Source organism: Mycolicibacter heraklionensis (genome assembly GCF_019645815.1).
Classification (GTDB): Bacteria; Actinomycetota; Actinomycetes; order Mycobacteriales; family Mycobacteriaceae; genus Mycobacterium; species Mycobacterium heraklionense.
In genome coordinates this window covers 1-114,526 of record NZ_CP080997.1, presented here as the reverse complement: position 1 = coordinate 114,526, position 114,526 = coordinate 1, and the positions used below count along the sequence as shown (strand labels likewise).

Genomic DNA, 114,526 nt, shown 5'->3' with positions numbered 1-114,526 from the left:
ACCGGCGGGCTGTCCTACCGACGGATCGGGAACGCTGTAGCGCTGGAGCAGTCGCCCGATCGCGTCGTAATGGCGCTGCTCGCTGGTGGCGATGTTGTCGAAGATCGGTACACCCCAAGCCTGGTGGAACCTCTGGTACAAGTCGCGCGCCAGTCGTTCCTCCTCGCGCATCAGCACCAGATCGGCCCGCTCGCCGTCAGACAAGGGATCACCGGCCGCCGCATTCGAGCTTTCGTGGACATTCATCGGATCACCCCGTCCGTGTTCGGGCCACCCGGTAGCCGTCGGAATCGGCTGGGCCTGACGAGTACGAATCCCGCTGCGACCACGGCTATTCCGGAAACCGCCGGTCTCATGGCTGGCCTTCTTCCGAAGCCACGGGCGTCAACTGGCTGGGTTTCGGCCATGGCGAGGGCGCAGGCCGCTTGCGCACGCGCTGTGGCCACCAGAACCAGCGCCCGAGAAGCGCTGCGATGGACGGTGTCATGAATGCGCGCACGATCAGCGTGTCGAACAGCAGCCCGAGGCCGATGGTGGTCCCGATCTGGCCCAGAATCCGCAGGTCGCCGAAAACAAAGGACGACATGGTGGCGGCGAACACCAGCCCGGCAGCGGTCACCACCGAGCCGGAGCCGGCCATCGCACGGATAATGCCCGTGTTCAATCCGGCGCCGATCTCCTCTTTAACCCTGGAGATCAGCACCAGATTATAGTCGGATCCCACCGCTAAAAGCACGATGACGGCCAGCGCAAGCACGATCCAATACAATTCGATACCGAAGATATGCTGCCACACCAGCACGGACAGCCCGAATGAAGCGCCCAACGAAAGCACTACTGTGCCCACGATGACGAGCGCTCCGACCAGACTCCGCGTGACGAACATCATGACGAGCAAGATCAGGCTAAGCGCGGCTATTGCTACGATCAGCAGATCGATCTTGGCGCCGTCTTGGATATCCTTGTAGCTCGCGGCGGTACCGCCGAGATAAATTCTTGCACCCGCCAAGGGAGTGGCCTTCAGGGCTTCATGTGCCGCCTTCTTGATCGGGCCGATGTGTGAGATGCCTTCTGGGGTCGCGGGATCGCCTTCATGGGTGATGATCATGCGAGCAGCCCTGCCGTCCGGGGACAGGAACATTTTCAGGCCGCGCTGGAAATCGGGGTTCTGGAAAGCCGTCGGAGGCAGGTAGAAGAAATCGTCGTTCTTGGCGGCGTCAAAGGCTTGTCCCATGGCGGTCGCGTTCTCGGTCAGAGCCGCCGTCAGGTCGTAGATCCCGGACATGGTGGCGTAGTTGGTCAGCGCCAATTCCCGATTGGTCTGCTGGCTTTCGATCTGGTCGGGTATCAGCGCCACCAGTTTCGGCTGGATCGCATCCAGCTTGGCCAGAGTTTCGGCGAGGCTTTGCAGCTGGCCGCTGAGCCGGTCCAGACCGTCGAGCGCGTCAAAGACGGACCTGAACGCAGCGCAACTGGGGATATCGTAGCAATGCCGTTCCCAGTAGAAATAACTGCGGATGGGCCGAAGGAAATCGTCGAAATTCGCGAGCTTATCTCGCAAAGCGCTCAATGTGGCGGCCGTTTCATGAGTACTTTCGGTCTGCTCGTGGGTCACCGCGGCGAGCTCCTGCTGCAGCGCATACTGCTGTTTCAAGATGTCGATCGTTTTCCCCAGCTCGTCGGCCTGCCTGAGCAGGTCGCCCGCGCGGTCTTGCTGATATGTCAGGTTCAAGACCTGGCCGACGCTTTGCATGCTGACCTGAAACGGTATCGAGCTATGGTCGATGGGCGTTCCCAACGGCCTGGTTATGGTCTGCACCCCCGCGATACCGGGGAGGTGCAAGACGGCTCTGGCCACCCTGTCCAGGATGATCATGTCGGCCGTATTACGCATGTCATGATCCGCCTCGATCATCAGCATTTCGGGATTCAGCCGAGCCGGAGAAAAATGCCGCTCGGCGGCCGCGTAGCCGATATTGGCCGGGGCGGTGGCGGGAATATAGGGCCGAACGTCATAACTTGTCTTGTACGACGGTAGGGCGAGCAGCCCGATGAGGGCTAATGCACACGTCGCGGTAAGAATAGGTCCGGGCCAACGCACGATGGACGTGCCGATCCGCCGCCATAGCCGAGTTCTCATCGTGCGTTTGGGCTCAAGGAGACCGAAACGACTGCCCACGGTAAGCACGGCGGGGGCCAAGGTGAGCGCACCCAAAAGCCCAACAAAGATGCCTAGCGCGGAGGGAACTCCGAGGCTGTGAAAATAAGGCAGCCGGGTAAAAACCAGGCTTAACAGCGCGCCGCCGACGGTCAGGCCCGAGCCCAAAACGACGTGGGCGGTCCCGTAATACATGGTGTAGAAGGCCGTTTCCCGATCCTGCCCGGCCAGCCGCGCCTCGTGATAACGGCCGAGCACAAATATCGCATAATCCGTTCCAGCGGCGATGACCAACAACGTGAGCAGATTAGTCGCGTACACCGAAAGTCCGATGATCCCGGAGTTTCCAAGAAACGCGACAATTCCGCGAGCCGAGGCCAACTCGATAAGCACCGTGAGAAGCACCAGGATCATGGTGACCACAGAACGGTACACAAATAGCAACATCGTCGCGATCACCAGCAGAGTTATCAGGGTGACCTTTATGGTTCCTTTGCCGCCCACGTTCAACTGATCCGCCATGAGCGGGGCCGCGCCGGTTACATATACCTTGACGTCCTTCGGTCGCTGCGTGTGTTCAACAACATCGCGAACAGCCATGACGGACTCGTTCGCACGAGCGTCGCCTTGATTGCCGACAAGATACAGTTGAACATAGGCCGCTTTGCCGTCTGCGCTTTGCACGCCCGCCGCTGTCAGCGGATCTCCCCAGAAGTCTTGGACGTGCTCCACATGCTTGGTGTCCTGTGAGAGCCTGTGCACGAGCGTGTCGTAGAACCGGTGGGCGTCATCGCCGAGGGGCTTATCGCCTTCCAGGACGATCATGGCCGCACTGTCGTAGTGATACTCGTGGAACACTCGGCCAATATGTCTCATCGCCTGCATCGATGGCGCATCTGCGGGAGTCAGCGGCACATTCTGTTCCTTTCCGACCTCCTCCAATCGCGGGACCGCAACACTCGTCACGACAGCGATGCCCACCCAGAGCAGCAGAATCGGTACCGAAAGCCGACGGATGGTATGCGCCAAGAAGGGCCGCCGCACGCGATGGTCGCTCATGACGACTTGTCCAGGCAGAAGGTATAGGCGTTCACCTTGGTGACCGTCCTTTCGTCTTTGACCACACCGTTGACGGTGATGCGACAGCCGATGGAATCGCTGTCACCCTGCGCCACCACGTTGGCGAAGACCGCGGGCTGAGTCGTCCTTATCGAGTACGACCACGGCAGCGTCATGTTGAGGGCCTTCTGCGGCTGAGCATTGACATCCAGGTAGTTGATGGTCGCCACGGTCCCGGGCGCGCCAAAGACCTCAAGGACCACTTCCTTAGGATTGAAGGCGACGATCTCATTCGAGATGCCGCTGCCGGCCGAAGCCTGGTTGTGCGAGCCGAAGACACCGTGCAACCGGTAGATGCTGAACCCCGCAACCGCGACGACGACCACGGCGACCAGCAGCATCCACCCTCGTCTGACCAGGGCGCTAGCTGAAAATCCCTTCACCCGTTAGCCTTTCGATGACGAGTCGCACCATCGCTCTCGCGAGGCCATCGCCGCGACCAACGGTGCCCACCGCGGGAAGGGTGATCTCCAGGACGGCTCCCTCATGCAGCGTAGGGCCCCGAGTCTGGTCGGGTGAAGTGCTGCTGGGCACGAAGACGAAAACCTTTCGTGTGGTGCGAACACCAACACAATGACCGGGTCGGCATAGAATATCAACTGTAATGAATTCTTCGGGCCCTCGGGGACGCAGAGCCGGCAAACCCGATACTCGCAACCAGATCCTCAACGTGGCCCGCCGACGGTTCCTGGAGGGCGGATATCAGGCCGTCACCCTACGATCCGTCGCCGCCGAGGCGGGTGTTGACCTCGCCCTGATCAGTTACCACTTCGGCGCGAAGAGAGGGCTGATCAGCGAAGCCCTCGCCTTGTCGGCCAACCCCGCCGACGTCATCGACCGAGTTGCCGCCGAGGGCGATCCCGCCACATTTGCCCAGCGCACCTTGCAAGGACTACTTGCACTGTGGGAAGAGCCTGATAGCGGCGCGCCGCTGCGCGCGTTGATAGCCGGTGCCGCCCACGACGCGGCGCTGGCAAGTCTGGTGAAGGAGATGGTGGAACGGGAAATGATCGACAAGGTCGCAACCCGGATAGGCGGAGCAGACGCCCACAAACGGGCCGCCGCCTTCTGCGGGCAGATCGCGGGCCTAGTCGTGACGCGCTACATCCTGCATCTCGAACCGGTCTGCTCTATGACGCATGATGAATTAATCCGCCTCTACACTCCTTTGCTGCGCCTCGCGTTGAAGCCAGCCACTCCCGCGCACGGTGGCGTCCGCTGAGCACCGGTGGTGGCCTTTTTTCACCGGGAACCCGCCCGCCGCCCGCGTCCCGGCCGACTCATCCCGCAGACGCTCGGTGCCGGCCACTGCTGGACGCCGTCGCCAACGCCGCGGTCACCATCGCAAGGCTGGAGTTTGTCCATCCCGCAGCGGTTTTGACCGACCTGGCGGCGCATCACCTGACCCGGTAGCCGCAGCGTGCACTGGGCGCGGTCCAAGTCCTCACCATCGACAGACCGACGCGAGACCGCGCACCGATCTAAGTCTAAGGTGTGAATCAGTCCCAGCACTGCTGGTGACCGGGAGGTGGGATGAATGCGCACACCGATACTCGTCGCCTCTGTTCTGCCAGCGGACTTTTCAGAACTCGGCCAGCAAGTCAAGCAACTGGAGAAGGCGGGCGTCGACCGGATCCAATGGGACGTGATGGACGGCCGATTCGTGCCCAACTTGACATTCGGGCCCGACGTTATCGCCGCCAGTCGCAGGCATGTGGGCCTCGGCTTTGAAGCGCACCTGATGGTCGACGATCCAGACCCGATGCTGCCGAGATGGGTCGAAGCAGGTTGCGAGATCGTTATCGTGCACGCCGAGTCGACTCGGCACCTACCTCACACACTTTCTGCGATTCGCGATCTGGGCGCGCGGGCCGGTGTCGCACTGAATCCCGCCACACCGATGCAGGCGGTGACAAACGTGCTGCACTTGTCCGACCTACTACTGGTGATGACGGTCGCCCCGGGCTTCGGCGGCCAGCAGTATCTAGCGGCGATGGAACCAAAGATCGCCGCGGCCCGCGCCGAAATCGACCGCCGCGGTTTGGAAGTCGAGCTGGAGGTAGACGGCGGAATCAACGCCGCGACGATCGGGGCCGCCGCACGCGCCGGCGCAACAGTCTTCTGCGCAGGCTCGGCGTTGTTCAACGGGCCGGGCACGATGGCCGACCGCGTTGCGGCGCTGCGCGAGGCGGCGGCCGCCGGGATGAAACACAATTGAGCATCGCGCCTGCGACCACCAGCCGTCGGCGTCCCATGCGTTGAGGATCGGATTTATCTAGTCAGCCACGTTAAATGTGTTGACAAGTAGCGGCTGTCGCCCAAAGATCCCCCCCGCGCGCCAGTGAGGGGGACCCCTTTGGTGGCGAATGTCCGATGCCATGTCGTTGCCGATTCTTCCTTGCCCGAACACCGGGCAACAGAGCCGCATTACGACTGGACCACTACGACGGGCTCACCTCACAATGGCTAAGCTAGCCGCCTCCACCGCTTCGGGCATGACCGCCGATGCGTGCCGCGCGGTCTACAACACCGGTTTGGAGCAGCGCCTGAACTACGCGGTGATTGGCGTAGGCATTCGGACGTGCGTTGGGTAGCCACGATTTTGCGGTGTTGGAGGCGGCCAGGGGACCATCGGATAGCAGTGAGGTGTCACACGCCCGATCGTTACGCACCGTCTTTAACCCGGATAGCGGAGTCGATCTCGTCGGCGGGGATCTGTTTGGTGCAGAAGAACCAGTCTTCGCATTCGACGCCTTCGACGTGGTCCTCCATTCGTTGCTTCGCGGTGCCGCACGAGCCTGCTGGGGGCACGATCACTGGGTCGCCGGGGCGCCAGTCGGCGGGCGTTGCGACGTGGAAGTGATCGGCCGTCTGTAGCGCCTTGACAATGCGCAGCAGCTCGTTGAAGTTGCGGCCGAGGCTTTGCGGGTAGTAGATGACGGTCCGGATCACACCCTTGGGGTCGATGACGAACACCGCGCGCACCGCCTTGGTGGTGTCCTCGCCCGGCATGACCATCCCGTACTTCTGGGCGATCGCCATTGACACGTCCTCGATGAGCGGGAAGGTGACCTCGACGTCGTGCATGTCGCGGAAGGCGATCTTGTCCTTGATCGTGCGCAGCCAGGCGATGTGGCTGTAGAGCCCGTCGACGGACAAACCCACCAGCTCGGTGTTGTAGGAGGCGAACTCCTCTTGCATCGTGGCGAACGTCATGAATTCACTGGTGCACACCGGTGTGAAGTCCGCCGGATGGGAAAAGAAGATAACCCATTTGCCGGCGTAGTCGGCAGGAAAGTTGATCTCACCCTGGGTGGTGACGGCAGTGAAGGCCGGGGCCGGGTCGCCGATGCGGGGCATGCCGGTGACAGGAACGGGGGCGAGACTCTCGGTGACGGTCATCGTGGTAATCCTTCCGTGGCCGGGGTGATACCACCTACAACAAATACCCGTAGGGGTATATTCCCGGGGCTTTGGTCCCGCACGTCACCTTCGCAGTCGCGAAGGCGATTCCTGTTGCAGCCCAACCGATATCGGGTCCCTATGGGTGCAGACCCGCGTGGAGCGCGGATTCATCGGCCACGTCGCGACGGCGGCTGACGTGGGCTTCGGCGCGGAGCCGTTCGACCATGTGGGGGTAGTGCAGTTCGAACGCCGGGCGTTCGGAGCGGATGCGGGGCAGCTCGGTGAAGTTGTGCCGCGGCGGCGGGCAGCTGGTTGCCCATTCCAGCGAGTTGCCGTACCCCCACGGGTCATCGACGGTGACGGGCTCGCCGTAGCGCCAGCTGCGGAACACGTTCCACACGAACGGAAGCATCGATACACCTAGGATGAACGCCCCGATCGTCGAGATGACATTCAATGTGGTGAAGCCGTCGGTGGGCAGGTAATCGGCGTAGCGGCGCGGCATGCCGTTGTTGCCCAGCCAGTGCTGCACCAAGAATGTGGTGTGAAAACCGATCAGCGTCAACCAGAAGTGCAGCTTGCCCAGCCGCTCGTCGAGCAGCCGACCGGTCATCTTCGGAAACCAGAAGTAGACGCCGGCGAAGGTGGAGAACACGATGGTGCCGAACAGCGTGTAGTGGAAGTGCGCGACCACGAAATAGGTGTCGGTGACGTGGAAGTCCAGCGGCGGGCTGGCCAGCAGCACGCCGGTCAGGCCGCCCAGCAGGAAGGTGACCAGGAATCCGATCGAGAACAACATCGGCGTCTCAAAGGTCAGCTGGCCCTTCCACATGGTGCCGACCCAGTTGAAGAATTTGATCCCGGTCGGCACCGCGATCAGATACGAGGTGACGGCGAAAAACGGCAGCAGCACGGCACCGGTGGCGAACATGTGATGCGCCCACACCGCCGCCGACAACGCGCCGATGGCGAGAGTGGCATACACCAGGGTGGTGTAGCCGAAGACCGGTTTGCGGGAAAACACCGGCAGGATCTCGGTGACGATGCCAAAAAACGGCAGGGCGACGATGTAGACCTCGGGGTGTCCGAAGAACCAGAACAGATGCTGCCACAACAGGACTCCGCCGTTGGCCGGGTCGTAGATGTGTGCGCCCAGGTGCCGGTCGGCGGCCAGCCCGAACAGCGCGGCGGTCAGCAACGGGAAGGCGATCAGCACCAGCACCGACGTCACCAGGATGTTCCAGGTGAAGATCGGCATCCGAAACATCGTCATCCCGGGTGCGCGCATGCACACCACGGTGGTGATCATGTTGACCCCGCCCAGGATCGTGCCCAGCCCGGCGACGATCAGTCCCATGATCCACAGGTCGCTGCCGGCGCCGGGTGAGTGGATGGCATCTGAGAGCGGCGTGTAGGCGGTCCAGCCGAAGTCGGCGGCTCCGCCGGGGGTGATGAAGCCCGCGATGGTGATCAGGGCGCCGAACAAGAACAGCCAGTAGGAGAACGCGTTCAGCCGGGGGAACGCGACGTCGGGGGCGCCGATCTGCAGCGGCAACACCAGGTTGGCGAAGCCGAACACGATCGGGGTGGCATACAGCAGCAGCATGATGGTGCCGTGCATGGTGAACAGCTGGTTGTACTGCTCGTTCGACAAGAACTGCAGACCCGGCGCGGCCAGCTCGGCGCGCATGAACAGCGCCAGCAGCCCGCCGACGAAAAACAGCGCATAGCAGGTGACGACATACATGATCCCGATCATCTTGTGATCGGTCGTCGTCACCAGCTTGTAGAGCAGCGTCCCCTTCGGGCCCAACCGGGCCGGAAACGGGTGGCGCGCTTGCAGCGAAGCAACAGAGCGAGCCTCTACAGTCATCAGCACTCCTGCCGATCGGACCGGTCTTGAACGGGCAGCTCCTCATTCGGGACAATTACCCCACGACTCTACCCCGGATAAGGCCGGAGTTGAAGGGCGGCGCAGCCGCCGTGACTATGCCCCCTGGGGTATGCGAAGATATCAGACACAGTGCTGGGAAGCGGTGGAAAATGCCAACAGCGCGCTCCACTGGCAAGGAGGTGCAGCGCGATGCCGCCATGGCGATTGCGCGACTTTCACGACGACGACCTTGATCAGGCGATCTTGGTGTGAGACCGGAGCCGCCACCCCGGCGACCCGCCGCCGGCCTTTCCGATCTCCGAGGTGGTGTCGGCAGCCAGGTCAGGACGGCCCGCGGTGGTCGCCGTCGTGGGCGACGAGTTGGTCGGTATTGCGGTCGTCGAATTCCACGGCGAACGGGCGTGGATTTCGCTCCTTGGCCTCAACAACCGGTGGCGCAATCGGGGCGTCGGCAGCGCGCTTCTGGGCGAGCTCGAATTGCGCTTGCGCGCGCTCGGCGCACGACGTGTTGGCGCGTTGCTGCCGGCGGAGGCGACCGGCGCGGCGGCGCTGCGCAACTCCGGTTACCGCGAGCGGACCGATCTGTCGTTCTTCGAAAAGGTCGACACCGTCGGCTCCTCGGACGCGGGTCTGCTGGCCGAACTCGGCGCCCAGACGATGCCCTGCGGCCTGTGGAACGCGATGGGGGGGATGGAATCGGAGAAAGAGATCGTGGAGCGGCGGATCGTGCTGCCACTGACCGAGCCGGACATCGCCGAAAAATACGGTGTCTCACCGCCGAAGGCGGTCATCTTGTTCGGGCCCCCGGGAACCGGCAAGACCAGCTTCGCCAAAGCCGTCGCAGGTCGGCTCGGCTGGCCGTTCGTCGAACTCCTGCCGTCGCGTCTGGCCGCACCAGACGTCGCTCTGGCGAGCGCCCTGCGAGAGGCATTCGTGACGCTGATGGAACTGGAAGCCGTGGTGGTGTTCATCGATGAAGTCGAGGAAATCGCGGGATCACGCTCGGGTGAGCGCTGCGATCCGGCGCACGGCGTCACCAACGAGCTGCTCAAATTGATACCCGCGTTTCGCCAGCGCGACGACCGGCTGCTGATCTGCGCGACGAACTCGGTGCGCTCGCTGGATTCGGCGTTTTTGCGACCCGGACGATTCGACTACATCATCCCGATCGGACCTCCGGACGCGACGGCGCGAGCCGCGATCTGGGCCAGATATCTCGGGCCGGCCGCCGATTCGGTCGATATCGACGAACTCGTCGCGGCCAGCGAGATGTTCACTCCGGCCGATATCGAGTTCGCTGCGCGCAAGGGCGCGCAATGTGGGTTCGAGCGAGAGATCGAATTCAACCGTGGCGAGCCGTCCCGCACCGAGGACTACCTCGCGGCAATAGCCGAGACCCGGCCCTCGCTGACCGAGGCGGTGCTCGCCGAGTTCACTGAAGACATCCACCAGCGGACCCGGCTCTGACACCCCCGCCAGACGGGCGCGCGCCGGCACGGTCTCGTCACGAAGCCACATTCCGTGCATAAACACCGCTGAGGTCACTGTCGCGGTGGATGCGGGTCGCTCGTCGACTCATCCGGCATGTCGAGGCCGTCGGTGAATGGGTGCCTCGTTGCGTCAACCCTCGAGCCGATCCAGCGGCACCCCGCAACTCACCCCCACGCCTTCCATCGCCTCTTCGAGCGGTACGTCGAGGGCACTGGCCACCGTGGTCGTGTAGCGCATCAACGCGACCGAGGCCACAATCTCCACGATCTGGGCATCGGTCCATCCGAGTGCTCGTAGGTTGTCGGTCATCTCGTCCGTGACTCCGGCCGGACGACGGCCGACCATCCGGGCGAAGTCCACTGCGGCGTTCTCCTTGTCGGTCAGACGGGGAGACGGTGTGCCTTCGATAAGCTCCACGCACTCCTGGCGGCTCCACTTCTTGCCCATCAGGGCGATCATGTGGGCCGCGGTGCAGTATTCACATTCGACCTCATAGGCGGTCACCGCGAAGAACACGCGCTTGAGTTCTTCGCGGATGCTCCCTTCCATCGCCGTACTCAGGCTCAGGGTCCACAACGCGTCTGTGGTCTCGGGCAGGTAATTCAGTCCCCGCTGCAGGCCGGGCACCATCTTGTAATACGCCTTCACCCTCTCGAAGACCTCACGGGTCCGTCCCTGAGCCTGGTCGGGGTCGATCAGGTTGATCCGCGCCATCACTGCCTCCTTAGGTTTGTTGGTTGATGTCGGTCATGCGCGCAGCTCGCGGTCCGGTCTCCACCGGCCGGCCGGAGTCGGCGCCCCATTCCATCCATGAGGCGTCGTAAAGGGCGGCGTTCTCGTGTCCCATGACGTGGAGCGCGAAGAGGGCGAAGGCCCCGAACACGCCACCGCCGCAGTAGGTGATGACACGGCGAGACGGCGCCAGCCCCACCGGCTCCCACAGCCGGGCCAGTTCGGTGGCGGACAGCAAGCGATGGGTGACCGCGTCCACGTGGGACGGCGCCGGCACGTTGTGGGCGGTCGGGATATGACCGGCCCGGTGGGTCGGGTACAGGCGAGCGGCACCGGTGTAGAAAATTTCCGGTAACGCGTCGACGATGCAGACGTCGTCGCGGCCGATGGCGTGGGCCACTTGATCGCCGTCGACCCGAAGCCCGGGTCGCACCCGCACGGTGAACGTCGCCGACGGAGGTTCGGGGATCTCGCTGTCGAGCGGGAATCCCTTCGCCTGCCAGCAGGTGAAACCACCGTCGAGCAGCATGACGGCGTCGTGGCCGTAGTAGCGCAGAGCCCACCACAGCCGGGCAGCCCAGGTTCCCCCTTGGCTGTCGTAGACCACCACCGTGGTCTCGTCGCCGATCCCGAGGCGACCCATCAATTCCTCGAACCGCTCCGGCGGCACCACCACGGACGGGTCATCGTGATCCGAGAGGTCGCTCATCACGTCGACGAACACCGCGCCCGGAATGTGGGCCTCACGATAGGCGTCCCGCTCCCCGGAGCCGACCAGCGTTCCTTGGGCAGCAGCCCGGATGGCGAAGCGGGCGTCCACCACCCGGACCGACGGATCGTCGAGATGCTCGGCGAGCCACTCGGGCGTGGCCAGGGCCTCAGGATTCCGGTAGGCCACGGTATCGGCCATCAGTTTGCTCCCGCCTGCACGTGGAGACTGTCCTTGGGTGTTCCCCGGCCCGCTGCGCCGGCCTTCTCAGCCACCATCGGTCGGACTCGCAGGATGCCGATCTGCAACCGGGGAACGGTAACGGCCGCACCGGCGCGGTCCATGCGAAGTCCAGACCGGCTGGTACGGATGGTCCAGTACTGAACACCGGGATCACGGAGCTTGGACACGCTGGTCTCTAGTCGATAGACGCAAGGGATGCTCCTGGGAGCTTGCAACGCTATTCGATGATTGTCAATATCTTGATATGCCAATTTCTCGGGATACCCCGATTGCCGAAGCTGCGGCACCTGCAGCGGCGAGGACCGAGGACACGAGCCCCTGTCCGCCGCTGGACCAGGCGATGTCCCGCGACGAGGCCGAACGGATTGCCAAGCTGTTCAAGGCCCTGGCTGACCCGACCAGAGTCCAACTCCTCGGATTGCTCAGAGGCAGACCGGGCGGGGAATGCGGCTACGACATGACCGGCCCACTCGGTATCTCCCAACCGAGCGTGAGTTACCACGTGAAGGTCCTTCACGAGGCAGGCCTGGTCACGCGGGAGCGTCGCGGAAGCTGGGTCTTCTACCGCATCTGTGAAGAACGGCTGGCCGAGATCCGCCGGGTGGCGGGGCTAACCTCGCCGGGCACCACTACCTGAGGGGAGCCGATCAAGGAGTCACGACCGGACCGCGCCTGGACTCCTTGGCGGCGGCGTGTCGCAGTGCTAAATCCGCCGACATCGTTAAGCTGAACGCCGGTCAACACCGTTGTAGGAGCTGGAGCCGTGTTACGCCGATACTTGCTTCGGCAATGTGTTGTGCGACGCGAAGCCGTCGACGCGAACGGGCCGCGCGGCAGCGCTGAGGGCGCATTTCCAGTTCTGGAGCCTCGTCACCAAGTCGAGCTGCACAACCTCACCGGCCGCATTGTTGAATGCCCGTTCGGGAGATCAATCGAACCCCGGGCGGATCGGTTGATCCCCTGCGGCGCATCCCCCCGCCTAGCGACGCGCGCGCCACCACGTCCAAGGGGATACATTTCCGACGTGTTAGCAACGTGAGATGACTTTGCCGTTTGTGGCTGACCGCCACGCATCGGGTGCGGGCGTATTCCGCACGTCGACGACGGTCCAGTGTCATGTCGCCGCCGACCTATGGCACGACCCAATCAAGGTCGAACGCGTTACCGATCGCGTCTGCAAGAGCCGACTCCTGCGACGCGAGTAGATAGCCGATCTGCCGACCAAGGTCGACCACCGGGATCGTTTGGATGTTGTCGCAACTGACGACGGACGGTTGATTCAATCCGTTCGCAGCGCCTACCGGGACTTCGGTGGACAGGCCTCGGACGGTCGATGTAATTGGAGCAACGGTGACGTTGGTCAGATGCGGCCGCACGAGTTCGCGGGTGAGGATCAGGACAGGTCTGGACTTATCGAGCAGGGCGATATGGATGGGTCGCATCAGTCGATATCGAGGATGGTGCGAGCAGATCGGCCGGCCAGCGCGTCCATCTCAGTCGGCGCTGACGCGGTCGCAGCGAGGATCACCGCGTCGCGTTCAGCGAGGCGACGGCGACGTTCCCGCTCCAGCGCCCGTAGCACGACAGCCGCTCGACTGCGGGCATGTTGGCCGCGAACTTCGTCATCGATGAAAGCGATGAGGTCGTCGGGCACGCGGACGGCAATTTGTGTGCTCACTTCACCGATGGTACCGGATTGGTATGCATTCCGGGGGTTGATTGTGTTGCCGGGTAGCCCGCCGGCATTACGCCAAGTACCGACTCCCGGCTGAGCGCGCGATGGGGGTAGATTCCCGACTCGCGAGCAAGGTCAGCTACCTATGCCGTGACGGTGAATCCGCAGGTGGCAGTGATCAGCCCGGCAGAGCTAGCTAACAGCTCCGACCCGTCGTGAGCCTACCCCCGCCTCGGGTCCAACATCGTAGACAAATGTAGACAATTCGCTGGTACGCTGACTTCGTGAAGTCGATTTCCGTTGGTGAACTGCGCCAGAACCCTGCTTCGATGATCGCCGACCTCGAAGGGGGCGAGCCGTACGCGCTGACCCGTCACAACCGCCGGATCGGCACAATCGTTCCCGCTGTCTCGTCGGCGGCCCTTATTCCCCGGAAGGCTGGCGGGCCCGCACGTACCGGCACGATCGCCCGGCATGACCTCACCACGGCATCGACAATCGATGAACTTCTCGACGAAGAAAAGGGCTCGTGGTGATATACCACTATCTCGACAGCTCTGTCGCAGTACGCATCATGCTCGGCCATTCGGCGTCAGCGGCCCAATGGTTCGACAGCACGACCGGTAGAGACGATGAGCGCGTCGTCTCCTCACGCATCCTCCGCACCGAGATCACTCGCGTGTTGCGGCGGGAGAGCTTGCCGGTAGCCGATCGCGACCAGATTCTGGACTATGTCGACACGATCCCGCTCGACCACGCCGTATTGCAGGAAGCGGAAGCAATCATCCCTCACCTTCGCACGCTTGATGCCATTCATCTCGCGTCGGCGTTGCGCTCCGGCCTCGATGATCTTGTGATCACCACGCATGACGGGGCTATGAAGTCCGTGGCTGTGGCACTTGGGTTCCGGATCGCCGATCCGGTGGAATGACGCCCTCCACCCCGACGCCCCGTGGTGCTACACGCCCAGCGGTGACTCGACCCGGATCGTCTCGTCGCGGATCAACCCGCGCAGCAGTGCCGTGCTGAACTCCGCGGCGATCTCCTTGGCGCTGCGCCGACCGCTGGGCCGCAACCAGCGGTAGGCCCCCAATGTCATACCGATGTAGCCGAGCGCCAGCACGTGCGAATCGCACGGGTAAAACTCGCCGCTGGCGATACCGCGGTCGATCAGGCCATGCACGTGTTCGTAGACCTGGGCTTCCTTCTCCCGGACCTCGGCGACCTGCTCCTCGGTAAACCACTCGGTGATGTAGGGCTGCTCCTGGAAGTAGACCGCCGCGCCCTCGGGATTGACCGCGATCTGGTCGAGCAGACGCACGGTGTACTGGTACAACGCCTCGCGTGCGGTCCACGACGGGTCGTCGTGGACAGCCGCCAGCGTCCGTTCCGCGGCCTGCTGGTAAATGTCATAGAGGATCAATGACTTGCTGGCGTAGTAGTGGTAGACCGTCGCCTTGTTCAGCCCCACCACGTCGGCGACATCGTCCATGCGGGTGCCGTGGTAGCCGCGGGCGGCGAACAACTTGGTAGCGACCGCGAGCAACTCCTCGCGACGAGACGGGCTCTGGGACGATCCCCCCGGCGTAGCCTTGCCGTTTGCCATGTCCCTCACTCTTCGGCCAGGCCGGTGTCATCGGCGTGTCAATCAACTGGTTGGAAGGATTCTAGGCAGTCCGCTGTTACGGCGTTGACGGGCCGACTAAACTGGTGGAAATCCAAACTAAGGGGTTGACGACATGGGTCCTGGTTACGGTTACGATCCGAATCCGGATTACGAGCTGAGCGACGAGGCCGAGTTCTTCTTCAAGTACCTCACGTGGGGCCTTCGTGGCGTCGACGGTGGCGGCGGCTACCCCCCGCAGAACTACCCGCCGATCTAAACGGCCACAACGAACCTCGCTGGCGACCCCTGATTCACGCGGATCAGGGGTCGTTTCACGTCTGATCCGCAGCGCTGCCAGCGTGGTGTCCTATCGTGGCCGAGTGACCTCCCAGCCGAATCTGCCCGGGGCGTGGAATTTTCGCGATGTTTCGCAGACCACCGGCGCGCTGCTCCCGGGCCGCTTGTTCCGGTCCAGCGAACTGAGTCGCCTCGAGGAACAGGGCCGCGAAGAACTGCGGCGGCTCGGGGTCGCTGACGTGGCCGACCTGCGATCTCCGCGCGAAGTCACCCGCCGGGGCCCGGGGCTGGTGCCCGACGGTGTCGGCATCCACCTGCTGCCATTCCCGGATCTGGCCGGTGACCAATCACCGGACAGCTCGGCTCCGCACGAGGATGCGTTCCGCAACATGATGGCCGAGAAGCCCGACGAGGATTCCGCCGCCGATGTCGCCGCCCGCTACATGCTCGAGGAGTACGAACGCTTCCCCACGCTCGCCGGATCCCGCCGGGCGGTGCAGCGGGTGGTGTCGCTGCTGGCAGAAGGCCGGCCGGTGCTGACCCACTGCTTCGCCGGTAAGGACCGCACCGGCTTCGTCGTCGCGGTGGTGCTGCGGGCGGCCGGGGTGGACCGCGATGCCGTCATCGCGGACTATCTGCGCAGCAACGCCGCGGTGCCGGTGTTGCGTGACCGGATCATGGAGATGATCCGGTCACGGCCCGAGGCGGAGATCACCCCTGAGGTGCTGACCTTCACCGAAGCGCGCCTCTCCGACGAGGTGCTCGGTGTGCGCGCTGACTACCTGGATGCCGCCGAACGCTCGATCGAGGAGAACTTCGGCTCCCTCGACGGCTTCCTGCGGGCCTCCGGAGTCACCGACGCCGACCGAGACGGGCTGCGCGGCGCGCTGCTCGGCTAGGAGCAGCGCGCCACGTCCCGAATCCGGCCGGCCGCTACAGCGAGAAGCTGGCCGACTTGGCCGCCGAAAGGTCGGTGATCGTCGACCACTGCGCCGCGATCTCCTCGACCGACGGCGGGTTCTCAAAGGTGGCGCCGGCGTTCTCGAACAGCGCCGTCCGCTGCACCTTGCCGCCGCCGGCGATGAACACCGAGCCGGTCTCGGCGACCTCTTCGGTGCACAGGTAGGCGACCACCGGTGCGACGTATTCGGGCTTCAGCTTGGCCAGCACCTCCGGCGGCAGGATGTCCTCGGTCATCCGGGTCGCCGCGATGGGGGCGATCGCGTTGGCCTTGATGTTGTACTTGGCGCCCTCGATGGCCAGCGTGTTGATCATGCCGACCAGGCCGAGCTTGGCCGCGCCGTAGTTGGCCTGCCCGAAGTTGCCGAACAGCCCGCTGGTGGAGGTGGCGACGACCACGCGGCCGTAGCTCTGCTCACGGAAGTGCGGCCACGCCGCCCGCACCACGTTGTAGCCGCCGTAGAGGTGCACCTGCAGCACCGCGTCCCAGTTCTCCGACGTCATCTTGTGGAAGGTGCCGTCGCGCAGGATGCCGGCGTTGCTGACCACGCCGTCGACCTTCCCGAACTCGTCGATCGCAGTCTTTATGATGTTGGCCGCGCCATCGGCGTCGGCGACGCTGTCGTAGTTGGCGACGGCCCGGCCGCCGGCCTCCTTGATCTCAGCGACGACGTGGTCGGCCATGTTGTGCCCGGCGCCGGTGCCGTCGCGGGCACCCCCGAGATCGTTGACCACCACGCAGGCCCCTTCGCGGGCCAAGGTCAGGGCGTATTCGCGGCCCAACCCACCACCGGCTCCGGTGACGACGACAACACGATCCTGCACTCCGGACATCAGTTTCCTTCCTCGATTCGATCCAGGCCTTCTCTGTATACGGGGGATGAATCGAGTCCGCTATGTCGGGTCGGGTATGCGGGTCAGGTACGCACCGCGGTGACGAACTCGGAGAACGCGTCCGCGTCGTCCGTCACCGACACGTTCACCCAGCGGTTAAGCCGGCGCATCTCCGCGGTGGAGGGTTGAGAGGCGGCCCGCCAACCGTGCTCGTCGAGCCATCCCCTAACCGGCGCGCGGTCCTCGTCGGAATAGATCAGATCCTGGATGTCCACGCTCTGCGTCAGGCCCATCGTCTCCGCGATCTTCTTGAACCGCTCCGACATCTGCTGGCGCCGCTCGTCGCTGCGGTGGTTGCCCGCGGTCTCCGCAGCAATCCGGCTGCCCGGAGCACTGAGCGCGGTGATCTGGTCGAACAGCCGGTCCTGCCCGTCGGCCGGCAGGTACATCAGCAGTCCCTCGGCCAACCATGCGGTCGGGGCCGCGGGGTCGAAACCGGCGGCGGTCAACGCGGCCGGCCAGTCCTGTCGCAGGTCAATGGCCACCGCGCGGCGCTCTGCCGCCGGCGTCACATTGTTGGCCGCCAGGGTCTGCTCCTTGTAGGCCAAGACCTTTGGCTGGTCGATCTCATAGACGACGGTGCCGGCCGGCCAGTCCAGCCGGTAGGCCCGAGAGTCCAGTCCGGATGCCAGGATCACCACCTGGCGGATACCGGCTGCGACCGCGTCGGCGAAGAAGGCGTCGAAGAAGTGGGTGCGGACCGCCTGGTAGTTGCGCATGTGGTGGTACACCGCGGCCACCTCGGCGTCGATGGCCTCCACCTTGTCGACCAACGTGTCGTCGAGCAGCATCTCCCAGATCCCGGTGCCGGCACCGGCGACCAAAAGCTCGGCGTACGGGTCGTTGATCAGCGGATCGGCGCCGGCGGTCTCGGACGCGCGGGCAGCGGCTACCATTACCGCCGTCGAGCCGACACTGGTGGCGATATCCCAGGTGTCGTCGTGGGTACGGAGTGCGCTCATCGGGTTACCTCGTTTGGTCGCGGCCGGTATCGCACGCAATCCTACCGATGAAAGTTAGCCGGGCTATTAACTTTTTCCGTCGGCTGGCTGACGCAACTGCCAGAGTTCCTGGGTCAACAGCGCCTGCAGCGTGGCGACCACCCCCGCCGAGGTCGCCTGATTACCCACCAGCGAGACATAGAACGCGACTCCCCACCACACGGCCAGCAGCATCTCGGTCAGCTCACCGATCCCGGAGTTCGTGACCAGCTCTCCCCGGTCGACGGCGTCGGTGAGCGCTTCGGCCAGAAACGCCCGGGGCGGGCCTTGGATGTCGCCGACCAATGACTTCAACACCGGGTCGCGCTGGGCATCTACCACCGCGGTGACCGCAAACGCCGCCACCGTGCGGTCTTCTTCGCCGAGCTGAGCGAACGAGACAATGATGGAGGAAAGCTGTCCGATCAGGGTGGACTCGGTGCGCGCCTGTTCGACGGCGCGCTCAAACAGGGTCGCAGCCTGCGTAAGAACCGCCTGATAGAGCAGTTGCTTGCTAGGAAAATAGTGGTTGATCGCCGGGCGGGTCAGCTGTGCCCGCTCCGCCACCGCCTGGAACGTCGTTGCGTGGTAGCCGAATTCGCCGAACAACCCGCTGGCGGCCGTGACGATGCGCTCTCTGGTCACGCCAGACCGCGCCCCGCGGGGGCGCCCCACCCTGCGAAATGCCGCATCCCGCACTGGACAAGTGTGGCACGGCACAGCCTCGGACCCGAGAAAAACCGTAATTACCAAGATTCACTTAAGACTCAGCCGCGCTGTATGCCAACTGCGTCCAGCGAACTAAAGTCGACTTATGGGTGCGGTTCTCTCTCGTCAGGCGTACTTCGAGACAGGTCTCGAAGTGCTGTCCGAATTGGGCTACGGCGGCCTCAAGCTCGCCGAAGTGTGCAACCGGCTCGGGGTGACCACGGGGTCGTTTTATCACTACTTCACCAGCTGGCCGGTTTACACCCGTGACCTGGTTCAACACTGGCTGGACGTCCGCACGCTCCAGCACGTGGAGTTCCTACGTGCGATACCCGACCCGCGGCAGCGCCTCGACAGCCTGATCCAGATCGGCCTGACTCTCCCCCACGGGGCCGAAGCCTCCATCCGCTCCTGGAGCTCGGCGGACCCGCGTGTGCATGCCGTGCAGGCCGAGGTGGATCAGCAACGCTTCGACGTTCTCTTCGAGTCGGCGCTGGAAGTCCTCCATGACAAGCGTCAGGCGCAACTGTTCGCAAACTGGGCGATCTATCTGCTGATCGGTTACGAGCAAGCCCTGTTGCCGCGCGACACCTCCACATTCGAGTGGATCGCCGCACAGTTGCTCGATGCACTCGACTCCGGAAGGTTTGCCACGGCGACCGACGCCCCGCCCGGCAAGCCGTCTACAGCGAGCTGATCCGCTGCAGGGCCAGTCGCGGCCCGCGTCGTTTGCTGACGGCGAGCCCGCTTTCGATCAGCAACCGCACCACCCGGTGCCGGTGCGGCCGCATCGGCTCGAGCAGTTCGACCATGGCTGCGTCGGTGAACGGCTCGTCGAGCGGCAGACCGAGCAGCGTGCGGCCGATCATCGTCGCAAGGTGATAGTCGCCCACCGACAACGCATCGGCATCACCGAAGGCGCGCTGCGCTGTTTCGGCGGCGGTCCACTCGCCGACGCCGGGCAGCGACATCAGTGCCGCCCGGGACTCGGCGGCCGGGCGGGCCACCAGCCGCTCCAGGGCAGCCGCCCGCCCCGCGCAACCGACGATGGTGCGGGCCCGTCCGCCATCAACGTTGGCGCGATGGAACTTCCATGACGGGATGGTCCGCCAGGTCTGCGCCGACGGCGGCACCCGCATTCGCGACGGCGCCGGGCCGGGAGCCGGCGAGCCGAACTCGGTGACCAGCAGCCGCCAGGCCCGAAAGGCGTCGGCTCCCGGCACCCGCTGCTCGAGCACGGCCGGGACGAGCGCCTCGAGCACCCGGCCGGTTCGACCCAACCGCAGGTGCGGCACGCGCCGATACGCGGCGGCCACCGTCGGGTCGGTGGGCGCGAAGTCGGCCGCGTCGTCGTGGACGCCCAACAAGCCCGGTGCGCCGTCAAGGAACTCCGCGGCCCCGGCACCCCAGGCCGCGCAGTCCACCGCATCGGGCGCCACCTGGATGATGCACGCCGTCACCGGCCCGCTGGGCATCAAGCTGGTTCGCCAAATGGCACCGTCAACGAATTGCAGGCAGGGGTCGCCCGGCCCGCGGCGCAGCGGGGCCAGCGTCAGCGCGGGGCTGGCCGGGCCGGGAAAAGCGACGGTACGACGAAGCGAATTACTGATGACGCGATCATAAGGATCTCCCGTCCTCGTTGACCGCTCCGCGCCGCGCGGCCACGATGGACAAATGGCCACCCCGTTCGACGATCCGCAGGCGGAATTGGCGTGGATGTTTCTCCAAGGCATCTGCGGCGACGACGACCTGGACGATATTTTTGCGCTGGTCAGCGACGACTTCACCTGGTGGAGCATCCTGACCCGCCAGGCCATCGACAAGGACGAGCTGCGCTTGGAAGTCGAACAGCGGCGACTCGGCCTGCGGATCAACCTGGAGCTGGTCCGGTGCATCAACGAACACGAGACCGTGGTGATCGAAGCGCTGGGCGACTGTCACGCCGCCGACGGCTCGCACTACGACAGTCCGCTGGCGTACATCGTCGACACCCAGGACGGACGGATCGTCTCAGTGCGCGAGTACACCGACACCCGGTTCGCCGGGCAATTGCTGGGCCTGTAGAAGGGCTGGTAAGCCTCAGCCTCCGGCAATGCTGATGTCGGCCTTGTCGGGGTAGAAAGCAACGTGCCCGGCGATCGGCGCAACGGCGGGAAATGGCTGCTCGTAGGTCCAGATCGCGTCGGCGACGCATCGGCCGGCCGCGGTGGTGACATGAAAGTAGGCGGCGTCGCCCTTGAACGGACAGTAGCTGGTGGTCTGTGTGCGGGTCAGCAGATCGGTCTTCACATCAGCCAGCGGAATGTACTGCACCGCAGGATGATTCGATTCCTGCAGCGTCAGTGCGTTGGCAGTGTCGGCGATGATCTCGCCGCCGATCCGTACCGTGACCTGGCGCCCGGTCGGGGTCACGGTGATCGGGTAGTCGGCAGTCGGGGTGTGAATCGGGCGTCTGCCTGAATGGCCGTGTGTCATGCCGGGGTACCTCGCTTCTTGGCGTCACGCAGTTTCATCCAGAAACGCGCCGCCTCCCGGATCGATTCCTCAACCGGTCGTGGTTGCCAGCCGAGCTCGCGTACCGCCTTGCTGTGATCGACCGGGGCTTCGGCGCGCATCATCCGCACCGACTTCAAGCTCAGCTCGGCGTCCTTTCCGGTCAGGCTCGCCCGCATGCTGCCCAATGCCCCCAGCGCATACAGCGCCGGCACCGAGATCGAACGCGACGGCGCGGGCACACCTGCTTCGTCGGCCGCGATCTTGACCACGTCCTGCAGCTGGATCAGCCGCTCGGAAATCAAGTAGCGCTGGCCGTTGCGTCCACGCTCGGCGGCCAGGATCATCGCGCGGGCGGCGTCGTCCACCCCGACCACCTCCAGCTCGATCCCTCGCATCAGGAACGGCAGTTTGCCCAACACCGCCCCGGCGATGAAAGCTCCGTGCGGGGTCCGGCCCCAGTCGCCGTCGCCGTAGGTGGTGGACACACACATCGCGACGGCAGGCAGGCCGGATTCGGCGGCACTGCGCAGCACCAGCTCTTCGGCCTGTACCCGGGACTGGACGTAGGGCGTGAGTCCGCGCGGGTTGATGATGTCGTCCTCGGTGGCGACGTGACCGCGGCGCCGGCCCACCGTGGCGTAGCTGCTGGTGAACACGAAGCGGTGCAGGTCGGCGTCTTTGGCAACTGCCAGGACATTGCGCGTGCCCTCGACGTTGGTGTGGAACAACGGGCTCGGGTCGCGCAGCCAGGCGCGGGTGTCCACGACGCAGTAGTAGACGTCGTCGCAGCCCGCCATCGCCTCGGCCAGGGTGGCGGAGTCGAAGATGTCGCCGTGGAACCGAGTGACGTCGAGATGGTCGATGGCGATGGTGTTGGCGCTCGGGCGCACCATCACCCGCACGTCTTCGCCGGCGTCGACGAGCTGGCGGGTGACGTGCGACCCCAGGAACCCGTTGGCCCCGATGACAAGCTTGGGCTTGCCGCTCACGCGTTGCCTCCGAACTGCTGCATCCAGGCCGCCGCTTCGTCGTCGAGGGTGCCGAGTTCCTGGGCTTTGCGGCACCATTTCATGGTCGCGGCCACGAAGCGCAGCGGGTTGTAGATGTCCTCCTGGCGGCACCACAGACCGTCGCCGGCGTAGGTGACGATCGAGATGTTGGTGGCACTGATGATGGTGCCGTCGCCCGGGTCGCGCATGGGGTTGTCCAGTTCGCAGATGATGCGCCCGCCGTCCTCGTCGATGACCGACCACAGTGCCGGAAACTCGGTCATGTAGCTGCCCGGGAACGTCGACATGGTCTTGCGGATCCAGCTGCGCACTTCATCACGGCCGTGCATGGTGCCCATCGCGTGCTCGACGTATTCGACGTCGGGGGTGTAGTGCGCCACCCAGGCGTCCCAGTCCTTGGTCTCAGCGGCACGGGCGACGGTCTGCTCGAACACATCGAATGCGGCCGCGAGTTCCGCGCGGCTGAACTGCGGTTTCGTCATGCCAAGAACTAGAACACGTTCTAGCGAGGTTGTCGAGGGTCCGCGCCCAGAATCGAATCTGGGTTTATATTCGAGACAGTGCTACGGTGACGCCGTCGGCCCGCCGCGGGCCGTGAGGAGGTTCGGTAGCCCGTGACGTCCCCCAAGCCCGCCGTCGGCCTGCACCACGCGGCCTACGCCTGCGCCGACCTGGAAGCCACCAACCACTTCTACGAAGACCTGCTGGGCCTGCCGCTGGTGCACACCGAAGTCGAGCACCTGCAAGAAGGCTTCTTCCGGCATGTGTTCTACGACCTCGGCGACGGCTCGTGCATCGCGTTCTTCGACCTGCACGGCGTCGGGGAGAAGCCCGACTGGTCCAGCTCGTTGTCACGTCCGAACGGACTGCCGGTGTGGGTGAACCACTTCGCCTTCCGGGCCACCGAGGAGAAGCAGAACGAAGTCCGGGCGCGGATGGACGCCGCCGGCATCAAGCCGCTGATGGACGTCGACCACGGCTGGTGCCACTCGCTGTACTACCTGGACCCCAACGGCATCATGATCGAGCTCTGCCGCGACACCCCCGGGTTCGAACCCGACCCGGAGCAGGCACACAAGTTGCTGAACAGCACCGAGCGAGCCGCTGACCCCAAGGTGGTCACGTCGAAGACGACCACCACCCAGCTCGGCTGAGCCGGGCACTCATGGGTCTCGATTCCCTGACGTCGCTGACGGTCACCCAGGACGGACCGGTGGCCCGGGTAGGTATCAGCCACGGCGAGATCAACCTGATGGACGCCACCATGATGGGCGACCTGTGGCGACTGGTGAAGTGGCTGCGCTCGCCCGCCGGCCGAGACGTCCGGGTGGTGGTGCTGGAAAGCGCCAACCCCGACTTCTTCATCGCCCACGTGGACCTGGCGCTGCTGGCCGCCTCGGTCGAGAACACCGAGGCTGCCGTCGGCTCCTTTCAGGACCTGGTCGGCGCCTTCCGGGCACTGGACCAGGTCACCATCGGGGTGGTCGCCGGGCGGGTCGCCGGCGGTGGGATGGAGCTGCTGGTCAACCTCGATCTGCGGTTTGCGGTCACCGGCCGGGCGGTGTTCAACCAGGTCGAGACCGGAATCGGGGTCATCCCGGCCGGTTCAGGTCCGCAGCACCTGCTTCACCTGCTGGGGCGGGGCCGGGCACTGGAGGTCATCCTCGGTCACGACGACCTCGATGCCGGCCTCGCCGAACGCTACGGGCTGGTCAACCGGGCGTTGGCCCCCGACGACGTCGGCCCCTTCCTGGACCGGCTGGTGAAGCGCATCGCCACGGTGCCGCTGGCCGACATCGCCGATGTCAAGGCCACCCTGGCCGCCCCGGACGTCGCCGCGGGACTGGCCGTCGAGCGTTCGGCGTTCGCCCAGATGCTGGGCCGCGGCACAGCGCTGCCCAAGATGCAACGCTTCCTGGCCGCAGGCGGCCAGACGCCCCAGGGAGAACGCCGACTGGCCGACCTGATGGCCGACCTGGACCGGACGGAACCGGTATGACGTCCGCGGACGGCGGGGCCGCGGAGGGGTCGGCCACCCGCCCCACCGTCCGGGGCCGCGACACCCAGGCTCGCCTGGAGCAGGCCGGCCGTGAGGTGATCGCCCGCAAGGGCTTCTTCAAGACGACGATCACCGACATCACCTCGGCCGCCAGACGCTCGCCGGCGTCGTTCTACCACTACTTCGAATCCAAGGAGGACCTGCTGGCGTCGCTGGCCGAGGACTTCCGGGCCTCGGCTAAAAGCCGTGCGGTACAGGCCTTGCACCCGGGCCAGGATCTGCGGGAGATCATCGAGGAATCGGTGCGGGCGCACTGGGAGACCTACCGCGAACATCTCGGGGTCATGGTCGGGGTGTTCCAGCTGGCGATGATCAACGACGAGTTCGCCCAGCGCTGGCGGGACATGTGCGCCGACGCGATCGACTGGGTGGCGCAGACGGTGCGGATGGCGCAGCGCAAGGGCTACGCGCCCGACGCAGACCCGGAACTGGTCGGCTCCGCCATCGTCGCCATGCTCAACCACTTCACCTATGTCTGGCTGGTGGCAGGCGGCGACGTCGCGGGCCGCGAACTGGACGAAGAAGCAGCAATCAAGACGCTCACCGACACCTGGTATCGCTCGGTGAGCTGGCGCAATCAGGGTTCATGACCAAAGGAGTAATGCAGTGGCGGTAACCCGCGAATTCGTTTCGCTCACTTCGGCATCGGCGGGTGTGAACCCCGCCGGCTATCACCCGGCCCAGGGGCTGTACTGGACCCCGGCCGGCGTCAAGCCGAAGGTGGCGGTGATCGCCAGCCACTACAACGTGGACTTCGCCGAGCACTACCTGGCGCCGCTCATGGCCGAACGCGGCTACGGCTTCTTGGGTTGGAACACCCGGTATCGCAGCGGCGAGTCGCTGTTCCTGCTCGAGCACGCACTGCTCGATATCGCGGCCGGGGTGCAGTGGCTGCGCGAACAGGCCGGCGTCGAGACGATCGTCCTGCTCGGCAACTCCGGCGGTGGCTCGTTGATGGCCGCCTACCAGTCGCAGTCTGTGGACCCGCACATCACCGCCGTCGGCGGCGGCCCGGTGCCCGACGCGTGCAACGCACTGCCGCCCGGCGACCTGTACGTGTCCACCCAGGCACACGCCGGGCGCCCGGAGGTGCTGACCGCGTGGATCGACCCGTCGGTGACCGACGAGACCGACCCGCTGTCCTGCGACCCGTCGCTGGACATGTACGCCGAGCAGAACGCGCCGCCCTACACCCCGGAATTCATCGCCCGCTACCGCCAGGCCCAGCGCGACCGCAATGACCGGATCACCGCGTGGGCGCAGGCGGAACTGAAGCGACTGAAGGCCGGCGGCACCTACGACCGCTCCTTCTCGGTGCATCGAGTGTGGGCGGACCCGCGCTACCTGGACCCCTCGCTCGACCCGTCGGACCGCCCGCTCAACCAGTGCTACCTCGGTGACCCGCGACGGGCCAACCGCGCGCCGTACAACATCGCCGCGCACTGCACACTGCGGACCTGGCTGTCCATGTGGAGCCTGCAGACGTCGTTCTGCCAGGGCGCCCCGCACCTGGGCCGGATCACGTTGCCCTCGTTGGTGATCCAGGGCACCGCGGACACCGGTGTCTTCCCCAGCGATGCTCACCACATCCACGACTCGCTGGCCAGCACCGACAAGCAGCTCCATTTCATCGCCGGCGACCACTATCTGGAGCAGCCGACGGACAGCCGCACGGTCTGCGCGGATCTGGTGGCGTCCTGGATCGCTGAACGCACCTGATGGGCGCGCTCGACTTCGATTTCCGCGACCCGGAGCTGCACGTCGATCCCCTGGCGTATCAGCGCCGGTTCGCCGAAGCCGAACCGGTGCACCGCAGCAGCCAGGGGCTGTGGGTGCTGACCCGCTACGCCGACGTGCTGGCGATGCTGCGTGACGAGCGGGCCAGCACCGACCGGCGAAACCTGTACCGCAGCAAGCTCGATCCGGGCCGCCCGTACCTGACCCACGTGGAACACAACCTGTTCTACCGGTCCGGTGACGACCACCGCCGGCTGCGGGCCCCGCTGTCCCGGGCGTTCACGCCGCGGGCGCTGGCCTCGTTCGAAGCCGAAGTCGCCGCCCGTGCCCGGTCTTTGGCGGCCGGGCTGGACCCGGGAGGCTTCGACCTGGTGGCCGAGTTCGCCAAGCCGTTGCCGCTGGGGGCCATCGCCACCCTGCTGGGGGTGCCCGACAGCGAACTGGACAACCTGGCGACCTGGTCGATGGCGCTGATCGCGGCCCTGGAGCCGGCGGCGCCTCGCACCGTGTTCGCTGCCGCGGACGACGCCGCCGCCGGGATGAAGGCTCTGCTCGCCGATCTGCTGGAGCTGCGCCGCGCCGATCCCGGCCACGACCTGCTGTCCGTGGTGGCCACCAGCGGACTGCCACTGTCCGACGACGAGCTGCTGCACAACGCCATCTTCTTGCTGTCGGCCGGCCACGACACCACCACGGCCGTGCTGACCGGCGCGGCCGCGCTGCTGATCGAGCAGAGCGAGCAACGCGGCCTGTTGGCCGACTCCCCGCAAGCCGTCGACGAACTGGTCCGGATGATCAGCCCGGCCCTGATGATCTCCCGGGTGGCCAGCGCGCCGATCGAGATCGGCGACACCGTGATCGACACCGGCGCCCCCATCCTGCTCGGGCTGGCGGCCGCCAACCGCGACCCGGCGGTGTTTCCCGACCCCGACCGGCTCGACCTGGCCCGGTCGCAGACCGGCCATCTGGGATTCGGGTTCGGTCCGCATGTCTGCCTGGGCGCCCCGCTGGCCCGGATGCAGATCCGGTTGGGCCTGCTCGCCCTGTTCGACCGATTCCCCGAGTTGACGGCACAGGCGCCGCCGCACCGCGAGCCCAGCGCGGTGTTGACCAGCTACCGTTCCTATCCGCTGGCGGGTCACGGATAGCTGCGGATAATCGGGGCATGACCAATTACCAGAGAGCGATCCTGGCCGGCGGCTGCTTCTGGGGCATGCAGGACCTGATCCGCAAGCAGCCCGGCGTGGTGAGCACCCGGGTCGGCTACACCGGCGACCCCAATGTCCCGAACGCCACCTACCGCAACCACGGCACTCACGCCGAGGCCATCGAGATCACCTACGACCCCGCGGCGACCGACTACCGCAGCCTGCTGGAGTTCTTCTTCGCCATCCACGACCCGACCACGCGTAACCGGCAGGGCAACGACGTCGGGACCAGTTACCGCTCGGCGATCTTCTACCTCGACGACGAGCAGCGCCAGATCGCGCTGGACACCATCGCCGACGTGGAGGCCTCCGGCCGCTGGCCGGGCAAGGTGGTGACCGAGGTCAGCCCCGCCGGCGACTTCTGGGAAGCCGAACCCGAGCACCAGGACTACCTGGAGCGGTTCCCGGGCGGCTACACCTGTCACTACATCCGGCCGGATTGGCAGCTGCAGCGCCGCGCCGACTCCAACCGGTAGCGACGCCATCATGCGGGCGGTCAAACTGGTCTCCCCCGGGACGCTGCGCCTCGAGGAGGTCGACGTCGGTGATCCCGGGCCGGGCGAGGTCCGGGTCAAGATCGCCGGCGCGGGCCTGTGCCATTCGGATCTCCATGTCCTGGAGCTCGGTGACCGGTGGCCGGTATTCGGCGGCACCATCGGCCATGAGGGCGCAGGCTGGGTCGACGCGGTCGGCCCGGGGGTGCAGGGCTTCTCCGGCGGCGAGTCCGTCATCGTGGCACTGGTGTGGGGGTGCGGGCACTGCCGTGCCTGCATCGAAGGCCGCGAGAACGCCTGCCAGGTCAATGGCAGCCGGACCGCGTTCCCGACGACGCCGGGCCTTGGCCCGGACGGGGCGATGGCCGAGTACATGCTGGTGCAGGCGCAGTACCTTGAGCGAATCGGCGATTTGGATCCGGTCACCTCCGCCCCGCTGGCCGACGCGGGCGTCACACCGATGCACGCCATCAATTCGACACGCCATCGTCTCAACGCAGGCGCCACCGTTGTCGTCGTCGGGATCGGTGGCCTGGGACATCTCGGGCTGCAGATCCTCAAGTCCACCACCGGCGCCCGAATCATCGCCCTCGACAACGATCCGGTGAAGCTGCGTGCCGCCGAAGAACTCGGCGCCGACCTGGTGTTGCCGGGTGATCCCGCTGCCGCGCAACAGGTTCTCGACCAGACCAGCGGATACGGCGCCGACGTCATCATCGACTTCGTCGGTGCGCAATCGACCGTCGATTTCGCGACCCGCGCCGTCGCCCCGGAGGGCCTGATCCAGTTCGTCGGGCTCGGAGGTGGTCGAATGACGTTCGCGGCCGACGTGGACGGTGAGTCGCTGCCGTGGGGCGTCTGCGTGCAACGTTCCTACGCCGGCACCCGGACGGACCTGCTGCAGGTCATCGCGCTCGCCCAACAGGGCAAGCTGCACGTCGAGACGGTGACCTATCCCCTGACGGACTTCCAGCGAGCCTTCGACGACCTCTCGGCCGGAACATTCGTCGGCCGCGCCGTCCTGGTGCCGTAACTCACTGCTGCTCAGGGTCGTTCGCCCGGCTCCCGCAGAAGGGTGACGATGACTGGAGCCAGCTCCGCGGCGTTCTGCACGATATCGATGTGACCGCCCGAATGCAGGTATACCCGGTGCCACCGCGTCGTCGCGCAGCGAAAGTTGCGCCGCCCGAGTGGCCATCAGCGCAGCTTAAGCCCGGCGGCGCACCGTGATCCGGCCGCCGTTTTTCGGGGTGAAGGCCACGCCGCGGGAGTGGAACTTCTCCCCGGGCGCTGTGGTGGGCTCGATGGTCAAGCGCTCCAACACCGTCCGCAACACCACGTCCATCTCCAGGTTGGCGAACGTCGAGCCTGGGCAGCGCCGGGTGCCGCCGCCGTAGGGCATCCACTCGAAAGCCGAGGGGCTGCCGGCGACGTAGCGCTTGGGGTCGAACCCCTCCGGGTCACCGAAGGCGGCGGGGTTCTGGTGGACCTGGTTGATCGCGACGATCACCGAATAGCCGCGCGGAATCACCCACTCGCCGATCTGGATGCTGGGTGCGTAAACATGTCGTCCGGAAAAGTCGATCACGGTGCGCACCCGCTGCACTTCGCGAATCGTGGCGCGCCGCAACGTGTTCCCGCCCGCGTCCACCTCGGCGGTCAGTTCGTCGAGGAGTTCCGGGTAGCGGCTCAGCCGCTCGAAGACCCAGGCCATGGTCGATGCCGTGGTCTCATGTCCGGCGGCCAGCAGCGTCAGCAACTCGTCGCCGATCTCCTGGCGGGTCATCTTCGTGCCGTCCTCGTAGGTGCTGCTCAGCAGCAGGGTCAGGACGTCGGTGCGGTTCTCGAAGTCGGGATCGGAACGGACATCGGCGATCAGCTTGTCCAGGACGACCTCGTACTCGGCACGCCAGGCGGCCAACCGGCCCCACGGGGTGAACCGGCCGTAGGAGCGGATCGGAATCGGCAGCGCCGCCAGCCGGGAGCCGAGCGTCACCCACTTGGGCAGGCCGACCCGCAGCTTGTCCAGTTCGGCGCCTTCGGCTCCGAAGATCGCCCGCAGGATCACATTGATGGTGATCCTGTTCATCGGACGCAGGGTTTCGAAGGGTTTCCCGATCGGCCAGGTGGCGATCTCACGCAGGGTCTCCTCGACGATGATCTGCTCATAGGCCCGCACCCTCTTGCCGTGGAACGGCGGGCTCAGCAGATTGCGCCGACGCCGGTGCGCCGCACCGTCGAGGGCGAACACCGAACCCGCTCCGAGGATCCGCGACAGGTTGGGCTGGACGTTGCCGAGGTCTTCCGGGTTGGTCAGCAGCACCTGCCGGGCCAGTTCCGGGTCGGTGACGATAACCGTCGGCCCGAACATCGGAACGTCGACGGTGAACGCGGCGCCGTATTTACGGGTCAGGCGTTGCAGCACCCGGCGCCGGGACAGGATGAACAGCACGCCCGCGGTGAACTTGGACCCGCGCGCGCCGGGGGGCAGGTTGATGGCCGGTGAATCCGGGGTCTTGACGGTGTCCGCGACCGTGCTGGCAACCGTGTGGGTCATGCGACGCCTCCCGACGTGAGATCTGGTACCGATGCGTACCAATGCTTGCGGGACACGGTACTCTTTAGTACCAACAAGTGGCAAGGCTCACGTGCGGGGAGGTGCGGCGATGACGATGCCTGCGATCGATGTCCCGGAGACCGCTGCTGCCGACCCCTTCCGGCGCCGGTTGCTCGACGGGCTGGCCGACTCGATCGCCGAGCGCGGCTACCGGGCCAGCACCGTCGCCGAGATCGTGCGCGCGGCCCGCACCTCCAAACGCACCTTCTACGACCACTTCGCCAGCAAGGAAGAGTGCCTCCTGGAACTGCTGCGCGTGGACAACGAGGAGTTGGCGCTGCGGATCCAGGCGGAGGTGGATCCGCAGGCCGATTGGCAGGTCCAGATCCGCCAGGCGGTGCAGGCCTACGTGGACCAGATCCGGGCCCGGCCGGCGATCACGCTGAGCTGGATCCGTGACATGCCGTCGCTGGGCGAGGTGGCCCGCCCGGCGCAGCGCCGCGGTCTGGAGCTGATGTCGAACCTGCTGATCGAGCTCAGCGGCAGTCCGGGGTTCCGCCGGGCGAACCTGCCGGCGCTGAGCCCGGCGCTGGCGGTGATTCTGCTGGGCGGCCTGCGGGAGCTGACCGCGCTGGCCGTCGAGGACGGCGACGACATCGGCGTGATCACCGAGCCGGCCATCGACGCGTCGATCGCGCTGCTGGGCCCCCGGGCCTGACTCAATTCCAGGGCAGCGCCAGCTTGCAGATCTTGCGGACAACACTGCCGAACTGCTTGAGCAGCGGTCCGGTGTTGTAGGGCACCCCATAGCGCTCGCAGATCTCGCGCACCTGCGGCGCGATCTCGGCATACCGGTGTGCCGGCAGATCGGGGAACAGGTGGTGTTCGACCTGGAACGACAGGTTGCCGGTCAGGATGTGGAACCACTTGCCGCCGGTCAGGTTCGCCGAACCGAGAATCTGGCGGAAGTACCACATGCCGCGTGACTCGTTCTCGGTCTCCTCGATCGTGAATTCCTGTGTGCCGTCCGGGAAGTGCCCGCAGAAGATGATCGTGTAGGCCCACACGTTGCGCATCAGGTTGGCGGTCATGTTTCCGGCGAACACCAGTGGCGCGAACGGCCCAGCCAGCAGCGGGAACGCGACGTAGTCCTTGAGGGTCTGCCGACGCACTTTCTGCCAGGTCTCGCGGAGCATCTCCTTCTTGTCGGCGAACCCGATCTCGCCGGCCCGGATGCGTTCGGTCTCCAGTTCGTGTACCGCGACGCCGTACTGGAACAGCACCATCAGCAGGAACGCGTACAGCGGGTTGCCCAAAAAGTAGGGCTCCCAGGGCTGCTTCTCGCTCATCCGCAGGATGCCGTAGCCGACATCGCGGTCCATTCCGACGATGTTGGTGTAGGTGTGGTGCATGTAGTTGTGCGAGTGCCTCCACTGATCGGCGGGGCAGGCGGTGTCCCACTCGAAGTGCTTGCCGTACAACGCCGGTTCACCCATCCAGTCGTACTGGCCGTGCATGACGTTGTGGCCGATCTCCATGTTGTCGAGGATCTTCGACAAGCCCAGCATCACAGTCCCGGCCAGCCATGCCGGCGGGATGATGCTGAAGAAGAGCAGGGCACGTCCGCCGACCTCCAAGGTGCGCTGCGCCTTGATGATCCGATGGATGTAGTCGGCGTCGCGTTCCCCGAGGTCTTCGAGGACACGCTGCCGCAGGGCGTCGAGTTCGGCGCCAAACTCATCGAGCCGCGAGGGCAGGTCGACGCGCGGGGCTTCGAGGACTTCGGTCGCTTCGAGGACTGGTGCTGACATGGTTGGCTCCTTTGGGTTTACAGGTCGATTTCGACGTCGCCGACGGGCACCGACACGCAGATCTGGATGTCTTCGCTCTCGGCGGTGGAGATCGCTCCGGTGATCAGATTGCGCACCGTGCCAGCGGTTTTGCGGCAGGTGCAGCTGTGGCAGATGCCCATTCGGCATCCGCTCGCCGGTTGCAGACCGGCCGATTCGGCCTGCTCCAGCAGGGGCCGGCCGTCGTCGACGACCGAGATGGTGCTGCCGAGGAAGCTCACCCGCCCACCGGACGGGTCGGCCGGCACGGCGAACTCCGGCGGCACGAAGCTCTCCGAGATCGCGTCGGGACACTGTTCCCGCACCGCCGCCACCAGGGCCGGCGGCCCGCACACGTACACCGCGTCGGGGTTGGGCATGGCGGCCCGCAGATGCTCGGCACTGAAATGGCCCTGCAGGTCGCCGTGTTCGCTGGCACGGGTGTAGCCGTGCAGCACCTGAACTCGGCGCATTTCGGCGAGTTCGTCGTGGTAGCAGGCTTCGTCGCGACTGCGCGCGTAGTGGATGAACGTCACCCGGCCGTCGTAGCGCTCGGCGATCAACGTGCGCAGCATCGACATCACCGGGGTGATACCGCTGCCACCCGAGATCAGCAGAATCCTGCGCGGACGGATGGCCGGAAGCACGAAGTCGCCGCCGACCTTCTCCAGTCCGACGACCATGCCGGGCTGCGCGTTGCGGTACAGGTGCTCGGAGACCAGGCCCCCGTCATGGCGGCCGATGGTGAGCTCGAGGAGCCGTTGGCCCTCGGCGCTTGCCGGCGAGTAGCACCGGGTGCGCCGGCGCCCGTCGATGTCGACGGACAGGTTGACGTGTTGGCCTGCTTTGAAGCCGGGAAACGCGTCATTGGGCTCGAGGAGCAGAGTCACGCTGCGCGGGGTGGACCGCCAGACGGCGACCACCCGGGCGCGGGCGTCGTTGCGGGTCCACGTCGGCGACACCAGTTCGGTGTAGCGGTCGACCCCATGGGGACCGGTGAGCAGGTCGACCAGGCTGGAGCCCAGTACCCGCCGCGTCAAAGTTTGAGTGAACATATGTACACAGTGAACACTTGTTTACGACCAGTCAAGGGCTATTCGCCCGTTGTGTTACGCTTCACAACAGTGAACAGTCGTACGCCGAATTCACGGTCCGGGCGCACGCGGCCACCCCGGCCCGAACGTCCGCCGCGTCCCGAGCGGCCTCCGCGTCCAGTTCGGACCGACGGTCCGGAACGGGTTTCGCGCGAGGAGCGCAAGGAAGCCACCCGTCGCGCCATCATCAACGCGGCGCTGACCCTGCTGGCCGAACGCAGCTTCAGCGCACTGAGCCTGCGCGAGGTGACTCGGGCCGCCCACATCGTTCCGGCCGCTTTCTACCGCCATTTCGAGTCGATGGACGCCCTCGGCCTGGTGCTCATCGACGAATCGTTTCGCGCGCTGCGTGAGACACTGCGCGACGCCCGAACCGGCGGTGTGGACCCCAGCCGGGTCATCGAGTCCTCGGTGGAGGTCCTGGTCGACAGCGTGGCCTCCCGCCCCGAATACTGGCGATTCATCAACCGGGAACGCTTCAGCGGGGTGACCGTGCTGCGCTATGCGATCCGCACCGAGATCCGGCTGATCACTTCCGAGCTGGCCACCGATCTGGCACGGTTCCCGGGGTTCAATGCGTGGAGCGCCGAGGATCTCAACATCTTGGCGGGGCTGTTCGTCAACGCGATGATCGTCACCGCGGAGGCCATCGAGGACGCCCCGGACGCCGAGACGCTCGCCGAGATCAAACATGTTGCGGTCAAACAACTCCGGATGATCGCGGTCGCCGCCGGCGGCTGGCGCAGCAAGCCGTGAGCGGTGCACCCCGCCGCGCGGAACGCCCCCGGGAAGCTGGCCGATGTCACCGGCCCGGGGATCACCGACCGGTGGGGCGTGACGTGCGCGGACCTGGGCGCCTCAGTACTGGCCCCTAACGGCACGCTGGTATCGGTGTTCGGCGACACCTTCGCCGGAGAGCGGGTGGGCCAGGGCGATTGGCGGTCGCCGGTGATCCTGATCGGTACCGGCGATGCGGGGCATCGGGTGCGCTACCAACGAGCCGGCGGCACCGATGCGCACTACGCCCGCCAGCTGTGGCACTACCGACACCGCGAACCGGCCTCTCGGCTGGACCGCTACGCCATCAGCACCGTGATCCCGTCAGATCTGCTGCGGGTGGAGCAGATGCTCTACCTGCACGCGATCGTCAACCGCGGGTTCGGCACGGTGGCGTGGACCGAGATCTGGCAATCGGCCGACAACGGAGTCACCTGGCGCAACATCGGGACGCGGTTCCCCGCGCGGCTGCATCGCGGGTACGCCCAATGCTGGTCCTGGGACTACGACCCCGACGACGGCTGGGTGTATGTGGTCTCGACCGGCTTCCAGCGCGACAAGGGCGTGATCCTGCGGAGGGTGCGCCCCGCCGATATCGGCGATCCCGGCAAGTACTCCGGCTGGGGGTACCGCGGCGAGCGCCGAGCCTGGGGCCGCACCCCGGTGCCCATCACCCCGCCCGGCGAGACATGGGGTGAGCTGTCGCTGCGGCGCCTGGCCCCGCAGACCTGGGTTCTCGGCGGATTCGCATCGTCGCGCTACGCCCTGGGCTACCGGGTGCTGCGCTCCCCCACCTCCGAACTGGCCGAGGCGCCGCTGCAACGACCGCTGCTCGGGAGCACCTGGGACGACGAGGATCACGCGCGAGGCCGCGTCGCGCAGCTCTACGGCGGCTATGTGCTGCCCGGTTCCCGGGTGGATCGCACCGGCGGCGTGGGTCTGATGGTGTCGCAGTGGAACACCGCACACGGCTGGCCATACCGCGTGATGCAGTTCCGGGCAACGTTGCTCAGCGGCGAGAAAGTCCTCTAGCCCGGAGGTGTCGGGCGCCGACGCACCTGGACGGCTAACCCAGATTCCTCAGTAACTTTCTGGGTAAATGAGCGATGCGGGCCATAAAGCTGAATTTTTCCTGGGGGCCAGCTGCTAGCATCGCCGCCAAGTAGTCCGCGTAACTCCGGCGAGGGAAATCGATCGTGACAAAGGTGAAGCAGTTTCTGTGCGGTGCGGCCGTCGCCAGCCTGGTTGCGGGAACCGGAGCGGCGGCAGGGACGCAGGTCGGCCTGTCGACGCTGACCGCCGACTGGATGCTCACCGCCGAGCACGTGTTGCTGATCGGCCTCGACGGCGTCACCCTCTCGAAGGTCCTGGAGTACGCCTATGGCGACGACAGCGGGTTCAAGACGGCGATGGACCAGGGCATTACCGGAACCGCAAGTCTGACCAACCACACCACTCTCTCCGGGCCGTCGTGGTCGACGATCCTCACCGGCGTGTGGGACGACAAGCACGGGGTCTACAACAACCTGTTCCGGCCCGAGCCGTACAACGCGTGGCCGTCGGTGTTCAACCTGATCGAGTACAACAAGCCGGAGATCGACACCACGATCATCAGCAATTGGGAGTACCTCAACCAATTGGCCGACACCGGCGGATACGCGGTCGACAACAACATCTTCGTCCCGGCCGGGGACAGTCCCGCCGACAGCGACGAGCTGGTCACCGCGCTCACCATCGCCCAGATCCTCGGCACGGCCGACAACCCGGATGACATCTCGAGTTTCCTGTTCTCCTACCAGTCGCAGGCCGACCACGCCGGGCACTCGTTCGCCGGCGGGTCGGAAGAATATATGCAGGCCATCATCAATCTCGGGGCCAACATCCAGGAGATCCTGGCCGCGATCGCTCAGGTGCAGGCGATCACCGGCGACGACTGGTCGATCATCGTCACCACCGACCACGGCCACCAGCAGACGGTGACCCTTCCCGGGCTCAGCATCGGCCACGGCTTCCAGTCGCCCAATGAGACAACGTCGTTCGTCATCTTCGATCAAGCCGGTGATCACGCGACCGACGGCAGCCAGAACCTGAACTACTCGATCGCCGACATCACGCCGACGATCTTGTCGCTGTTCGGCATTCCGCTGCGCTCGGACTTCGACGGCGTCTCCATGGCATTCGACCCGACCGTCCTGAACGGCAACGTCACGCCCGCCGACCTCAAACAGGCCCTCACCGACGCGATCGCGATGTACGGCTACCCGAACATCGGCAACGACCTCACGCTGGGCATCCGGACGGTGTTCGCCTCCATCCCCTACTTCCTCGACAAATTTGTGACCCAGATCGACCAGTACCTGCAGGGGATCGTCGACCAGGACATCTTCGGAATCAGCGCACTGGCCGAGGGCACCCAGTGGCTGGTCAACACCGTCGGCGGGGCGGTGGTCGACTCGACAAACGCCGTGGCCGGGGTGGTCGCCCACCTGTTGGGGTCGGGCGTGATCGCGCCCGAAGACACGCCGCTACCGGCGCCGGGCAGCGCCGAGTTCTCCGACCTGTCTCAACTGCTCAACATCGAGGCCCTGCTGGGCTGATCCGCCGAAACCGACGGCGCCACACCAAACCACTTCAACGAGGAGACCCCGATCGTGACGAAGGTGAAGCAGTTTCTGTGCGGTACGGCCGTCGCCAGCCTGGTTGCGGGAACGGGTGCGGCGGTCGTGGGGACGCAGCCGGGCCTGTCCGCCGTGACCGCCGAGTGGATGCTCGCCGCCGAGCACGTGCTGCTGCTGGGCACCGACGGCACCAACCTGGACAAGATCCTGGAGTACGCCTACAACGACGACAGCGGCTTCAAGATGCTGATGGACCGGGGCATCACCGCGGCCACCACCATCGCAGGCCATATGACGATGTCCACGCCGTCGTGGTCGACGATTCTCACCGGGGTGTGGGACGACAAGCACGGGGTGGTCAGCAACGTCTACCGGCCCGAGCCGTACACCACCTGGCCGTCGGTGTTCAACCTGATCGAGTACAACAAGCCAGAGGTCGACACCACCGTGATCTCCGGCCGGGGCCTGTTCACCGACATGGCCTCCACGGGCGGCTATCCGGCCGACAACATCATCGGCATCTCCGGTGGCTCCACCTCGGCGGAGATGGACTACCTGGTCACCCAGGAGACGATCTCCCGGATTCTGGCGACCACGAACAACCCGAACCTCGACACGTTCATGTTCTCCTACCAGTCGCAGGTCGACCACGCCGGACACTCGTACGGCGGCGGTTCGGATGAGTACCGAGACGCCGTCATCAACGTCGGGGCCAACTTCAAAGAGATTCTGGAGGCGGTCGCCGCCGCCGAGGCGGCCACCGGCGATCGCTGGACGATCATCGCGGTCACCGACCACGGCCACCAGCAGAACCCAGACCTGTTCGGATTCAGCCTCGGCCACGGCTTCCAGTCGCCCAACGAGACGTCGAGTTTCGTGATGTTGTCGCTGGCTGGAAATGACGCGCAGGCCGGCGGCCAGAGCTTGAGCTACCAGACCGTCGACATCACGCCCACCATCCTGCAGGCTTTCGGGATCCCGATGCGGTCGGACTTCGACGGTGTCCCGATGCAGACCGACCCGGACATCCTCAACGGCATCGTGTTCCCGGCCGATCTCAAGCAGGCACTCACCGACGCGATCCACAGCTACGGCTACCCGAACATCGGCATCGACATCATGCTGAGCATCCGGGCGCTGGCGGGCGGGGCCGGCTACTTCCTCGAGAATTACGCGCTGCCGCCCATCCTCAACTTCCTGCAGTCGATCGTCGACAAGGACATCTTCCTGGTCAGCGGGCTCGCCGAGGGCGCACAGTGGGTGCTCAAGACCGTCGGCGAGGCCACGGCCGACGTGCTCACCGATATCGGCAGGGTGGTTGCGTACTTCACCGGGGCCGGCGTCATCCCACCGAACGACGCGCCGCTGCCCGTTCCGGGGGGCGCCGAGTTCACCGGTTCGCTGGACTCCTTGCTGGCGGACCACGCCTTCGCAGCCCCCGACCTGGGCGGCGCCGAGCTGCCCCTGCTGCTCGACGTGGATGCCCCGCTGAGCTGATACACCTCGGACTACGCGCGTATGGCCAGCTGAAATAACCCACAGGCCTCCTCAGCAACACCCTGCCCAAATGAGCAATTTCGGGCAGAAAGCTGAGTTTTCGCTGGGTAACTGCTAGTCTTGCGCCCAATTGGCTGGCATAACTCGTACGAGGGAATCCGATCGTGACAACAATCAAGAAGTTCCTCAGTGGTGTGGCCGTCGCCGGCCTGGTCGCCGGGATGGGGGCCGCCGTCGGGACGCCGGCGGGACTGTCCGCAACAACGGCCGACTGGCTGCTTGCCGCCGAGCACGTGCTGCTGATCGGCACCGACGGAACCAACCTCTCCAAGATCCTCGAGTACGCCTACAACGAAGACAGCGGCTTCAAGACCGCCATGGACCAGGGCATCACCGGGGCCACCAGCGAGGTCAACCACACCACGATCTCCGGCCCGTCGTGGTCGACGATCCTCACCGGGGTGTGGGACGACAAGCACGGCGTGATCAACAACGTGTTCGAGTCCAGCCCGTACAACTCGTGGCCGACGGTGTTCAACCTGCTCGAGTACCACAACCCGAACATCGAGACCTCGGTGATCGCCGACTGGGACTACATCAACGACATCGGCGCCGCGGGCGGCTACGGGGCCGACAACAACCTGTTCGTCCCGTTCCAGAACAGCTGGGCCGACACCGACGCGGAAGTCACCGCGCAGACGATCGCCCAGATCCTGGCGACCACGACCAACCCGAACATCGACACCTTCATGTTCTCCTACCAGGTGCAGGTCGACGAGGCCGGACACGGGTTCGGCGGCGGGTCGGCCGAGTACGAGCAGGCCGTGATCAATGTCGGCGCCAACATTCAAGCGATCTTGGCCGCCGTCGCGCAGGCCAAGGCGGCCACCGGTGACGACTGGTCGATCATCATCACCACCGACCACGGCCACCAGCAGTCGCTCGGCTTCGGGCATGGCTTCCAGTCGCCCAACGAGACGTCGCAGTTCGTCATCTTCGATCAGGCCGGCGATCACGCGACCGACGGCAGCCAGAACCTGAACTACTCGATCGCCGACATCACGCCCACGATCTTGTCGCTGTTCGGTGTGCCGATGCGGTCGGACTTCGACGGTGTCTCGATGGCGAACGACCCGACCGTCCTGAACGGCATCGTCGAGCCCACCGACCTCAAGCAGGCCCTCACCGACGCGATCGCGATGTTCGGCTACCCGAACATCGGCAATGACCTGGCGCTCGGTCTGCGTACCGTCATCGCCACCATCCCGTACCTGCTCAACGGCGTTGTCACCGACATCGACAAGTTCCTGCAGGGAATCGTCGACCAGGACATCTTCCTGATCAGCGGACTGGCCCAATTCGCCCAGCAGGTCAACGATTTCGTGGGCGGGCTGATCGTGGACTCGACCCAGCTGGTGGCCCACGGCGTCGCCTACCTGACGGGATCCGGAGTCATCGCGCCGACCGACCCGCCGCTGCCGCAGCCAGGAAGCTCCGAGTTCACCGGGATCGAGTCCTTGTTGGCCGACCACAGCGTCTCGGCTCCCGACCTGGGCGACTCCGACCTGTCGGGGCTGCTCGACGCACTGGTGGGCTGATAGCTCTTCGTACGCCGACATGCCGCCAGGTCTTTGACCTGGCGGCATCGGTGTTTGGGCCGGGAGCCGCACCAGCCGCGACGCGTCACCTGGGCTGCGATAGCGTCCTGGCAGTTACCTCGGCTCGCGGGGCCAGGAGCCGTCCTCGATCCCCGGTGAACAAAGGAGTGGCGACACCATGAAGACCCCCATCTGCGAGCAGTACGGCATCGACTTCCCGCTGTTCGCGTTCAGCCACTGCCGCGATGTCGTGGCCGCCGTGACGAACGCGGGCGGCTTCGGCGTGCTCGGTGGCGCCGCCTACACCCCCGAGCAGTTGGATCGGGAGCTGAGCTGGATCGACGAGCAGGTCAAGGGAAAGCCCTACGGCATCGACATCATCGTGCCCGCCAAATTCGAAGGCAAGGGCGAGAACCTTTCCGGCCGCCAACTGTCCGACCGGATCCCCGATGAGTACCGGGCCTTCATCGCAGACCTGCTGGCGCAGCATGACATTGAGCCCGACGAGACCCCCCGACTGGGTTCGGCCATGCTCGCCGGTAGCGCCGGCGAGCAACTGCTCGAGGTTGCCGTCGCCCATCCCATCCGCCTGATGGCCAACGCTCTCGGGGTGCCGCCGGACTACATGATCAAGTCCGGAAAAGACAACGGCATCCCGGTCGCGGCTTTGGTGGGCGCCAAGGAACATGCGATCAAACAGGTGGCCCACGGCGTCGACCTCATCGTCGCCCAGGGCACCGAGGCCGGCGGCCACTGCGGCGAAGTCTCCACGCTGGTCGTCGTTCCCGAAGTGATCGAAGCGATCGACAACGCCGTGCCCGTGCTTGCCGCCGGCGGGATCGTCACCGGTCGACAGATGGCGGCCTGCGTGGCCTTGGGCGCCGCCGGTGCGTGGACGGGTTCGGTGTGGCTCACCACCGAGGAAGCCGAAACCGCGCCGCACACCGTGCAGAAGATGCTCGCAGCTACGTCGCGGGACACCATTCGCTCCACCGGGCGCACCGGCAAGCCCGCTCGCCAACTGATCTCTGATTGGACGGATGCGTGGCGGCCCAACGACAAGGGCCACCCGACGCTGCCGTTACCGCTGCAGTCGATGATCGCCGAACCCACACTGCGTCGCATCGACAAGCTGGCCGCCACCGGACACCCTGGGGCGCAGGCCCTGTCCACCTATTTCGTGGGCCAGGGCGTCGGTCTGATGAACAAGGTGAAGCCTGCCCGCGACGTCGTGTTCGAGTTCGCCGAGGACTACCTCGCCGCCGCCGAACGACTCAGCGGCTCGATCGGGGACTGACCCTTTGGCCGCTACGGGGTCTGCGGCTCCCGCCACATCCGCCACAGCGTCGGTCCTCCGTTGGGCAACGTGATCTCGCCGATCACCCGGAAGCCGAAACGCTCGTAGTACGGCACGTTTTCGTGCTTGCTGGACTCCAGGTACGCCGGGCACAACTCGGCGTCGCAGCGATCCAGCCGCGGCTGCATGACGGCCTGCCCGAAACCTCGCCCTCGCACGGACGGGTCACTGCCGATCACCGCCAGATACCAGTGCGGCTCCTCGGGGTGGTTGGCATCCAACAGGTCCGCGAGCGCCCGCCCTTGGGAAAGGCGAAAGCCGAACGACCGGAACAGGGAAGGCACCATCCGCAGCTGAGACCAGGTCGACTGCTTCCAGCGGTTCGGCGGATCCCACAGCGCAGCCGATCCGACCACCGAACCGTCGTAGGCCACCTCGACCCCACCGCCCGCCAAGTGGTGAACCCGGGTCGAGGTCCCGAAGAACGTCGTCAACTGTTCGGCGCGGGCGGCATCGTCCGGCAGCAACCACATCGACACCGGGTCGTCGTAGAACGCGCGCCCCAACGCCTGCGCCAGCGGTGTGATGTCCGATTTCAGCGCGGGCCGCGCGTCGATTGCCATGCGGCTAGATTAATGCGTCGCATTCGGGCGCCGTGCAGAGCAAGATCAGCGGCTATGAGCACGCTGCTGTGGGATCAGCACACCTGCTTGCCGCTGCAGGACAGCGCCGAGGTGGCCCCGCTGGCGCGCTACCAGCACTCCAGTGGCGCACTGCTGTCGGTCAACGCGGGCTATGCCCCGCAGCGCTTCGCCGACTCGCTGGCCCTGCTGCGGCACTTCCGCCGCGCCATCGACGCTCACCCGGGCCTGACGGTGGCGGCCGGAGTGGATGACGTCGACGCGATCACCAGTGCCGGCGGGATCGCGGTGGTCTTCGACTTGGAGGACTCCAACCCGCTCGACGACGATCTGGGCAACCTGGCCGTCTTGGCCACGCACGGGGTCCGCACTCTGTTGCCCACCTACAACCACGCCAACCGTGCGGGCAGCGGCTGCCTGGACTCCGTCGACGGCGGGCTGACCGCGTGGGGCCGCGCGATCGTCGCCGAGATGAACGCGGTGGGCATGGTTCCCGACGGCTCGCACTGCAGCGCCCGCACCGGCCTGGACATGTGCGCGGTCTCGGTCGGCCCGGTCGTCTACAGCCATTCGTGTATGCGGGCGGTGTGGGACCACCCCCGCAATATCACCGACGATCAGGCCCGGGCGTGCGCGGCCACCGGCGGCGTCGTCGGCATCACCGCGGTGGGAATCTTCTTGGGCCCCAACACCCCCACGCTCGACGCAGTAGCGCGCCACCTGGAGTACGCGGTCGAGCTGGTGGGCATCGAGCACGTCGGGGTCAGCACCGACTATTCCTTCGACCACGCCGACTTCAACGCCGAGCTGGTCGCCAACCCGCAGTTGTTCGACGAGAGCTACACCCGTTGGGGTCCGATCCAGTGGATGCCGCCGGAGACCTGGCTGGGACTGCGCGAACACCTTTCGGCACGCGGTTGGGCCGCCGCCGACGTCAACGCCGTGCTCGGTGGCAACTTCCACCGGGTGGCACGGCAGACATGGCCGACCTAGCTTTTGTGTTCTCCATTGACGAAAGTCTTGATGGTGCTGATGAATTCGCTTGGCTTCTCGAGTAAGGGACTGTGTCCTGATCCGGCGATGACGACCGGCTGCAGGCCGGCTTGGCGATAGCGTTCGACGTTCTGGGCGGTCGGGGTCAGCACATCCCTGTCGCCCCACACCACCAACACCGGTTTGCCCAAACTCGCCGGCCGGTCGGCCACCGCCCGCTGCTCGTTGATCCGGCCCGCGGTCTTGGCGTCGCACAATGCGTTGTGGGTCATCCGTTTCAACGACCGGTAGGCCAACTCCGGAATCGGGAAGTCCGCGGCGAACCCGGTCTGCAGCGAACTCTTGTCGACGGCGTCGAGGCTGCGCAACCGGTCGACAGCGGCGCCGAGCACCGGCCAGCACACCGCGTTGCCCAGCGCGGGCATCGCCGTCATCCCCAGCGCCGCGGGGGTGTCGGAGACGATCACGCGGTCCACCAGGTCCGGTGCGCTCTCGGCCAGCGCGGTGGCTACCGTCCCACCCATCGAATGCCCGACCAGCACCGCGTGGCGTACGCCCAGGGCGTCGAGCGCGTGGTGCACGGCCGTTGCCTGCCCCTCCGCGCTGTACGGGCCCGCGTCGCTCGGGGCCTCGGAGCCGCCGTGGCCAACCAGGTCGATCGCGACCACGCGGGCTTCGCTTGTCAGCGCCGGTGCCACCGCATCCCACCATTGAATCGATGCCGAGTAGCCGTGCAACAGCACGATGGCGCGGTCCCCGCCCGAGCCGTACTCGCGCACGTTGAGATCCGGTCCGGGCAGCTCCAGCACCCGCCCCTGCGCAAACGGCTCCGCGGCCCGTGCGATGCGGTCGGTGACTACCGTATTGACCAGCAGGGCGACGAGAACGACCGTGATGACCAAAGCGGCAAGGCGTTTACCCACCCGCTGACGGTATCCCGGGCTTAGCCTGGACCGAGATCGAACCCACAGGAGGTAGCAGTGAGCGACCACGACATCCGGATGATCGTCTTGTCCACCGACGACCTGGACGAATCGATCAAGTTCTACAGCGAGACCCTCGGCATGCCGCTGAAGTTTCGCGACGGCGCGCACTTCGCCGCCCTCGACGGCGGATCGGTGACGCTGGCATTGGCGACCGCGGTGGATCACCCCATTCACGGGCAGGTCGTGGTCGGCATCAAGACCGACGACGTCGACGGCGCCGCGAAAGCCATCGAGGCCAGTGGCGGCGGAATCGTGAAGGGCCCCTACGACGACGCGCACGAGCGGCGTGCGGTGGTCTACGACAACAAGGGCAACGGGCTGGTGTTCTATAAGCCGTTGGGGCGGTAGGGGTCAGCGCAACCGGGTGCGATCCAGGGGCCTTGGGCCTGGTTGAGGTCTACCATCCGCAATGTGACGATGACACCACCTCCTTGGCCGACACCGCCTGCCGCCCAGTCGCCCCGGCGGTCAACTGCGATATTCGCGGCGCTTGCTGCATTCCTATCAGTCGCTGCGTTGATCGTGGCGATCATTTCGCTAACCCGATCAGCAGACGCCTCATCGCCTCATTACACGGCCGCGCAGCAAGCCGATGCCAAGAAGCGCCTCTGCGACAGTTACAAACTTGCAGCTCACGCGGAGCACATCGAAACGAACACGCCTAACAACGTCGCGCTCGGGCGGCTATCGGCAACCAACGGCGCCCTGATTCTGGAGACGGCCGCAGCGGACCCCGCCCTCGATCCTAAGTATCGCGATGCGGCCCGTGCGCTCGCACTGACCTACCAAACGCTCGTGGCGGTTGCTACTGGTAAAGACGGGGGGGACCCGGAACTCGAAGCGGTAGTTACGGATGCAAACGCCAAAGACCGCGTGATGATCGAGCTGTGCGGCGATTAGCTTCCCGTGGGACGTCGACGCCGTTTGAGGGTACGCCGATGCGCCGGTGTCGGCTCACTCACGAGATGAGCCCGTTCCGATTCGAGCACTGCGGCCGTATCCCGCTGAAGTATCAGTAGACCTTTCCCCGAGGCCAGATAACGTGCTGCCCCTGCCGTTACGTTCAGCGCTTCCGCCTGCCGGGCGGATGCAGCCTCAATCAGGATGTAAACGTGAAATCCCGTTGAGGGCTACCATCCGCAATGTGACCATGCCATCGCCCCCGTGGCCGGCAGCTCCCAACGCTCAGCCGCGTCGCCGGTCAGCATTAGTACTCGCGGCACTTGGTGCTTTGCTGGGTGCCGCCTCTATGATCCTGGCAATCGTGGCGTTCACTCAACCCCCAGCCAGCCCGACCTATTCGGCGGCCCAAAGGACGGCCGCCAAGACCGACTTATGTGGTCGGTTCAAACCTGCCATGGACGCTGTCCACATCGAGACCAACGGACCCGATGCTGGCCTGGGGCGCACCGCGTTGGTAAACGGCGCCCTAATCCTTGAAGACGCTGCATCAAACCCCGCATTGAATCCCAACCTTCGTGACGCCGCCAAAGCGGTGGTGCTGGCATACGAAAACTTGGTTGTTGAGTCTTCCCTTAGCAGTGTGGGCAAGTCGCCATTCGATACAGCCGTAGATACCGTGAACGCCAAAGAACGCGCACTAAAGGATTTGTGCGGTGACTGATTCGCCGACTGATCTACCTCCGGGTAAATGGTCATCTTACTTGGTGGGCACATGGTGGCCTGGCGCCCCGACCCGACCTGAGAGCGGCATCCAGCACTGGTCTAGCCAATCCGGCGCCAAAGAGAACGAAGCTAACGAACTCCGGGACTTCACAAACGGCGTAAGCGCAAGGAACAGTGGAAAAACCACGGAAGACGAGCTGATACGGCTGCGTATCGGCTACAACCGCCTGATGAACGCCGCCGAGCATTGTCGGAGCAAAAGCACCGCCAGCGACAGCGTTGTCAAGGCCGTTAAAGAACTCCGTCAGAACTTGACGAAAGTCGCCGACCAGTACAACCCACAAATCGACGTCCTGGTAGCGAAAAATACGCCCGAGGCAATGACCGAAGCCATCGGACTAATCGCCGAAGCCAACGCGAAGGCTGCCGAATATAGTTCAGAAGCCAACGGCAAGATCATCGCGGCAACCCAACAGATGTTCAATGAACTGGGCATCGAAGGTGACGCCCAGAAGTGGCTGCAGGATAACGGCGCAAAATTCAGCACGCCACCGCCGCAACCTCCCACCAGCGAAGAGCTGAGCAGGAAAGCAGCTGGTACCGACCAGCTTCCGTTCCCGTACGGCACTGGGGACGCGGAGAATCACTCAGTTCCCAAGAGTGTGGACGAACTTCTTCTTCCGGGGGGCCCTCCCAACAGTGGTGCAGGCGGCAACGATACTGGCGGGACGGGTGGTACCAACAGTGGCGGCCAACCGGCGCCAATCGGCGGGCCGCCCAGCGGCGACAACAGTACAGTTGGACCAGCGGCCGGGCACGGCGGCGCAACCGAGGCGGGGGGAGCAACCGGAGGCGTTGGCGTCGTCGGCCCGACAAATGCATCCGGCACGGGCCTGAACTCTGGCGCCAGTGGCACTACTGGCAGTACAAGCGGCACCGGCACAAACAGCAGCGGCGTCGTCACCACGAGCACTGCTAGCGGTACAAGCGGCACCGGCACAAACAGCACTGGCGTCGTCACCACGAGCACTGCTAGCGGTACAAGTGGCACCGGCACAAACAGCACTGGCGTCGTCGGACCTCCAGGTGGCCAAACGAGCACCACTAACCTTGGTGTGAGCGGGCCGTCAGGCGGGAGCGGCGGATTCTCGGGAGGAGGGGTCGGCTCACCCGGCGGCGTGCCGTCGCCCATGGCCTCCGCCATGCCAGGCCTCAGCGGCCCACCCGGCGGTGGCATGCCCCCCGGTCTTCCCGCAGGCGGGCCGGCTCAAGCATTCGCGTCAGGCATGCCTGGCGGTGGGCCTTCTGGACCAGGCGGGCCGCCACCGCCGTTACCGCCGGGCGGAGCAGGCACCGGAGGGTTCGGCCAGCCGTCGCAGATTCCCCCCTCGCCGTCGGTGACGCCGATGGCCGGCGGTGCGCTCGGCAATATGGCGCAGTTGGCCAGCCCAAGCACGGAGGTGGCCCCCGCTGCGCCTACCGCGGGCGCCACTCCGGCAGCACCAACGGCACCGCCGGTGACAGCGAGCCCGGCCTCGGTGTCGTCGGGGCCGATCAGCGCCGGCCCGGCAGTCCCGTCGGGTCCCTTGCCCGGCTATGGGGCGGACTTGCGCCCAGCAGCTGGCGCCGTCCCGGCCACGCCGACCGCACCTGCTGGGCCTGCGGGCCCGACTCCCCCGCCCCCGCCCGGCGGTCCCACGACGCCGACGTCCGGGGGTCCGACGGTGGCCTCCACCGGTGATCGTCCGCCACCGGGCAAGCCGACGCCCGGCGCAGCCAGTCAGTCCGGCGCATCGGTGGCCGGCAGCATGGGCGCCGGGACCACCGCGGGGGCCGGAGCCGGTACGGCCGCGCGACGTTTGGCCGAACACCAGGATCTGCAGCGCAAAGTCGACGCCGTGGCCCGCCAAGCACCGAACCTGGCCTGGGCGGCCGGGCTTCGCGACGACGAGACCACCACCGTGCTGGCCACCGACCTAGCCGGAGGCTGGATTCCGCCCACCGTCAAACTGCCGCCCGGACTCACGCTGCTGGATCCGGCCCACCGCCGTCGCGACACCAGCGCGGTCGATCTGCTCGGTGCGGTAATCGCGGCCGCCGCCCACCAACCGAACACCTACGTCACTGAGGCCGGCCCGAACGATCCGATTCCCGGCAGCGGCGAGCGCGCCCGCTATGGCCAGCACGTCGACGAACTCGGTCCCACGCTCATCGATGTCACCGGCACCAGCGACCGCCTGCCGCGGATCGTGCAGACCGTGGCACGCGCCGTGGCCCGCCGGTCCGGCGTCGCCGACAACGAAATCGCGCTGTTCCGGCAGGTAGTCACCGATACGCAGGCGCGAGTACTGTCGGCCTATCCCCAACATGCTCCGCGGGATGTTGCCGACTGGATGCTGTTGGCGGCCATCGACGCCCTGATCGACGGAAGCGAAGAGCTGGCCCGCTACCACCTGGCGTGGTATCTGGCAGTGGCAGTACGGCATGGAGGTGTTACGCCATGACAGACGACTTCGTAAGGCATTACGGTGCGGACTTCTTGCACATTGCGCTCTCACAGCCCCCGACGGCAATCCCCCCTGGACCGGTCCATCCCGGCGGATCGTCTCCGGTCGATGCCACGATGGCGGCCTTCGGTGCCGCAACCAACCTGAACCTGGTCGAGCAGAACACCGAACTAGCCAACGATCACCGAGACCGCACCGGCCACGCCGCCGATGCCGTGCGCAAGTTCGCCGAGCATGAGGCCGACGCGGTCTCGAAGTTCCAGAATGTCGCCGCCGAGGCCGCCCCCTCGATGGCGCCGCAGCAGCAGCTTCCACAAGAAGCCATGGGTGGGGCGATGCAGGGCGTCAACAGCGCGATGCAGGGCATCACCAGCGCACTCAGCGGAGCTCTCGGCGCAGTGACCAAACTGCCCCAGGGGTTGATGCAAGCCGGCCAAGGTGCCTTGTCGCCACTGATGAGCGCGGCGTCGTCCCTGGGCAAGGCCGGGCTCGGCGGCACCACGCTGGCCTCGGACATCAGTCCCGACCCCGGCTTGGGCGGCGGGGATTTCGGCACCGGCGGAGGCGGCGGTGGGCTGGGCGTGGGCACCACGCCGGCCAGCAACCTGGGGCCGCCCCCGGTTCCGGGGACATCGACGCCGACAACACCCGCCAGCGCGCTGGCCAATACCGGTGCGGCCGGTCCCGCAGGTGGTGCGCCCACCGCGGGTGGGGGCGGCGGGATGATGCCGATGATGCCCGGCGGAGCGGGAGCCGGCGGCAAGGGCGGCAAGGATGACAAGGCCGACGCCAAGCGGATCGCCGCCCCCGGCGTGCCCAACGGCCAGCCCGTCAAGGGCCGCACGACGGCCCCGCCCAACGTGCCGGTGACCAAGTCGATCGCAAAGGACGCCGGCCATCCCGGCATCACGCCGCTGAAACGCATTGTGGACAAGGGTGATACGTCGAAGTGACCGCGCCGGCGGGGCCGCTGCTCGGCTAATTGACCCCGGGCCGCCGAAGACCGATTGTGTATATTGGTGTGTATGGCTCGGTTGAACGTGTACGTTCCAGACGATCTGGCGGAGCGTGCCCGGGCGCGGGGACTGAATGTCTCGGCGCTGACTCAGGCAGCGATCAGCGCCGAGTTGGAGAATTCGGGAACCCGCACCTGGCTTGACGGGTTGGAGGATCGGAGCACAACCGCTCGACACGACGACGTACTAGACGCACTCGACACCGCCCGTGACGAGTTCGGAGCGTGAGCATCTCCTCCTCTTCTTCGCCAGCAGAGCAGGTGGTCATTGACGCCAGTGCCATGGTGGACCTACTCGCCCGCACCCGTGATCGGTTTACCGCGGTCCGGGCGCGACTGGCCAACACAGTGATGAACGCGCCGACTCACTTTGACGCCGAGGTGGTATCGGCACTCGGCCGCATGCATCGCGCCGGCGTACTCACGGTTGCTCAGGTCGAGACGGCGCTGGATGAGCTTCGGCGGGCGCCGGTGATAAAGCATGAACTCTCACCACTGCTGGCAGGAGCGTGGGCGCGACGCGACATTCTGCGCCTCACCGACGCCCTCTACGTCGAACTTGCTGACACGGCAAATTTGGTGCTGCTCACCACAGACCAGCGCTTAGCGCGCGCCTGGCCTGCCGCCGAGGCCATCGGCTGACAGCACTTTCGAATCGCCGCTAACTCGATTCCAAGCGTTACCTGACCCGTTCCGAAATCATTTGCGTCACAGTTTCTGCGATCTGATCGGACCGAGGAATCCCTTGGACTACGACATCAATCAACACCGACGATGCAATGCGGTATACGACGCTCTGCGAATTTCCAGGGAAGACCAGGGCAACGGTGGACGTATCCTGCTTGTTCAGGCTGAAATCGTAAAGCTTTGCCTGTAGCGCCGCACAGGCCTCGAAAGAAGACACGAGCCGGTCGAATTCAGCTCTCGCCGCGCCATCATCAGGATAAATTCCGATCCCCTGCGCGACGGTAGATATGGTGCTTATTTCTCCACCAGCGGCCGTGTATGTCACGGCACGAAACTGTGACCACTTGTGCCCAAAAGCGTCCTCTTGGCCAAACACTGGACGGCACTGCTCCGGCGTACGCGAATTCTCGGGAAACGAAGTGGGCGCGTCCGTCACCGGCAGCGCAGTGAGGTCACCGCGGTCCGTGATGCGCTGGACATCATCCAGGTCAACGATCAACGCGTCGGCATCGATGCCGGGTGCCGCGCCAACACCACCGGAATGGCAGGCGGTCAGCGCCACGGCGAGACAGCACACACCAGCAAGGATCCTGAAGCGGGTGAACAAGTCCTTGCGAACCACGCTAATCCCTCCCAAAAACAACTGGATCAGGCACCGTCATCGAGTGGTGAAAACCGGCGGAGGCGGCACGTCCATCGTTACCCCGTAGGTTAGGAATTTAGCGGACAAGACAAGAATCTCGTCATATAATTCCTGGGCCTCCGCATTATATTCCGCCACGGCGGCATAATTTTGGGGATTAGGAGGGCTAGCGTTGTGCGAGGAGATTTTTACGCTCAATTCCGCCAAATCCTGGTATAGGTCGTCAAGTGATTCGTTTGTCGATGATCCATCATCAGGACCGCCTTTTTGTTTCGCGCCGCCAGCCGGATATCGCCCGGTCAACGCTTGCACCTGCGCCGCCCGTTGCTGACTGTCCGCGGAGGCATCGGCGACGATCTTGTGGATCTCCCGGGTCTTGCCGACCAGGTACGCCTGGAACTGACGGGCGCCGGCCGGAGTGTCCATGCCCGGCCAGGTGGCAGCGGCCTGGCGGATCTCGGCTTCCAGCGCGTCCAGACGCGCCCGCGACTGCAGGTTGTACTGGTGAGCGCCACGCAGGATGCCCTCAAAAGACCGGTCGAGCTCCACCGACGTCGCCAACCGCTGCGCCAGCTGCGCTTCTCGTGCTCGGGCGGCCTCGGCGAACGTCCCCAACTGGTCCGGCATAGCGCAAAAGGTACGCGCGTTGCCGGCATCACTCCACTGAAACGCATTGCGGACAAAGGCGATCCGCCGAAGTCACAGGACTGTCGCTGCGCTGATAGGCAACCGCGCCTACTTTTCTACAACAAGCACCGCGTCGTGTAGCGCCAGGAAGGGACCGATCAAGTCGACCACGACCCAGTGGCGCGCATCATCGACCCCGGTGATGATTCCGAGGTTCACGGTGGAACCGTCCACGTCCGCAGTCACCGGAGCGCCGATGATCTTGGCGTCCATCGCCGCGTTGACGTCGTCCGCGGCGACCACGACTCGCTCGATGCCGGCGGGGATGGCCCGCACCTCCGCGGTCTTTACCGGATCGATTACGTGCCCTTCGACAACCCTGCCGTCGAGATCTGTCCACATTGCGCGAGGCCGGTTATGTTGCAGCACATCGACTGTCTGGATGGTCTCGGCCGTCGGTTGTTTTCCGTTGACTATGCCGTCGACGGGCAGTGGCCAACCGCCCGGTCCGGACCTGAACAGCGCCAGCGGCGATGTCGGTGTCGTCCAAGGCTCGTCGGCCACTTGCGGACGTGCGCCGCCCGCCGTCAGGTAAGCGATCTCGCCGATCTTGGTCCGCGTTGGGGCCAGCCCGGCGTCTTCGATTTTCATGACGGCGACCGGAGCATCGCCGTCACCGTGAGCGCACTGCGCGCCGGTGACAAACCCGGCAAGCCGTCGTCCTGCAGCATTCGGATCCGGAAAATCCAAATAGAAGCCGGCCGTACACACGGTCGTCGTGGCTCCTTCGCCCACCAGTATCTGAATTCCCGGACGTAATCTCGACACCGGCCTCGGCACCACCGTCGCTTCGTTGACGGCTGGGGGAAGGTTCGTCACATGGATTGCCCCAGCCGAAGGGGTCGAAGCGCTTCCGAGATTCCTCGACCCACAGCCGGACACGGCCAAACCGAAGGCTACTCCCACGACGCTCAGCGCCCGGGCGGCCTCGGCGAACGCGCCCAACTGGTCCGGCATAGCGCAAAACCTACGCGCGTGCGCTTCATCGCGTGTGCGCAAGTGACTGGTTCCCGCTGGCCAACGCCAGTAATGTCGTCGCGGTGCGCTTTGTCGCCGCAGGGGGCGGCGCAGCATCGCCGAGCGTGCGTCGTTAGGGGTAGCAGAGCATGCCGCTGAGTCTGTCGAACCGGGACCAGAACTCCGGTCACCTGTTCTACAACCGACGACTGCGCGCCGCCACCACCAAGTTCTCGGTGCGGATGAAGCACGACGACCGCAAGCAGACCGCCGCGATCGTGCTTTCCATCGTGCTGATCTTCATCGGCATGGGCTGGATGCTGCTGCTGAACGTGTTGCGTCCGGCCGGGATCGTGCGGACGTCGTCGATCGTTGGCGACCGCGACTCCGGAGCGATCTACGCACGCATCGACGGGCGGCTGTACCCGGCACTGAACATCACCTCGGCTCGGCTTGCGGTCGGCCACGCCGAGGTCCCCACCTGGGTCAAACCCGCGGAGATCGCCAAGTACCCGACCGGCCCCATGATCGGCATCCCCGGCGCTCCGACGTCGTTGGTCGCCAACACCGGCGCCCCGTCGGCATGGGCGGTCTGCGATACCGCGGGCTCCCCGCGCCGTGCCGAACCACCCGTGGTGACCTCGATCGCGGGGCCGCTGAGCCCGGCGGGCCGGGCCGCGCCGCTGGCCCCCGACGCCGCGGTGCTGACTCGCTTCCAGGGCGCCACCTATGTCATCTGGGGCGGTAAGCGGTCCCAGGTGGACCCGGCCGATCGGGCGATCACGCTGAGCCTGGGCATCGACCCGGGCACCACCGTCCCGGTGGAGATGTCACGGGCCCTGTTCGACGCGCTGCCGAGCACCGAGCCGCTGCGGGTGCCCGTGATCCCGCTGGCGGGCACGCCGTCGCAGTGGGTGCCCGGATCCCAGGTGGGCGCGGTGCTGGAGACCCGGACGGCCGGCGGCGGCTCACAGTTCTATGTGCTGCTGCCCGACGGGGTCCAGAAGATCACCAGCTTCGTGGCCGACTTGATCCGCAGCGCGAACTCGTTCGGGTCGGTCGCCCCGCTGGTGGTCAGCCCGGACAAGCTGATCAACATCCCGGAAGTGGGCACGCTTCCTGTCGAGTACTACCCGAACAGCAGGCTCAAGTTCGTCGACACCGCCGCCGACCCGACGACGTGCGTGGGCTGGGAGAAGGCTTCCGGGGACCGGCAGGCCCGGATCACCCTGTACAACGGGCGCGGCCTGCCGGTGTCGCCGGGGATGGACAACCGGATTGTGCGGCTGGTGCGCGACGACCGCAGCCCCACCTCGGTGGTGGCCAACCAGGTTTTGGTGTTGCCGGGCGCAACCAACTTCGTCACCTCGACCAGTGAGCTGCTCGACTCGGATTCCCGCGAGACGCTGTTCTGGGTGTCGCCCAACGGGGTCCGGTTCGGCATCGCCGCCGAGAGCGAGACGTTGCGGGGCCTCGGCCTGGATCCCGGCTCGGCGCAGCAGGCGCCGTGGCCGCTGCTGCGCACCTTCGCGACCGGTCCGGAACTGTCGCGGCATGCCGCGCTGTTGGCCCGCGACACCGTGGCGTCGGCCGGCGCGGTGCAGCCGGTGGTCCCCAACAACCAGCAGGGCGGGCAGTGAACCATGTCCAAGCGAGCGTTTGTCCCGGTCCGTCTTCAGGTTCCCGAGCCCAAGCCGGTGCGGGTCGCCCCCCGCGCACCGGACGCCCTTCCCGAACGCGAGCCGCGCAACCTCTGGGTGATGATCGGCATGCCGGCGCTGATCGTCGCGCTGATCGGCACCATCGTCATGCTCTACGTCTCCGGAGTGCGCAGCTTGGGCTCGGGCATGTTCCCGATGGTGGGCATGGCCGGCCTGGGCATGCTGATGTTTTCCGGGCGGTTCGGCCGGGCCCGCAAGATCAGCTGGGGCGAGCAGGAGAAGAACCGGCGCAGCTACCTGCGCTCCCTCGACAGCGAGCGCGACGAGATCCAGAAAGCGGTCTGCGCCCAGCGCAATGCCCAGGAGTTGGTGCACTCCAACCCGCAGGGGCTGGGCGCAGTCATCGGCGGTCCGCAGATGTGGGAGCGTCGCCGCTCCGACGCTGACTTCCTGGACGTGCGGGTGGGTGTCGGCGTGCAGCATGCCCCGGATTCGGTGTTGTCGGTGCAGTGGCCGGAGATCCCCATCGACGAGGAGCTGGAGCCGGTCACCGGCCAGGCGTTGCGCGACTTCATCCTCGAACAACGCAAGATCCGCGACATCGCCAAAGTGGTCAACCTGCGCTCCCGCCCGGGGTTCAGCTTCGTCGGCGAGGATCTCGACGGGGTCCGCTCGCTGCTGCGTTCGATGCTCAGTGGGCTGGCGGTTTTTCACAATCCGCTTGACGTCAAGTTGATGGTGGTGACCCGGCACCCCGAGCTGTGGTCCTGGATGGTCTGGCTTCCGCACAACCAGCACGACGAGCTGTTCGACGCCTGCGGGTGGCGGCGCCTGGTGTTCACCAGCCCCACCGAACTCGAGGCGACGCTCGGTGCCGACCTGCACATGAAAGGCAAGCGCGGTGCCTGGCGGCCACCGTCGGCGCCGAGTCCCACCACCATGGGATCGGCGTTGGAGACCGGCACTGACGGGCATGATCTGGGTCCGCACTGGGTGATCGTCGACGACAACACCGGCAGTCCGGAGGCCTGGGAGAGCGTCATCGGGCGGGTCGGCAAGGAAGGCATCACGGTGCTCCGGGTGGCATCCCGGCTCGGCACCGGTGTCGGCTTCGCGCGCGACGAGGTCTTCGAGGTGATCGACCACCCGGCCCGGCACAACCTTGCTGAGGACGCGACCCCGGCCCACCGCAGAGACGGGCGCGGCACCGGCACGTCACCACGGCCCATGTTGCGCGCCGGCGGCAAATTCTTCGCCCACGCCGACCAACTGTCGGTGCCGCGTGCCTACCGCTACGCGCGGGCGATGGCGCGCTGGTCCCCGACGGCCAGTGTCGACGTCGCCGACGCTGGCAGCGGCGCGCTGGAACTGTTGCGCGCGCTGGGAATCGACGACGCGCGCGAGCTGAACGTCGACCGGCTGTGGGCCGAGCGGCGCAGCCGCGGCGACGAGCGGTGGGCTGAGATCCCGGTCGGCGCCAAGCCCAACGGCGAGTTGCAGAACGTCGTGCTGCGCGCAAAGGACTTCGGCGGCTTCGGTTTCCACTCGGTGGTGATCGGCACCAGCGGCTCGGGCAAGTCGGAGTTCTTCCTGTCCCTGGTGTACGGCATCGCGCTGACCCACTCGCCGGAGACCTTCAACGTGATCTTCGTGGACATGAAGTTCGAGTCCGCGGCCCAGGACATCCTCGGCATCCCACATGTGTCGGCGGCCCTGTCCAACCTCGGTAAGGACGAGCGGCACCTCGCCGAACGGATGCGCCGGGCCATCGACGGCGAGATCGCCCGGCGCTATCGACTGTTCAACTCCGTCGGTGCGCGCGACGCCAACGACTACGAGGAAATCCGGCTGGCCGGCCGGGACCTGGAGCCGGTGCCCATCCTGCTGGTGGTGATCGACGAATACCTGGAGCTGTTCCAGAACCACCCCAAGTGGATCGACCTGATCATCCACATCGGCCAGGAGGGCCGCGGCGCCAACGTCTTCTTCATGCTCGGCGGGCAACGCCTGGACCTGTCGTCGTTGCAGAAGGTCAAGTCCAACATCGCTTTCCGAGTCGCCCTGCGTGCCGAGTCCGGTGACGACAGCCGCGAGGTGATCGGCTCGGACGCCGCCTATCACCTGCCGTCGAAAGAGAACGGCTTCGGGCTGCTGAAGGTCGGCCCGCGAGACTTGGAGCCCTTCCGCTGTTTCTACCTGTCGGCGCCGTTCGTCGTCCCCAAGCGCAAGACGTCGACGGGCAAGACCCTCGACATGACCCTGACCAAGCCGCGGCTCTACACCTGGCAGTACCAGCCGCTGGATGAGGCGGACGCCCAAGCGCTGCAGGACATGTCGGCCACCGACGCCGAACCCGACGAGTTCCTTCTGCACGCCGACGGCTTCAAGAAGAAGAAGATCGTCGACGTGCTGCGTGAGTCGCTCATGGCCGCCGACCGCACGGCGCCGCACCTGCCGTGGCTGCCCCCGTTGGAGATCTCCGAGCCGGTCGACGCCCTGGTTGCGCGGTACCGGGGCAAGCCGTGGGACGTCGACTACGGCCGCAACCCCGGGCTGGTGTGGCCGCTGGCCGTCAAGGACATCCCCGAGGACGCGCAGCAGCTGATTCACTGCGTCGACGTGTTGCGCAGCAACATCATGGTGGTCGGGGCCAAGAGCCGTGGCAAGACGACGACGCTGATGACGCTGATGTGTTCGGCGGCGCTGATGTACACCCCGGCGCGGCTGACGTTCTTCTGCGTCGGCGGCGCCACGCTGGGTTATGCCGAGACGCTGCCGCACGTGGCCGACATCGTCTCACCGGCCGACCGCGAGGGCGTGGAGCGCACCGTCGCCACCATGGCCGCGCTGATCAGCGCCCGTCAGGACACCTTCCGCCGCGACAAGATCGACATCAACGAGTTCCGGGAGCGGCGCTTCGGTTCCGGTGGTGAAAGCCTCGCGGGCACCGATCCCAATGACCCCTACGGCGACGTGTTCCTGGTCATCGACGATTTCTCCGACCTGTATGCCGCCGACACCATGCTCGGGGACCGGATCATCGCGCTCAGCGGTGTCGGCCCGGAGTACGGCGTGCACCTGATGACCAGCGCTTCGGGCTGGATCCACGGCCAGCGCCAGACGTTGCTGCAGAACTCCGACGTACGCATCCAGTTGCGACTGCAGAACCCGGGCGAAAACGAGATGGGCACGGCGTCGCTGGACGCCCGCGACGCCGCCAAGCGCACCGTGAACCGGCCCGGCTTCGGTCTGACCGAGTCGCTGCACGAGATGCTCATCGGGGTGCCGGAGCTGGCCGCCGACGACGGCACCCGGATCGGGACCCGGGAACTGGGGACCCGGGTCGCCGAGGTCGCGGGCGTGACCAAGCACGCCACGCTCAAGCGGCTGCCGCCCGCGGTCGCGCTCTCGGAGGTCCTGGCCTACGACGTGGCACAGCGCCCGCCCGCCCAGACCGCCCCGTCGATCGCGTTCATGATCGGCGAGCAGCACGATCTGCTGCCGGTGCCGCTGATGCTGTCCGAGCACCCCGGGATGATGATTCTGGGGCGGGCGCTGTGCGGCAAGAGCGCCACCCTGGCCGCGGTCGGCGAAGCGGTGATGGCGCGGTTCAGCCCGCAGGAAGCCCAGATCACCATCATCGACCCCAAGACCGGGCCGCTGCGTGACCTGCAGGGCGCCGGCTACGTCAATGCCTACGCCTACGACCAGGACGAGATCGACGAGGTGCTGACCACGCTGGCGCAGCAGGTTCTGCTGCCCCGGCTGCCGGCCAAGGGCCTGAGCCAGGAGGAGCTGCGAGCGCTCAAGCCCTGGGAGGGGCCGCGTCATTTCGTGTTGATCGACGACGTGCAGGATCTTCGTCCGGCGCAGATCCATCCGGCCAAGCCGCCGGTGGGCGCGGCGCTGTGGAAGCTGATGGAGCGGGGCCGCCAGATCGGCCTGCACGTGTTCACCACCCGCAACTCGTCCAACTTCGGCCAGCTGGAGATGGACCCCTGGGTCAAGACGCAACGCGCCGCCAAGGTGCCCACCTTGTTCATGGACAACGACCCGCAGAACAAAGTCAACCGGATGGTGCGGGCGCAGGCGCTGCCCCCCGGCCGCGGCCTGTTGGTCAACGACTCCGACGTGGAAGGTGTCCTGGTCGGAGTGCCGTCGTCGATGATCCACGATTTCGAGCAGCAATAACCGGTATTTACATCGTGAAGTGACGGCGGACCCGAAATCGGTTTACGATCGACTCCGACCTGCCAACGTCGGCATATCAGCGATGAGGCATCGGGAGGAAATATGTTCTCTGTCGAACCGGAAGCAGTCCTGGCGTCCTCGGGCGTCGAAGCGGGGATCACCGCCGAAACGGAGGCGGCCGCCGCCTCGGCCAGCCCGGCACTGCTAGGCGTTCTGCCGATGGGTAATGACCCCGACTCCATCGCGTTCCAGGCCGCCCTGCTGGCCTCCGGCAGCGAATACCTGGGCATCGTCGCGGAGCATTCGGCGCAGCGCGGCCTGTTCTCCGGCGCGCAGGCCACCGCCTCGGGTGTGTACGGCGCCACCGAGGCACTGCGAGCCGCCACCGTCGCACTCGGCGGCTAGTCGGTGGCCGACCCGGGGTGGGCCGCCCGCACACCGGAGACCAACGACATGTTGATCAAATCCGGTGCGGGTGTTACGACCATGCTGACCAACGGGGCGGCGTGGACGGCATTGGGTGTGGCCCACCACGCGTCGGGAATCGCCTCGGCGATCAACACCGCTTTGACGTCGATCGGATGGGTCGGCGCCGGTTCGGAGGGGTCGGTTCTCAACGCAACGCTGCTGAACGTGGCCCTGCATGGGCTGGCGGGCTGGGTCGATGTGAAGGCGCCCATCGTCGCGGCAGCGGTCGAGGCCTACCAGCTGGCCTACGGCAGCATGCGCACCACCCAGGAGTGCGAGGAGAACCGGATCGAGACCGCCACCGACTATGGGATCAACCCGTCGGTGCTGGGGGCGTTGACGCCACGCATCACGTCGCTCGAATACGAGTACTACGGCCTGTTCTGGCCCAACAACGCCGCGGTGGGCGCGTCCTACGGGGCGACGCTGACCGCGCTCACCTCCAGCCTGACGGTGCCCGCCCCGGTGGCCGGGATGGGTGCCTCGCCCGCGGCCCCGGCGGCTGCGGCCAGTGCCGTCGGCGAAGCGGCGTCCCAGGCCGCCGCCGGTGGTGCCATGCGCGCCGCCTACACCGGGACGTCGTCGGCGACGAATGCCGCCGGGCAGGGCGCCAACGCCGCCCAGGGCATGAGCGGGCAGATGAGTTCGATGCTGGGCCCGGTCCAGCAGATCGGCTCGACGCTGATGCAGGCGCCGCAGTCGCTGATGCAGATGCCGCAGTCGATGATGAGCCCGATGCAGTCGCTGATGGGCATGTTCATGAACCCGAGCATGCTGGGCGGCGCGCTCAACCCGGCGGGAGCCGGCGGGGTGCCGGCCACGGCGATGCTGGCCAATGCGACGTCCGCACCCGGCGCGGGCGGCTTCGGGGGCGGCGGAGCGGGCGCGCCGGTGTCGGCGTTCACCCGCCCGGTGAGCGCATTCGAGTCCGGCGGCGGCCGTCCGGTGGGGTTGCGGCCCAGTGGCGCGCTGGGCTCCGTCGAGTCTCAGCGGGTGACGACGACCAGCGCCGGCGGCATGGGCGGCATGCCGATCGCCCACGGCGCCGGGGCGGGCGGAAAAGGTCAAGGCGACCGGTCCTCCGACCGGACCAACACCGTGCGAGTTGTCGACGACCGGGTGTGACCTGGGCGTTTGCTGAAGACAGGGTGAATCGACACATCCGAGAGGAGCCAATACACTACCGCCAGCTACATCCCGCCGAACCCGGGGGGGTTGTTCTACAACCGAGGAGGAAACGATGGCAGCCATTGTCGTCACGCCCGAACTGATGCGGAACACCGCATCGAAGTTGTCGCAGCACATCGAACACGCCCAGGCGATCGCCAATCAGTACCTGCACGACCACGAAAACATCTTGAGCGCAGCGACCTGGGACGGCGCGGGGTCGAAGGCCTCCTACGCCACCGCCGCGCAGATCCACGAAGACATGCAGAAAGTCCTCATCGGCGGCACCCGCCTGACTGAGGGCCTGAACCAGGCCGCTGCCCTGATGGAATCGCACGAATCCCACTCCGAGCACGCCTTCCACTCGCTGTTCGGCGGACAGTCCGCCTAACCCTCGATCTCCGTACTCGAAAGGACACCGATTCCCATGGCCGCAAGCGACGGCATTACTTACCACCCCGGCGCCGTCAGCGATCACGCTCACGGTGTGATCAGCAGCGCCGGCACCCTGGACCAGATCCACGCGGACGCTCACCAGCTCACCCAGATGCTGACCGAGTACTTCGCCGGCCACGGTGCCACCGGTTTCTTCGAAGCCCAGGCCCAGATGCTCTCCGGCCTGCAGGGCCTGATCGAGACCATCGGTCAGCACGGTTCCACCATCGGCTCCGTGCTGGAAGGGGCCATCTCGACCGACCAGACGATCCAATCGCTTTTCTGATCGATCCCGATCGTCGCCCGAGGTGGGGTGTCTGCGCGACCGGCGCAGATGCCCCATTTCGCGTGTCAGACCGGCTACGACACATCACACCTGAGGCGAAGATGACGTGCTGACGACGACGCTCGACGGACTGTGGGTGCTGCAGGCCGTCACCGGGATCGAAACGCTCTGCCCGGAACTTGGGCTTCGCCCGCTGCTGCCCCGTCTGGACACCGCCGAGCGGGCGCTGCGCCATCCGATCGCCGAGGAGCTGACCGAGATCGGCGTGCTCGACGACCAGGGCGAAGCGGATCCGATGGTCCGGGAATGGCTGACGGTGATCATGCGGCGCGACATCGCGCTGATGCTGAACCTGAACTTCCCCGGCCGGCCGTACGGCGACCCCCAGCACATGACCCGGGTCTCGATCAGCCGGTTCGCCTCCTGGTGGGTGGTGCTCGAACGCTATGACCAGGAGGTGCGCCTGTATCCGGCCGGACGCGCCACCGATCAGGCGGCGGCGGGCGATCTGCTCGTCGGCCAGATCGAGCGGTTGTGCGGTGTCACCGAGGCGGCCCAGCTGCGTCCGGTCACCCTGGACACCAAGGAGCTGCTCGAACGGGTCCGTGACCAAGACAGCCTGCGCCGGTACCTGGCCGCGCAGCGCCTCGACATCGACCAGCAGCAGATCGTGGCGATGGCCGCCGACCCGGAGGTGTCCGGGCAGGCCAACATCGTCGCGATCCAGCCGGGTGCGGGTCCCGAGGAATTGGCTCGGATGGCGATCGGGGATACCGCGGTGCTGATCTCCGACACCCCGGCGGGCCGCGTCTGCGTGGAGAACGTCGACAACGGTGGCCGTCGCTACCAGATCGTCTCGCCCGGGAGCCGTGCCGATGTCGCCAACGCGATCCTGCGGCTCATCGCTCGTCTCCCGGCCGGCGCGGACTGGCATTCACACCGACGGGTTGTATGACAGTGAATTCACATCTTCACCATTACCGTGCATTACCGTCCACCGTCAGAAACGTTGCAAACGTGGAATCAGCAGCCGTGTTAACATCACGCACGTGACGAGCCCATGGAATAGCCAGAATATGCCTGACGAAGGCTCATCCGGGCGGTGGGATCCGGCATCCGGTCACCGCTACCGGGATTCCGTATCGGACTCGATGCGCATTTCCGACCTGGCGACACCACGCAAGATTCCGCCCGGCTCGGGCTGGCGCAAACTGGTCTATGTCTTGTCGGCGAAAGTTATTAATCCCGGCGAATCTCCGCGTGAACGCCATTACCGTGATTTGCGTAATAGAATTCGTCGGCACATCCGGCGGCAGTACGTGATCACGTTGGTGTCCGGAAAAGGCGGCACCGGTGTGACGACCCTGACCGCCGCTATCGGCAGCGTGTTCCGGGAATGCCGGCCGGAAAATGTGATCGCGATTGACGCTGTTCCGGGCTTCGGGACGCTGTCCGATCGCATCGACGAGCACCCGCCCGGTGACTACTCGGCCGTTCTGAGCGACACCGACGTGCAGGGATATTCCGATATCCGCGAACACCTCGGGCAAAATGCCGTCGGCCTGGATGTCCTGGCCGGCAACCGCACATCGGATCAGCTCCGGCCGCTCGTCCCGGCAATGTTCAGCGGGGTGTTGTCGCGGCTGCGGCGAACCCACAACGTGATCCTGGTCGACACCGCGGCAGACCTGGAGCACCCCGTGATGAAACCGGTCTTGGAGAACACCGACACGCTGGTCTTCGTCTCCGGGATCACCGCGGACCAGTCCCGGCCGGTGTTGCGCGCGGTGGACTACCTCGCCTCGCAGGGCTACCACGAGCTGGTGTCGCGGTCCACGGTGATCCTCAACCACTCCGCGCCGGGCGAGGACAGCGCCGCGGTGGCCTATCTGACCGAACGGTTCAGCAAAACCGGCGCCACGGTGGAAGTCATGCCCTATGACGCCCACCTGGCAAAGGGCGGAATCATCGACGTCCACAACGAGGTGAAGAAGAAGACCCGGCTGCGGCTATTTGAAATAACCGCCGGTCTGGCCGACAAGTTCGTGCCCGACACCGAAAGGTAAAGCGCGGTGACTTCCCCGACACCAGCCAAAGTCGCGTTTCCGGCACGCTGTGCGGTGAGTCTCGCGTACGACAAACACCTCGTGTCCCAGGTCTTCCCGGCCGGAATTCCGGTGGAAGAATTCTTCGAGGGAATGGTCGAGCTGCTCGACGAGGATCTGCGGCACCACGGTTTCGACGGGGTAGCGCTGCCGGCGGGCAGTTACGAACTGCATAAAGTCAATGGGGTACGGCTGGACATCACTCGCAGCCTCGACGACCTGGGCGTCCAGGACGGCGACACCCTGGTTCTGGTCCCGGCGGTGGGCGGCGACTCATTCGAACCGCAGTACGAATCGCTGTCCAGCGCTCTGGCCGCAACGGCCCGCCGACTCGGCACCCAGCCCGAGATCAAGTGCCAGGAGTGTGGGCACAAAGCCGACGAGCAGACCGTGACCCGCCTGCTCAATTCCCAAGTCGATCGGATGTTCGCCCCGGTCACCGCGTTGACCGCCGCGCACACCGCGATCGGTCTGATGGCCATGGCCGTGGTCGTGATGTCGGCGCTGGCGGTTCGCGCCCGGATGTTCAGCGACAGTTGGCCGCCCGCGGCCGTCCTGGCCGGCCTCGGCGGACTGCTGGCGCTCGGCGCCATGGTGATCCGGCGGAACTGGCCCGCACGCGACGACTTGTTCAGCGGATTCGGTTGGCTGGCGGTCCTCGCACTGTCCTGCGCCGCGTTGTGCGCGGCACCCGGGGCCCTGGGCGCACCCCACCTGCTGATCGGGGTGACGGTCCTGGCGTTGGGCGCGATCGGTCTGAGCGTGCTGCTGCGGTCGCAGACCGCGGTTACCACCGCGATCGTCACCGCCGCCGGAATCGGCGGGGTGGTGGCCGCAGCGCGGATGTGGCATCCGGTATCGCCGCAGGTCATCGGTATCTGCATGCTGTTGGGCCTGCTGATTCTGTTGCGTATGTCGCCGACGATCGCACTGTGGGTAGCGCGGGTGCGGCCGCCGTACTTCGGTTCGATCACCGGGCGGGACCTGTTCGCCCGCCGCGCCAATATGCCGATCGACACGGTCTCTCCAGTCAGTCCGGAAGACGGCGAGGACGACGAGGACGACCTGGTCGACATCTCCGCACGCGGTGCCGCGATCGCGGCCTCCGCCCGGTTGATCAACGCGGTGCAGGTCGGGATGTGCGTCGCGATCGCGACGGCGCTGCCGATCGCGGTCTGGATGGTGTTGGAGCCGGGCGGGGCCCGGCCACGGGGCGCGGTGGTGCTGTGCGGTCTGGTGGCGGGCCTGTTCATCACCCAGGGCCGCGGTTTCGCCGGCCGTGTCCAAGCGATCGCGCTGGTGGGCGGGGCGTGCGCGGCCGTGCTCACCGGGATCGTCAAGTATGCGCTGGCGAACCCGGGTGACACCGCCGGCGGGTTCTTGTGGCCGGCCGCCGCCATTGCGGTGTTCGCCGGACTCGGGGTGGCCGCCGGTCTGCTGGTCCCCGAAACCAAGTTCGTGCCCTGGATCCGGCTGGCCGTCGAATGGCTCGAAGTTCTGGCGTTCATTGTGGTGGGGGTGCTTGGCGCTTGGCTGGGAGGACTGTTCGTGTGGGTCCGCAACTGAGACGCCTGCGCGCCCGCGGGTCCGCGGTCGCCGCGGTGATGCTGTTGGTGAGTCTGTCGAGCGGGCCCCCGACGGCGCAGGCGATCGAGCCGCCGTCCGTCGATCCGGCCCTGGTGCCGGCCGACGGGGCACCCGGCCCGGACCAGCCGATGCGCCGCTCGAACTCCTGCAGTGTGCCGATCACGGTCAGCAACCCAGACGTGGCCCAGCTGGCACCCGGATTCGACATGCTGGGGATCGCCGCGGCATGGCAGTACTCCACCGGCAACGGTGTCCCGGTAGCCGTCATTGACACCGGCGTCACACCGAACCCGCGGCTACCGGCGATCGCCGGCGGCGACTACATCATGGGCGGCGCTGAGGGTCTGGGCGGTCTGCAGGACTGCGACGCGCACGGCACCATCGCCGCGTCGATCATCGCCGCGGCCCCGCTCGGCATACTGCCGATGCCCCGCCCGATGCCGGAGGTTCCCGCGTTCCCGCCGCCGGCCGGTCCGCCGCCGAGCATCGGCGCGCCGTTGCCGCCGGCTGATATCCCCGGCCCGCCGGCACCGCCGCCGATCCCGGCTCCGGTGACCATCACCCAGGTGGCGCCGCCCCCTCCTCCGCCGCCTCCCCCGCCGGAGGAGGGTGCCGTGGCGCCGGCCTCGGGTCCGGCTGATCCGCAGACCGAGGACGAGCCGGCGGTTCCTCCGCCCCCGCCCGGCGCGCCCGACGGTGTCGTCGGAGTGGCGCCGCACGCCACCGTCATCTCGATCCGCCAATCATCCCGGGCATTCGAGCCGGTCAACCCGCAACGGTTCGGCTACGACGACGAGCGCGTGAAGGCCGGCACGCTGGCCACCCTGGCCAAGGCCGTCGTCCACGCGGCCGACATGGGCGCCAAGGTCATCAACATCTCGGTGACCTCCTGTGTTCAGGTGGCAGCCGGACTCGACCAACAGGTGCTGGGAGCGGCCCTGTGGTACGCGGCAACGGTCAAGGACGCGGTGATCGTGGCGGCCGCCGGCAATGTCGGCGAGGCGGGCTGCGCCGACAACCCGATGTTCGACCCGCTGAACCCGAGCGACCCGCGGGACTGGCACCAGGTCAAGGTGATCTCAAGCCCGTCGTGGTTCTCCGACTACGTCTTGTCCGTCGGCGGCGTGGACGCCACCGGCGCGCCGATCGACAAAAGCATGGCCGGACCCTGGGTGGGAGTGGCCGCGCCGGCCACCCACGTGATGGGTCTGTCTCCCCAGGGCGGTGTCCCGGTCAATGCCTACCCGCCGGTCCGGGTCGGCGAGAAGAACATGCCGTTCTGGGGCACCAGCTTCTCCGCCGCCTACGTCAGCGGCGTAGCTGCCCTGGTCCGGGCGAAATACCCCCAGCTCACCGCGCATCAGGTCATCAACCGGATCATGCAGACCGCACACAATCCGCCTGCCGGAGTGGACAACCGGGTGGGCTACGGATTGGTCGACCCGGTGGCGGCGCTGACGTTCAACGTGCCGGCGGGCGACCCGCTGGCACCGGGGTCGCAGCAGCGGGTGATCACCCCGCCGCCGCCGCCACCGCCGCCGGACCATCGAGCCCGCACCGTCGCCCTGGGATTCCTCGGCGTGATCGCCGCGACCGTCCTGGCCGCCGCGATCACCGCGCGGATCCGGAGGGCCACCAAGTGAGCCAGAACCGGGTCCGGCTGACCGGGTTCACGCCGTCGAGCAACCGGCGGTTGCTCTCCGCGTCGATGATCGCGCTGTCCGGTCTGGCGGGATGGGCGCTGGGCGGGCTGATCGGCGTCACGGTGGCCGTCCTGCTGGCGGTGCTGGTGGTGCTGGTGCCGTGGTGGGGCCAGCCGGCCTGGTCGTGGGCACTGCTGTGGTTGCGGCGCCCCTCGAAGGCGGCGAGAGCCGCCTGGAGCGAGCCGATCACGGTGGCCAACAACCGCGCCGGCGGCGGTGTTCGCATCCAGGACGGTGTGGCGGTGGTGGCGGTCCACCTGTTGGGCCGGGCGCATGCCGCCACCGTGGCCACCGGGTCGGTGAACGTGGAGACCGACAACGTCGTGGACGTCGCCGACCTGGTGCCGATGCTGCGGCACGCGCTCGGGCTGGTACTGGAGTCGATGAGCGTGATCAGCATCGGAGCGCGCCGCGCCACCACCGGCGACTATCCGCGGGTCTACGACACCGAGATCGGCACCCCGCCCTACGCCGGCCAACGGGAAACCTGGCTGCTGCTGAGATTGCGGGTCATCGACAACACCGCGGCGCTGCGCTGGCGCACCACGCTGGGCGCCACCGCGGTCGGCGTCGCGCAACGGATCGCGGGCCTGCTGCGCTGTGAGGGCCTGCGGGCCCGGGTGGCCACCGCCAGCGACCTGGTGGAACTGGACCGGCGCCTCGGCGGTGGTTCCCTGCTCCCAGGCGCCGAGCGCTGGAAGACGCTGCGCACCGAGGGCGGCTGGGTGACGACCTACGCCTATCCGGCCCGCCAGATCAGTGCCCAACTGCTGGCTCAGGCGTGGACTCTGCCGGTCGATGAGGTGATCCAGAACGTCACGGTGTTTCCGGATGGGACGTGTACGGCCACCGTCACGCTGCAGACACCGCAGCCCGCCCCCACTCCCCCGGCGGTGGTGCTACGCCGGCTCAACGGGGAGCAGGCCGCGGCGGTCGAGGCCAATATGTGCGCACCCCGACCGCAGCTGCGCGGTCTGCGGCCGGGCCGGCTGCCGGCCAGCCTGCCCATCGAGATCGGACCGTCGGGCGTCCTGATCGGCAAGCTGACCAACGGCGACCGGCTGATGGTGCCGCTGACCGACTCGGGCGAGTTGAGCCGCGTGTTCATCGCCGCCGAGGACCTGATCGCCAAGCGCATCGTCATCCGGGCGGCCGGCGCCGGGGAACGGGTCTGTGTGCACACCCGCGACAAGGCCCGCTGGGCCAGCGTCCGAATGCCCGAGGTGACCGTGGTCGGCGAGTCGAGGCCGACCCCGCGCACCACCGTGAGCGTGGTGGACGGGCCGATCGCGCCGTCACCGCGGCCGGCCACCGTCATCACGGTGGCGCCGCCGGGGACACCGCCCCCGCCCCCGGACGCCGTCGAGGTGAGTATCGAGCAGATCGACCGGACCGCGGTACGGGTTGCGGCCGGCGGCAAATCGTGGCTGGCTACGGTGGAGTTGTTCCGGGCGGAAAACCGGTACTGCAGCCCGGAGGCGCTGGCCCCGATGTCATCGCGATGACACCGCACCGCATCGGTCGTCAGCGAAGAGAACCTGGACGCGCGACAGAGGACGACAGACATTGAGTGACTTGCTGGCGGCCCGTCGACACTTCGACCGGGCCATGGTGAGCATGGACGGGCGCTACGGCTCCCCCGAAGCGTTGGCCGACTTCGTCGCGGCAACCGAGGCCGATCCCTCGATGGCCGATGCCTGGCTGGGCCGCATCGCCTGCGGTGACACCGAGCTGGACACCCTCAAGCGTCTGTATGCCAACAGCGACTGGCTGCACAAAGAGACCACCCGACTGGGCCGGCACCTGGCCGCCCAGATTCCGCTCGGACCGTACCTGTCGATCACGGTGACCGACGCCTCGCACGTGGGTTTGGCGCTGGCGTCGGCGCTCACCGTGGCCGGTGAATACGAGCGTGCCGACGCCCTGCTGGCCGACAAATCCCTGCTGGACAGTTGGATCAACCATCAGTGGCACCAGCTCGGCCGCGCCTACCTGATGTTCGTCACGCAGCGGTGGCCGGACCTGCTGACCATAGCGGCCGAGGAACTGCCCGAGCGGGCGATCGTCATGCCGGCGGTCACCGCGTCGGTGTGCGCCCTGGCCGGCTATGCGGCCGCACATCTGGGCCAGGGCCGGGTGGCGCTGGACTGGCTGGACCGCGTCGACATCAGCGGGCAGACCCGCTCCTCGGAGCGATTCCCGGCCGGTGTGCTGACCGCGTCGATCAACCCGAGCGAGATCCCCTTGCTGGCTGCGGATCTCGCCTACCTGCGTGGCATGGTGCACCGCCAGCTCGGCGAGGAGGACAAGGCCCAGGTCTGGTTGTCCAAGGCGGCCATCAACGGTGTGCTGACCGAACCGGCCAAGGCCGCGCTGGCCGAACCGAACCTGCGCCTGGTGGTTACCGAGGAACAGATCATCGACAGCCGCAGCGACCGCTGGGACGCCGGCTCGGCGAAGAGCCGCGCGGAACTCGATGAGGACAACGCGCTGGACCGCCGTGCTGAGCTGCTGGAGCAGGGTCGCGCCGAGCTGGAGAAGCAGGTCGGCCTGGCGGAGGTCAAACGCGCGGTCAAGGCCTTGGAGGACCAGCTCGAAATCCGTGCCATGCGGCTCGAACACGGCCTGCCCGTGGAGGGCCAGACCAACCACATGCTGCTGGTGGGCCCGCCCGGCACCGGCAAAACCACCACGGCCGAGGCGCTGGGCAAGATTTACGCCGGCATGGGGATCGTGCGCAACCCGGAGATCATCGAGGTGCGCCGCTCCGACTTCTGCGGCGAGCACATCGGATCGTCTGGGCCCAAGACCAACGAGCTCATCGAAAAGGCTTTGGGTGGAATTCTTTTCATGGACGAGTTCTATTCGCTGGTGGAGCGCCACCAGGACGGGACGCCGGACATGATCGGCATGGAGGCCGTCAACCAGCTGCTGATCGCGCTGGAGAAGCATCGCTTCGACTTCTGTTTCATCGCGGCCGGCTACGAAGACCAGGTCGACGAGTTTCTGACCGTAAACCCCGGTCTGGCCAGCCGGTTCAACCGCAAGATCCGGTTCGAGTCGTACTCGCCCGAGGAGATCGTCGAGATCGGTGAGCGTTACGGATCCAGTCGCGCGACCGAACTGAATGCCGAAGCACGCCAACGGTTCCTGGAGATGGTGACCACGATCCGTGGCTACGTCAGCCCGCGCGGAGAGCACGGCATCAACGTCATGCACAACGGCCGGTTCGCCCGCAACGTGATCGAGGAGGCCGAACTGGCCCGCGATACGCGGGTGGCCGCCCAAAAGCGTGCCGGGCAGCCGGTGACGATCGACGACCTGAAGACCATCACCGCCGCCGACATCGACTCGGCTGTGCGCGCCGTGTGCGACACCAAACGCGAGATGGCCGCCCTGAACTGGTAGACCGGGCCGCTGTCAGACCGGGCTGGCGCCGTACCGCGCCTCGAAATCGGCCTGAGCTTCCTCACGCAGTGCGGTGAAGACGAGATTGAGCCGATCCGCCAGTTCGCTGTGGGTGTAATCGCTGACCACACACGGGTGCAGCGTCAGCTCGAGCAGCCGGCCGTCGGAGTTGGCCACGGCACGGATGTCGCCGAGATCGACGCTGTAGGTGGTGTTCTCGGCCTCGGCGACCAGCGCTTCCCATTTCTCGGCCGCCTCACGCAGATCCCGCAAAACGGACTCAACGAGGTCCTTGTCGCTGAGTTCCGCGCGGCTCTCCGCCCCCGACATTGGCTAAGTATGTCCAGCCGGTATGAACAGCGTCAATTCATCGACACCCGTAAAGTCTGCTAATCCCACTGGCTGGCGGGCGGTGCGCTGAGCGTCCGAAACCAGCTGTAGTGGTAGTTGGCCGAGACCATGTCGCCGGTCGCGATGCCTTCGGTGGCGGCCAACAGCATGCAGTTCAGCACCAAGGCGGTGTCGGAGTCGGGATACTGCGCCAACAGCTGGTAACGCATGGTGTCCAGATGCACACGCAGTAAGTCGATTTCGGCGTCGACCACCCCGGTACCGGCGGCGCCCGCCTTCACCAGGGTGTTGGCCATCCGCGGCAGTCCTTCCCGCCAGTGGGTGGTCTCGCTGAGCCGCCAGCCGAGATCGTCGATGGGCGCCAGCTCGCGGGGCTGGACCGAGGTCTCGGTCACCGCGAAATCACTCGCCCAGCCGAGCCGGTCGCCGGGGCTGTAGGTGGCCGACTCCGTCGGGTCGCCCAGCATCTCGGTGGCGGTTCCGTTCCGGCGGCCCGGCTCCAGCAGCTGCACCCCCTCCGGCAGCTCGATCCCGGACGGGATCCATCCGTTGGCGATATCGGTCACCAGTCGGGTGGTGCCATCGGCAAAGATGCCGATCGCCCAGCGCAGCCCGGGTTCCTGACGGGCCACGAAGGCCAGCAGACGCTGGAGTCGCCGTTCGTCGGATTCGGCGACCGTCGGCGCGACGGGAGGCGGCGGGACGGGTTCGGGCTGGGCCGCCGCGGGAGGTTCCGGGGCTGCGGGGGCCGGTTCGGCGGGCAGGAGGACGACCGGTTCGGCCGGCGGGAGGACGATTGGCTCGGCAGGCGGGAGGACGATTGGCTCGGCCGGCGGGACGACGACCGGTTCTGCGGGGCGCTCCGGTTCCAGCACCTCCGGGATCGCGGGGACATCGACGACCTCCGGTGCCGGCGCCGGCACGGGAGCAGGCGGCGGCACGGCGGCCGGCGGCGCAGCCACCGGTGGCGGATCGAGTGGCGCCACCTCGGGCGCAGCGGCGGTGACGGTTTCCGGTAGCCGATGACGAGCCCGCTGGGCAGGTACCTCGGAGGGCTGCTCGGGCGGATCGGCCGGGCGAGGCGCGGCGACGGGTTCGGCCGGGACCTCGGCGGTCGGGAACACCGGAGCCGGGGCCGAAGCCGGAGCCGCGCTGAGGCTGATGTACTCCCTGCCGAACTCCAGGGCCTCCTTGTGGAGTTGGCGCACCGTCGACTCCACCCGGAGGACGGCGAAAGCCCTGGCAACGTTGATGACCCGGGTCTCCGCAGCCTGACGCGCCGGACCGGCCAGGTCTGATCGACTGATGGCGTGCAGCTTCTCGTTTGCCGAATGCGCGATTCGTTGCAGATCAGCGTTGAGATAGTCGGCAAGCGGGGCCGTCTCGGGGGTGATCGTCGCCAGCTCGGCGGGCCACAGGCCGCCGAGCACCCAGGAACTACAGTCGACCGGAGCGCTGAAGGCCGGGATCGTCAGCGATTCCCGGGCCGCGTTCCGGAGACGCTGGCGCGCCGACCGCCGACCGAAGAGTGCCACCGCGCAAGCGTACCGTTGCCGTCCCGGCGCTCTCGTCCGAATTCGCCCTCACCGGGCTGCGCCGCCCACGGTATTCGGGCGACCGTCCACAGCCACTGTGCGCGGTGAATTGTCAGCCCTTGGGCCGGTCGGTAGCGTGCAGATCGTGGCTGATGTCGGGTCCCCGGGGACGGGGTGTGCAGCGCAGTTGAGCGAGGTACTCGCCTTGCTGGAGCGGGCCCGAAAGCTGTTTGGCGACATGGTGGTTGATCCTCCGCCAGACATCGCGCCCGATGCTGACGCCGCTGGAAGATGGGTGCTTTAGCGGCCGGGGTTCGCCCGGGGGTGCAGTTGGTGGGCCAGAAGCCGCTCAGTAGCGACCCGTAGATCGTCAGCGGTGGGCACCGCAGCCGACGGTGCGTGCCCGGTCGTGACGATCTCACCTCGGATCTCTAACGCCGCCTTGAGAAATGAGACATCCGCGGTCAGGACAATGGCCTCTGCCAGCCGGTGCGCGTCCGTGTCCATCACCGCCTCGGTCAGCACCACACTGTGCAGATAGCCGCCGCGACAAGACCGGAACAGCACATCGCCACTCGGGTGGAGCGTGTCGAATGCCGGGTTCGGCTCAGTCATCGGCGCCCGTCGGTGAGGTGCCCGAAGGCGCTGGCGGCATCGTCTTCATTCTTGTTCCACATTGCCACCGCGCGGTGCAGATTTTCTGACACTGTCGAATGTTCGCTGGACTGGTCGTCGTAGCAGTCCTTGCGTGCGTCCAGCAACGAACCCGCCGCCTGGCGAAAGTCGCCGTAGATCGGGCCGAGCGAGTTCAGGGTCGCCTGGATTCCCTCGTGTGAGGCCGCAACGGTGGACAGGTAGTCCGACGTCTCTTGATGGTTCCCGGCCGCGTTGGTCAGAACGTCCTGATTGACGTGGATCTTCTCGGGCATGTCCCACCTTCCTGGCTAATCGACGATGCCGGTTGGAGCCGGCTTTTTCAAGCTCATGAGGCTGCCGAGCGCCGCCGCCGGGCGGGTGGCGACCGGCGCGGGCTCCTGTGCCGAGGCCGGTGCGGGCTCCTGTGCCAAGGCCGGCGGATGCTGCCAGCCCAGGAACCCGGGACCGCGCAGGTTCTCGACGAGATGCAGCTGCCCGTCGAGTAGCGCCTTGCCGCCGCCGACAGCAAGGGCATGTCGGTCGGTGAACACACCGATGTCGCCCGCCCGCAGGCTGGCCACGTCGACCGCCGCCACCACAGGGGTTCCGGGCGGCGGGACGTGGATGCCCTGGCTCCGGAACGCCTCCACCACGGGCTGTCCGTCGGCGACGGCCTGCATCGCCGCGCCCAGTTGCGGATTGGCCACAGTCGTGGTTTCGCCGTCGGGCAGCCGCACAGTGACCAGACCCTGCTCCCCCGGGTCCTGCGCCGGCGTATCGCCGTCAGCTCCATCGGCATCCGCACCATCGGGCGCGTCGGCCGTAGCCGCTTCCTCGGGCCGGTAATCGTCTTCCGCGGGCAAGTCGTCACCGCCCGCACCCGGCGTCAGCCCGGTCCATGGAAGTCCGGCGGGCATGGCGGCCGGCATCGCTCCGAAGCCCGGCCCGTCGGCACCCAGGCCCGGGAACATCGGCGTCGCCAACTGCGGCAGCCCCTGCGGCACCTCCGTGTCATCCGCGGCATCCGCGGCAGGCTCGTCATCAACCAGTACGTCCGGGTAGGAGTCGGGATCCGGGCCCAGCGAGGGCTGGCCCTCCTCGGCGGGCGGCGGGTCGCGGCGATCCGATTGCGCAGCGGCATACAGCCCCGTCAAAGCATTGGCGAGCGCCTGCTTGGAGGTGTCATCGTCGTTGGTCTCTTCAACCACCTTGATGATCTGCCCCAGTTTGCCGATCAAGAACCGCTGGAATTCGCGCGCACCCGCGGCGGTGTCCAGGTCCCAGGCCCCTGCGGCGCCGGCAATCTCTGCCTCGAGTTCGTCGAGGCGTCGTCGGCCTTCCAGCGTGGTCTTGTGCGCGTGGCGCAGCGCTTCGATGATCTGCCGGTCGAAGCCCGCGGCACTCGACAGTTGCTGCGCCAGAGCAGTTTCGGCCAGCTTCATCGCTTGCGCCGCCCGGCCCTGCTGTTGATCACCGGGCACCGGATAAACCGAGCGCAGGCGGGTCAGCACGCTGTCGTAGCCCGACGGCGGCAACGGCAGGGTCAGTGCCGCCTGGGCTAGACGAGTCGCCTCACCCGCACCGCCGGCCCTTTCGATGCGGCCGATCGCATCCAGCACGTCGTCGCGGGTTGTCATCTCCTCAGCCCAACATCGCTGCGCCGGGCCGACGCTCGGGAGCTGACCGCTTCATGGCCGGTGACTGTACCGGCGCCCACCGAGGCCGACAATTCACCCGAGCACCCGCTGGGGACAGCCCGGTCACGGCACCGGACGCCGGATCGCCACCTGCGCGCCCAGGGGGCTGATCTGCACGGTTGCACCCGCGTGCGGGGCTTCGATCACCCGGTTCCCGCCGATTGCCAGCTGAACATGACCGGTGCTGGGGAACACCAGGTCGCCGGGTCGAATCTGGGAGCGTGCCACCGGGATTCCTTCGTAGATCTGGGTGTAGGTGGTACGCGACAGGGGCACGCCGGCTTGGTGGTACGCCCACTGGGTCAGCCCCGAGCAGTCGAACCGGTCGGGGCCGGTCGCGCCCCACACATAGGGTCGGCCGAGCCGTGACAGGGCGGCACGCACGGCCATCCCGGCGCGAGTGTTGGGCAACCGCAACCGATCCAGCCCGGTCATCCGGCGCCCCGCCGTCCGGTAACGCAGCCGCCGCAACCCCGCACGGTGGGCCCGCGCCCGGTGGCGCGCCGATGCCACGTGCGCATGTTGGGCGCGCAGTCGGGCTGCCCGCCGGCGCATTGCCTCCCGGTGCGCCAAAGGCGTATCTGGGGAAACTGCCGAGTCAGCGCGGGCAGCGGAGACGACGCCGTCGGTCTGCTGGCGGGCTCGGGCGTGGTCGGCGACCACGGCGGCCAGCGCTGTTGTGGCGAGCGCATCGGTACGTGCGTTGGCCAGCAACAGATCCCGCTGCGCGAGCACCGCCGCCCGGTACCGGTCATGCCCCGCGCCGGTGTCGGTGTTGGCGTTGCGCTCCAACAGCTCGACATAGCGGTCCAGCCCGGGCTCCAGTGACACGGGCCGTGGATGACCCGCGAACAGCTCATTGGCGCGCGTCAGTAGCTCCAACTCACCGTTGCTCACTGTTATCCCCCTTCGTCGCCACCATCTGTTGCGTCCATGGATCCGTCGGCGAATGCCCGAACTCGGGCCAGCGCTCCGGGCGGAATCACACCTCGGTTGCGGATGTCCCACATCTCCTCGGGCCCGACGCCGATCAACGCCGCGATCACCGGTTCGGGCAGCGGCGACTGCGCGCAGGCCCGATCGAAGCGGGCGGTCAGACTGCCGGGCATCCGCTGCAGCAGGTCGATACGGGTGGCCTCGAGGGCCTGCAGGTGCGCCATCAGCCGGGCAGCGTGATCGGCGCCCGCGTTGACCGCCACCCGCCAGGAGCTGGCAGCAAGCATCTCCGCCTTCACGCACTGCGTGATCACGGAAAGAATATACGTCTCGTATTCGTCTGAGGCTTCCGACGGCAGTCTCGCGATCACCGAACGCAGCGCATCGAGCTGCGCCTCGGCATATCCTTCCAGCACTTCGGTGTCACTGTGGCGGTCGACGACGATGGCTCCCGCGGGACGCGCAGCCGAAGTCTGCGGCCCGGCCGCCGAGATCAACGAAGCCAGTTCGGCGTCGGGATCGTCGGCCACCAGGAGGCGAGAATAGGTGCCCGGCGGCAGACCGAGTCCGTTCTCAACCTTCTGAACTGTGCCTTTATGGGGCTTCCGGGCGCCGCGCTCGAGGTAGCTCAATCCCATGATGCTGACCCCGGTGGCTGCGGCGAGGTCGGCCAGCGACCAGTCGCGCGCCTCGCGCAGTGCCCGAATGGCCGCGCCCGCCGCTTCGCGGCTCATTGTTGCGCCCCGGCCATGGACGGATAGTACACAGCCTGGCCCTTCACTACTTACATATATGTTTTTATCAACTTCTGTTGCGTTCGTCGTATCTGATCGTATACGTTTCTATCTACGTTATCCGATCTGTTCTCGAGGAGGTCCTTCCGATGGCACCCCCCTGCTCCGCAAATCCCGAACTGTGGTTCGGCTACCCCGACGCCGACGGAGCCGACGGGGCCGCCAAGGCCCGGGCCTACGAACAGTCCTCGACCGAGGCGCGGTTGCAGTGCCTACGACGCTGCCCGCTCGCGCAGCAGCGCCGGTGCGCAGCGCTCGCCGTGGAACGGGGTGAGGAGTACGGCGTGTGGGCCGGCGTGAAGCTCCCCGGCGGCCAGTACCGCAAGCGGGCCGAACTCGCCCGGGCCCACGCGCTGCTGCGCGCGATCGCCGCCGGCGAGATCAACACCCGCGAGCTGCCCGACAATCAGGCGTTGCTGACCAACCACGAGCGCGAACAGCTGCCGGTGACAGCGACGGTTTTTCACCTGCCCGCCGGGCGGATCGGTCCTCGGTCAGCGGCCTGACCCCGGCATGAGTCGGTAGGATCGCCCGTAGCGGCACGGCGCACGGCGCGGAGGTGACAGTTGAGCAACCTGGAAGCCACCTCGAATGAATTCGCTTGCGCAGCAACGCCAACTGATCACATCGAAGTACTGCACGCCCGCGACGTTCCGCTGGGCGGAGCACGCGCCATCAGGGTCCGCCGCACCTTGCCGCAGCGGGACCGCTCGCTGATCGGCGCCTGGTGCTTCGTCGACCATTACGGACCGCAGGATGTCGCCGACGGCGCCATGGATGTGCCCCCGCACCCGCACACCGGGCTACAGACGGCGAGCTGGCTGTTCAGCGGGCGGGTCGAGCACCGCGACAGCGGCGGCGTGCACGCGGTGGTGAACCCCGGCGAGCTGAACCTGATGACCGCCGGGGCGGGCATCTGCCACTCCGAGGTCTCGATTGATCCGGAGACGGCTCCGGTGCTGCGCGGCGTACAGCTGTGGGTGGCCTTGCCCGATAGCTCCCGCCACACCGCGCGTGACTTCAACCATTTTGCGCCCGAGCCTGTTTCGCTGTCCGGCGCATCGGCGCTGGTCTTCCTCGGCGAGCTGGCCGGATACCGCTCCCCCGTCGCGTCGTTCACTCCCCTGCTGGGCGCCCAGCTCGACCTGGAGCCGCGCACCGAACTGGCACTCGACGTCGACCCCGCATTCGAGCACGGTGTGCTGTGCGACCAGGGTGCGGTCAGCCTGGGCGGCACGGGCCTGGGCGTCGGCGAGCTCGGCTATCAAGGCCCCGGTCGCACGGTGCTGCCGCTGCGCAACACCGGCGACTCCCCCGCCCGGGCCCTGGTGCTGGGCGGGGTGCCGTTCGGTGAGGAGTTGGTGCTGTGGTGGAACTTCATCGGCCGTAGCCACGACGAGATCGTCGAGTTCCGGCGCCGTTGGCAGGACGGTGACGAGCAATTCGGCCGGGTCATCGGCTATCGGGGCCGCCTGGAACGGCTACCGGCCCCGCCGATGCCGCCGCTGCGGCTGCGGCCGCGGCGGCCCCGCACCGAGTAGGGATCCCGCTCGCTCAGCGGATGGTGCCCGCTCCCGGGATCAGCGGCAGATCCAGCGCCGTGACCCAGCCCGGCGGGAGATCATTGACCGCTGGGACGGCGTTGAGCGCGCGCATCCCGGTGGCCAGGCAACCGGCAGTGGCCGCGTCACGGCCCGAACCATCGGTGAAGTGGAATGCCGTCTCTTGCGAAATGCTGGGCGTCCCTTCGATATCGACGCGGTAGACGTCATCCTGGGTGCCCGAAGGCCAGTCCGGTGCGGCGTCGCGGCCGATCCGGTTCACGTGCTCGAGCTGGATGCGGGTTTCGCCCCGGTAGATACCGTTGATGGTGAACCGCACCGCCGCGACCTGGCCCGGGGCGATCACTCCCTTGGCGGTGGTGCGTTCGTGGGGAGTCACCCAGGTGTCCCAGGTGGTGGTGATCTCATCGAGCTCGATCCCGGCGGCGTGCGCGATCATCGGAACTGTTCCGCCCCAGGCGAAGATCAACACCTCGGGGATCTTGAGCACGGGCTGGAAGTCGGGGTCGCGGCCGATCCCCATCTCGTTCTCGTAGTCGCCGGTGTAGTTGGTGTAGTCCAGCAGCTCGGAGGCGCGCACCTTGCGCACCTCGGCGCAGACCCCCATCAGCGTCATGGGAAACAGGTCGTTGGCGAAACCGGGGTCGATACCGGTGGTGAAGCACGACGCTCCGCCGTCCTCGCAGGCTTGGGTGATGGGCTTGAGCAGATCCGGCGGATTGAGCTTGAGCCCGGGCCACACCCACGGCGTCATCGCGGTGGAGCAGACGTCGATGCCGGCACGTAGGAAGCGCGCGATCAGCGCGATGTTGTCGGCTGCGTGCGCGGCGGTCGGGCCGTAGTGCACCAGCGCGTCGGGCGCCAAGGCGATCAGGGCGTCTACGTCGTCGGTGGCGGTGACGCCGACGGGCGGGATCCCGCAGATCTCACCGGCGTCGCGTCCCACCTTGGCCGGGTCGCTGACGCCCACGCCGACCAGTTCGAACAGCGGGTGTTTGACGATCTCGGGGATGACCAGCTTGCCGACGAACCCGGTGCCCCACACCACAATCCGTTTTGCCACCTGAGATCCTCTCGTCGTGCGGAACCCTTTTGGAGATTACGGCGTGAGCAATACCTTCACCACGTCTCCGGACCGGGCCGCCACCGCACGATAGGCGTCGGCCGCGTCGTCCAAGGCCATCTCGGTGGTGAAGATGCCGTCCACCGACAGCCGCCCGGATTGAAGCAGCGGCACCAGCTGGGGCCACGTCTGTTGCACGGGCGCGGTGGTCATCCGTAGGGTGACGCTGCGCAGCAGCGCCGGCAACGCCGGGAACGGGAACGGTTGCAGGTCATGCACGCCGACCACCGACACCGTTCCACCGGCCCGTATCGCGGTCAGCGCGTCGGACATCGTGGTGTCCGAGCCGACCGCGTCGATCACCGCATCCACACCGCGCCCATCGCTGAGCTCCATGGCCGCGGCCGTGGTCGGCGGCTCCGCCGGGGTCACACCCATCAGCGCCGCCCGTTCCCGACGTGCACGCACCGGATCGACGCCGAGAACCGTTGCTGCACCGAGGAACAGCGCACTGCGTGCCGCACACAGGCCAACCGCGCCCAACCCGATCACCGCTACCGTGCCGCCGACCGGGATGTCGGCGCGCAGCGCCGCAGCCCATCCGGTGGCGAGGTTGTCGGTGAGCAACAGAGCTTCGGCGTCAACGATCCCCTCGGGAATGCGGGCCAGCTGAAAGTCGGCGCCCGGCACGGCAAGCAGCTCCGACTGTGCGCCGCCCAGCAGGCCCGATCCGAAGATCTGCGGGCCCGAATGGCACCGGATCGGGTCGAGGGTGCCGCACCCGGCGCAGTGTCCACAGCCCGCGACCGAGGACACCATCACCCGGTCGCCCACCCGCACCGAGTGCACCTGCGAGCCGACCTCGACCACGGTGCCGATGGCCTCGTGACCCAGCGGAACGGGGTCGGCGATCGGGTAGTCGCCTTCGTAGAAGTGCAGATCGGAGCCGCAGATCGCGGTCGCGGTCACCTCGACGACGGCGCCGTCGGCCCCGGGCAACTCGGGGTCCGGACGGGTGTCGACACGGATCGATCCGGGCCCATCGATTACGACACTGCGCATGTCACGATCCTTCAGCTAGTGCTTGAACCTTGCCGAGCACGTCGGGGTAGCGCTTGAGGTGCGCGCCGCCGTTGACGTCGAAGGTGGATCCGGTGATCCAGCCGGCGCGTTCCGAGGTCAGGAACTCCACGGTCTGCGCGATGTCGTCGGGGATGCCGGAGCGCCCGAGCGGGGTGTTTTCGATGTACTCGTCGGTGAGCCCGGGCACCATCGCCAGGCCGGCGACCAGGGGAGTGTCGACCAGGCCGGGAGAGACCGCGTTGACCCGGATACCGCGGGCGCCCAGCTCCAACGCAGCCACCTGGACCAGCATCAGCACCCCGGCCTTGGCGCTGCAGTATGCGGCCATCGTGGTGCCGGGCTGACGCCCGTTGAGGGAGGAGATTGCGACCACGCTGCCGCCGTCTTCGAGGGTGCGGGCCGCATGTTTGATCACCAGCATGGTGCCGGTGAGGCAGACGTCGATCGTGGTCTGCCAGCCGGACAGCTCGATGTCGGCGATGGGCCCGATGATCGACAAGCCGGCGCAACTGACCACCGTGCGGAGCGGCCCGGCTTCGCGGGCGACGGCGAATGCCGCTGCGACACTGGCCTCGTCGGTCACATCCGCGGCGACGGCGGTGGCCGCATCGCCCCGTCCATGCGCCGGTCCCAGCTTCGCCTCTCCTCCGTCGAGCCTCGCTGAACCGGCGAGTTCGGCGGCCCGGGCCCGTGCGGCTTCCTCGTTGATGTCGGCGATCACCACGTGATCACCGCGCGCGACCAGGGCGTGCGCGGAGGCCAACCCGATCCCGGAAGCGCCGCCCACGATCAGGGCCACGGGTTTCTGAGCCGTCATCGTCGCGCTCCCATCGTCGTGGTGTTTCGGTAGGTGCGCTCGCGTTCGGGACGCACCCACAGCGTGTCGCCACCGACGTCGGTGCCGTCGGCCGCCAGCACGCGTTTGAGGATCTTGTTGGTGGCCGTCGAGGGCAGCTCCGCGGTGACCCGGACATACCGCGGCCAGGCCTTGGGGGAGAGGTCCTCTTGCGCCGCAAGGAAATCGGCGAACTCGGCCTCGGTCAGCTGCGCGTCGTCGCGCAGCACCAGCGCGGTCATCACCTGGTCGCCGACATTGCTGTCCGGCACGGCGTACACCGCGGCCTGGTTGATGTCGGGGTGGCGCATCAGGATCCGCTCGATCGGCGCCGCCGCCAGGTTCTCGCCGTCGACCCGCATCCAGTCGGCGGTGCGCCCGGCCAGATAGATCCAGCCGTCGGCGTCGGCGTAGGCGAGATCGCCTGACCAGTACATGCCGTCGCGCATCCGCTCAGCGGTGGCGTGAGCGTTGTTGTAGTAGCCCGAGAAGAATCCCGACCCGGCGGTGTTGACCAGTTCGCCGATCGCCTCGTCGGCGTTGGTCAGCACACCGTGCTCGTCGAAGACCGCCGGCGGGCACTCGGCGTTCGTGTCGCTGTTGTAGATGGCGACGCCCGGGAATCCGCGTCCCACCGAACCGGGCGGGGTGCCCTCATCGCGGGTGATGGTGACGGCGTTCTCGGTGGAGCCGAAGGCGTCGACCACGTGGACACCGAACCGGCGGGCGAACTCGCCGATGTCGCGTTCGGAGGCCTCGTTGCCGAAGGCGACCCGGAGCGGATTGTCGGCGTCATCGGGCTGCTCGGGATGTGCCAGCAGGTAGGCGAACGGCTTACCGACGTAGTTCATATAGGTGCCACCGTAGGCGCGGATGTCGGCCAAGAACCGCGAAGCCGAGAACTTCGCCGGCGCCATGGCCGCACCGGCGGCCACCGCGGGGCCGAAGCCGGCTGCGATCGCATTCGAATGGAACAGCGGCATGGACAGGTAGACGACGTCGTCGGCACCCAACTCGAATCGCTCGGTGAGGCTCTGCCCGGCGACCAGCACCATGAAGTGGCTCACCAGAACCGCTTTTGGGTCACCACTGGTGCCGGAGGTGAAAATCAGCATGAACGGATCCAGCGGCGCGACCTGCCTGTGCGGTTGCAGTTCCCCGGCTCCAGCGCACTGCGCGGCCCAAGCCGGGTCATCGACGTCGATGATCGTGACGGCGGGCAGGTCCAGTCCCTGCAATAGTGCGCGGTGCTCGGCGTCGACGAGCAGGATCTGCACGTCGGCGGTGCGCAGGTCCCCGGCGAGCGCCGAGCCGCGGCGGGTGTCGTTGACCCCGCACAGGACGTACCCGCCCAGCCCGGCGGCGGCGAGCGCGGTCAGCATCGCGGGGGTGTTGCCCAGCAGGGCGCCGACGTGCATCGGCCGGCTGGTATCGGCGCGGGCGATCACCGCGGCGCCGTGACGGGCTGCGCGGTCGAGGTATTCCTGCCAGGTCCAGCGTGTCTGCCGACCGTCGGCGTCGTTGTAGAGCACCGCCAAACCGGTGTGCCCGGCGCGTTCGGCGAGCAGTTGTTGCATGGTCTCCGCCATCAGACCTCCTAACCCGTGACCGTAGCGGTCGCGTCGGCCAGGTGCCGGGTCAAAAAGGCGATCTGGTGCTCGGCGACGTGATCGAACCAGTCGCCACAGGCGAAGACGTCGAAGTGGTCGCAGGGGTAGTGCCGTACTTCGGCGCGGGCGGCGAACGCCGCTTTGGCGGCAGCCTGCGGGGGAGCGCCACGGTCGAAATCGGCTATCTGCACCAGGATCGGGCAGGCGATGGACTCGGCGTGCTTGGCCGCCGGCCGATAGGAGCCGAGCTGGACACCGACCTGGGCGTCGATCTCGTTGCGCCAGGTCGGACCGGCCATCGCGGTGTAGGCCGCGTGGTAGCCGTCGGCGGTCAGGGTGGCCAGCTCCCCGGGGCGGCCCACCAGGGGAATGGTCGCGGGCGGGCCTCCGAAGCGTTGGGCCAGCGCGCTGCGCCAACCCGTGGCCGTCGACCGCAGCATCGCTGCCGGGCGATGGTGCGGGAGCGCCGCGACCGCGGCGACGGGACCGCTGACCAGTGGGGTCAGCGCGATGGCGGCGGCGACGCCGGGCGTGGTGGCGGCCACCTCGAAGACATGCCCGCCGCCCAGCGAGACTCCCCACACCACTGTGCGGCGAGGATCCACACCGGGCTGCTCGGCCGCTGTGGCACAGGCCGCGCGGAAGTCGTCGATCTGTTCTTGCATCGAAATCCGTTGGCGCGGTTGTGCTTCTGATGCACCGAAATACCGGTAGTCGAAGGCGAAGGCGGCGAAGCCGGCTGCGCTGAGTCGTTCGGCGAACGGGATGAGGCCGGAGTCGACGGTGCCGCCGAGGCCGTGTCCGAGCACCACGACCGGCGCGCCGTTGTCGTCATCACCATGCGCGGCGGGGAAGAACTGTCCGACACAGGTGGCGCCGCCACTGCCGAAGCGAATGGTCGCGCTCATGCGGATGCCTCCATCTCGCGCACACCGGCCCATCCGGGCGCACCGAGGTCGGCGGCGCGTCGGCTGCCGCGCGGGATCTCGGCGGTGCGCATGTCGTGTTCGTAGAGGAAGTAGTCGAGTTGCTGGGTGTGGCGCGGGGTGTCGAGCATGTGGCCGGTGTACTTGCGCTTGTCGGCGTCGATCACCCGGCGCATCTCGGCGACCGACGGCAGCCGGTAGCGACCGGCCGCGTAGGCGCCGATCAGGCGGGCCTGTGACTCGACGAACGGGAACAGCGTCGGGGTGGCTTGCGCGAAGCCGGCGAACACCAAGTCGTCGATGCCCGGATAGAACATCCGCTTGTACAGGTCGATCCGATTGTCCGGCGCGCTGATGAACTCCGGGTCGAAGAACGGGAAGGTGATGTTGTAGCCGGTGGCATAAATGATGACGTCGAACTGGCCGCTGGTGCCGTCGGTGAAATGCACGGTCTCCCCGTCGAACCGGCTGATGTTGGGCTTGGGGATGACGTCGCCGGACCCGAGTCGCAACGGCAGTTCCACCGATTGGGTCGGGTGCGCCTCGAAGAACTTGTGGTTGGGGGTGGGCAGCCCGAGATCCTCCGGACGTCCGGCGATGATCGGCTGCGCCCACTGAGCGACCTTGCGCTGCCAGGAGAACGGCAGATACGGGCTGGTGCGGAAGTACTTGTCGGCGGGCTTGCCGGCCAGATACTTCGGCACGATCCAGGCGCCCGAGCGAGTCGACAGGGTCAGCTCGTTGTCCAGGGCCTTCGACGACAGCTCGACGGCGATGTCGGCGGCACTGTTGCCCAGGCCGACGACCAGAATCCGCTTGCCGCTGAAGTCCAGCGGCGTCTTGGGGTCGATGTAGTGGTGGGCATGCAACGTCTGGCCGCTGAATTCGCCCGGGAAGTCCGGCAGGCGCGGGTCCCAGTGGTGCCCGTTGGCGACCACCAGCAGGTCGAACCGGCGGCGCCCGCCGCCAGTCAGTTCCAGCTCCCAGCCGCCGCCGGGAAGCCGCTGCGCGTGGGCGACCTCGGTGCCGAACTCGATGTGGCGTTTGAGGTCGAACGCCGCCGCATAGGACTCCAGGTACTCCTTGACCAGCGTGTGGTGCAGGAAGTCGGGGTAGTGGTCCGGCATGGGGAAGTCGCGGAACGACAGCTGGTGCTTGGAGGTGTCGATGTGCAACGAGCGGTAGGCGCTGGAATGTCCGTTCGGGTTGCCGAAGGCCCAGTTGCCGCCGATCCGGTCGGAGGACTCGAAGCAGGTGTAGTCGATCGCGTAGTCGTTCAACATCTTTCCGGCGGTCAGGCCGCTGATGCCGGCACCGATGATCGCGGTGCGAGGTGAGGGCATGGGGAACCTCCGGGATCTGGGGTAGACAGGTTTGCAGAAGTGTCTACGTGACGCGTGGCAATAGTACACACATCGGCGAATGTGTCTACTCCTTGTTAGGCTTGCCGACCAGGAGGTGGCCGTGAACGCAGCGTCAGCGTCGTCCACGTCCCCGTCGACAACCGACCGGCTTCTCGATGCGACTGAGAAACTGTTGGCCGACAAGGGGATTCGCGCGACGACGATGATCGACGTCGCCCAGGCAGCCGGGGTGTCCCGGGCCTGGCTGTACCGGAACTTCCCGGACAAGCCCACGCTGGTCGGCGCTGCGATCATCCGGCTCATCGAGACCAGCTGGGCGCAGACCCGCGCCGAGCTGTCGACGCTCACCGGCTTCGAGGACCAACTGGTGGCCGGCGTCCAGATCGGACGCCGCGCCTACGACGACCCCGGAACACTGCTGATGCGGCTGCGCACGGCGGAGCCCGAGGAGTTCACCGCCTGCGCCGGCGCGGGGGTCCGCGGCCTGGTGCCCGACCTCGCGGCGTTCTGGTTTCCGTTCGTGGAAGCCGCCGCCGAAAGTGGAGATATCCATCCCGACACCGACCTGCCCGAGGCCAGCGAATGGGTCGCGCGGGTGATGATCAGTCTCGGAAGTGTGCCGGGAAATCACATGGATCCCGACGACCCGGAGGCCGTGCGGCGGCATCTGTGTCGGTACGTGCTGCCGGGGCTGCGACAGGCGCCGACGACTGCGACACCGAAGGGCAAGCGATGACGGAATGGTTCTTGTACCTCCCGCAAACCAGAATCGGCCTCGCCGACCTGGTGTCGCGGGTCCGCGCGGCAGAGGCCTCCGGTTTCGACGGCGTGGCATTCCTCGATCACCTGGACACCCCGATGGACCCCACTTCGCCGCTGTGGGAGGCGATGACCGTGGCCACCTGGGTCGCCGCCCACACCGAACGGATCAAGGTCGGCCACGTGGTGCTGTGCGACGGGTTCCGGCATCCGGCGGTGCTGGCCAAACAGGCGACCACCCTGGCCGAAGCATCTGGCGGACGCTTCGAATTGGGGCTCGGCTCCGGCTCGATGCCCGACGAACTGGTCAAGTACGGCATTACCACGGCTGGCCCGCGGGAACGCATCGATGCGCTGGGGGAGACGTTGGCAGCGTTGCGTGAGTACTGGAGCACCGAGGGGGAGCGGGCGCAGACGCCCGCACCGACCGAGCCGATCCCCCTGGTGCTCGGCGGCGTCGGCCCCCGCATGCTGGAGCTGGTACGCCGGTACGCCGATTGGTGGAACCTTCCCGCTACACATGTGCACAAGTTGCCCGAGCTGCTGCCCGCGATCGGGTCTGCCCGCGCCTCGGTGCAGCAGATGGTCGGTTTCGCCCGATGCGACCAAGACGTGGTGGCGGTAACGGAGACGGCGCAGCGGCGGTTCGGCCGGCTGGGATCGGGCCTGGTGTGCGGTGACGCCGCAGCGCTGGTCGAACATTTCGGTCGGCTGGAAAGCCAGGGGGCACAACGGTTCTACGTCTGGTTTGCTGATTTCGCGCCACCGGAGTCGATCGCCGAGTTCGCCGAGACCGTGATCCGGGCGAGTCGCTGAGCTCGTCAGCGTGATCGGCGCGGTGCGTTCCAGCGGATCTCGATGTCGTCGGAGTCAGTCATCGGGCTGTCCAGATCGTCGGTGACGCGCACGCCCACCCGGCGCTGGGTGGTGGCGTCGACGAAGCTGAGCGGCGGAGCCCCGTCCTGGAGGTACTTGTCGCCCCACTGCATCAGCGACAGAAAGACCGGCAACAGGTCTTCGCCGGCGGGGGTCAGCCGATACTCGTCGCGGACCCGCTGCCCGGATTCCTGGTAGGGCACCCGGCGGATGATCCCGGCGGACTCGAGTTGCTTGAGCGCCCGGGAGACCGCCGGCGCCGAGGCGCCCAGGCGCGCGGTGAAGTCCTCGAAGCGCCTGGTGCCGTAGAAGCATTCGCGCACCACCAGGAATGCCGTCTTAGTGCTGAGCACATCGAGCAGCCTGGCCGCGGAACACGCATCGCCGGCCGACCACTGTGTGCGGTCCCGTAACCGGGGCTCGAACTCCATGCGGGCCAGCTTACGTGACTAACACTTGCGTTATCCAGATATCCGTGCTTCGCTCTTACTAACGCCATCGTTAGTCAGTGTGGAGAGGATCGGGAAATGGTTGCAGTAGAGGGCAAGGTCGTGGTGGTCACCGGTGGGCGCCGCGGACTGGGGGCGGCATTGGTCGACGAGGTGCTGGCCCGCGGTGCCCACAAGGTGTACTCGACCGCCCGTACCGCATTCACCGATGCGCGCCCGCAGGTGGTGGCACGCCCGCTGGAGGTGCGCTCCGCCGAGTCGGTGGCGGCATTGGCAGAGGTGGCCCGCGACGCCGAGCTGGTGTTCAACAACGCCGGCATCCTGCTGCCGGACGCGTTGCTGACCGGCTCATTCGAGCGCATCACCGACACGTTCGACGTCAACGTTTTCGGCCCGCTTCGCGTCGCGCGAGCCTTCGCGCCGATCTTGGCGGCCAACGGCGGCGGGGCGCTGGTCAACATGCATTCGGTGTTGTCCTGGCTGGCCGGCTCCGGCGCCTACGGCGCTTCCAAAGCCGCCGCCTGGTCGGTGACCAACTCACTGCGCACCGAGCTGGCGGCGCAGCACACCCAGGTGGTCGGCGTGCATGCCGGATTCATCGACACCGACATGGTCTCGGCCATCACCATGCCCAAGGTGACGCCGGCCGAGGTGGCGCGGCGCATCGTCGACGGCGTGGAATCCGGTGCCGCCGAAGTGCTGGCCGACGACGTGTCCGTCGGCGTCAAGGCTGCGCTGTCCGGGCCGGTCGAGAACCTGTCCTTCGCTCTGTCCCACTGGACACCCGTCAACCAAGGAGCACTGAACCGCCATGCCATTGTGGACAATTCACCACACCCCGGGGATCTTCGATGCCGAGGAGAAGCGCGCGCTGGCGTCCCGAATCACCGACCACTACGAGAGCGCCGGGCTGCCGCGCTTCTACGTGGTCACCGTCTTCCACGAGACCGTGCCGGAGGACTTCTATGTCGGTGGTGAGCCCACCCAAGTCGGTGTTCGCGTCGTCATCGACCACATCGCCCGTCACTCCGTCGACAAGGAAGGCCGCCGGCGGATCGCCGAATGGATCAACCAGATCCTTACCCCGACGCTTGATCAGCGCCCCGGTCTGCACTGGGAATTCCATGTCGACGAAACCAGCGAAGAACTGTGGATGATCAACGGGCTGGTACCGCCGCCCGGGGGATCGGACGCCGAGAAGCGGTGGGCTAGAGATAATTCCGTGTCGGCATACTAGTGTGCGGCGGGTCAGCTAGCGTTTTCAATACTCTCGCCAGCCGTCGAATACCGCCCTATGGTAGTTACAGGGCCTATAAGCCCACCGTACGGCAAACGGCTCTTGACTCCTGGCGCTCCCGGGACGTGCGGAAACGTGGTGGAGCGTTCGCCTACGATTCTGTGGGTAGAGCCGGACGCGGGCCAATTATGGGAGCCGTCGCCTTCCATGCGTTCAGGGCTCCCGGCTAATTCGCGCCGTCCGTAAAGCAGTAGCGTTGTCCGCAGCCATAATGCACTTTACTCGGTCGGGCTATCCTACCGAACTATCCGACGGGATGAACTATGACCGCAATTTTTGCCAGATCGCGCGCTAACTTCCTCTGCTTACTCGGAGCAAGTTGCCGAATACCATTAATGATGGCATGCGCAGCGTTTCTTGGATGATCTGGCTCCGGCGCGTCGGGCGGCCAAGGATCAGCAATGGTCTGCAGTCCGTGACACAAGGGTTCAGTACCAGAAATCGATGCGACCGCATTATGAGGCTTTCGGCACACATCCTCGTATGTCAGAGACCGCCGCGTTACTATCGTTTGTGAGTAGATGGAAAGTCCCGTCTCATCTGAACGCAGCTTGAAGCATGCGCTGCTGAGCCGCGCTTCGCCTGTTTCGGTATTTACGACACAGAAGGCTTCATCTTCAAGGCTTGGTATGCGTCGGAGTAGCTTATCGCGTTCAAAATCGCTCGGGGCAAGGTCAGCTGTAGAAGGTGATCTGCTCTCCACCGTAACCCGCCGTCGCATTATCAAGTTCCTTGCCCACGCCCCGAAGTAGCTCGACAATCCGTGGACCTCGCGCCTCCTCGTCGATGAAGCCGCTTTCATTCAATGCCAAATAGATATACAGAGAGTCATCTGCCAGGCACTCGATTTCGATATCTAAACCGCCGTGGTGCCATTCGATTTGAATACCTCCGCCCGCCAAGGGGAAAATTTGAGCGGGTATCCGCGGCCTAATAACCCAAATTGCCCAGATAGCGTTTATGCTAGCCGCATCCGCGGGAGCTAAGTCGTGCTGACCGCAGTCCGGCGATAGTAGCCCGGCACGCAAGCCATTTAGTCGATTAACGGCATCTTCGATGACAGTCCGTAACATTGGACCCGGGTCTGGAAGTTTGATAGTCACTTCGTTGAGGGGCGATGGTTCCTCGTACAGAAATTTCCTCGGCAGCGTTGCAGAGCCGTGCGCGTATAGATTCCGTGCTGCTTGGCCCATCTGCAGAGTAGTACCCGAAGTTAGAGAAGGCATAGTTACCATTGCTATTCACGTCCCCATCGCGACTGCATTTCGTCCGTGGTAATTGCAGCGAACGTTCCAACTACAAATTCACGCGCTAAGTCCAATGCGCTGTCCGGCGGCCGTGTTTCATCGACTCGAGTGCAAGCGACGATTTGCAAGACTACTGGATGGCCTGCCGTGCTTGCATCCACGTTTGCGATGATGGTCAAAGTTGTTTGTGCAGCTGGGACCTCCCGTACCTGGGTAATCGAAGTTAGCTCGATATCGTCTCTCGAGAGTTCGTCGTAGTTCATCTTGAGAACGTCAGCAATCGGTACCCGCGCGTCATCCGAATCGCTATGAATCACGTTGATGTAGGTAACTTCTGCGTTGTGTGGTTGAATAGCCGGAGCCACGCCTTGCTCGGCAACAAATTCGTTAAAGTCGAGCCACCGTTCCAGAAAATTTGCACGCAGCGCGTCGTAGCGTGGATAGGGTTTTTCAATTGTGGGGACGGCTCGCCAATTTGCTATCAGTCGATCGCGTTGGACTTGTACAACTTGATCGCCCTCGGAATTGAGGAACCACAAGCGACGCGGCGGGGGACCGATATCTATCCGGAACCCTTGCGACTGTGTCGCTGTTTCCAAGTAAGGCTGCTCGATCGCTTCCGGAAGTTCCGTCGCCCATCGCGTACGGAGGTCGGACATGGCTGCGAACTGCAGTCCCATCAGTGGGCTGAAGCCAAAAGACAACGCGACCTCGGTGACCGGTGGCTTCCGAAAGCTGGGCAAAGTCAACCCAGACACGCCCTTTGCCTCCATGTCACGAGAGTACACAGCGCGCCTTGAAACCTGCGGGACGCATCCTCGCATGTCCCATTGCGCGCCGCCGTTCCCTTGACTCCGTGAATTTGAGCCGGCCCCGAGCACGGAACCACCCGCACGAGAACGTTGCGTACCAACCACAACTACTGGCCCAACAAACAGAAAAACCCCGACAAAAGCCGGGGCCAATCCGTAACCGATGACGCGACTCATGTGTAACCCATGACCCGACTCATCACACTGTGGGCGAAGGGGGACTTGAACCCCCACGTCCCGAAGGACACTGGCACCTGAAGCCAGCGCGTCTGCCATTCCGCCACTCGCCCGAGCAACCGGGGGAGCCTATCACGGGTCCCCTTACCCCTAAAAAATCGGCTCCGCCCCCGCCGCCCAGCCCCTCGGAGCCCCGCCCAAGCCGCCGTGACCCCTTCGTGACCTGGTCTTATCCGATTCTCCGCCGAAGAAGGGTGCCGCCGTGGCACCCCGGGTCGATACCATGTCCAGGGCGGATGCAGCTGAGCGACACGCCGCGGCAGCGTCCCCGATACAACTGATGACGGCGGAGAGTAAGGCGGGTAGCAGCTTGGACAGCCAGCGCGGGCTGGTTCATCGCATCGAGCGCAAACTCGAATCCGCTGTGGAGGATGCGATGGCCCGGGTCTTCGGAGGGGAAGTCCTCCCCGAGGAAGTCGAGGCTGCGTTGCGCCGCGAAGCCGCCGCCGGCGTGCGCGCCCTTGCCGGAAATCAACTTTTGGCGCCCAACGAATACGTCATTACCCTCGGTATGGACGACTACGACAAGGTGGGCGCCGACCAGGATCTGACGTCGAAGGCCTTCGCCCGGCATTTGGCCGGGTACATCGGCGAACAGGGGTGGCAAACGTATGGTGATGTGGTTGTCCGGTTCCAGCAGTCGCCGAGCCTGCGTACCGGCCAGGTCCGCGCACGGGGTGGGGTCAACCCTGACGCCAGCCCCCACAAGACGCTCAACGAATCCCGCCCGCCACAATCAGTTCATGCGTTTACCGCAGAATCAGGAGTGCCTCCGATGACCGATAACCCGAGCTACCACGGCGCCCACGGGCAGGATCGTCCCGGCGACGACTACTACGACCCGCGCTACGGCCGGCCGGCCGACGATGCTCGCGGCGGTCAGGACCCCCGTGGCCCCTACGCACCCGAGGCCGAGCACTACCAGCAGGAGCAGCGCGGCGGCTACCCCGACCAGGGCCAGGGCGGCCCCGGTGCGTACGCCCCGCCCCGCCGTCCCGAGCAGGGCGGCTACCCCGGCCAGGGCGGCGGTTACGCCCCGCCGGCCCAGCCCTACGAGCAGCGTCCGCCCAGCGGCTACGGCGCCCCCGCCGGCTATGAGCAGGGCTACCCGCAGCACCAGCCCCCCGCGGCGCCCGCCTACCCGGCCGGCGGCCAGCCCGGCTACGGCGACTACGAGCGCCCACCGGCCCGCCAGGACGACTACTCCTACCCCGAGGCCCAGTACGAACATCAGCGTCCCGCCTACCCGGACCAGGGTGGGTACGACCAGGGTGCCCCGTCCTACGGCCGCCAGGACTACGGGCAGCCCGGCTACGGCTACGGCGAGGCGCCGCCTGCTCCCGCTGGTTACGACTACGGCCAGCCCGCACCCGGCGGCTATGGCGAGGGCCAGGGAACCCAAGGGGGCTACGACTACGGCCAGCCCGCACCCGGCGGTTACGGGGAGGCGCCGGGCGGCGGCTACGGCCAGCGTGCCTACAGCGCTCCCGCCTCGGTCACCCTGCAGCTCGACGACGGCAGCGGCCGGACCTACCAGCTGCACGAGGGCGCCAACGTGGTGGGCCGCGGCCAGGACGCCCAGTTCCGGTTGCCGGACACCGGGGTGTCGCGCCGTCACCTCGAGATCCGCTGGGACGGCCGGGTGGCCCTGCTGTCGGACCTGAACTCCACCAACGGCACCACGGTGAACAACGCCCCGGTCCAGGAGTGGCAGCTGGCCGACGGCGACGTCATCCGGCTGGGCCACTCCGAGATCATCGTCCGGGTCCACTAGGCACGGCGGCAGCGTCCCTCGACTGACAATCTCAACCAGCAAAGCGCTGCCGCTTTGCCCTACGGCCCCCCGCGCCCAAGTATCGTGACTTTGCCGAAGTGCTCCGCAGTAAGGAGCACGCCGTGGGCTGCGCGACAACGGAGAGGACGCCGGATGCAGGGACTGGTACTGCAGCTGACGCGAGCCGGTTTTTTGACGTTGTTGTGGCTGTTCATCTGGTCCGTGCTGCGGATATTGCGGACCGACATCTACGCACCCACCGGCGCGGTGATGGTCCGCCGGGGCCTCTCGATCCGGGGCGTGCTGCTGCCGCCGCGCCAGCAGCGGACCACCGCGCGGCATCTGGTGGTGACCGAGGGGCCGCTGACCGGGGCACGCATCGCGCTCAGCGATCAGCCGGTCCTGGTGGGCCGCGCCGACGATTCGACGCTGGTGCTCACCGACGATTACGCCTCCACCCGGCACGCTCGGCTATCTCAGCGGGGCACGGAATGGTATGTCGAAGATCTGGGTTCGACCAACGGCACCTACCTTGACAGGGTGAAGGTGACCACTGCGATACGGGTTCCGATCGGCACGCCGATACGCATCGGCAAGACCGCGATCGAGCTCCGCCGGTGAGCCTGGTTCTGCGGTACGCCGCCCGCAGCGACCGCGGTCTGGTGCGCTCCAACAACGAGGACTCCGTCTACGCCGGAGCCCGGTTGTTGGCATTGGCCGACGGCATGGGTGGGCACGCGGCCGGTGAGGTCGCGTCGCAACTGGTGATCGCCGCGCTGGCACATCTCGACGACGACGAGCCCGGTGGCGACTTGCTGGCGAAGCTGGAAAGCGCCGTGCGGGAGGGCAACTCGGCGATCGCCGCCTATGTCGAAGAGCACCCCGAGCTCGAAGGCATGGGCACCACGCTCACCACCATCCTGTTCGCCGGCCCGCGGCTGGGGCTGGCCCACATCGGCGACTCTCGCGGCTACCTGCTGCGCGACGGCGAACTGACCCAGATCACCAAGGACGACACCTTCGTACAGACCCTGGTCGACGAAGGCCGCATCACCTTGGAGGAGGCGCACAGCCATCCGCAGCGCTCCCTGATCATGCGCGCGCTGACCGGCCATGAGGTGGAGCCGACGCTGATCATGCGCGAAGCGCAGGCCGGGGATCGCTACCTGCTGTGCTCCGACGGTCTGTCGGACCCGGTGAGCACCGAGACCATCCACGAGGCGCTGGAGATCCCCGACGTCAACGACTGCGCGCTGCGGCTCATCGAGTTGGCGCTGCGCGGTGGCGGCCCTGACAACGTCACGGTGGTGGTGGCCGACGTGGTCGACGTCGACTACGGCCAAACCCAGCCGATCCTGGCCGGGGCGGTCTCCGACAGCGACGACGACCACGTGATCGCCCTCAACACCGCCGCCGGCCGGGCATCGGCGATCTCCCCGCGCAAGACCGTCGCCAAGCGCGTGCTGCCGCGCATCGAAACCCCGGACCGGCCGCCCCGGTCCCGGCGGCGCAAGTTCATCATCGCGGCGCTGCTGCTGACGCTGCTGGGCGCCGCGTTGCTGGTCGGGCGGGCGGTCGTGCGGACCAACTACTACGTCACCGCCTACGGCGGCACGGTGGCGATCATGCGGGGCGTGCAGGGCTCGATCCTGGGGGTGCCGCTGCAGGAGCCCTATCTGCTCGGCTGCCTGGACAGCCGGGGTGAGCTGGTGCAGATCAGCTTCAGCCAGTCCGGCGACAAACTGGCCTGCCGGCTGATGACATTGCAGGACCTCCGCCCGCCGGCTCGCCAGCAAGTCAGCAACGGCCTGCCCGCCGGCACCCTCGACGACGCGATCACCCAACTGCGCAATCTGGCCCGCGATTCCCTGCTGCCGCCGTGCCCGCACGGGGCCACCGCCGGCACCAGCTCCACCCCGTCGCGCAACCCGTCCCCGGGTCTGGTCCCCACCGGCCCCCGGCCCGGCCCGCCGCCGCCCCCGCAAACCTCCGGAAAGCCGCGCCTGCCCACCCTGACCAACCTGCCGCCGGCACCTCCAGAACCGGGGACCGACTGCCGGGCGGCATCATGAGCACACAGCCGCAGCCGCCGGTGGCGCTGACCCCGGCGCTGCCGGACCGACGCAACGCCGAACTGCTGCTGCTGTGCTTCGCGACCATGATCATCGCCGTGGCGATGCTGATCGTCGAGGCCGGTCACGAGCAGGGCCTGCGCCCCGACCTGGTCGGCTACGGGGTGGCGTTTCTGGTGCTGTTCAGCTTCGCGCACCTGGTCATCCGGCGGTCGGCGCGCTACGCCGACCCGCTGCTGCTGCCGGTGGTGGCCCTGCTCAACGGCCTGGGGTTGGTGATGATCCACCGCATCGACCTGGGGGTCGGGATCGACGGCGCTGACGCCCGCCCCGGGGCCAGCGCGCAGATGCTGTGGACGCTGGTCGGTGTCGGGGTCTTCGCCCTGGTACTGGTGGCGCTCAAGGACCACCGCCAGCTCGCCGGCAGTGGCTACGTCTGCGGTCTGGTGGGCTTGGTGCTGTTGGTGATCCCTGCCCTGCTGCCCGCGTCGCTGTCCGAGCGCCAGGGTGCCAAGATTTGGATTCGGTTGCCGGGCTTCTCAATTCAGCCCGCCGAGTTCTCCAAGATCTTGTTGCTGATCTTCTTCGCCGCGGTGCTGGTGTCCAAGCGCCGGTTGTTCACCAGCGCCGGCAAGCACGTGCTGGGCATGAACCTGCCCCGGCCGCGCGACCTGGCGCCGTTGCTGGCCGCGTGGGTGATCTCGGTCGGCGTGATGGCGTTCGAGAAGGACCTCGGCACGTCCCTGCTGCTGTATGCGTCGTTCCTGGTGGTGGTGTACCTGGCCACCCGGCGGTTCAGCTGGATGGTGATCGGGATGCTGCTGTTCGCCGCCGGCAGCGTGGCCGCCTACTTCCTGTTCAGCCACGTCCGGGTGCGGGTGCAGACCTGGCTGGACCCGTTCGCCGACCCGGAGGGCGCCGGCTATCAGATGGTGCAGTCGCTGTTCAGCTTCGCCACCGGCGGCATCTTCGGCACCGGGCTGGGCAACGGCCAACCGGGTTATGTGCCCGCGGCCTCGACGGACTTCATCATCGCCGCGTTCGGCGAAGAGCTGGGCCTGGTCGGGTTGGCCGGGGTGCTGATTCTCTACACCATCGTGATCGTGCGCGGCATGCGCACGGCGATCGCGGTGCGCGACAGCTTCGGCAAGCTGCTGTCCGCCGGTTTGGCCGCCACGCTGGGCATTCAGCTGTTCATCGTGGTCGGGGGCGTGACGAAGCTGATTCCGCTGACCGGGCTCACCACCCCGTGGCTGTCCTACGGCGGATCCTCGTTACTGGCCAACTATGTACTGCTCGCGATCCTGCTGCGGGTCTCGCACGCCGCCCGCCGGCCGCTGAGCACGCAGCCCGTGCGCTCGGCCCCGATCGGCGACACCGGCACGGCGGTGATCGAGCGCGTATGAATACCTCCCTGCGCCGCGTCGCGATGACCCTGATGGCGCTGATCGTGCTGCTGTTGGGCAACGCCACCCTGACCCAGGTCTTCGCCGCCGACGGGCTGCGGGCCGACCCCCGCAATCAGCGGGTGCTGCTCGACGAATACTCCCGGCAACGCGGCCAGATCACCGCCGCCGGCCAACTGCTGGCCTACTCGGTCGCCACCGACGATCGAATCAAATACCAGCGCATCTACCCCGACCCCGCGGTGTATGCGCCGGTCACCGGTTTCTACTCGCTGCGCTACTCCAGCAGCGGCCTCGAGCGGGCCGAGGACACCGTGCTCAACGGATCGGACCCGCGCCTGTTCGGGCTGCGGTTGGCCGACTTCTTCACCGGCCGCAGCCCGCGTGGCGGCACGGTGGAGACCACCATCCGGCCCCGGGTGCAGCAAGCCGGCTGGGAGGCGATGCAGAAGGGATGCACCGGCGGCTGCCGCGGGGCGGTGGTGGCCCTGGAGCCGTCCACCGGCAAGGTCCTGGCGATGGTGTCGGCACCGTCGTATGACCCCAACCTGCTGTCCTCGCACGATTCGGCCAAGCAGGGCCAGGCCTGGCAACAGCTGCGCGACGACCCGGACTCGCCGCTGACCAACCGCGCCATCAGTGAGACCTACCCACCGGGCTCGACGTTCAAGGTCATCACGACAGCTGCCGCGCTGCAGGCCGGCGTCAGCGAGAACGAGCAGCTGACCAACGCGGCGCGCATCGCCCTGCCCGACAGCACCGTCACGCTGGAGAACTACGGCGGCAACACCTGCGAGGGCAGCGAGCAGACTGTTCCGCTGCGAGTCGCGTTCGCCCGATCCTGCAACACCGCCTTCGTCCAGTTGGGTATTCGTACCGGCGTGGACGCCCTGCGCAGCACCGCCCAGGGGTTCGGGCTGGATATCACCCCCGAACCGATGCCCCTGCAGGTCGCGGAGTCCACCGTCGGCCGGATCGGCGACGCCGCCGCGCTCGGAATGACCAGCATCGGCCAGAAGGACGTCGCGGTCACCCCGCTGAAGAACGCGGTCATCGCGGCGACCATCGCCAACGGCGGGCTGACCATGCAGCCCTACCTGGTCGACGGGCTGGAAGGTCCCGACCTGGCGGGCATCGCCACCACCCAGCCGCACGAGCAGCGCCGTGCAGTGTCCTCGCAGGTCGCGGCTAAGCTAACTGAACTAATGATCGACGCCGAAAGAATGACCCAGCAGGAGGGGGCCATCCCGGGCGTACAGATCGCGTCGAAGACCGGCACCGCCGAACACGGTCCCGATCCGCGGAACACCCCGCCGCACGCGTGGTACATCGCCTTTGCCCCGGCCAGCGCCCCGAAAGTGGCCGTTGCCGTTGTGGTGGAAGACGGTGGCGACCGGTTGGCGGCCACCGGCGGCGCATTGGCCGCACCGATCGGGCGGGCCGTCATCCAAGCCGCCCTGCAGGGGCGATCATGAGCCCCCAAGTCGGCGCGGCGCTGGCCGGGCGTTATCGGTTGCAGCGGCTCATCGCCACCGGCGGTATGGGCCAGGTGTGGGAGGCCGTCGACAACCGGTTGGGCCGCCGCGTCGCGGTCAAGGTGCTCAAGCCGGAGTTCTCCTCCGACCCGGAGTTCATCGAGCGGTTCCGGGCCGAGGCCCGCAACACCGCGATGCTCAACCACCCGGGTATCGCCAGCGTGCACGACTACGGCGAGACCGAGCTGGACGGCGAGGGCCGCACCGCGTTCCTGGTGATGGAACTGGTCAACGGTGAGCCGCTGAACTCGGTGCTCAAGCGGACCGGGCGGTTGTCGCTGCGGCACGCCCTGGACATGCTGGAGCAGACCGGGCGCGCCTTGCAGGTGGCGCACAGCACCGGGCTGGTGCACCGCGACGTCAAGCCCGGCAACATCATGATCACGCCCACCGGCCAGGTGAAGATCACCGACTTCGGCATCGCCAAGGCCGTCGACGCCGCGCCGGTCACCCAGACCGGCATGGTGATGGGCACCGCCCAATACATCGCTCCGGAGCAGGCGCTGGGGCAGGACGCCACCGCAGCCAGTGACGTGTACTCCCTGGGCGTGGTCGGCTACGAGGTGCTCTCAGGCCGTCGGCCGTTCACCGGAGACGGTGCGCTGACGGTAGCGATGAAGCACATCAAGGAACCGCCGCCGCCGCTGCCGGCCGAGTTGCCGCCCAACGTGCGCGAACTGATCGAGATCACGCTGGCCAAGAACCCGGGGATGCGCTACCGCAGCGGCGGCCCGTTCGCCGACGCGGTCGCCGCGGTGCGGTCCGGTCGCCGTCCCACCCGGCCCAGTCAGGCACTTCCGGTCGGGCGCGCCGCCCCGTCGGCCATCCCGTCGACGGCAGCCACCCGCGCCGCACCGCCGGTGTCGGCTCGAGCCACCGCGGCGCGCCGGGCCCGGCCCAGCGCCGGCAACCATCGCACGCCGCCCCCCCGACGCACGTTCACCGCCGGGCAGCGCGCGCTGCTGTGGGCGGCCGGGGTGCTGGGCACGCTGGCGATCATCATCGCGGTGCTGATCGTGGTCAACGCCAAGAGCCCGGGCGGCTCCCTGGCGCCGGCCACCGTCACCGACACCGGGGCACCACTGACCAGCTCGTCGAGCTCCGAATCGTCGTCGACGACACCACCCGCGCACTCGTCGGGATGGACCTGGCACAGGATTTCAGAATGACGACGCCGCAGCGGCTCTCCGACCGCTACGAACTCGGCGAGATCCTCGGCTTCGGCGGGATGTCGGAGGTGCACCGCGCCGTCGACACCCGGCTGCACCGCGAGGTGGCCGTCAAGGTGCTGCGCGCCGACCTGGCCCGCGATCCCAGCTTCTATCTGCGCTTCCGGCGGGAGGCGCAGAACGCCGCGGCCTTGAACCACCCGGCGATCGTCGCCGTCTACGACACCGGCGAAGCCGAGACCCCAGCCGGGCCGCTGCCCTACATCGTGATGGAGCTGGTCGAGGGCGTCACGCTGCGCGACATCGTGCACAACGACGGCCCGATGCCGCCGATCCGGGCCATCGAGGTGATCGCGGATGCCTGCCAAGCACTGAACTTCAGCCACCAGCACGGCATCATCCACCGGGACGTCAAGCCGGCCAACATCATGATCGACCGGCACAACGCGGTGAAGGTCATGGACTTCGGCATCGCCCGCGCGGTCGCCGACGCCGGCAACAGCGTCACGCAGACCGCCGCGGTGATCGGCACCGCCCAGTACCTGTCGCCCGAACAGGCTCGCGGCGAGGGCGTCGACGCCCGCTCGGACGTGTACTCGCTGGGCTGCGTGCTGTATGAAATCCTCACCGGCGACCCACCTTTCGTCGGCGACTCACCGGTGGCGGTGGCCTACCAGCACGTCCGCGAAGACCCGGTGCCCCCGTCGCAGCGGCTCCCGGGCCTGCCCGCCGACCTGGACGCGGTGGTGCTCAAGGCGTTGGCGAAGAACCCGGACAATCGCTACCAGACGGCCGCCGAGATGCGTGCCGATCTGGTGCGGGTCCACAACGGGGAGACTCCCGAGGCCCCCCGGGTGCTCACCGCGGCCGACCGTGCCTCGATCATGACGCCCCGGTCCGGCGATGGCGCCGCGGCGCAGACCGACCCGCTGCCGCGTCAGGAACTCGACTTCGCCCACGAGCGGCCGGGCTCGGTGGGCCGGTGGCTGATCGCCGCGATCGTGCTCGCCGTGTTGACCGTGATCGTCACGGTGTCGATCAACACGTTCGGCGGCCGTACCCACCAGATCCAGGTTCCCGACGTCAGCGGCCGTGCGTCGGTCGACGCGATCGCCGAACTACAGAACAAGGGCTTCAAGACCCGCACCGAGCAGCGCGCCGATTCCACCGTCCCGCCCGACCACGTGATCGGCACCGACCCGCCCGCCGGCGCCCCGGCGAACAAGGGCGACAAGATCACCGTCGACGTGTCCTACGGTCCCGAACAGCGCCAGCTTCCCGACGTGGCGACCCTGAGCTACGCCGACGCGGTCAAGAAGCTGACCGCCGCCGGTTTCGGCAAGTTCAAGCAGGTCAACTCGCCGTCGACCCCGGAACTCAAAGACAAGGTGATCGGCACCAACCCGCCGGCGAATCAGACCACGGCAGTCACCAACGAGATCATCATCGTGATCGGCAGCGGCCCGGCCACCAAGCCCGTTCCCGACGTCACCGGCCAGACGCTGGACCTGGCGCAGAAGAACCTGACGGTCTACGGATTCACCAAGATCACCGAAGTGACGGTGGACAGTCCGCGGCCGGCCGGTGAGGTGATCGCCACCAGCCCGCCCAGCGGCGAGACCGTGCCCGTCGACGCGGTGATCGAGCTACGGGTCTCCCGCGGCAACCAGTTCGTGATGCCGGATCTGACCGGCATGTTCTGGACCGACGCCGAACCGCAGCTGCGGGCCCTGGGCTGGACCGGGATGCTGGTCAAGGGCGCCGACGTCGACGCCGGCGGGTCCGGGCACAACCGGGTGCTCTACCAGAGCCCGGCAGCGGGCCAGGGCGTGAACACCGACGGCAACATCACGCTGCGCTTCGGCCAGTAGTCAGCTCGCCGTACTGCTGGCGATACGCGCGGTCTGCACGGTCGCGGCGATCTCCTCCTCCAACCGGCGCACCAAGGCGTCGTCGCAGGTGTAGCCGCAGTAGCTCAGCCAGTTGGCCAGCATCCGGTGACCGCCCTCGGTGAGGATGGACTCCGGGTGGAACTGCACCCCGTGGATGGGCAACTCGGTGTGCCGCACCGCCATGATCACCCCGCCGCGGGTGCGCGCCGTGGCCTCCAGAACGGGAGGCAACGTCTCGGGCAGGATCGTCAACGAGTGATAGCGGGTGGCCGTGAACGGGTCCGGCAAACCCTTGAGCACCCCGGCGTCGGTGTGGAAGACGGTGCTGGTCTTGCCGTGCAACAACTCCGGCGCCCGGCCCACGGTGCCGCCGAAGGCGACGCCGATCGCCTGGTGCCCCAGGCACACTCCCAGCACCGGGACCCGCGCCGCCGCGCATGCACCGACCAGAGCGATCGACGCACCGGCACGTTCGGGCGTGCCCGGTCCGGGGCTGAGCAGCACCCCGTCGAAGTCGGCAACGGCAGCGGCCGGGTCGGCCAGCCGGGCGTCGTCGTTACGCCAGACGGCAGCCTGTACGCCCAGCTGGCCCAGATACTGGACCAGGTTGAACACAAAGCTGTCGTAATTGTCGACGACGAGGATCCGCACGCCCAACAGGCTACCGCCGCACGGCGCGGGGACCGGTGTCAGTAGTCGACCGGCCCGGCCGGCACGGCATAGCGCATCCGGGCGAGCGCCGGTGTCTCGACGACCTCCAGGTCCGTACTGACCTGCTCGCTGTAGCCCAGACCGAACCGGATCACGTACTGCTTGTAGAGCGTGACCAGGGGATCTGCGGCCAACGCGGCCTGCATCGCGGCCGGGTCACCGATCGCGGTCACCACATACGGGGGGCTGTAGGTTCGACCGTCCAGCAGCAGGGTGTTGCCCACACAGCGCGGTGCCGACGTAGCGGTGATCCGCTGGTCCTGCATCTGCACCGCTTCAGCCCCGGAGCTCCACAGTGCGTTGAGTACGGCGGAGATGTCCTGTTGGTGCACCACGAGATCGTCGGGGGAGGCATCGCGGGGGAACCGGCCGTTGGCGTCGCGCTGGGCGTCGGTGAGCGTCACCACCAGGCCCGGCCCGTGCATCGCCTCCAAACCGGCGGCCTCGGCGAGTTGCTCGGTGCGTTTGCGCATCGCCGACAGGGCAACGCCGGAGCCTCGGCCGTGTACCGAACCCACGGCGGTTGCCAACGTGTCGCGCTGCGTGGTGAGTTCTTCCACCGTGGCCTGGGTCGAGCGGACCAGGTCGACCAGCCGGGGGGCGTCCCCACGGCGGATCTCTTTGCCGCCGGAGACACCGTGGGTGGCCGCCAGCAGCAAGCCGGCCAGTAAGCAGACCAGCGGGACTCCGAGCTGCCATGGGGAGCGGCGGCCGGGAGACGGCGGCCCGTTGCGCTCCATCGGCTCTCCCGTTCTCGGTTAGATTGTGCTGCTGGGCTAATCTCGTACCGACCCATACTCGCAGCTTCACGCCGCACCGTCCCGAGGTACCGATGCCCAAGTCCAAGGTTCGCAAGAAGACCACCAGCTTCACCCCCTCGGCGGTGAGCCGTACCCCGGTCAAGGTGAAGGGCGGCCCATCCAGCGCATGGTTCGTCGCCCTGTTCCTGGGGCTGATGCTCCTCGGACTGGTGTGGCTGATGGTGTATCAGCTGGGGGCCACCGGACTGGACGCTCCCGCGGCGCTCAACTGGATGGCTGAGCTGGGCCCGTGGAACTACGCCATCGCGTTTGCCTTCATGATCACCGGGCTGTTGCTGACCATGCGCTGGCACTGAGCTGCGCAGACGCGGTATTTCGGTTATGTCGCGCCGCCGCCGATGCCAGCTGGGCAACCAAGCAATTGCTCAATCACAACGATGTGATTTATCCCCACTGTGGACAACTCCTGTAGATAACTTTGAAACCCGCAGGTCGAAATGACTCAGGGCGGGCAGGAGCAAACCGAATGGTCGCCGCCTTCCGGCGGAATCGCTGGTTGCGCGCTTGTCGGGGCAGCGTTAGCTATCAGCGCTGTGACGGTCGCCACAGATGCGCCCGGACGTGTTCTCGCCGGCATTGCCGGAGTCGGCCTGCTGGTGTTTGCCGGATTCTCCTGGCGGGCCCGGCCCAAGCTTGCGCTGACGTTCGACGGCCTGGCGGTGCGCGGTTGGTGGCGCACCCGGGTGCTGACCCCGGACAGCCTGACCCGGCTTCGCGTCACGGAGTATCAGCGCATCGGGCGCAAACACCGGCTACTCGAGATCGAGACGCGCGATGACCAGATGCTGATCCTGTCGCGGTGGGATCTGGGAACCGACCCGCGCGACGTGTTCGAGGCGCTGTCAGCGGCCGGTTACACCGGCCGCTGAGACCGTTGTTTAGGCGACGGTGATCGACTCGATCACGACCGGCTCGGTGGGCCGGTCGGCGCGGTCGGTCGCGGTGGTGGCGATGGCGTCCACAACGGCCTGCGAGTCCGGGTCCACGACCTCACCGAAGATGGTGTGCTTGCGGTTCAGGTGCGGGGTCTGGCCCACGGTGATGAAGAACTGCGAGCCGTTGGTGCCGGGACCGGCGTTGGCCATCGCCAGCAGGTAGGGCTTGTCGAACACCAGCTCGGGGTGGAACTCGTCCTCGAACTTGTAGCCGGGCCCGCCGCGACCGGTGCCGGTCGGGTCGCCGCCCTGGATCATGAAGCCGCCGATCACCCGGTGGAACACCGCGCCGTCGTAGAACGGCCCCGCCGAGCCGCCGGAGGCGTTGGTGGTCGAGTACTCCTTGGTGCCCTGGGCCAGGCCGACGAAGTTGGCGACGGTCTTGGGGGCGTGGTTGCCGAACAGCGCGATCTTGATGTCACCGCGGTTGGTGTGCAGCGTGGCAGTTGCGGTGGCAATAGAGCTGGAGGTCATGGGATCACAGTCTGCCATTCCCGGCGTGGTGGGCTGCGTCACGGGTAGCGTTGTGCCCATGCGCCTGGCGACCGAGACCCCGTTGACCCACCGAGAGCGCCTGACGCGGGGGCTGGCCCATACCGCTGCCGGGCCGGTGGACGTGGCGCGGGGCGCCGTGGGGCTCAGTGGCGACGCAGTGCGCCGCGGGGCGGTGGAATTGCGCCGGCGTTATCGCGAGAGCCAGCTGTCCGACCGGGTTGCCGAAGCCGCCGAAGCCGCGGCCCGGGAGCTTGCCGCCGCCCAAGAGGCCGTTGCCGCCTTCCCGGAGCTGCTGGAAGGTAGCGCTCCTCGCCGTCATGTTCGCCGGTCTTGGGTGATCGCGGCGGCCACCGGTGCGGCGCTGCTGGCGGGCGGGGTCGCGGTGGTGGTGATCCGCCGCTCGAAGCGGCCGGAGGAGCCGTCGCCGCGCCCACCGAGCGTGGACGCACAGCACAAGATTTAGTACGCCGGGGGGCGACGCGTTCGCGGTCGCATTGTGGAGCCTAGGAGATTCGAACTCCTGACATCTGCCTTGCAAAGGCAGCGCTCTACCAACTGAGCTAAGGCCCCTGGTGGGACTCGTGGGCCTAGGAGGACTCGAACCTCCGACCTCTTCGTTATCAGCGAAGCGCTCTAACCGCCTGAGCTATAGGCCCGTAGTCGTCTGCGACCGAGCGAGATTACCGCACCGGGCGCCCGCTCACCAAAATGCCGCCGCCACCCGGCCGGTCAGTCCCGGTCAGCCAGGGTTACCTCCACGCCGCCGACAACGTCGGTGCTGAGGTTGTAGATCACCACGCCGAGGGTGGCCATCGCGGTCAGCACCACCACGTTCACCAGCCCGATCAACGCGGCGCCGCCGAAAATCGAACCGGCGGAAACCAGTTCGGCGGCACTGTTGTTGGTCAGCAGGTCACCCACGTTGCTGTTCAGCTTGCTCCAGACACCCATCGCGCCCAACGCGACGTACAGCACCGCCACCGCGATCATCCAGACGAAGAACAGCGCCGTCGACAGCAGCAACGACACCTTGAGCGCGCTCCAGGGGTCGATCCGCCGGATCTGCATGCTGGCCCGCAACGGGCCGCGCGGCCCCGCCGACACCGGGGGGCGGCGGACCGCAGAGCGGCGCTGCGCCGGTTCGGACAGATCCGGCAGCTCGCTGCCGTAGGCGTCGTCGGGCTGGGCGGGCTTCACCGGCGGCACGGCCTTGGCTGCCGCCTTGGCCGGTTGCGCCGGCGGCTTGGCCTGCGCCGGCGGCTTAGCGGGAGCCGGCGGCTTGGCCTGCGCCGGGGCTTTGGCCGGAGCCTGCTGCGGCGCACCGGGCGCGGGAGGCGCTGTCGGGGCGGCCGTACCGGACACGAACCGGCGTATCCGCTCGTCAACGCCGGGGGAGTGCGAGCCGGCGTCTGCGGGCCGGGCCGGGCCGGGCGGCCGGCCCTGGCCGCCGCGTTGCCACGGCGGGGCTTCCCCGGTCTCGGTAATCCGGCCGGGACGGCCCGGGGGCCGCTGGCCTGCGTCGGCCGGACCGTTTCCGGCCGACTCCGCCTTGCCCCCGTTGCCCGGGTGCCCCGGCTCGTTCGGTGCGCTCACCCACGGCTCCTTACCTGCGTATCCCCACCGCGCCGCGGCCGGGTCTCGGTCGGGTTCAGCTACCCGAGTCCTCGTCGGCCGCCTCTTCGTCGGCGTTCCGCGCAATCGCTATCAGTGTGTCGCCCTCACCCAAGTTCATCAACCGAACGCCCTTGGTCTGCCGTCCGGCCTTGCGAACCTGCCGCGCCGCGGTGCGAATCACTCCGCCGCCGGAGGTGATCGCATACAGCTCGCTCTCGTCGTCGACGATCAGGGCCCCGACCAGCCGGCCACGGCGTTTGTCGTACTGGACGGTCAGAATGCCCTTACCGCCACGGCCCTGCGTGGTGTACTCCTCGATCGCGGTCCGCTTGGCATACCCGCCAGCGGTGGCCACCAGCAGATAGGTGCCCTCCCGGACCACATTGAGCGACAGCAGGTAGTCCTCGGCGTTGAACCGCATACCCTGCACACCGGAGGTGGCCCGGCCCATCGGCCGCAGCGCCTCGTCGGTCGCCGAGAAGCGGATGGACTGTCCGAGGGCCGACACCAGCAGCAGGTCGTCCTCGGCAGAGCACAACATCGCGCCGACCAACTCGTCCCCATCGCGCAGGTTGATCGCCACGATGCCGCCGGAGCGGTTCGAGTCGAAGTCCGTCAGCTTGGACTTCTTGACCAGTCCGTTGCGGGTGGCCAGCACCAGATACGGCGCATCTTCGTAGCTCTTGATCTGGATGACCTGAGCGATGCGCTCCTCGGGCTGGAAGGCCAGCAGGTTGGCGACGTGCTGGCCGCGCGCGGTGCGCAACGCCTCCGGCAGGTCGTAGGCCTTCGCTCGGTACACCCGGCCCTGCGTGGTGAAGAACAGGATCCAGTCGTGCGTCGAACAGACGAAGAAGTGCGCCACGATGTCGTCCTGCTTGAGGCCGGCGCCCTGCACGCCCTTACCGCCCCGCTTCTGGCTGCGGTACAGATCGGTCTTGGTGCGTTTGGCGTAACCGGTCTCGGTGATCGTGACGACGACATCCTCGCGGGCGATCAGGTCCTCGTCGGCGACGTCACCGTCGGCGGGGATGATCCGGGTCCGGCGGTCGTCGCCGTGCTTCTCGACGATCTCGGCGAGCTCGTCGTGCACGATCGCGCGCTGCCGCTCCGGCTTGGCCAGGATGTCTTCCAGGTCAGCGATCTCGGCTTCGATCTTGGCCAGGTCGTCGATGATCTTCTGGCGTTCCAGCGCGGCCAGCCGGCGCAGCTGCATGTCCAGGATCGCTTGCGCCTGAATGTCATCGATGTCGAGCAGTTCGATCAACCCTTGGCGGGCCACGTCGACGGTCTCCGACCGGCGGATCAACGCGATGACTTCGTCCAGGGCGTCGAGCGCCTTGACCAGGCCGCGCAGAATGTGGGCCCGTTCGTTGGCCTTGCGCAGCCGGTAGGTGGTGCGCCGCACGATCACGTCGAGCTGGTGGGCCACGTAGTACCGGATCATCTGGTCCAGCCGCAGGGTGCGCGGCACGCCGTCGACGATCGAGAGCATGTTGGCACCGAAGCTGGTCTGCAGCTGGGTGTGCTTGTAGAGGTTGTTCAGCACCACCTTCGCCACGGCGTCGCGCTTGATCTCCACGACGATGCGCAGACCCACCCGGTCGCTACTCTGGTCTTCAATGTTGGCGATTCCCACCAACTTTCCGTCGCGCACCTGCTCGGCGATCGACGTGATGAAGTTGTCGTGGTTCACCTGGTACGGCAGCTCGGTGATGACCAGCAGGGACCGCCCGCGCGAGTCCTCCTCGATTTCGACCACACCGCGCATCCGGATGGAACCCCGGCCCGTGCGGTAGGCGTCGCTGATGCCCTGGGAACCGACGATCAGGCCGGAGGTGGGGAAGTCCGGGCCCTTGACCCGCTCCATCACCGCTTCCAGGGTGCTCTCTTCATCGGCTTCGTGGTTGTCCAGGCACCAGAACACCGCCTCGGCGAGTTCCCGCAGGTTGTGCGGTGGGATGTTGGTCGCCATACCGACCGCGATACCGCCGGAACCGTTGGCCAGCAGGTTCGGGAACCTGCTGGGCAGCACGGTCGGCTCCTGCACCCGGCCGTCGTAGTTCGGAACGAAATCGACTGTTTCCTCGTCGATTTCGCGCAGCATCTCCATGGCCAGCGGGGTCAGCCGGGCCTCGGTGTTGTGGCTGACGAACCCGTTGGTGACGAACGCATGGTCCTCGGTGTCCACTCGCAGGCTGTAGACTGGCTGGACACCCGCCCCGGCGATCGACTCGACCGCGGCATAGTAGAAACGCCCATCGGTCAGTTCGGAAGCGATAGCACGAACATCCGGGTCGGCTATATGACTCAAAATCTCAGCGCCCTGTTGCCGCCAACGAGAGAGGCTGTCGATGTTGTGCTTGTGCAACCATTCCTTGTCGACCCATCGGCTGCCGCAATGCGTGCGGATGAACTCCGCCAGGCCCGGAACATGATCTCCGTCCCTGCCGGCACACGGCGGCAGGGATGACAGGATGCCGACCAGCTTCTCCTGCTTGACGCCGCCGAAGCCGATTTGGCTTGCGAACAGTTCGGCCTGGCTCCGGTTGGTGATGACGACCTTGTGCTCTCCGGTGGCGTGCCGGTACCGCTTGGACACCACGCCGAACTCCAGCAGCATCTGCTGCACATCCCTGGCAAGCCGCTCGCTGCGCGTGGAGTACGACACCTGAATCGTATTGCGGGGCAGCGCCGAGCAAGACCCATCGCCTTCGAACAACGCCTGCAGGAACGCTCGCTTGGCGGCCACAGGGGTCTGCCAAATCCAGTCCGGGACCGATTTATCCGCTGATCGCTGGCCAATGAGCTCTGCCAGCCGTGACCGCTTCAGGTCGGCGAGGTTCTGGACGTCGAGCTCATGCAGCAACGAACCCGACCTGATGATGCGCTGCGACACATATCGATTGCCGCCAACGACAGCGTCGTAGGCGGCAACAACCATGCCGAAGTAGTCGGCGTCGAGGTTGTTGAAGCCGGCGCGGTTCTCGGACACGAAGCCTTCGCTGACGAATGCGCCCGCCAACAGGGCTTCCATGGTCGTGACCCAGTCTGCCGGACCGAACTCGGTCGGCGGCGTCCGTTGCAGCGCAACGTGATCGCCGGGACGGATCTCCTCAACCAACTTCCACAGCAGAGTGGGTACGCCGCCGACGTCAACGAGGCAGAGCAACGGGTGGTTTGCCGTACCGGTGACTTCATAGCCCTCGGCGGTTCGCACACGGTACGTCTCATGCTCACCGGAGTGGAACAGTCGATCGGCGACCACCGGGTTGCCGTGTCGGTCCAGAACCTTCAACTCGACGTCATTGTCGGAGTTGGGCCGGGCGCCCTGCACCACATCGCCGATGCGCACCGACTGGCCGAAAGGCAACCGCACCAGTGCCTCACCGGTGACGCAGTAACGCATGGCGGCCGCGGGGTCGTTACCCGGCGACCCGAAGTTGCCCTGACCGTCGACCAGGGGGTAGCGCAGCGACCAGGGCTGGGCCATCCGGACCAGGGTGTCGTAGATCGAGGCGTCACCGTGCGGGTGGTAGTTACCCATCGTTTCGGCAACCGACCGTGCGGATTTCGCGTGGCTGCGGTCCGGCCGGAATCCGGAGTCGTACATCGCGTAGAGCACCCGGCGGTGCACCGGCTTGAGACCGTCACGAACTTCGGGAAGGGCACGGCCCACGATCACGCTCATGGCGTAGTCGATGTAGCTGCGCTGCATCTCCTGTTGGATGTCGACCGGCTCGATCCGGTCTACCGAGTCGTCTCCGGGTGGCAGCGTGGTGTCTGTCATCTATTCCTCGTTCTGTCAGAGGTCAGTCGGGTCGGATATCGCGTTATCTCGTCGACGTCGTCCAACGTCGCGGTACATCGCTAAACATCCAGGAAACGCACGTCTTTCGCGTTCCGCGTGATAAAACTGCGCCGGGCCTCAACGTCCTCGCCCATCAGGATCGAGAACAGCTCGTCCGCTGCGGCGGCGTCGTCGAGGGTGATCTGACGCAGCACCCGCACACTGGGGTCCATCGTGGTTTCCCACAGCTCCTTGGCGTCCATCTCGCCGAGACCCTTGTAGCGCTGGATGCCGTCGTCCATGTTGATCTTCTTGCCGGCGGCCTTGCCGGCCTCGAGCAGACCGTCGCGTTCGCGGTCGGAGTAGGCGAATTCGGCCTCGTTACCGCGCTGCCACTTGAGCTTGTACAGCGGCGGCTGCGCCAAGAACACGTGTCCGTGCTCCACCAGCGGCCGCATGAAACGGAACAGCAGGGTGAGCAGCAGTGTCGAGATGTGCTGGCCGTCGACGTCGGCGTCGGCCATCAGCACGATCTTGTGATAGCGCAGCTTGGAGATGTCGAACTCGTCGTGAATACCGGTGCCCAGGGCGGTGATGATCGCCTGGACCTCGTTGTTCTTCAGGACGCGGTCGATGCGTGCCTTCTCGACGTTGATGATCTTGCCGCGCAGCGGCAGGATCGCCTGGAACATCGAGTCCCGGCCGCTCTTGGCCGAGCCGCCGGCCGAATCACCCTCCACCACATACAGTTCGGACTTGCTTGGGTCGTTGGAGCGGCAGTCGGCCAGCTTGCCGGGAAGGCCGCCCAGATCCGTAGCGCTCTTGCGCCGCACCAGTTCTCGGGCCTTGCGGGCGGCCATCCGAGCCTGCGCCGAGGAGACCGCCTTGTTGATGATGGTCTTGGCTTCGGCAGGGTTGGCCTCGAACCAGTGGCCGAGTTGCTCATTGCAGACCTTCTGCACGAACGACTTGACCTCGGTGTTGCCCAGCTTGGTCTTGGTCTGGCCCTCGAACTGCGGCTGAGACACCTTCACCGAGATGACCGCGGCCAGACCCTCCCGGATGTCGTCGCCGGTGAGGTTGGGGTCTTTGTCCTTGAGCAGCTTCTTGTCTTTGGCGTATTTGTTGACGACGCTGGTCAACGCCGACCGGAAGCCCTCTTCATGCGTTCCGCCCTCGGCGGTGTTGATCGTGTTGGCGAAGGTGTGCACCGACTCCGAGTAACCACCGTTCCACTGCAGAGCGATCTCGACTTCGTGTCCGGTTCCCTTGCCGTCGAAGTCGACGATGGTCGGGTGAATCGCGGTCTTGCTGCGGTTGATGTGTTGAACGAAATCGCGCAGGCCGCCCGGGTAGTGGAAGACACGGTGCTTGACCTTGTGCGGGGCGACGGCCTCGGCGGCCTGTTCCTCGGCGGTCTTCGGGGCTTCGGCGGTGTCGCTGACCACCTCGTCGACGACCTCTTCGACCCGCACCCGCTCGTCGGTCAGGTCGATGGTCAGGCCCTTGTTGAGGAACGCCATCTCCTGCAGGCGCCGCGCGACCGTCTCGAAGTCGTAGGTGGTGGTTTCGAAGATGTCCGGATCAGCCCAGAATCGGATGGTGGTGCCGGTCTTCTTGCTCTTCTCACCCTTGCGCAGGGTTCCTGGCACCGACTTGTCGTAGGTCTGGAACCACTCGTAACCGTCCCGGAAGATGTCGGCTTCCAGGCGGGTCGACAGCGCGTTGACCACCGAGACGCCGACGCCGTGCAAACCGCCGGAGACGCTGTAGGCGCCTTCTTCGAATTTTCCGCCGGCGTGCAGCACGGTCATGACGACGTCCACCGTCGGTACGCCGGTGGCGTGCATCGCCACCGGGATGCCACGACCGTCATCGGTGACCTCGACGCCGCCGTCTTCGAGGATGCGCACCGTCACCTTGGAGGCGAACCCGGCCATGGCCTCGTCGACCGCGTTGTCGACCACCTCCCAGATCAGGTGGTGTAGACCGCGTTCACCGGTGGAGCCGATGTACATACCGGGTCTTTTGCGGACTGCTTCGAGGCCTTCGAGAACCTTGATCGAATCGGCACCATACTTGTTTTGGGCAGCCACGGTCGGGGAGCTCTCCTCAGGTTCGCAAGTCAGCATTCGCCGCATCACTCAGGTGTATGGGCGGGATACTGAGCCAGTCTACCTTGGGGTCCCGACGGCGAGCATTTTCTCGGGGTGTTTCTGCCTATCTGGTTGCGCCGTGGCGTCGATATCACGGTTTGCCTCGTGTCCGGCCGCTGGCCGGAACGATTTTTTTGCTCGTAGCGCCACTGAGCCGCCCGATTCCGGCGGCGCCTCAGCCGTAGGTGTCGCGCGGTCCCCGGCCCGAGACGTGCAACGGTCCTTTGCGCCACGACGGCGCGGTCGGACCGGTGATCTTCAGGGTCTTGACCACGCCGTCACCGACGGCGGCGGCGATCTTGGCCAGCAACTGGGCCTGGACCAGGCGCAACTGGGTGGCCCAGGCGGTCGATTCGGCCACGACGCTGAGCACACCGTCGGAGAGCCGGGTCGGGGTTGCGTGCGAGGCGATGTCGTCACCGACCACCGAACGCCACTGTCCCAGCACCGTGCCTTCGGCCACTTGTGCTGACCATCCTCGGGACTGCGCAAGATCGCGGGTGGCCGCGCCCAGGGTCTGGGGATCACGCCGATCCGGTCCCGGCCCCGACCAGCTGCGGCGACCGCCACCGGTAGCCGGGGTACGGCGGCGCAGCGGGGCGCGGCGTCCCTGCCCGACGTCTTTGCCCTGGCTGCGGGCCGCTTCGCGCGCTTCGGCAAGGGTCCGGCGAACAAGATCCATGCCAGTCAGCCCGGCCAGGTGCGCCGGTGGCTGCAGAGCCGGTTCGTCCTTCGACTCGTCGAAGTCGGTCACGGAATGCCACCAACCAATTCCGACACCCTGCCCTCGTCGCCTTCGGTGACGGCGATCCGAATCTGGCGGGCTTGCCAGTCGGCGGGGATGTCGTCCGGGACGGCCGCGGTGATCAAGACCTGTTCGGCCGACGCGGCGACGCCGGCCAGCGCCCGGCGCCGCGCCGCGTCCAATTCCGCGAAGACGTCATCGAGCAGCAGCACTGGTTCGGCACCCTCACTACGGAGGAGTTCATAGGAAGCCAATCGCAGCGCCAGGGCCATCGACCACGACTCACCGTGGCTGGCAAAGCCTTTCACCGGCCGGTCGCCGAGCCGCAACTCCAACTCATCGCGGTGCGGGCCCACCAAGCACACGCCGCGGTCCAACTCCGCGCTGCGGCGGCGCGCCAACTCGGCGAGCAGGGCCTCTTGTAGTTCGGCCGCGCCCTGGTTCTCCGCACCGAGGGCGATCTCCAGTTTTGGCCGATAGGCCACGGCGGCGGTCCTGGTCCCGGGCGCCAGCAGTTGGTAGGCCTTCTCGACTTCCGGCGCCAACTGGTTGACCAGCTCGATCCGGGCGGCCATCAGCTCCGCACCGTGCAGGGCCAATTGGGAATCCCACACGTCGAGGGTGTCGAGCACCGCTCGGTCACCGCGATGCAGTGCACCCGGCGCACTCTTGAGCAGTGCGGTGCGTTGTCGCAGCACCTTGTCATAGTCGGCCCGCACCGCGGCGATCCGCGGACGGCGCACGCTTGCCAACTCGTCGAGGTAGCGGCGGCGCTCACCGGGATCTCCGCGCACCAGCGCCAGGTCTTCCGGGGCGAACAACACCGCGCGCAGTACCCCTATGACTTCACGGGCGTGCCGCACCGGGGCGCGGTTGAGCCGCACCTTGTTGGCTCGGCCTGCGGCGATCTCCAGATCAACCGCCAGTTCGCGGCCCTCGTTCACCACGATCGTAGAAACCACCGCGCGAGTGGCGCCGGATCGAATCAGTGGCGCGTCCGTGGCCACCCGGTGTGAACCCAAAGTGGATGAATACCACAGTGCTTCGACAAGATTGGTCTTCCCGAAGCCGTTCGGCCCGACCAGCACCGTCGCGCCCGGTTCCAGTTCCAGGTCGACGTGCGCCCAGGACCGGAAATCCCGCAGGCCCACGTGGCGGACATACACCGAGAAACCAACCCCTCCCGTCGTCGGGGCCCGCGCCGATCAGCCGGGCAGGCGAACCGGCATCAACAGGTAGACGTAATCCGACGGCACCGCCGGGAACGGACCATCACCGATCAGCGCCGGATCCTCCGCACTGGCGGGGCGCAGCACCGCGGGTTTCTTCGGATCGGTGAAACCCATCGACACCTTCTCGCTGTGCAGCGAACCCAAGCCGTCCGTGAGGTAGGTCGGGTTGAACGCGATGGTCAACGGCTCGCCGACGAAGTCGATCGGCAGATCCTCCTCGGCGCGGCCGACATCTTCGGCGCCCGCCGAAAGGCGCAGGGTGCCCTCGGACAACTCCATGCGCACCTGCGCACCCCGGTCAGCCACCAACGCCACACGCTTGATCGCTTCGGTAAGCTCGGCCACACCGATGGTCGCTACCGCGAGATGTTCGCTGGGCAATAGCTGCCGGAACTTCGGGAATTCCGCATCCAGCAGTCGGGTGGTGCTGCGCTTTCCAGCGCTGGTGATTCCCAACAGCCCCTCGTTGCCGACCGCCGCCCCAGCTCCCAGAGCCAGGTGCACCTCGTTGCCGTCGCTGCTGGCCTTCGCCGCTTCGGCGAGAGTTTTGGCCGGAACCAGTACCGCGGCTTCGGTACCTGGTGCCGCGGTCCAACTCAACTCTCGGACCGCCAGACGGAAGCGGTCGGTCGCTGCCAAAACCACTGTATTACCAGAGATTTCGACACGTATGCCGGTCAACATGGGCAACGTGTCGTCGCGGCCGGCCGCCACGGCTACCTGGCCGATGGCCTCGGCGAACACATCTGCGGACAACACACCGGTCTCGTCGGGCAGGGTCGGCAGGGTGGGGTAGTCCTCGACCGTCATGGTCGGCAGCGAGAATCGTGCGTTACCACAGGTCAAAGAGACCCGGGTGGCCTCGACCTGGACTTCGACCGGCTTGGCGGGGAGTGCCCTGGTGATATCCGAAAGCAGTCGACCGGACACCAAAACGCTTCCCGGAGAAGCGATCTCAGCGGCCAGCTGAACTTCAGCGGAGACTTCGTAGTCGAATCCGGACACCGTCAGGCCGTTGTCGGAACCGGTCAGCAGCACCCCGGCCAGCAGTGGCACGGTAGGCCGGGCCGGCAAAGACTTCGCCACCCACGCCACCGCGTCAGCGAAGTCATCCCGGTCCAGGCGGAACTTCAAGTCGGTCAGACCCGCGTTCGTGGTCGCCGCGTCCATAGCGTCCTCTCGTCACCCCGATATCGAGCTCTACCCTGCGGCGACTGGTGAACACCCCCACCCGCGGCCGTGCAACGCCCCACGCCGAAGTGTAAGAGCGGTAGGTCACCAACCGTAGAGCCTGGACGGCCTTCTTGAAAGTTAAACCTCGACACCGAGTGGCTCAGGACGGGCTTGGCCGGCGCGGAGACGAGCCGGTTGTGAACAGGCCGGGTTCACCCGAATCCCCAACGACCTGTTTTTAGAAAGAATCGAGGGATAACTTCCAGTATTAGTAGTAAGCCCTGTGGATGGTGGGTACAGCGTGGCATCGTCGCTGCTGAGCGGGGGCGCGGGGTTGGGGAGGAGCGGTGAATGACACGCCCGGGCCGGTCGGCGCGGCTGTGCATGAAGCAGTCGGTGTGTATCGACTGACGGTTCCTCATTCGATCGTGGACAGGTTGTCCGCAGCGGTATCCACAGGGCCACACCGTGACGGGTGGTACGAGTGGGTCCAAAGTTTTTTTGTAAGAACGTCCGCAACAACAGCCCGGGAATCAGCGCTTGGCGCGCTGCCGGATCCGGGTGGTGAGCTCTTTGACTTGATCGAAGACCTCACGACGCTCGGCCATCTCGCCGCGGATCTTGCGCTCGGCATACATCACGGTGGTGTGATCACGGCCGAATGCCTGGCCGATCTTGGGCAGCGACAGGTCGGTCAGTTCGCGGCACAGATACATCGCAATCTGGCGGGACTGCGCCAGCGGTCGGGTCTTGCCGGGACCGCGCAGTTCCTCAACTGAGGTGTCGAAGTACTCGGCGATCACCGCCATGATGATCGCGGCGCTGATCTGCATGGTGCTGGCGTCGGCGATCAGGTCACGCAACACGATCTCGGCCAAGGACCGGTCGATCGGGGTCTTGTTGAGCGAGGCAAATGCGGTGACTCGGATCAGCGCGCCCTCGAGTTCCCGGATGTTCCGCTCGATGCTGGTGGCGATGAGTTCGAGCACGTCGCCCGGCACGTCGAGGCGCTCCATCTGCGCCTTCTTGCGCAAAATGGCGATCCGGGTCTCCAGATCCGGCGGCTGGACGTCGGTGATCAAGCCCCATTCGAAACGAGTGCGAAGCCGATCTTCCAGGGTGGCAAGCTGTTTGGGCGCCCGATCGGACGTGATCACGATCTGCTTGTTGGCGTTGTGCAGAGTATTGAAGGTATGGAAGAACTCTTCCTGGATACCTTCTTTCCCCTCGATGAACTGGATGTCGTCGACCAGCAGCACGTCGATGTCGCGGTAGCTGCGCTTGAACGCGACCTTGCGGTCGTCACGAAGAGAGTTGATGAAGTCGTTCGTGAACTCTTCGGTGGAGACGTACTTGACGCGCATCCCGGGGAAGAGCCGCTGGGTGTAGTTGCCGGCCGCGTGTAATAGATGGGTCTTGCCCAGTCCGGACTCACCCCAGATGAAGAGCGGGTTGTAGGCACGCGCCGGTGCTTCGGCGATGGCCAAGGCGGCGGCGTGGGCGAATCGGTTGGAGGTTCCGATGACGAAGGTGTCGAAGGTGTAGCGCCGGTTGAGGCTCGCACCGTCGGCCGTGGGCGAGTCATCACTGGGTCGTTCGGTGAAATAGTTGGGCCAGTCGTATTCGACGTCGGTGGTCTCGTCGTCCTCTTCGTCGGCGCGGACGTCGGCGGCACCGTCGGTGTTCGAGGTGCTGGGTTGCTCGTCGGCGGCTTGTGGCGAGATCCGAACACCGAGCTCGATGGCGTGACCGAGGCGCCGGCTGAGCGCCTCGGTGATCTGGGCACGCAGATGCCGTTCGATCTCGTTCTGGACGAAGCTGCTCGGAACCGCCAACAGGGCGAAGCCCTCAACGATGGCCAGCGGGTGGACGAGTTTGAGCCAGGCCTTCTGCTGTGGAGTCAGGGTTGGGGCCGAACCGTTGGTTGGTGGGGCGTCACCGTTGAGTTCGGCTACTACCTCGTCCCAGAGACTGAGGAACGCAGTGCCGGGGTCCTCACTCAAAGCCCCATCCCCCTGGTTCGACGCCGTCTGGCCGGGCAC

The 114,526-nt window shown here is 66.6% G+C and carries 109 protein-coding genes, 3 tRNA genes and 2 pseudogenes (1 of these 114 cut by a window edge); 60 read left to right on the top strand and 54 right to left on the bottom strand.

Translation table 11 applies throughout. From position 1 onward, the window contains the following. The 3 genes from K3U94_RS00570 to K3U94_RS00560 all read right to left on the bottom strand — a co-directional run. Positions 1–246 carry the beginning of a ferritin-like domain-containing protein gene (locus K3U94_RS00570; RefSeq protein ID WP_220695267.1) on the bottom strand. Its footprint begins 285 nt before the window's first position, so 246 of the gene's 531 nt are visible here — the first part of the coding sequence; the start codon lies at positions 244–246; the stop codon falls past the left edge of the window. A gap of 106 nt (positions 247–352) precedes the next feature. Further along, on the bottom strand, positions 353–3,217 hold the full coding sequence (locus K3U94_RS00565; protein WP_220695266.1) for an MMPL/RND family transporter: 2,865 nt from the start codon (positions 3,215–3,217) through the stop codon (positions 353–355). Beyond that, positions 3,214–3,660 (bottom strand): MmpS family transport accessory protein, encoded by a 447-nt coding sequence (locus tag K3U94_RS00560; RefSeq protein ID WP_275564538.1) that lies wholly within the window; start codon positions 3,658–3,660, stop codon positions 3,214–3,216. Before K3U94_RS00560 ends, K3U94_RS00565 begins: the two co-directional genes overlap by 4 nt. Before the next feature lie 221 nt (positions 3,661–3,881). Here K3U94_RS00560 and K3U94_RS00555 point away from each other — a divergent pair, with 221 nt between their 5' ends. Further along, positions 3,882–4,499 (top strand): TetR/AcrR family transcriptional regulator, encoded by a 618-nt coding sequence (locus K3U94_RS00555; RefSeq protein WP_067972353.1) that lies wholly within the window; start codon positions 3,882–3,884, stop codon positions 4,497–4,499. 315 nt (positions 4,500–4,814) lie between these two features. Further along, positions 4,815–5,495, top strand: a complete 681-nt coding sequence (rpe, locus tag K3U94_RS00550) for a ribulose-phosphate 3-epimerase (RefSeq protein ID WP_220695264.1) — start codon at positions 4,815–4,817, stop codon at positions 5,493–5,495. 446 nt (positions 5,496–5,941) lie between these two features. Here rpe and K3U94_RS00545 read toward each other — a convergent pair whose 3' ends face one another. Further along, positions 5,942–6,679: a peroxiredoxin gene (locus K3U94_RS00545; RefSeq protein ID WP_434084890.1), complete on the bottom strand. Its 738-nt coding sequence runs from the start codon at positions 6,677–6,679 to the stop codon at positions 5,942–5,944. 139 nt (positions 6,680–6,818) lie between these two features. Further along, entirely contained in the window at positions 6,819–8,555 is a 1,737-nt protein-coding gene (ctaD, locus tag K3U94_RS00540) for an aa3-type cytochrome oxidase subunit I (RefSeq protein ID WP_220695263.1), read from the bottom strand. Between the two features lie 324 nt (positions 8,556–8,879). On the opposite strand from ctaD, the gene K3U94_RS00535 reads away from it, so the two are divergent. Further along, on the top strand, positions 8,880–10,043 hold the full coding sequence (locus tag K3U94_RS00535) for an ATP-binding protein (protein WP_230987328.1): 1,164 nt from the start codon (positions 8,880–8,882) through the stop codon (positions 10,041–10,043). A 153-nt stretch (positions 10,044–10,196) separates the two neighbouring features. Here K3U94_RS00535 and K3U94_RS00530 read toward each other — a convergent pair whose 3' ends face one another. Further along, entirely contained in the window at positions 10,197–10,781 is a 585-nt protein-coding gene (locus tag K3U94_RS00530) for a carboxymuconolactone decarboxylase family protein (protein ID WP_220695262.1), read from the bottom strand. A gap of 10 nt (positions 10,782–10,791) precedes the next feature. Next, a complete protein-coding gene (locus tag K3U94_RS00525) occupies positions 10,792–11,709 on the bottom strand; it encodes a sulfurtransferase (protein WP_220695261.1) in 918 nt (305 codons plus the stop codon). 382 nt (positions 11,710–12,091) lie between these two features. Between K3U94_RS00525 and K3U94_RS00520 the strand changes: the two genes are divergently transcribed. Next, entirely contained in the window at positions 12,092–12,388 is a 297-nt protein-coding gene (locus tag K3U94_RS00520; RefSeq protein ID WP_220694754.1) for an ArsR/SmtB family transcription factor, read from the top strand. Between the two features lie 493 nt (positions 12,389–12,881). Here the strand turns inward: K3U94_RS00520 and K3U94_RS00515 are convergent, their stop codons facing one another. Together K3U94_RS00515 and K3U94_RS00510 are read right to left on the bottom strand one after the other, a co-directional pair. Further along, the gene (locus K3U94_RS00515) at positions 12,882–13,193 is read right to left on the bottom strand and encodes a type II toxin-antitoxin system PemK/MazF family toxin (RefSeq protein WP_220695260.1); all 312 of its coding nucleotides are present in this window, start codon (positions 13,191–13,193) and stop codon (positions 12,882–12,884) included. Further along, the gene (locus tag K3U94_RS00510) at positions 13,193–13,429 is read right to left on the bottom strand and encodes a YlcI/YnfO family protein (protein WP_275564537.1); all 237 of its coding nucleotides are present in this window, start codon (positions 13,427–13,429) and stop codon (positions 13,193–13,195) included. The genes K3U94_RS00515 and K3U94_RS00510 overlap by 1 nt, the downstream gene beginning before the upstream one ends. Positions 13,430–13,689: 260 nt before the next feature. On the opposite strand from K3U94_RS00510, the pseudogene K3U94_RS00505 reads away from it, so the two are divergent. Together K3U94_RS00505 and K3U94_RS00500 are read left to right on the top strand one after the other, a co-directional pair. Beyond that, positions 13,690–13,866: pseudogene (locus tag K3U94_RS00505) on the top strand (type II toxin-antitoxin system Phd/YefM family antitoxin); the annotation flags it as partial. A gap of 89 nt (positions 13,867–13,955) precedes the next feature. Continuing rightward, positions 13,956–14,357 (top strand): type II toxin-antitoxin system VapC family toxin, encoded by a 402-nt coding sequence (locus K3U94_RS00500; RefSeq protein WP_052956954.1) that lies wholly within the window; start codon positions 13,956–13,958, stop codon positions 14,355–14,357. 27 nt (positions 14,358–14,384) lie between these two features. Here K3U94_RS00500 and K3U94_RS00495 read toward each other — a convergent pair whose 3' ends face one another. Next, on the bottom strand, positions 14,385–15,032 hold the full coding sequence (locus tag K3U94_RS00495; RefSeq protein ID WP_047320342.1) for a TetR/AcrR family transcriptional regulator: 648 nt from the start codon (positions 15,030–15,032) through the stop codon (positions 14,385–14,387). 133 nt (positions 15,033–15,165) lie between these two features. Here K3U94_RS00495 and K3U94_RS00490 point away from each other — a divergent pair, with 133 nt between their 5' ends. Together K3U94_RS00490 and K3U94_RS00485 are read left to right on the top strand one after the other, a co-directional pair. Beyond that, positions 15,166–15,309, top strand: coding sequence for a hypothetical protein (locus K3U94_RS00490; protein WP_095173665.1), 144 nt, complete (start codon positions 15,166–15,168; stop codon positions 15,307–15,309). Positions 15,310–15,412: 103 nt separating this feature from the next. Then, entirely contained in the window at positions 15,413–16,228 is an 816-nt protein-coding gene (locus K3U94_RS00485) for a tyrosine-protein phosphatase (protein ID WP_220695259.1), read from the top strand. Positions 16,229–16,262: 34 nt separating this feature from the next. Here K3U94_RS00485 and K3U94_RS00480 read toward each other — a convergent pair whose 3' ends face one another. The 3 genes from K3U94_RS00480 to K3U94_RS00470 all read right to left on the bottom strand — a co-directional run bounded on the left by K3U94_RS00480 (position 16,263) and on the right by K3U94_RS00470 (position 18,862). Beyond that, a complete protein-coding gene (locus tag K3U94_RS00480; protein WP_047320341.1) occupies positions 16,263–17,123 on the bottom strand; it encodes an SDR family oxidoreductase in 861 nt (286 codons plus the stop codon). Between the two features lie 83 nt (positions 17,124–17,206). After that, positions 17,207–18,145 (bottom strand): class I SAM-dependent methyltransferase, encoded by a 939-nt coding sequence (locus tag K3U94_RS00475; protein WP_220695258.1) that lies wholly within the window; start codon positions 18,143–18,145, stop codon positions 17,207–17,209. A 66-nt stretch (positions 18,146–18,211) separates the two neighbouring features. Next, positions 18,212–18,862 (bottom strand): TetR/AcrR family transcriptional regulator, encoded by a 651-nt coding sequence (locus K3U94_RS00470; RefSeq protein ID WP_047320339.1) that lies wholly within the window; start codon positions 18,860–18,862, stop codon positions 18,212–18,214. A gap of 115 nt (positions 18,863–18,977) precedes the next feature. Between K3U94_RS00470 and K3U94_RS00465 the strand changes: the two genes are divergently transcribed. Next, positions 18,978–19,568, top strand: a complete 591-nt coding sequence (locus K3U94_RS00465; protein ID WP_220695257.1) for a TetR/AcrR family transcriptional regulator — start codon at positions 18,978–18,980, stop codon at positions 19,566–19,568. Here K3U94_RS00465 and K3U94_RS00460 read toward each other — a convergent pair. Continuing rightward, positions 19,555–20,481, bottom strand: a complete 927-nt coding sequence (locus K3U94_RS00460) for a DNA-3-methyladenine glycosylase family protein (RefSeq protein WP_220696605.1) — start codon at positions 20,479–20,481, stop codon at positions 19,555–19,557. The genes K3U94_RS00465 and K3U94_RS00460 overlap by 14 nt on opposite strands. Before the next feature lie 64 nt (positions 20,482–20,545). Between K3U94_RS00460 and K3U94_RS00455 the strand changes: the two genes are divergently transcribed. After that, positions 20,546–20,935, top strand: a complete 390-nt coding sequence (locus K3U94_RS00455) for a nuclear transport factor 2 family protein (protein WP_220695256.1) — start codon at positions 20,546–20,548, stop codon at positions 20,933–20,935. 15 nt (positions 20,936–20,950) lie between these two features. Here K3U94_RS00455 and K3U94_RS00450 read toward each other — a convergent pair whose 3' ends face one another. Genes K3U94_RS00450 through K3U94_RS00440 form a run of 3 tightly spaced genes read right to left on the bottom strand, consistent with a single transcriptional unit; the run spans position 20,951 to position 22,859 of the window. Further along, a complete protein-coding gene (locus K3U94_RS00450) occupies positions 20,951–21,346 on the bottom strand; it encodes a DUF427 domain-containing protein (protein ID WP_220695255.1) in 396 nt (131 codons plus the stop codon). Next, the gene (locus K3U94_RS00445; protein ID WP_230987327.1) at positions 21,343–22,356 is read right to left on the bottom strand and encodes an NAD-dependent epimerase/dehydratase family protein; all 1,014 of its coding nucleotides are present in this window, start codon (positions 22,354–22,356) and stop codon (positions 21,343–21,345) included. Before K3U94_RS00445 ends, K3U94_RS00450 begins: the two co-directional genes overlap by 4 nt. Next, positions 22,353–22,859, bottom strand: a complete 507-nt coding sequence (locus K3U94_RS00440) for a nuclear transport factor 2 family protein (protein ID WP_047320334.1) — start codon at positions 22,857–22,859, stop codon at positions 22,353–22,355. Before K3U94_RS00440 ends, K3U94_RS00445 begins: the two co-directional genes overlap by 4 nt. A gap of 132 nt (positions 22,860–22,991) precedes the next feature. Between K3U94_RS00440 and K3U94_RS00435 the strand changes: the two genes are divergently transcribed. The 7 genes from K3U94_RS00435 to K3U94_RS00405 are packed head-to-tail and all read left to right on the top strand — an operon-like array spanning position 22,992 to position 28,908. Further along, on the top strand, positions 22,992–23,531 hold the full coding sequence (locus K3U94_RS00435; RefSeq protein ID WP_220695253.1) for a VOC family protein: 540 nt from the start codon (positions 22,992–22,994) through the stop codon (positions 23,529–23,531). Positions 23,532–23,542: 11 nt separating this feature from the next. Then, entirely contained in the window at positions 23,543–24,376 is an 834-nt protein-coding gene (locus K3U94_RS00430; RefSeq protein WP_220695252.1) for an enoyl-CoA hydratase/isomerase family protein, read from the top strand. Continuing rightward, complete coding sequence (locus K3U94_RS00425) at positions 24,373–25,026, top strand: TetR/AcrR family transcriptional regulator (RefSeq protein WP_047320333.1); 654 nt, start codon at positions 24,373–24,375, stop codon at positions 25,024–25,026. Before K3U94_RS00430 ends, K3U94_RS00425 begins: the two co-directional genes overlap by 4 nt. A gap of 16 nt (positions 25,027–25,042) precedes the next feature. Then, entirely contained in the window at positions 25,043–26,155 is a 1,113-nt protein-coding gene (locus K3U94_RS00420) for an alpha/beta hydrolase (protein WP_220695251.1), read from the top strand. Beyond that, positions 26,155–27,321: a cytochrome P450 gene (locus K3U94_RS00415; protein ID WP_220695250.1), complete on the top strand. Its 1,167-nt coding sequence runs from the start codon at positions 26,155–26,157 to the stop codon at positions 27,319–27,321. The genes K3U94_RS00420 and K3U94_RS00415 overlap by 1 nt, the downstream gene beginning before the upstream one ends. A gap of 17 nt (positions 27,322–27,338) precedes the next feature. Next, a complete protein-coding gene (gene msrA / locus K3U94_RS00410) occupies positions 27,339–27,857 on the top strand; it encodes a peptide-methionine (S)-S-oxide reductase MsrA (protein ID WP_220695249.1) in 519 nt (172 codons plus the stop codon). Positions 27,858–27,867: 10 nt separating this feature from the next. Beyond that, entirely contained in the window at positions 27,868–28,908 is a 1,041-nt protein-coding gene (locus K3U94_RS00405; RefSeq protein ID WP_220695248.1) for an alcohol dehydrogenase catalytic domain-containing protein, read from the top strand. A gap of 174 nt (positions 28,909–29,082) precedes the next feature. On the opposite strand, the gene K3U94_RS00400 is transcribed toward K3U94_RS00405, so the two are convergent. Further along, complete coding sequence (locus tag K3U94_RS00400) at positions 29,083–30,432, bottom strand: cytochrome P450 (RefSeq protein ID WP_220695247.1); 1,350 nt, start codon at positions 30,430–30,432, stop codon at positions 29,083–29,085. A 115-nt stretch (positions 30,433–30,547) separates the two neighbouring features. Between K3U94_RS00400 and K3U94_RS00395 the strand changes: the two genes are divergently transcribed. Then, complete coding sequence (locus K3U94_RS00395; protein WP_230987672.1) at positions 30,548–31,150, top strand: TetR/AcrR family transcriptional regulator; 603 nt, start codon at positions 30,548–30,550, stop codon at positions 31,148–31,150. Between the two features lies 1 nt (position 31,151). Here the strand turns inward: K3U94_RS00395 and K3U94_RS00390 are convergent, their stop codons facing one another. Together K3U94_RS00390 and K3U94_RS00385 are read right to left on the bottom strand one after the other, a co-directional pair. Beyond that, on the bottom strand, positions 31,152–32,243 hold the full coding sequence (locus K3U94_RS00390) for a fatty acid desaturase family protein (protein ID WP_047320327.1): 1,092 nt from the start codon (positions 32,241–32,243) through the stop codon (positions 31,152–31,154). Between the two features lie 17 nt (positions 32,244–32,260). Then, complete coding sequence (locus tag K3U94_RS00385; protein ID WP_220695245.1) at positions 32,261–33,316, bottom strand: ferredoxin reductase; 1,056 nt, start codon at positions 33,314–33,316, stop codon at positions 32,261–32,263. 69 nt (positions 33,317–33,385) lie between these two features. On the opposite strand from K3U94_RS00385, the gene K3U94_RS00380 reads away from it, so the two are divergent. The 6 genes from K3U94_RS00380 to K3U94_RS00355 all read left to right on the top strand — a co-directional run bounded on the left by K3U94_RS00380 (position 33,386) and on the right by K3U94_RS00355 (position 41,142). Next, positions 33,386–34,111, top strand: a complete 726-nt coding sequence (locus K3U94_RS00380; RefSeq protein ID WP_047320325.1) for a TetR family transcriptional regulator — start codon at positions 33,386–33,388, stop codon at positions 34,109–34,111. A 3-nt stretch (positions 34,112–34,114) separates the two neighbouring features. Next, entirely contained in the window at positions 34,115–35,164 is a 1,050-nt protein-coding gene (locus K3U94_RS00375) for a glycoside hydrolase family 183 protein (protein WP_220695244.1), read from the top strand. Positions 35,165–35,328: 164 nt separating this feature from the next. Next, positions 35,329–36,729, top strand: coding sequence for an alkaline phosphatase family protein (locus K3U94_RS00370; RefSeq protein ID WP_220695243.1), 1,401 nt, complete (start codon positions 35,329–35,331; stop codon positions 36,727–36,729). A 54-nt stretch (positions 36,730–36,783) separates the two neighbouring features. Next, the gene (locus K3U94_RS00365; protein ID WP_220695242.1) at positions 36,784–38,247 is read left to right on the top strand and encodes an alkaline phosphatase family protein; all 1,464 of its coding nucleotides are present in this window, start codon (positions 36,784–36,786) and stop codon (positions 38,245–38,247) included. Between the two features lie 164 nt (positions 38,248–38,411). After that, positions 38,412–39,845 carry an alkaline phosphatase family protein gene (locus tag K3U94_RS00360; RefSeq protein ID WP_220695241.1) on the top strand — a complete coding sequence of 478 codons (1,434 nt, stop codon included), beginning with the start codon at positions 38,412–38,414 and terminating at the stop codon, positions 39,843–39,845. Between the two features lie 178 nt (positions 39,846–40,023). Continuing rightward, the gene (locus K3U94_RS00355) at positions 40,024–41,142 is read left to right on the top strand and encodes a nitronate monooxygenase (protein ID WP_047320320.1); all 1,119 of its coding nucleotides are present in this window, start codon (positions 40,024–40,026) and stop codon (positions 41,140–41,142) included. An 11-nt stretch (positions 41,143–41,153) separates the two neighbouring features. Here K3U94_RS00355 and K3U94_RS00350 read toward each other — a convergent pair whose 3' ends face one another. Then, complete coding sequence (locus tag K3U94_RS00350; protein WP_047320319.1) at positions 41,154–41,765, bottom strand: GNAT family N-acetyltransferase; 612 nt, start codon at positions 41,763–41,765, stop codon at positions 41,154–41,156. 54 nt (positions 41,766–41,819) lie between these two features. On the opposite strand from K3U94_RS00350, the gene K3U94_RS00345 reads away from it, so the two are divergent. Further along, entirely contained in the window at positions 41,820–42,776 is a 957-nt protein-coding gene (locus K3U94_RS00345; RefSeq protein ID WP_220695240.1) for a dipeptidase, read from the top strand. Here K3U94_RS00345 and K3U94_RS00340 read toward each other — a convergent pair. Further along, positions 42,773–43,699: an alpha/beta fold hydrolase gene (locus K3U94_RS00340; protein WP_220695239.1), complete on the bottom strand. Its 927-nt coding sequence runs from the start codon at positions 43,697–43,699 to the stop codon at positions 42,773–42,775. The genes K3U94_RS00345 and K3U94_RS00340 overlap by 4 nt on opposite strands. A gap of 78 nt (positions 43,700–43,777) precedes the next feature. Between K3U94_RS00340 and K3U94_RS00335 the strand changes: the two genes are divergently transcribed. The 7 genes from K3U94_RS00335 (at position 43,778) to K3U94_RS00305 (ending at position 49,552) form a co-directional block, all read left to right on the top strand. Beyond that, entirely contained in the window at positions 43,778–44,110 is a 333-nt protein-coding gene (locus K3U94_RS00335) for a VOC family protein (protein WP_373693206.1), read from the top strand. 69 nt (positions 44,111–44,179) lie between these two features. Beyond that, complete coding sequence (locus K3U94_RS00330) at positions 44,180–44,662, top strand: hypothetical protein (protein ID WP_230987671.1); 483 nt, start codon at positions 44,180–44,182, stop codon at positions 44,660–44,662. A gap of 349 nt (positions 44,663–45,011) precedes the next feature. Next, entirely contained in the window at positions 45,012–45,386 is a 375-nt protein-coding gene (locus K3U94_RS00325; protein WP_220695238.1) for an Rv2240c family protein, read from the top strand. 1,408 nt (positions 45,387–46,794) lie between these two features. Further along, a complete protein-coding gene (locus K3U94_RS23415) occupies positions 46,795–47,892 on the top strand; it encodes a DUF5631 domain-containing protein (protein WP_230987326.1) in 1,098 nt (365 codons plus the stop codon). Then, positions 47,889–48,848 (top strand): hypothetical protein, encoded by a 960-nt coding sequence (locus K3U94_RS00315; RefSeq protein WP_220695236.1) that lies wholly within the window; start codon positions 47,889–47,891, stop codon positions 48,846–48,848. The genes K3U94_RS23415 and K3U94_RS00315 overlap by 4 nt, the downstream gene beginning before the upstream one ends. Positions 48,849–48,920: 72 nt before the next feature. Beyond that, the gene (locus K3U94_RS00310) at positions 48,921–49,139 is read left to right on the top strand and encodes a type II toxin-antitoxin system CcdA family antitoxin (RefSeq protein WP_047320315.1); all 219 of its coding nucleotides are present in this window, start codon (positions 48,921–48,923) and stop codon (positions 49,137–49,139) included. Between the two features lie 2 nt (positions 49,140–49,141). Next, positions 49,142–49,552, top strand: a complete 411-nt coding sequence (locus K3U94_RS00305) for a type II toxin-antitoxin system VapC family toxin (protein ID WP_267878368.1) — start codon at positions 49,142–49,144, stop codon at positions 49,550–49,552. 37 nt (positions 49,553–49,589) lie between these two features. On the opposite strand, the gene K3U94_RS00300 is transcribed toward K3U94_RS00305, so the two are convergent. From K3U94_RS00300 to K3U94_RS00290, 3 genes are all read right to left on the bottom strand, one after another. Further along, complete coding sequence (locus tag K3U94_RS00300; protein WP_220695235.1) at positions 49,590–50,219, bottom strand: sensor domain-containing protein; 630 nt, start codon at positions 50,217–50,219, stop codon at positions 49,590–49,592. A gap of 36 nt (positions 50,220–50,255) precedes the next feature. Further along, positions 50,256–50,867: a DUF4226 domain-containing protein gene (locus K3U94_RS23410; protein WP_230987325.1), complete on the bottom strand. Its 612-nt coding sequence runs from the start codon at positions 50,865–50,867 to the stop codon at positions 50,256–50,258. Positions 50,868–50,975: 108 nt separating this feature from the next. Continuing rightward, positions 50,976–51,884 carry a hypothetical protein gene (locus K3U94_RS00290; RefSeq protein WP_230987324.1) on the bottom strand — a complete coding sequence of 303 codons (909 nt, stop codon included), beginning with the start codon at positions 51,882–51,884 and terminating at the stop codon, positions 50,976–50,978. Between the two features lie 149 nt (positions 51,885–52,033). Between K3U94_RS00290 and eccB the strand changes: the two genes are divergently transcribed. From eccB to eccA, 12 genes are all read left to right on the top strand, one after another. After that, complete coding sequence (gene eccB, locus K3U94_RS00285; RefSeq protein WP_220695234.1) at positions 52,034–53,524, top strand: type VII secretion protein EccB; 1,491 nt, start codon at positions 52,034–52,036, stop codon at positions 53,522–53,524. Positions 53,525–53,527: 3 nt separating this feature from the next. Then, entirely contained in the window at positions 53,528–57,736 is a 4,209-nt protein-coding gene (gene eccCa / locus K3U94_RS00280) for a type VII secretion protein EccCa (RefSeq protein WP_220695233.1), read from the top strand. Positions 57,737–57,838: 102 nt separating this feature from the next. Continuing rightward, positions 57,839–58,141, top strand: coding sequence for a PE domain-containing protein (locus K3U94_RS00275; protein WP_047320312.1), 303 nt, complete (start codon positions 57,839–57,841; stop codon positions 58,139–58,141). Between the two features lie 3 nt (positions 58,142–58,144). Then, positions 58,145–59,329 carry a PPE family protein gene (locus tag K3U94_RS00270; protein WP_047320311.1) on the top strand — a complete coding sequence of 395 codons (1,185 nt, stop codon included), beginning with the start codon at positions 58,145–58,147 and terminating at the stop codon, positions 59,327–59,329. A gap of 115 nt (positions 59,330–59,444) precedes the next feature. Then, positions 59,445–59,762, top strand: coding sequence for a WXG100 family type VII secretion target (locus K3U94_RS00265; RefSeq protein ID WP_047320310.1), 318 nt, complete (start codon positions 59,445–59,447; stop codon positions 59,760–59,762). 36 nt (positions 59,763–59,798) lie between these two features. Continuing rightward, the gene (locus K3U94_RS00260; RefSeq protein WP_047320309.1) at positions 59,799–60,092 is read left to right on the top strand and encodes a WXG100 family type VII secretion target; all 294 of its coding nucleotides are present in this window, start codon (positions 59,799–59,801) and stop codon (positions 60,090–60,092) included. Between the two features lie 106 nt (positions 60,093–60,198). Continuing rightward, on the top strand, positions 60,199–61,047 hold the full coding sequence (locus K3U94_RS00255) for an ESX secretion-associated protein EspG (protein WP_220695232.1): 849 nt from the start codon (positions 60,199–60,201) through the stop codon (positions 61,045–61,047). A gap of 94 nt (positions 61,048–61,141) precedes the next feature. Beyond that, complete coding sequence (locus K3U94_RS00250) at positions 61,142–62,158, top strand: MinD/ParA family ATP-binding protein (protein ID WP_109519638.1); 1,017 nt, start codon at positions 61,142–61,144, stop codon at positions 62,156–62,158. 6 nt (positions 62,159–62,164) lie between these two features. Beyond that, positions 62,165–63,763 (top strand): type VII secretion integral membrane protein EccD, encoded by a 1,599-nt coding sequence (gene eccD / locus K3U94_RS00245; protein WP_109519637.1) that lies wholly within the window; start codon positions 62,165–62,167, stop codon positions 63,761–63,763. 38 nt (positions 63,764–63,801) lie between these two features. Next, complete coding sequence (gene mycP, locus K3U94_RS00240; protein WP_047320391.1) at positions 63,802–65,427, top strand: type VII secretion-associated serine protease mycosin; 1,626 nt, start codon at positions 63,802–63,804, stop codon at positions 65,425–65,427. Between the two features lie 65 nt (positions 65,428–65,492). Beyond that, positions 65,493–66,992 carry a type VII secretion protein EccE gene (gene eccE, locus K3U94_RS00235; RefSeq protein ID WP_220696603.1) on the top strand — a complete coding sequence of 500 codons (1,500 nt, stop codon included), beginning with the start codon at positions 65,493–65,495 and terminating at the stop codon, positions 66,990–66,992. A 103-nt stretch (positions 66,993–67,095) separates the two neighbouring features. Beyond that, positions 67,096–68,895 carry a type VII secretion AAA-ATPase EccA gene (eccA, locus tag K3U94_RS00230; RefSeq protein WP_230987670.1) on the top strand — a complete coding sequence of 600 codons (1,800 nt, stop codon included), beginning with the start codon at positions 67,096–67,098 and terminating at the stop codon, positions 68,893–68,895. Between the two features lie 12 nt (positions 68,896–68,907). Here eccA and K3U94_RS00225 read toward each other — a convergent pair whose 3' ends face one another. From K3U94_RS00225 to K3U94_RS00195, 7 genes are all read right to left on the bottom strand, one after another. Then, positions 68,908–69,225 carry a DUF2710 family protein gene (locus K3U94_RS00225; RefSeq protein WP_047320305.1) on the bottom strand — a complete coding sequence of 106 codons (318 nt, stop codon included), beginning with the start codon at positions 69,223–69,225 and terminating at the stop codon, positions 68,908–68,910. 59 nt (positions 69,226–69,284) lie between these two features. After that, positions 69,285–70,781: a DUF5631 domain-containing protein gene (locus K3U94_RS00220; protein ID WP_220695229.1), complete on the bottom strand. Its 1,497-nt coding sequence runs from the start codon at positions 70,779–70,781 to the stop codon at positions 69,285–69,287. 300 nt (positions 70,782–71,081) lie between these two features. After that, a complete protein-coding gene (locus K3U94_RS00215; protein WP_047320303.1) occupies positions 71,082–71,396 on the bottom strand; it encodes a DUF2694 family protein in 315 nt (104 codons plus the stop codon). Next, entirely contained in the window at positions 71,393–71,710 is a 318-nt protein-coding gene (locus tag K3U94_RS00210) for a type VII secretion target (RefSeq protein WP_047320302.1), read from the bottom strand. Before K3U94_RS00210 ends, K3U94_RS00215 begins: the two co-directional genes overlap by 4 nt. 15 nt (positions 71,711–71,725) lie before the next feature. Beyond that, positions 71,726–73,054, bottom strand: coding sequence for a DUF4226 domain-containing protein (locus K3U94_RS00205; protein ID WP_220695228.1), 1,329 nt, complete (start codon positions 73,052–73,054; stop codon positions 71,726–71,728). A gap of 123 nt (positions 73,055–73,177) precedes the next feature. Continuing rightward, complete coding sequence (locus tag K3U94_RS00200; RefSeq protein ID WP_220695227.1) at positions 73,178–74,011, bottom strand: C40 family peptidase; 834 nt, start codon at positions 74,009–74,011, stop codon at positions 73,178–73,180. 2 nt (positions 74,012–74,013) lie between these two features. Next, on the bottom strand, positions 74,014–74,784 hold the full coding sequence (locus K3U94_RS00195; RefSeq protein WP_047320300.1) for a helix-turn-helix domain-containing protein: 771 nt from the start codon (positions 74,782–74,784) through the stop codon (positions 74,014–74,016). Between the two features lie 149 nt (positions 74,785–74,933). Here K3U94_RS00195 and K3U94_RS00190 point away from each other — a divergent pair, with 149 nt between their 5' ends. Together K3U94_RS00190 and K3U94_RS00185 are read left to right on the top strand one after the other, a co-directional pair. Continuing rightward, on the top strand, positions 74,934–75,350 hold the full coding sequence (locus tag K3U94_RS00190; RefSeq protein ID WP_047320299.1) for a WhiB family transcriptional regulator: 417 nt from the start codon (positions 74,934–74,936) through the stop codon (positions 75,348–75,350). A 60-nt stretch (positions 75,351–75,410) separates the two neighbouring features. Continuing rightward, positions 75,411–76,385: a pirin family protein gene (locus K3U94_RS00185; protein WP_220695226.1), complete on the top strand. Its 975-nt coding sequence runs from the start codon at positions 75,411–75,413 to the stop codon at positions 76,383–76,385. A 13-nt stretch (positions 76,386–76,398) separates the two neighbouring features. Here K3U94_RS00185 and K3U94_RS00180 read toward each other — a convergent pair whose 3' ends face one another. The 6 genes from K3U94_RS00180 to K3U94_RS00155 are packed head-to-tail and all read right to left on the bottom strand — an operon-like array spanning position 76,399 to position 83,266. Next, on the bottom strand, positions 76,399–77,469 hold the full coding sequence (locus K3U94_RS00180; RefSeq protein WP_220695225.1) for an NAD(P)H-dependent amine dehydrogenase family protein: 1,071 nt from the start codon (positions 77,467–77,469) through the stop codon (positions 76,399–76,401). 36 nt (positions 77,470–77,505) lie between these two features. Beyond that, positions 77,506–78,531 carry an alcohol dehydrogenase catalytic domain-containing protein gene (locus K3U94_RS00175; RefSeq protein ID WP_047320297.1) on the bottom strand — a complete coding sequence of 342 codons (1,026 nt, stop codon included), beginning with the start codon at positions 78,529–78,531 and terminating at the stop codon, positions 77,506–77,508. Between the two features lies 1 nt (position 78,532). Further along, the gene (locus tag K3U94_RS00170) at positions 78,533–79,369 is read right to left on the bottom strand and encodes an SDR family NAD(P)-dependent oxidoreductase (RefSeq protein ID WP_220695224.1); all 837 of its coding nucleotides are present in this window, start codon (positions 79,367–79,369) and stop codon (positions 78,533–78,535) included. Next, on the bottom strand, positions 79,366–80,976 hold the full coding sequence (fadD1, locus tag K3U94_RS00165) for a fatty-acid--CoA ligase FadD1 (RefSeq protein ID WP_220695223.1): 1,611 nt from the start codon (positions 80,974–80,976) through the stop codon (positions 79,366–79,368). Before fadD1 ends, K3U94_RS00170 begins: the two co-directional genes overlap by 4 nt. A gap of 8 nt (positions 80,977–80,984) precedes the next feature. Further along, positions 80,985–81,905 (bottom strand): alpha/beta hydrolase, encoded by a 921-nt coding sequence (locus K3U94_RS00160; protein WP_220695222.1) that lies wholly within the window; start codon positions 81,903–81,905, stop codon positions 80,985–80,987. Next, the gene (locus K3U94_RS00155; protein WP_047320294.1) at positions 81,902–83,266 is read right to left on the bottom strand and encodes a flavin-containing monooxygenase; all 1,365 of its coding nucleotides are present in this window, start codon (positions 83,264–83,266) and stop codon (positions 81,902–81,904) included. Before K3U94_RS00155 ends, K3U94_RS00160 begins: the two co-directional genes overlap by 4 nt. Positions 83,267–83,387: 121 nt before the next feature. On the opposite strand from K3U94_RS00155, the gene K3U94_RS00150 reads away from it, so the two are divergent. Then, positions 83,388–84,023 carry a TetR/AcrR family transcriptional regulator gene (locus tag K3U94_RS00150; RefSeq protein WP_230987322.1) on the top strand — a complete coding sequence of 212 codons (636 nt, stop codon included), beginning with the start codon at positions 83,388–83,390 and terminating at the stop codon, positions 84,021–84,023. Next, positions 84,020–84,862, top strand: coding sequence for an LLM class flavin-dependent oxidoreductase (locus K3U94_RS00145; protein ID WP_220695220.1), 843 nt, complete (start codon positions 84,020–84,022; stop codon positions 84,860–84,862). The genes K3U94_RS00150 and K3U94_RS00145 overlap by 4 nt, the downstream gene beginning before the upstream one ends. A 5-nt stretch (positions 84,863–84,867) precedes the next feature. On the opposite strand, the gene K3U94_RS00140 is transcribed toward K3U94_RS00145, so the two are convergent. Further along, entirely contained in the window at positions 84,868–85,353 is a 486-nt protein-coding gene (locus K3U94_RS00140) for a winged helix-turn-helix transcriptional regulator (RefSeq protein WP_220695219.1), read from the bottom strand. 96 nt (positions 85,354–85,449) lie between these two features. Here K3U94_RS00140 and K3U94_RS00135 point away from each other — a divergent pair. Both K3U94_RS00135 and K3U94_RS00130 read left to right on the top strand, forming a co-directional pair. After that, a pseudogene (locus tag K3U94_RS00135) lies at positions 85,450–86,148 on the top strand (SDR family oxidoreductase); the annotation flags it as partial. Between the two features lie 34 nt (positions 86,149–86,182). Beyond that, positions 86,183–86,608: a tautomerase family protein gene (locus tag K3U94_RS00130; RefSeq protein WP_220695218.1), complete on the top strand. Its 426-nt coding sequence runs from the start codon at positions 86,183–86,185 to the stop codon at positions 86,606–86,608. A gap of 734 nt (positions 86,609–87,342) precedes the next feature. On the opposite strand, the gene K3U94_RS00125 is transcribed toward K3U94_RS00130, so the two are convergent. The 3 genes from K3U94_RS00125 to K3U94_RS00115 all read right to left on the bottom strand — a co-directional run bounded on the left by K3U94_RS00125 (position 87,343) and on the right by K3U94_RS00115 (position 89,017). Continuing rightward, positions 87,343–87,861 (bottom strand): hypothetical protein, encoded by a 519-nt coding sequence (locus tag K3U94_RS00125; protein WP_220695217.1) that lies wholly within the window; start codon positions 87,859–87,861, stop codon positions 87,343–87,345. Between the two features lie 44 nt (positions 87,862–87,905). Beyond that, entirely contained in the window at positions 87,906–88,688 is a 783-nt protein-coding gene (locus tag K3U94_RS00120) for a TIGR04255 family protein (protein WP_220695216.1), read from the bottom strand. Positions 88,689–88,934: 246 nt separating this feature from the next. Continuing rightward, a tRNA-Leu gene (locus tag K3U94_RS00115) sits at positions 88,935–89,017 on the bottom strand. A gap of 257 nt (positions 89,018–89,274) precedes the next feature. Between K3U94_RS00115 and K3U94_RS00110 the strand changes: the two genes are divergently transcribed. The 7 genes from K3U94_RS00110 to pknB all read left to right on the top strand — a co-directional run bounded on the left by K3U94_RS00110 (position 89,275) and on the right by pknB (position 98,791). Then, positions 89,275–90,738 carry an FhaA domain-containing protein gene (locus tag K3U94_RS00110; protein ID WP_047321632.1) on the top strand — a complete coding sequence of 488 codons (1,464 nt, stop codon included), beginning with the start codon at positions 89,275–89,277 and terminating at the stop codon, positions 90,736–90,738. 153 nt (positions 90,739–90,891) lie between these two features. After that, positions 90,892–91,359 carry an FHA domain-containing protein FhaB/FipA gene (locus tag K3U94_RS00105; RefSeq protein ID WP_047321631.1) on the top strand — a complete coding sequence of 156 codons (468 nt, stop codon included), beginning with the start codon at positions 90,892–90,894 and terminating at the stop codon, positions 91,357–91,359. Further along, positions 91,356–92,810, top strand: coding sequence for a PP2C family protein-serine/threonine phosphatase (locus K3U94_RS00100; RefSeq protein WP_220695215.1), 1,455 nt, complete (start codon positions 91,356–91,358; stop codon positions 92,808–92,810). Before K3U94_RS00105 ends, K3U94_RS00100 begins: the two co-directional genes overlap by 4 nt. Continuing rightward, the gene (gene rodA, locus K3U94_RS00095) at positions 92,807–94,216 is read left to right on the top strand and encodes a peptidoglycan glycosyltransferase RodA (protein ID WP_220695214.1); all 1,410 of its coding nucleotides are present in this window, start codon (positions 92,807–92,809) and stop codon (positions 94,214–94,216) included. The genes K3U94_RS00100 and rodA overlap by 4 nt, the downstream gene beginning before the upstream one ends. Then, positions 94,213–95,691, top strand: coding sequence for a D,D-transpeptidase PbpA (gene pbpA, locus K3U94_RS00090; protein WP_047321140.1), 1,479 nt, complete (start codon positions 94,213–94,215; stop codon positions 95,689–95,691). The genes rodA and pbpA overlap by 4 nt, the downstream gene beginning before the upstream one ends. After that, positions 95,688–96,920 carry a protein kinase domain-containing protein gene (locus K3U94_RS00085; protein WP_220695213.1) on the top strand — a complete coding sequence of 411 codons (1,233 nt, stop codon included), beginning with the start codon at positions 95,688–95,690 and terminating at the stop codon, positions 96,918–96,920. Before pbpA ends, K3U94_RS00085 begins: the two co-directional genes overlap by 4 nt. Further along, complete coding sequence (gene pknB, locus K3U94_RS00080) at positions 96,917–98,791, top strand: Stk1 family PASTA domain-containing Ser/Thr kinase (protein ID WP_220695212.1); 1,875 nt, start codon at positions 96,917–96,919, stop codon at positions 98,789–98,791. The genes K3U94_RS00085 and pknB overlap by 4 nt, the downstream gene beginning before the upstream one ends. Here pknB and K3U94_RS00075 read toward each other — a convergent pair whose 3' ends face one another. Then, a complete protein-coding gene (locus K3U94_RS00075; protein WP_220695211.1) occupies positions 98,792–99,463 on the bottom strand; it encodes an aminodeoxychorismate/anthranilate synthase component II in 672 nt (223 codons plus the stop codon). It abuts the gene before it with no gap. Positions 99,464–99,501: 38 nt separating this feature from the next. Next, on the bottom strand, positions 99,502–100,263 hold the full coding sequence (locus tag K3U94_RS00070; protein WP_047321137.1) for a DUF881 domain-containing protein: 762 nt from the start codon (positions 100,261–100,263) through the stop codon (positions 99,502–99,504). Positions 100,264–100,355: 92 nt separating this feature from the next. Between K3U94_RS00070 and crgA the strand changes: the two genes are divergently transcribed. Both crgA and K3U94_RS00060 read left to right on the top strand, forming a co-directional pair. Continuing rightward, a complete protein-coding gene (gene crgA, locus K3U94_RS00065; RefSeq protein ID WP_047321136.1) occupies positions 100,356–100,640 on the top strand; it encodes a cell division protein CrgA in 285 nt (94 codons plus the stop codon). Between the two features lie 141 nt (positions 100,641–100,781). After that, positions 100,782–101,213: a PH domain-containing protein gene (locus K3U94_RS00060; protein ID WP_220695210.1), complete on the top strand. Its 432-nt coding sequence runs from the start codon at positions 100,782–100,784 to the stop codon at positions 101,211–101,213. A gap of 9 nt (positions 101,214–101,222) precedes the next feature. On the opposite strand, the gene K3U94_RS00055 is transcribed toward K3U94_RS00060, so the two are convergent. Then, positions 101,223–101,771: a peptidylprolyl isomerase gene (locus K3U94_RS00055; RefSeq protein WP_220696602.1), complete on the bottom strand. Its 549-nt coding sequence runs from the start codon at positions 101,769–101,771 to the stop codon at positions 101,223–101,225. A gap of 40 nt (positions 101,772–101,811) precedes the next feature. Here K3U94_RS00055 and cwsA point away from each other — a divergent pair, with 40 nt between their 5' ends. Next, the gene (gene cwsA / locus K3U94_RS00050; RefSeq protein WP_220695209.1) at positions 101,812–102,237 is read left to right on the top strand and encodes a cell wall synthesis protein CwsA; all 426 of its coding nucleotides are present in this window, start codon (positions 101,812–101,814) and stop codon (positions 102,235–102,237) included. 34 nt (positions 102,238–102,271) lie between these two features. Here cwsA and K3U94_RS00045 read toward each other — a convergent pair. The 9 genes from K3U94_RS00045 to dnaA all read right to left on the bottom strand — a co-directional run bounded on the left by K3U94_RS00045 (position 102,272) and on the right by dnaA (position 114,487). Continuing rightward, positions 102,272–102,344, bottom strand: a tRNA-Ala gene (locus tag K3U94_RS00045). Between the two features lie 12 nt (positions 102,345–102,356). Continuing rightward, positions 102,357–102,430 (bottom strand) — tRNA-Ile (locus tag K3U94_RS00040). Positions 102,431–102,503: 73 nt separating this feature from the next. Next, entirely contained in the window at positions 102,504–103,367 is an 864-nt protein-coding gene (locus K3U94_RS00035) for a DUF3566 domain-containing protein (protein ID WP_220695208.1), read from the bottom strand. A gap of 55 nt (positions 103,368–103,422) precedes the next feature. After that, positions 103,423–107,178 carry an intein-containing DNA gyrase subunit A gene (gyrA, locus tag K3U94_RS00030; RefSeq protein WP_220695207.1) on the bottom strand — a complete coding sequence of 1,252 codons (3,756 nt, stop codon included), beginning with the start codon at positions 107,176–107,178 and terminating at the stop codon, positions 103,423–103,425. Positions 107,179–107,258: 80 nt separating this feature from the next. Continuing rightward, a complete protein-coding gene (gene gyrB, locus K3U94_RS00025) occupies positions 107,259–109,310 on the bottom strand; it encodes a DNA topoisomerase (ATP-hydrolyzing) subunit B (RefSeq protein WP_109519704.1) in 2,052 nt (683 codons plus the stop codon). 199 nt (positions 109,311–109,509) lie between these two features. Beyond that, entirely contained in the window at positions 109,510–110,088 is a 579-nt protein-coding gene (locus K3U94_RS00020; protein WP_047321130.1) for a DUF721 family protein, read from the bottom strand. Further along, positions 110,085–111,245 carry a DNA replication/repair protein RecF gene (gene recF, locus K3U94_RS00015; protein WP_047321129.1) on the bottom strand — a complete coding sequence of 387 codons (1,161 nt, stop codon included), beginning with the start codon at positions 111,243–111,245 and terminating at the stop codon, positions 110,085–110,087. Before recF ends, K3U94_RS00020 begins: the two co-directional genes overlap by 4 nt. A 39-nt stretch (positions 111,246–111,284) precedes the next feature. Beyond that, the gene (gene dnaN, locus K3U94_RS00010) at positions 111,285–112,481 is read right to left on the bottom strand and encodes a DNA polymerase III subunit beta (RefSeq protein WP_220695206.1); all 1,197 of its coding nucleotides are present in this window, start codon (positions 112,479–112,481) and stop codon (positions 111,285–111,287) included. 536 nt (positions 112,482–113,017) lie between these two features. Then, a complete protein-coding gene (gene dnaA / locus K3U94_RS00005; protein ID WP_220695205.1) occupies positions 113,018–114,487 on the bottom strand; it encodes a chromosomal replication initiator protein DnaA in 1,470 nt (489 codons plus the stop codon). Positions 114,488–114,526: the final 39 nt, after the last annotated feature.

Excerpts from the sequence above, each read along its gene's own strand:
- K3U94_RS00210 (WP_047320302.1), bottom strand. The coding sequence starts at position 71,710 with ATGCCCGAGAAGATCCACGTCAATCAGGACGTTCTGACCAACGCGGCC.
- K3U94_RS00390 (WP_047320327.1), bottom strand. The coding sequence starts at position 32,243 with ATGTCAGCACCAGTCCTCGAAGCGACCGAAGTCCTCGAAGCCCCGCGC.
- K3U94_RS00315 (WP_220695236.1), top strand. The coding sequence starts at position 47,889 with ATGACAGACGACTTCGTAAGGCATTACGGTGCGGACTTCTTGCACATT.
- K3U94_RS00400 (WP_220695247.1), bottom strand. The coding sequence starts at position 30,432 with ATGACCCACACGGTTGCCAGCACGGTCGCGGACACCGTCAAGACCCCG.
- rodA (WP_220695214.1), top strand. The coding sequence starts at position 92,807 with ATGAGCACACAGCCGCAGCCGCCGGTGGCGCTGACCCCGGCGCTGCCG.
- K3U94_RS00490 (WP_095173665.1), top strand. The coding sequence starts at position 15,166 with ATGGGTCCTGGTTACGGTTACGATCCGAATCCGGATTACGAGCTGAGC.
- msrA (WP_220695249.1), top strand. The coding sequence starts at position 27,339 with ATGACCAATTACCAGAGAGCGATCCTGGCCGGCGGCTGCTTCTGGGGC.
- K3U94_RS00105 (WP_047321631.1), top strand. The coding sequence starts at position 90,892 with ATGCAGGGACTGGTACTGCAGCTGACGCGAGCCGGTTTTTTGACGTTG.
- fadD1 (WP_220695223.1), bottom strand. The coding sequence starts at position 80,976 with ATGGCGGAGACCATGCAACAACTGCTCGCCGAACGCGCCGGGCACACC.
- ctaD (WP_220695263.1), bottom strand. The coding sequence starts at position 8,555 with ATGACTGTAGAGGCTCGCTCTGTTGCTTCGCTGCAAGCGCGCCACCCG.
- K3U94_RS00130 (WP_220695218.1), top strand. The coding sequence starts at position 86,183 with ATGCCATTGTGGACAATTCACCACACCCCGGGGATCTTCGATGCCGAG.
- K3U94_RS00530 (WP_220695262.1), bottom strand. The coding sequence starts at position 10,781 with ATGGCGCGGATCAACCTGATCGACCCCGACCAGGCTCAGGGACGGACC.
- K3U94_RS00450 (WP_220695255.1), bottom strand. The coding sequence starts at position 21,346 with ATGACACACGGCCATTCAGGCAGACGCCCGATTCACACCCCGACTGCC.
- K3U94_RS00310 (WP_047320315.1), top strand. The coding sequence starts at position 48,921 with ATGGCTCGGTTGAACGTGTACGTTCCAGACGATCTGGCGGAGCGTGCC.
- K3U94_RS00140 (WP_220695219.1), bottom strand. The coding sequence starts at position 85,353 with ATGGAGTTCGAGCCCCGGTTACGGGACCGCACACAGTGGTCGGCCGGC.
- K3U94_RS00385 (WP_220695245.1), bottom strand. The coding sequence starts at position 33,316 with ATGTTCACTCAAACTTTGACGCGGCGGGTACTGGGCTCCAGCCTGGTC.
- K3U94_RS00160 (WP_220695222.1), bottom strand. The coding sequence starts at position 81,905 with ATGAGCGCGACCATTCGCTTCGGCAGTGGCGGCGCCACCTGTGTCGGA.
- K3U94_RS00085 (WP_220695213.1), top strand. The coding sequence starts at position 95,688 with ATGAGCCCCCAAGTCGGCGCGGCGCTGGCCGGGCGTTATCGGTTGCAG.
- K3U94_RS00350 (WP_047320319.1), bottom strand. The coding sequence starts at position 41,765 with ATGGCAATCGACGCGCGGCCCGCGCTGAAATCGGACATCACACCGCTG.
- K3U94_RS00265 (WP_047320310.1), top strand. The coding sequence starts at position 59,445 with ATGGCAGCCATTGTCGTCACGCCCGAACTGATGCGGAACACCGCATCG.
- K3U94_RS00195 (WP_047320300.1), bottom strand. The coding sequence starts at position 74,784 with ATGAGCCGCGAAGCGGCGGGCGCGGCCATTCGGGCACTGCGCGAGGCG.
- K3U94_RS00260 (WP_047320309.1), top strand. The coding sequence starts at position 59,799 with ATGGCCGCAAGCGACGGCATTACTTACCACCCCGGCGCCGTCAGCGAT.
- K3U94_RS00415 (WP_220695250.1), top strand. The coding sequence starts at position 26,155 with ATGGGCGCGCTCGACTTCGATTTCCGCGACCCGGAGCTGCACGTCGAT.
- K3U94_RS00520 (WP_220694754.1), top strand. The coding sequence starts at position 12,092 with ATGTCCCGCGACGAGGCCGAACGGATTGCCAAGCTGTTCAAGGCCCTG.
- K3U94_RS23415 (WP_230987326.1), top strand. The coding sequence starts at position 46,795 with ATGGCCGGCGGTGCGCTCGGCAATATGGCGCAGTTGGCCAGCCCAAGC.
- K3U94_RS00465 (WP_220695257.1), top strand. The coding sequence starts at position 18,978 with ATGGGTGCGGTTCTCTCTCGTCAGGCGTACTTCGAGACAGGTCTCGAA.
- gyrB (WP_109519704.1), bottom strand. The coding sequence starts at position 109,310 with ATGCTGACTTGCGAACCTGAGGAGAGCTCCCCGACCGTGGCTGCCCAA.
- K3U94_RS00545 (WP_434084890.1), bottom strand. The coding sequence starts at position 6,679 with ATGACCGTCACCGAGAGTCTCGCCCCCGTTCCTGTCACCGGCATGCCC.
- K3U94_RS00175 (WP_047320297.1), bottom strand. The coding sequence starts at position 78,531 with ATGCGCAGTGTCGTAATCGATGGGCCCGGATCGATCCGTGTCGACACC.
- pknB (WP_220695212.1), top strand. The coding sequence starts at position 96,917 with ATGACGACGCCGCAGCGGCTCTCCGACCGCTACGAACTCGGCGAGATC.
- crgA (WP_047321136.1), top strand. The coding sequence starts at position 100,356 with ATGCCCAAGTCCAAGGTTCGCAAGAAGACCACCAGCTTCACCCCCTCG.
- K3U94_RS00145 (WP_220695220.1), top strand. The coding sequence starts at position 84,020 with ATGACGGAATGGTTCTTGTACCTCCCGCAAACCAGAATCGGCCTCGCC.
- K3U94_RS00155 (WP_047320294.1), bottom strand. The coding sequence starts at position 83,266 with ATGCCCTCACCTCGCACCGCGATCATCGGTGCCGGCATCAGCGGCCTG.
- K3U94_RS00440 (WP_047320334.1), bottom strand. The coding sequence starts at position 22,859 with ATGACGAAACCGCAGTTCAGCCGCGCGGAACTCGCGGCCGCATTCGAT.
- K3U94_RS00070 (WP_047321137.1), bottom strand. The coding sequence starts at position 100,263 with ATGGAGCGCAACGGGCCGCCGTCTCCCGGCCGCCGCTCCCCATGGCAG.
- K3U94_RS00120 (WP_220695216.1), bottom strand. The coding sequence starts at position 88,688 with ATGGAGGCAAAGGGCGTGTCTGGGTTGACTTTGCCCAGCTTTCGGAAG.
- eccA (WP_230987670.1), top strand. The coding sequence starts at position 67,096 with ATGGTGAGCATGGACGGGCGCTACGGCTCCCCCGAAGCGTTGGCCGAC.
- K3U94_RS00425 (WP_047320333.1), top strand. The coding sequence starts at position 24,373 with ATGACGTCCGCGGACGGCGGGGCCGCGGAGGGGTCGGCCACCCGCCCC.
- K3U94_RS00205 (WP_220695228.1), bottom strand. The coding sequence starts at position 73,054 with ATGACAACCCGCGACGACGTGCTGGATGCGATCGGCCGCATCGAAAGG.
- K3U94_RS00225 (WP_047320305.1), bottom strand. The coding sequence starts at position 69,225 with ATGTCGGGGGCGGAGAGCCGCGCGGAACTCAGCGACAAGGACCTCGTT.
- eccE (WP_220696603.1), top strand. The coding sequence starts at position 65,493 with ATGATCGCGCTGTCCGGTCTGGCGGGATGGGCGCTGGGCGGGCTGATC.
- dnaN (WP_220695206.1), bottom strand. The coding sequence starts at position 112,481 with ATGGACGCGGCGACCACGAACGCGGGTCTGACCGACTTGAAGTTCCGC.
- K3U94_RS00345 (WP_220695240.1), top strand. The coding sequence starts at position 41,820 with ATGAGCACGCTGCTGTGGGATCAGCACACCTGCTTGCCGCTGCAGGAC.
- K3U94_RS00330 (WP_230987671.1), top strand. The coding sequence starts at position 44,180 with ATGACACCACCTCCTTGGCCGACACCGCCTGCCGCCCAGTCGCCCCGG.
- eccCa (WP_220695233.1), top strand. The coding sequence starts at position 53,528 with ATGTCCAAGCGAGCGTTTGTCCCGGTCCGTCTTCAGGTTCCCGAGCCC.
- pbpA (WP_047321140.1), top strand. The coding sequence starts at position 94,213 with ATGAATACCTCCCTGCGCCGCGTCGCGATGACCCTGATGGCGCTGATC.
- K3U94_RS00355 (WP_047320320.1), top strand. The coding sequence starts at position 40,024 with ATGAAGACCCCCATCTGCGAGCAGTACGGCATCGACTTCCCGCTGTTC.
- K3U94_RS00430 (WP_220695252.1), top strand. The coding sequence starts at position 23,543 with ATGGGTCTCGATTCCCTGACGTCGCTGACGGTCACCCAGGACGGACCG.
- K3U94_RS00275 (WP_047320312.1), top strand. The coding sequence starts at position 57,839 with ATGTTCTCTGTCGAACCGGAAGCAGTCCTGGCGTCCTCGGGCGTCGAA.
- mycP (WP_047320391.1), top strand. The coding sequence starts at position 63,802 with ATGCTGTTGGTGAGTCTGTCGAGCGGGCCCCCGACGGCGCAGGCGATC.
- cwsA (WP_220695209.1), top strand. The coding sequence starts at position 101,812 with ATGCGCCTGGCGACCGAGACCCCGTTGACCCACCGAGAGCGCCTGACG.
- K3U94_RS00480 (WP_047320341.1), bottom strand. The coding sequence starts at position 17,123 with ATGTCCGGAGTGCAGGATCGTGTTGTCGTCGTCACCGGAGCCGGTGGT.
- K3U94_RS00565 (WP_220695266.1), bottom strand. The coding sequence starts at position 3,217 with ATGAGCGACCATCGCGTGCGGCGGCCCTTCTTGGCGCATACCATCCGT.
- gyrA (WP_220695207.1), bottom strand. The coding sequence starts at position 107,178 with ATGACAGACACCACGCTGCCACCCGGAGACGACTCGGTAGACCGGATC.
- K3U94_RS00455 (WP_220695256.1), top strand. The coding sequence starts at position 20,546 with ATGGCCACCCCGTTCGACGATCCGCAGGCGGAATTGGCGTGGATGTTT.
- K3U94_RS00055 (WP_220696602.1), bottom strand. The coding sequence starts at position 101,771 with ATGGCAGACTGTGATCCCATGACCTCCAGCTCTATTGCCACCGCAACT.
- K3U94_RS00525 (WP_220695261.1), bottom strand. The coding sequence starts at position 11,709 with ATGGCCGATACCGTGGCCTACCGGAATCCTGAGGCCCTGGCCACGCCC.
- K3U94_RS23410 (WP_230987325.1), bottom strand. The coding sequence starts at position 50,867 with ATGCCGGACCAGTTGGGGACGTTCGCCGAGGCCGCCCGAGCACGAGAA.
- K3U94_RS00215 (WP_047320303.1), bottom strand. The coding sequence starts at position 71,396 with ATGACTGAGCCGAACCCGGCATTCGACACGCTCCACCCGAGTGGCGAT.
- K3U94_RS00290 (WP_230987324.1), bottom strand. The coding sequence starts at position 51,884 with ATGCCGGACCAGTTGGGCGCGTTCGCCGAGGCCGCCCGGGCGCTGAGC.
- K3U94_RS00495 (WP_047320342.1), bottom strand. The coding sequence starts at position 15,032 with ATGGCAAACGGCAAGGCTACGCCGGGGGGATCGTCCCAGAGCCCGTCT.
- K3U94_RS00335 (WP_373693206.1), top strand. The coding sequence starts at position 43,778 with ATGATCGTCTTGTCCACCGACGACCTGGACGAATCGATCAAGTTCTAC.
- K3U94_RS00475 (WP_220695258.1), bottom strand. The coding sequence starts at position 18,145 with ATGAGCGCACTCCGTACCCACGACGACACCTGGGATATCGCCACCAGT.
- K3U94_RS00190 (WP_047320299.1), top strand. The coding sequence starts at position 74,934 with ATGGCACCCCCCTGCTCCGCAAATCCCGAACTGTGGTTCGGCTACCCC.
- K3U94_RS00515 (WP_220695260.1), bottom strand. The coding sequence starts at position 13,193 with ATGCGACCCATCCATATCGCCCTGCTCGATAAGTCCAGACCTGTCCTG.
- K3U94_RS00125 (WP_220695217.1), bottom strand. The coding sequence starts at position 87,861 with ATGGGCCAAGCAGCACGGAATCTATACGCGCACGGCTCTGCAACGCTG.
- K3U94_RS00325 (WP_220695238.1), top strand. The coding sequence starts at position 45,012 with ATGATCCTGGCAATCGTGGCGTTCACTCAACCCCCAGCCAGCCCGACC.
- eccB (WP_220695234.1), top strand. The coding sequence starts at position 52,034 with ATGCCGCTGAGTCTGTCGAACCGGGACCAGAACTCCGGTCACCTGTTC.
- K3U94_RS00060 (WP_220695210.1), top strand. The coding sequence starts at position 100,782 with ATGACTCAGGGCGGGCAGGAGCAAACCGAATGGTCGCCGCCTTCCGGC.
- K3U94_RS00395 (WP_230987672.1), top strand. The coding sequence starts at position 30,548 with ATGCCTGCGATCGATGTCCCGGAGACCGCTGCTGCCGACCCCTTCCGG.
- K3U94_RS00170 (WP_220695224.1), bottom strand. The coding sequence starts at position 79,369 with ATGACGGCTCAGAAACCCGTGGCCCTGATCGTGGGCGGCGCTTCCGGG.
- rpe (WP_220695264.1), top strand. The coding sequence starts at position 4,815 with ATGCGCACACCGATACTCGTCGCCTCTGTTCTGCCAGCGGACTTTTCA.
- K3U94_RS00405 (WP_220695248.1), top strand. The coding sequence starts at position 27,868 with ATGCGGGCGGTCAAACTGGTCTCCCCCGGGACGCTGCGCCTCGAGGAG.
- K3U94_RS00555 (WP_067972353.1), top strand. The coding sequence starts at position 3,882 with ATGAATTCTTCGGGCCCTCGGGGACGCAGAGCCGGCAAACCCGATACT.